General features: G+C 68.4%; 82 protein-coding genes and 5 pseudogenes (1 of these 87 cut by a window edge). 34 read left to right on the plus strand and 53 right to left on the minus strand.

Features of this window, described 5'->3' with window-relative positions; translation table 11 throughout:
- From HJG52_RS13170 to HJG52_RS13180, 3 genes are all read left to right on the plus strand, one after another.
- Positions 1-509, plus strand: the end of a protein-coding gene (locus tag HJG52_RS13170; RefSeq protein WP_048551904.1) for a tyrosine-type recombinase/integrase. The gene continues 631 nt to the left of window position 1, outside the view; the window shows 509 of its 1,140 coding nt (coding positions 632-1,140); its start codon lies off the left edge, out of view; it ends in the stop codon at positions 507-509.
- Positions 509-874 (plus strand): helix-turn-helix domain-containing protein, encoded by a 366-nt coding sequence (locus HJG52_RS13175; protein ID WP_171243992.1) that lies wholly within the window; start codon positions 509-511, stop codon positions 872-874. Before HJG52_RS13170 ends, HJG52_RS13175 begins: the two co-directional genes overlap by 1 nt.
- Before the next feature lie 104 nt (positions 875-978).
- The gene (locus HJG52_RS13180) at positions 979-2,385 is read left to right on the plus strand and encodes a site-specific integrase (RefSeq protein WP_157635424.1); all 1,407 of its coding nucleotides are present in this window, start codon (positions 979-981) and stop codon (positions 2,383-2,385) included.
- A gap of 16 nt (positions 2,386-2,401) precedes the next feature.
- On the opposite strand, the gene HJG52_RS13185 is transcribed toward HJG52_RS13180, so the two are convergent.
- Both HJG52_RS13185 and HJG52_RS13190 read right to left on the minus strand, forming a co-directional pair.
- Positions 2,402-2,719, minus strand: coding sequence for a hypothetical protein (locus tag HJG52_RS13185; protein WP_235432353.1), 318 nt, complete (start codon positions 2,717-2,719; stop codon positions 2,402-2,404).
- Positions 2,716-3,030, minus strand: coding sequence for a hypothetical protein (locus tag HJG52_RS13190; protein ID WP_048551898.1), 315 nt, complete (start codon positions 3,028-3,030; stop codon positions 2,716-2,718). Before HJG52_RS13190 ends, HJG52_RS13185 begins: the two co-directional genes overlap by 4 nt.
- A gap of 218 nt (positions 3,031-3,248) precedes the next feature.
- Here HJG52_RS13190 and mobF point away from each other — a divergent pair, with 218 nt between their 5' ends.
- The gene (gene mobF / locus HJG52_RS13195; protein ID WP_171243993.1) at positions 3,249-9,077 is read left to right on the plus strand and encodes a MobF family relaxase; all 5,829 of its coding nucleotides are present in this window, start codon (positions 3,249-3,251) and stop codon (positions 9,075-9,077) included.
- Positions 9,078-9,260: 183 nt separating this feature from the next.
- On the opposite strand, the gene HJG52_RS13200 is transcribed toward mobF, so the two are convergent.
- From HJG52_RS13200 to HJG52_RS13225, 7 genes and pseudogenes are all read right to left on the minus strand, one after another.
- Positions 9,261-9,488, minus strand: a complete 228-nt coding sequence (locus tag HJG52_RS13200) for a hypothetical protein (RefSeq protein WP_171243994.1) — start codon at positions 9,486-9,488, stop codon at positions 9,261-9,263.
- Positions 9,485-13,351: an RHS repeat-associated core domain-containing protein gene (locus HJG52_RS21690; protein WP_171243995.1), complete on the minus strand. Its 3,867-nt coding sequence runs from the start codon at positions 13,349-13,351 to the stop codon at positions 9,485-9,487. Before HJG52_RS21690 ends, HJG52_RS13200 begins: the two co-directional genes overlap by 4 nt.
- Positions 13,352-13,402: 51 nt before the next feature.
- Positions 13,403-13,720 (minus strand): annotated as a pseudogene (locus HJG52_RS13210) (transposase); the annotation flags it as partial.
- A 1-nt stretch (position 13,721) separates the two neighbouring features.
- On the minus strand, positions 13,722-15,119 hold the full coding sequence (locus tag HJG52_RS13215; protein ID WP_171243996.1) for an IS30 family transposase: 1,398 nt from the start codon (positions 15,117-15,119) through the stop codon (positions 13,722-13,724).
- Between the two features lie 55 nt (positions 15,120-15,174).
- Positions 15,175-15,828, minus strand: a pseudogene (locus HJG52_RS20875) (DDE-type integrase/transposase/recombinase); the annotation flags it as partial.
- A complete protein-coding gene (locus HJG52_RS13220; RefSeq protein ID WP_171243997.1) occupies positions 15,825-16,139 on the minus strand; it encodes a hypothetical protein in 315 nt (104 codons plus the stop codon). The pseudogene HJG52_RS20875 and the gene HJG52_RS13220, both read right to left, overlap by 4 nt.
- 51 nt (positions 16,140-16,190) lie before the next feature.
- Positions 16,191-19,268, minus strand: coding sequence for a DNRLRE domain-containing protein (locus HJG52_RS13225; RefSeq protein ID WP_171243998.1), 3,078 nt, complete (start codon positions 19,266-19,268; stop codon positions 16,191-16,193).
- 958 nt (positions 19,269-20,226) lie between these two features.
- Between HJG52_RS13225 and HJG52_RS13230 the strand changes: the two genes are divergently transcribed.
- The gene (locus HJG52_RS13230) at positions 20,227-20,751 is read left to right on the plus strand and encodes a phosphoribosylamine--glycine ligase (protein WP_171243999.1); all 525 of its coding nucleotides are present in this window, start codon (positions 20,227-20,229) and stop codon (positions 20,749-20,751) included.
- A gap of 41 nt (positions 20,752-20,792) precedes the next feature.
- Here the strand turns inward: HJG52_RS13230 and HJG52_RS13235 are convergent, their stop codons facing one another.
- The 12 genes from HJG52_RS13235 to HJG52_RS13290 form a co-directional block, all read right to left on the minus strand.
- Complete coding sequence (locus HJG52_RS13235; protein WP_171244000.1) at positions 20,793-21,449, minus strand: hypothetical protein; 657 nt, start codon at positions 21,447-21,449, stop codon at positions 20,793-20,795.
- Between the two features lie 13 nt (positions 21,450-21,462).
- Entirely contained in the window at positions 21,463-22,851 is a 1,389-nt protein-coding gene (locus HJG52_RS13240; RefSeq protein WP_346767731.1) for a type IV secretory system conjugative DNA transfer family protein, read from the minus strand.
- A 100-nt stretch (positions 22,852-22,951) separates the two neighbouring features.
- On the minus strand, positions 22,952-23,401 hold the full coding sequence (locus HJG52_RS13245) for a hypothetical protein (protein WP_171244001.1): 450 nt from the start codon (positions 23,399-23,401) through the stop codon (positions 22,952-22,954).
- Positions 23,402-23,502: 101 nt separating this feature from the next.
- Positions 23,503-25,068, minus strand: a complete 1,566-nt coding sequence (locus HJG52_RS13250) for a peptidoglycan DD-metalloendopeptidase family protein (protein WP_171244002.1) — start codon at positions 25,066-25,068, stop codon at positions 23,503-23,505.
- Positions 25,069-25,081: 13 nt separating this feature from the next.
- On the minus strand, positions 25,082-26,611 hold the full coding sequence (locus HJG52_RS13255) for an ATP-binding protein (RefSeq protein WP_171244003.1): 1,530 nt from the start codon (positions 26,609-26,611) through the stop codon (positions 25,082-25,084).
- 3 nt (positions 26,612-26,614) lie between these two features.
- Positions 26,615-28,120, minus strand: a complete 1,506-nt coding sequence (locus HJG52_RS13260; RefSeq protein ID WP_171244004.1) for an SCO6880 family protein — start codon at positions 28,118-28,120, stop codon at positions 26,615-26,617.
- 30 nt (positions 28,121-28,150) lie between these two features.
- Complete coding sequence (locus HJG52_RS13265; RefSeq protein ID WP_171244005.1) at positions 28,151-29,602, minus strand: type IV secretion system protein; 1,452 nt, start codon at positions 29,600-29,602, stop codon at positions 28,151-28,153.
- A 3-nt stretch (positions 29,603-29,605) separates the two neighbouring features.
- Positions 29,606-30,454 (minus strand): hypothetical protein, encoded by an 849-nt coding sequence (locus HJG52_RS13270; protein ID WP_171244006.1) that lies wholly within the window; start codon positions 30,452-30,454, stop codon positions 29,606-29,608.
- Positions 30,454-30,747, minus strand: coding sequence for a hypothetical protein (locus HJG52_RS13275; protein WP_171244007.1), 294 nt, complete (start codon positions 30,745-30,747; stop codon positions 30,454-30,456). Before HJG52_RS13275 ends, HJG52_RS13270 begins: the two co-directional genes overlap by 1 nt.
- Positions 30,744-31,607, minus strand: coding sequence for a hypothetical protein (locus HJG52_RS13280; RefSeq protein ID WP_171244008.1), 864 nt, complete (start codon positions 31,605-31,607; stop codon positions 30,744-30,746). Before HJG52_RS13280 ends, HJG52_RS13275 begins: the two co-directional genes overlap by 4 nt.
- Entirely contained in the window at positions 31,604-31,804 is a 201-nt protein-coding gene (locus tag HJG52_RS13285) for a hypothetical protein (protein ID WP_171244009.1), read from the minus strand. Before HJG52_RS13285 ends, HJG52_RS13280 begins: the two co-directional genes overlap by 4 nt.
- Before the next feature lie 50 nt (positions 31,805-31,854).
- Complete coding sequence (locus tag HJG52_RS13290) at positions 31,855-32,652, minus strand: hypothetical protein (protein WP_171244010.1); 798 nt, start codon at positions 32,650-32,652, stop codon at positions 31,855-31,857.
- Positions 32,653-32,895: 243 nt separating this feature from the next.
- On the opposite strand from HJG52_RS13290, the gene HJG52_RS13295 reads away from it, so the two are divergent.
- Complete coding sequence (locus HJG52_RS13295; protein WP_171244011.1) at positions 32,896-33,192, plus strand: hypothetical protein; 297 nt, start codon at positions 32,896-32,898, stop codon at positions 33,190-33,192.
- 83 nt (positions 33,193-33,275) lie between these two features.
- Here HJG52_RS13295 and HJG52_RS13300 read toward each other — a convergent pair whose 3' ends face one another.
- The 12 genes from HJG52_RS13300 to HJG52_RS13355 all read right to left on the minus strand — a co-directional run bounded on the left by HJG52_RS13300 (position 33,276) and on the right by HJG52_RS13355 (position 44,592).
- Positions 33,276-36,533 carry a LysM peptidoglycan-binding domain-containing protein gene (locus tag HJG52_RS13300; RefSeq protein WP_171244012.1) on the minus strand — a complete coding sequence of 1,086 codons (3,258 nt, stop codon included), beginning with the start codon at positions 36,531-36,533 and terminating at the stop codon, positions 33,276-33,278.
- The gene (locus HJG52_RS13305) at positions 36,530-37,036 is read right to left on the minus strand and encodes a TadE/TadG family type IV pilus assembly protein (protein WP_240977815.1); all 507 of its coding nucleotides are present in this window, start codon (positions 37,034-37,036) and stop codon (positions 36,530-36,532) included. Before HJG52_RS13305 ends, HJG52_RS13300 begins: the two co-directional genes overlap by 4 nt.
- A gap of 4 nt (positions 37,037-37,040) precedes the next feature.
- Entirely contained in the window at positions 37,041-37,496 is a 456-nt protein-coding gene (locus tag HJG52_RS13310) for a TadE/TadG family type IV pilus assembly protein (protein WP_346767732.1), read from the minus strand.
- Entirely contained in the window at positions 37,493-37,912 is a 420-nt protein-coding gene (locus tag HJG52_RS13315; RefSeq protein ID WP_171244013.1) for a TadE family protein, read from the minus strand. Before HJG52_RS13315 ends, HJG52_RS13310 begins: the two co-directional genes overlap by 4 nt.
- 8 nt (positions 37,913-37,920) lie before the next feature.
- Positions 37,921-38,121, minus strand: coding sequence for a hypothetical protein (locus tag HJG52_RS13320; RefSeq protein WP_171243171.1), 201 nt, complete (start codon positions 38,119-38,121; stop codon positions 37,921-37,923).
- Positions 38,122-38,203: 82 nt separating this feature from the next.
- On the minus strand, positions 38,204-39,118 hold the full coding sequence (locus HJG52_RS13325; protein ID WP_171244014.1) for a type II secretion system F family protein: 915 nt from the start codon (positions 39,116-39,118) through the stop codon (positions 38,204-38,206).
- The gene (locus HJG52_RS13330; RefSeq protein ID WP_171244015.1) at positions 39,115-39,993 is read right to left on the minus strand and encodes a type II secretion system F family protein; all 879 of its coding nucleotides are present in this window, start codon (positions 39,991-39,993) and stop codon (positions 39,115-39,117) included. The genes HJG52_RS13325 and HJG52_RS13330 overlap by 4 nt, the downstream gene beginning before the upstream one ends.
- On the minus strand, positions 39,990-41,561 hold the full coding sequence (locus HJG52_RS13335) for a TadA family conjugal transfer-associated ATPase (protein WP_240977818.1): 1,572 nt from the start codon (positions 41,559-41,561) through the stop codon (positions 39,990-39,992). The genes HJG52_RS13330 and HJG52_RS13335 overlap by 4 nt, the downstream gene beginning before the upstream one ends.
- Positions 41,558-42,358, minus strand: a complete 801-nt coding sequence (locus HJG52_RS13340; RefSeq protein ID WP_171244016.1) for a CpaE/TadZ family protein — start codon at positions 42,356-42,358, stop codon at positions 41,558-41,560. Before HJG52_RS13340 ends, HJG52_RS13335 begins: the two co-directional genes overlap by 4 nt.
- Positions 42,359-42,361: 3 nt before the next feature.
- Positions 42,362-43,078, minus strand: coding sequence for an SAF domain-containing protein (locus HJG52_RS13345; RefSeq protein WP_240977819.1), 717 nt, complete (start codon positions 43,076-43,078; stop codon positions 42,362-42,364).
- 18 nt (positions 43,079-43,096) lie between these two features.
- Positions 43,097-43,630, minus strand: a complete 534-nt coding sequence (locus tag HJG52_RS13350; RefSeq protein WP_171244017.1) for an ATP/GTP-binding protein — start codon at positions 43,628-43,630, stop codon at positions 43,097-43,099.
- 386 nt (positions 43,631-44,016) lie between these two features.
- Positions 44,017-44,592 carry a hypothetical protein gene (locus tag HJG52_RS13355; protein ID WP_171244018.1) on the minus strand — a complete coding sequence of 192 codons (576 nt, stop codon included), beginning with the start codon at positions 44,590-44,592 and terminating at the stop codon, positions 44,017-44,019.
- Positions 44,593-44,940: 348 nt separating this feature from the next.
- On the opposite strand from HJG52_RS13355, the gene HJG52_RS13360 reads away from it, so the two are divergent.
- Together HJG52_RS13360 and HJG52_RS13365 are read left to right on the plus strand one after the other, a co-directional pair.
- A complete protein-coding gene (locus HJG52_RS13360; protein WP_277352160.1) occupies positions 44,941-45,741 on the plus strand; it encodes an SDR family NAD(P)-dependent oxidoreductase in 801 nt (266 codons plus the stop codon).
- Positions 45,742-45,769: 28 nt separating this feature from the next.
- Positions 45,770-46,789 carry a GAF domain-containing protein gene (locus tag HJG52_RS13365; protein WP_171244020.1) on the plus strand — a complete coding sequence of 340 codons (1,020 nt, stop codon included), beginning with the start codon at positions 45,770-45,772 and terminating at the stop codon, positions 46,787-46,789.
- On the opposite strand, the gene HJG52_RS13370 is transcribed toward HJG52_RS13365, so the two are convergent.
- The gene (locus HJG52_RS13370) at positions 46,749-47,186 is read right to left on the minus strand and encodes a helix-turn-helix transcriptional regulator (RefSeq protein ID WP_240978038.1); all 438 of its coding nucleotides are present in this window, start codon (positions 47,184-47,186) and stop codon (positions 46,749-46,751) included. The genes HJG52_RS13365 and HJG52_RS13370 overlap by 41 nt on opposite strands.
- Before the next feature lie 307 nt (positions 47,187-47,493).
- Here HJG52_RS13370 and HJG52_RS13375 point away from each other — a divergent pair, with 307 nt between their 5' ends.
- Both HJG52_RS13375 and HJG52_RS13380 read left to right on the plus strand, forming a co-directional pair.
- Entirely contained in the window at positions 47,494-48,210 is a 717-nt protein-coding gene (locus HJG52_RS13375) for a hypothetical protein (RefSeq protein WP_171244022.1), read from the plus strand.
- Positions 48,211-48,336: 126 nt separating this feature from the next.
- Positions 48,337-49,522 (plus strand): annotated as a pseudogene (locus HJG52_RS13380) (IS3 family transposase).
- Between the two features lie 296 nt (positions 49,523-49,818).
- On the opposite strand, the gene HJG52_RS13385 reads toward HJG52_RS13380, so the two are convergent.
- The 3 genes from HJG52_RS13385 to trxA are packed head-to-tail and all read right to left on the minus strand — an operon-like array spanning position 49,819 to position 50,961.
- Positions 49,819-50,085 (minus strand): metal-sensitive transcriptional regulator, encoded by a 267-nt coding sequence (locus HJG52_RS13385; RefSeq protein WP_171244023.1) that lies wholly within the window; start codon positions 50,083-50,085, stop codon positions 49,819-49,821.
- A 56-nt stretch (positions 50,086-50,141) separates the two neighbouring features.
- Entirely contained in the window at positions 50,142-50,534 is a 393-nt protein-coding gene (locus tag HJG52_RS13390) for a DUF302 domain-containing protein (RefSeq protein ID WP_171244024.1), read from the minus strand.
- Positions 50,535-50,592: 58 nt separating this feature from the next.
- Positions 50,593-50,961 (minus strand): thioredoxin, encoded by a 369-nt coding sequence (gene trxA, locus HJG52_RS13395; protein WP_171244025.1) that lies wholly within the window; start codon positions 50,959-50,961, stop codon positions 50,593-50,595.
- A gap of 221 nt (positions 50,962-51,182) precedes the next feature.
- Between trxA and HJG52_RS13400 the strand changes: the two genes are divergently transcribed.
- From HJG52_RS13400 to HJG52_RS13415, 4 genes are all read left to right on the plus strand, one after another.
- Positions 51,183-51,506, plus strand: coding sequence for a rhodanese-like domain-containing protein (locus HJG52_RS13400; RefSeq protein ID WP_171244026.1), 324 nt, complete (start codon positions 51,183-51,185; stop codon positions 51,504-51,506).
- A 57-nt stretch (positions 51,507-51,563) separates the two neighbouring features.
- On the plus strand, positions 51,564-52,967 hold the full coding sequence (locus HJG52_RS13405) for a rhodanese-like domain-containing protein (RefSeq protein WP_171244027.1): 1,404 nt from the start codon (positions 51,564-51,566) through the stop codon (positions 52,965-52,967).
- Positions 52,968-53,046: 79 nt separating this feature from the next.
- A complete protein-coding gene (locus HJG52_RS13410) occupies positions 53,047-53,223 on the plus strand; it encodes a hypothetical protein (RefSeq protein ID WP_171244028.1) in 177 nt (58 codons plus the stop codon).
- 242 nt (positions 53,224-53,465) lie between these two features.
- A complete protein-coding gene (locus HJG52_RS13415; RefSeq protein WP_171244029.1) occupies positions 53,466-53,621 on the plus strand; it encodes a hypothetical protein in 156 nt (51 codons plus the stop codon).
- 34 nt (positions 53,622-53,655) lie between these two features.
- Here HJG52_RS13415 and HJG52_RS13420 read toward each other — a convergent pair whose 3' ends face one another.
- The 4 genes from HJG52_RS13420 to HJG52_RS13435 form a co-directional block, all read right to left on the minus strand.
- Positions 53,656-54,531, minus strand: a complete 876-nt coding sequence (locus tag HJG52_RS13420) for a cytochrome c biogenesis CcdA family protein (protein ID WP_171244030.1) — start codon at positions 54,529-54,531, stop codon at positions 53,656-53,658.
- Positions 54,528-55,031, minus strand: a complete 504-nt coding sequence (locus tag HJG52_RS13425) for a DsbA family protein (RefSeq protein ID WP_240977820.1) — start codon at positions 55,029-55,031, stop codon at positions 54,528-54,530. Before HJG52_RS13425 ends, HJG52_RS13420 begins: the two co-directional genes overlap by 4 nt.
- A gap of 266 nt (positions 55,032-55,297) precedes the next feature.
- A complete protein-coding gene (locus HJG52_RS13430; RefSeq protein WP_206070561.1) occupies positions 55,298-55,795 on the minus strand; it encodes a hypothetical protein in 498 nt (165 codons plus the stop codon).
- Positions 55,792-56,436, minus strand: coding sequence for an ArsR/SmtB family transcription factor (locus tag HJG52_RS13435; RefSeq protein ID WP_346767733.1), 645 nt, complete (start codon positions 56,434-56,436; stop codon positions 55,792-55,794). The genes HJG52_RS13430 and HJG52_RS13435 overlap by 4 nt, the downstream gene beginning before the upstream one ends.
- A 92-nt stretch (positions 56,437-56,528) precedes the next feature.
- Here HJG52_RS13435 and HJG52_RS13440 point away from each other — a divergent pair, with 92 nt between their 5' ends.
- Positions 56,529-56,903, plus strand: a complete 375-nt coding sequence (locus tag HJG52_RS13440; RefSeq protein WP_171244033.1) for a DsrE family protein — start codon at positions 56,529-56,531, stop codon at positions 56,901-56,903.
- A 7-nt stretch (positions 56,904-56,910) separates the two neighbouring features.
- Positions 56,911-57,726: an extracellular solute-binding protein gene (locus tag HJG52_RS13445; RefSeq protein ID WP_171244034.1), complete on the plus strand. Its 816-nt coding sequence runs from the start codon at positions 56,911-56,913 to the stop codon at positions 57,724-57,726.
- A 77-nt stretch (positions 57,727-57,803) separates the two neighbouring features.
- On the opposite strand, the gene HJG52_RS21865 is transcribed toward HJG52_RS13445, so the two are convergent.
- The 3 genes from HJG52_RS21865 to HJG52_RS13460 are packed head-to-tail and all read right to left on the minus strand — an operon-like array spanning position 57,804 to position 61,430.
- Positions 57,804-58,394, minus strand: a complete 591-nt coding sequence (locus HJG52_RS21865; protein ID WP_430413344.1) for a methyltransferase family protein — start codon at positions 58,392-58,394, stop codon at positions 57,804-57,806.
- Positions 58,336-60,117 carry an aa3-type cytochrome oxidase subunit I gene (ctaD, locus tag HJG52_RS13455; protein WP_171244036.1) on the minus strand — a complete coding sequence of 594 codons (1,782 nt, stop codon included), beginning with the start codon at positions 60,115-60,117 and terminating at the stop codon, positions 58,336-58,338. Before ctaD ends, HJG52_RS21865 begins: the two co-directional genes overlap by 59 nt.
- A gap of 38 nt (positions 60,118-60,155) precedes the next feature.
- Positions 60,156-61,430, minus strand: coding sequence for a GNAT family N-acetyltransferase (locus HJG52_RS13460; protein WP_171244037.1), 1,275 nt, complete (start codon positions 61,428-61,430; stop codon positions 60,156-60,158).
- Between the two features lie 195 nt (positions 61,431-61,625).
- Between HJG52_RS13460 and HJG52_RS13465 the strand changes: the two genes are divergently transcribed.
- Positions 61,626-62,408 (plus strand): GntR family transcriptional regulator, encoded by a 783-nt coding sequence (locus HJG52_RS13465; protein WP_171244038.1) that lies wholly within the window; start codon positions 61,626-61,628, stop codon positions 62,406-62,408.
- A 33-nt stretch (positions 62,409-62,441) separates the two neighbouring features.
- Here the strand turns inward: HJG52_RS13465 and HJG52_RS13470 are convergent, their stop codons facing one another.
- Complete coding sequence (locus HJG52_RS13470) at positions 62,442-63,647, minus strand: NAD(P)/FAD-dependent oxidoreductase (protein ID WP_171244039.1); 1,206 nt, start codon at positions 63,645-63,647, stop codon at positions 62,442-62,444.
- Between the two features lie 121 nt (positions 63,648-63,768).
- On the opposite strand from HJG52_RS13470, the gene HJG52_RS13475 reads away from it, so the two are divergent.
- From HJG52_RS13475 to HJG52_RS21320, 6 genes are all read left to right on the plus strand, one after another.
- Positions 63,769-64,095, plus strand: a complete 327-nt coding sequence (locus HJG52_RS13475; RefSeq protein ID WP_171244040.1) for a rhodanese-like domain-containing protein — start codon at positions 63,769-63,771, stop codon at positions 64,093-64,095.
- 1 nt (position 64,096) lies between these two features.
- Positions 64,097-64,867, plus strand: coding sequence for a sulfite exporter TauE/SafE family protein (locus HJG52_RS13480; protein ID WP_171244041.1), 771 nt, complete (start codon positions 64,097-64,099; stop codon positions 64,865-64,867).
- Positions 64,868-64,981: 114 nt separating this feature from the next.
- On the plus strand, positions 64,982-66,364 hold the full coding sequence (locus HJG52_RS13485; RefSeq protein ID WP_171244042.1) for an MBL fold metallo-hydrolase: 1,383 nt from the start codon (positions 64,982-64,984) through the stop codon (positions 66,362-66,364).
- 112 nt (positions 66,365-66,476) lie between these two features.
- Positions 66,477-67,007: a rhodanese-like domain-containing protein gene (locus HJG52_RS13490; protein WP_171244043.1), complete on the plus strand. Its 531-nt coding sequence runs from the start codon at positions 66,477-66,479 to the stop codon at positions 67,005-67,007.
- Positions 67,008-67,190: 183 nt separating this feature from the next.
- Entirely contained in the window at positions 67,191-67,436 is a 246-nt protein-coding gene (locus HJG52_RS13495; RefSeq protein WP_171244044.1) for a YgaP-like transmembrane domain, read from the plus strand.
- Positions 67,437-67,452: 16 nt separating this feature from the next.
- Positions 67,453-68,211, plus strand: coding sequence for a sigma-70 family RNA polymerase sigma factor (locus HJG52_RS21320; RefSeq protein ID WP_171244045.1), 759 nt, complete (start codon positions 67,453-67,455; stop codon positions 68,209-68,211).
- 295 nt (positions 68,212-68,506) lie between these two features.
- On the opposite strand, the gene HJG52_RS13505 is transcribed toward HJG52_RS21320, so the two are convergent.
- The 4 genes from HJG52_RS13505 to HJG52_RS21875 all read right to left on the minus strand — a co-directional run bounded on the left by HJG52_RS13505 (position 68,507) and on the right by HJG52_RS21875 (position 71,704).
- On the minus strand, positions 68,507-69,508 hold the full coding sequence (locus HJG52_RS13505; protein WP_171244046.1) for a cytochrome d ubiquinol oxidase subunit II: 1,002 nt from the start codon (positions 69,506-69,508) through the stop codon (positions 68,507-68,509).
- A complete protein-coding gene (locus HJG52_RS13510; protein ID WP_346767734.1) occupies positions 69,505-70,920 on the minus strand; it encodes a cytochrome ubiquinol oxidase subunit I in 1,416 nt (471 codons plus the stop codon). Before HJG52_RS13510 ends, HJG52_RS13505 begins: the two co-directional genes overlap by 4 nt.
- A 67-nt stretch (positions 70,921-70,987) precedes the next feature.
- Positions 70,988-71,107: a hypothetical protein gene (locus HJG52_RS21870; RefSeq protein WP_430413345.1), complete on the minus strand. Its 120-nt coding sequence runs from the start codon at positions 71,105-71,107 to the stop codon at positions 70,988-70,990.
- Positions 71,108-71,266: 159 nt separating this feature from the next.
- On the minus strand, positions 71,267-71,704 hold the full coding sequence (locus HJG52_RS21875; protein ID WP_430413346.1) for a redoxin domain-containing protein: 438 nt from the start codon (positions 71,702-71,704) through the stop codon (positions 71,267-71,269).
- Here HJG52_RS21875 and HJG52_RS21880 point away from each other — a divergent pair.
- The 4 genes and pseudogenes from HJG52_RS21880 to HJG52_RS13530 form a co-directional block, all read left to right on the plus strand.
- Positions 71,655-72,056: a TSUP family transporter gene (locus tag HJG52_RS21880; RefSeq protein WP_171244047.1), complete on the plus strand. Its 402-nt coding sequence runs from the start codon at positions 71,655-71,657 to the stop codon at positions 72,054-72,056. The two genes, HJG52_RS21875 and HJG52_RS21880, sit on opposite strands and share 50 nt — an antisense overlap.
- Positions 72,020-72,151 (plus strand): hypothetical protein, encoded by a 132-nt coding sequence (locus HJG52_RS21325; RefSeq protein ID WP_277352126.1) that lies wholly within the window; start codon positions 72,020-72,022, stop codon positions 72,149-72,151. The genes HJG52_RS21880 and HJG52_RS21325 overlap by 37 nt, the downstream gene beginning before the upstream one ends.
- Positions 72,152-72,311: 160 nt before the next feature.
- On the plus strand, positions 72,312-72,875 hold the full coding sequence (locus tag HJG52_RS13525; RefSeq protein WP_171244048.1) for a DUF2243 domain-containing protein: 564 nt from the start codon (positions 72,312-72,314) through the stop codon (positions 72,873-72,875).
- A pseudogene (locus HJG52_RS13530) lies at positions 72,872-73,618 on the plus strand (cytochrome c oxidase assembly protein); the annotation flags it as partial. The gene HJG52_RS13525 and the pseudogene HJG52_RS13530, both read left to right, overlap by 4 nt.
- 71 nt (positions 73,619-73,689) lie before the next feature.
- Here HJG52_RS13530 and HJG52_RS21885 read toward each other — a convergent pair.
- Positions 73,690-74,097 carry a TSUP family transporter gene (locus HJG52_RS21885; RefSeq protein WP_430413349.1) on the minus strand — a complete coding sequence of 136 codons (408 nt, stop codon included), beginning with the start codon at positions 74,095-74,097 and terminating at the stop codon, positions 73,690-73,692.
- 235 nt (positions 74,098-74,332) lie between these two features.
- Here HJG52_RS21885 and HJG52_RS13540 point away from each other — a divergent pair, with 235 nt between their 5' ends.
- A complete protein-coding gene (locus tag HJG52_RS13540; RefSeq protein WP_171244050.1) occupies positions 74,333-74,710 on the plus strand; it encodes a hypothetical protein in 378 nt (125 codons plus the stop codon).
- Positions 74,711-75,060: 350 nt separating this feature from the next.
- On the plus strand, positions 75,061-75,879 hold the full coding sequence (locus HJG52_RS13550; RefSeq protein WP_171244051.1) for a sulfite exporter TauE/SafE family protein: 819 nt from the start codon (positions 75,061-75,063) through the stop codon (positions 75,877-75,879).
- A gap of 794 nt (positions 75,880-76,673) precedes the next feature.
- Here the strand turns inward: HJG52_RS13550 and HJG52_RS13555 are convergent.
- Positions 76,674-77,831 (minus strand): helix-turn-helix domain-containing protein, encoded by a 1,158-nt coding sequence (locus HJG52_RS13555; protein WP_171244052.1) that lies wholly within the window; start codon positions 77,829-77,831, stop codon positions 76,674-76,676.
- A 254-nt stretch (positions 77,832-78,085) separates the two neighbouring features.
- Between HJG52_RS13555 and HJG52_RS13560 the strand changes: the two genes are divergently transcribed.
- The 5 genes from HJG52_RS13560 to HJG52_RS13580 are packed head-to-tail and all read left to right on the plus strand — an operon-like array spanning position 78,086 to position 81,724.
- Positions 78,086-78,358 (plus strand): EsaB/YukD family protein, encoded by a 273-nt coding sequence (locus HJG52_RS13560; RefSeq protein ID WP_171244053.1) that lies wholly within the window; start codon positions 78,086-78,088, stop codon positions 78,356-78,358.
- Between the two features lie 2 nt (positions 78,359-78,360).
- On the plus strand, positions 78,361-78,924 hold the full coding sequence (locus tag HJG52_RS21330; protein ID WP_171244054.1) for a putative metal-binding protein: 564 nt from the start codon (positions 78,361-78,363) through the stop codon (positions 78,922-78,924).
- Complete coding sequence (locus HJG52_RS13570) at positions 78,924-79,418, plus strand: Mov34/MPN/PAD-1 family protein (protein ID WP_171244055.1); 495 nt, start codon at positions 78,924-78,926, stop codon at positions 79,416-79,418. Before HJG52_RS21330 ends, HJG52_RS13570 begins: the two co-directional genes overlap by 1 nt.
- Complete coding sequence (locus HJG52_RS13575) at positions 79,415-81,055, plus strand: ThiF family adenylyltransferase (RefSeq protein WP_171244056.1); 1,641 nt, start codon at positions 79,415-79,417, stop codon at positions 81,053-81,055. Before HJG52_RS13570 ends, HJG52_RS13575 begins: the two co-directional genes overlap by 4 nt.
- Positions 81,056-81,100: 45 nt before the next feature.
- Positions 81,101-81,724, plus strand: coding sequence for a phosphoribosyltransferase family protein (locus tag HJG52_RS13580; protein WP_171244057.1), 624 nt, complete (start codon positions 81,101-81,103; stop codon positions 81,722-81,724).
- Between the two features lie 363 nt (positions 81,725-82,087).
- Here the strand turns inward: HJG52_RS13580 and HJG52_RS13585 are convergent, their stop codons facing one another.
- Both HJG52_RS13585 and HJG52_RS13590 read right to left on the minus strand, forming a co-directional pair.
- The gene (locus HJG52_RS13585) at positions 82,088-82,438 is read right to left on the minus strand and encodes a hypothetical protein (RefSeq protein WP_171244058.1); all 351 of its coding nucleotides are present in this window, start codon (positions 82,436-82,438) and stop codon (positions 82,088-82,090) included.
- Positions 82,439-82,676: 238 nt separating this feature from the next.
- Positions 82,677-82,970: pseudogene (locus HJG52_RS13590) on the minus strand (integrase core domain-containing protein); the annotation flags it as partial.
- Positions 82,971-83,088: the final 118 nt, after the last annotated feature.

The following is an 83,088-nucleotide window of genomic DNA, read 5'->3' on the forward strand; positions in this document are numbered from 1 at the left end:
TCTCGGCCAACCCGCACGCCCCGGAGTTCGGCAGCTACGGGGTGCTCAATGTGCGGTACGGCAAGGCCCAGCGCGGGTCGCCACCCAAGCGGCGCAGCGTGCTGACCGTGTGGCCGTGGACCGTTGACGTGCTGCGTCAGTGGGTTGTGGAGGTCCGCCCCTTGTTCGAGCACGCAACCGGTCCGGCGTTGTTTCCCAGCGAGCGGGGCGACCGGGTCGGCGCCGGCACTCTGGACCACCGGCTGCGCGGCTACTGCGGCGAACTCGGGCTGGACCCGGCGTTGAGCTTCCACTCGCTGCGCCGTTCCTACGTCACGCACCTGTTCGAGGACAACTGGGACCCCCGGTTCGTCCAGGAGCAGGTTGGTCACGAGCACGCCTCCACCACCAGTCTGTACACGTGCGTGTCCTCGGACTTCCGGGTCCGCACCTTGCGCAAGGTCCTGAACAACACGGCCGCCGCGGCCCTGGCGCTGGGGCCCGATACCTCGACCGGAGGAGATCACTGATGGCTCAGTTCTGGCAGGTGACCTACACGTGGCGCCTGCGGGAGGTGATGGCCGCCAACGGCATGTACGCCACCTCCGACATCATCGGGCACCTGGCCGAGCACGGGATCACCCTGTCGACCTCCCAGGCGCACCGCCTGGTCACCGGCACCCCCGACCGGCTCAACCTGACCGTGCTCGCCGCGCTGTGCCACATACTCGGGGTGACCACCGATGAGCTGATCGACACCAACACCCACCTGGTCGGGGTGAAACCACGGGCCATCGGCGACACCGAACGGCACCCGCGACGGGCCCGCAACGGGCCGGTGATCCGCCCGGTGCGGGCGGTGATCACCCCGCCGCCCGGCGCCGACGACCAATGACCCACACCAGCGCCGACCGGGCGGTGTGTGCCCGCTGCCGGCGGCCGCTACGACCGCCCTCGCCACCGGGTGGACCCCGGACCCCACGCGTGCGGGGCGTGGTCGTGGCCGTCCGCGCCTGGCCCGAAGGCCCCATCTGCTCCGGCTGCTACGCCACGGCCTGCGAGACCTACGGCACCTGCCCCGGGTGTGGAACCGACCGGCTCCTCCCCGGACGCGACGCGCAGGCCCGACCGGTCTGTACCGACTGCGCCGGCGGCATCGGCAACTTCACCTGCACGCGGTGCCGCCTCGAAGGCTGGAACCATTACAAGGGCGTCTGCGGCCGGTGTGTCCTGCGCGAGCGGCTCACCCCAGCGCTGCACGACGGCACCGGGAAGGTCAACCCCGACCTGGTGCCGCTGCTGGAGCACCTGTGCGCGATGGGCCGCCCGCGCACCGGCCTGTTGTGGCTCACCAAGCCGCACACCATGCGCCTGCTGCGCGCTCTGGCCGAAGGGCAGGTGCCGCTCACTCACGAGGGCCTGGCCGCCCTGCAGCCGTACAAGGCGGTCGCCCACCTGCGCCAGCTGCTCATCGCCGCCGGCGTGCTCCCCGATCTGGACACCACGTTGCGCCGCATTCAGGAATGGACCACCGCGTTCCTGGTCGCCATCCCCGATGCCGACGACCGGCGGACCGTGGAACAGTACTTCCGTTGGCAGCTGCAGCGCCGCCTGCACCAGGCCGCTGCCCGCAGCCGGCTGCACGCGTACCGCGACCAGGGCAACCGGTACCTGCTGCGCCAGGCCCTCGAGTTCCTGGCCTGGCTGCGCGACCAAGACCAGAGCCTGCACACGCTAGGCCAGGCCGACCTGGACCGGTGGGTCACCGTGGCCACCGTCGGGCAACGAGCCGCCGTCGGGACCTTCTTACGGTGGGCTGCACGAACCGGCCGCGCACCCGGCCTGCGTATTCCGCCCCAGCACCACCCCGAGGGGATACCGCTCCGTCAGTCCGAGCGGCTCTCCTGGCTGCACCGTGCGGCCACCGACGATCGACTCGACGGCCTGGACCGCGTTGCCCTGACCCTGCTGCTTCTCTACGCCCAACCCATCCCGCGCATCACCCGCCTGACGACCCAGGACATCCGGCGCGACCGCACCGGCCACCTGGAGATCCGGCTCGGGCAGCCGCCCGCCCCGGTCCCGGCACCCTTCGACCAAGTCCTGCTCGACTACCTCGAGAAGTCTCGACGCGCCACCGCCGCGAACCCGGATTGCCCATGGCTCTTCCCCGGCCGGCACGGCACCCTGCCGTTGCATCCGACCAGTCTGCGGCTACGGCTGGCGACCTTGGGGCTGCAGCCTCGAGCCGCGCGCAGCCTCACTCTGCGACAGCTCGTTGCTGAGGCACCGCCAGCCATCATCGGAGAGATGCTCGGCTACCGCACCAGCACCACCGAACGGCATGCCAAACAAGCCGGCACAGCGTGGTCCCGCTATGCCGCCCTGCGTATCAACCAAGGCTGAGCCGGCCTCGCAGGGTTCAGCCCGCTGCTACCCGCTTAAGTGCCTGGCGAAGGTCTCGCAGGCCGGGCACACCAGCCAGTCCATTCGGGGTGGAATACAGCCGGCACGCCAACCCGACCGCAGCCGCCGGCACGGCGAACGGGTCGACACCGTCGAGCAGGATCGTTGGCGAACCGATGAAACCGCGCTGCTGCGCCTGGTCCTCGCTAACGATCGTCGTGCGGGTGATGGTGGCCCGCACGCCCGTGTCCGCCACAGCGGTCGCGATCAGCGCGGCAGCGGCGGCCTCGTTCGGGCAATCAGACACGACGAGCAGCTCGATATCCATGGTCATGGCAGGTACTTTCCCAGCCAGCGCAGCCGGCCGCCGATAAACCGGTTCTGATGCCACCCCCGGCGCATCACCTCGGCACGCAGGTTGCGGAACCTGTCTCGAGCGAAAGCCGCTGGGCCACCTCGACCTTCGTCCTCGATCTGCCACGCCTGTTGGTGCACAAAATGGGCGCATCGCAGGCACAGGTGCACCTCAGGGTGGTTACCAAGGTGGACCATCCGGTCCGGGACGTCGCGGGTGTCGCAGCACCAGCACCCGACGCTCCCGTCATCGTGCACATCGCTATCGGTGATGACCGGTTCCGCGCTCATGAGTCCAGTGTGCGCGCCCGTCTCACGGCCCGGGAAGCAATGCCCCCCACACACATGCCTACGTCGTGAGCCCGCCGCCACAACGGCGGCAGACACGATCACCCCAGCCGCCCGACCCCGCGGCTTCTGGATACCTATGAAGCCGACCCCCCACCAGCATTGAAGGTGCAACTACTGTCCACCAGCGCGGCCTAGCGAGGCTTTCTACAGGTGTGACCATGTCCATCCACAAGCTGACGGCCGGGAGCGGGTACGACTACCTGACCCGCCAGGTCGCTGCCCAGGATGTGACCGAGAAGGGGCACACCGGCCTGGCCAGCTACTACGCCGCCAAGGGCGAGGCGCCGGGTCAGTGGGTCGGGTCCGGGATGGCCGGCATCGACGGACTGTCGGCCGGTGACGTCGTCACCGCTGAGCAGATGCAGGCCCTGTTCGGGTCGGGCCACCACCCGCTCGCGCAGCAGCGCCGCGACCAGCTGCAGGGGCCCGACCTGACCGACAAGGACTACCAAGCCGTCACCCGGCTGGGCGTCCCCTACAAGGTCTACAGCGGGGACGTGTCCGCGTTCCGGCTCGAGGTCGCCCAACGCATCGCCGAGCTGAACCTCAGCCGCGGCGTCACCGGCACCGCGGTCCGCGAGGTAGCCGTCTCGGTCGAAGAGCGGGCCCGGATCCGCTCCGAGGTCGCGGTCGAGTTCTTCCGCAAGGAACACGGGCGGGACCCGGCCGATGCCCGAGAGATCGCCGCGACGATCGCCAAGCACTCCCGCCCTCGCACCACCGCGGTCGCCGGATACGACCTCACGTTCTCTCCCGTAAAGAGCGTCAGCACTCTGTGGGCGATCGCCGACCCGGCCACCGCCGCACGCATCGAACGGGCTCACCAGGCGGCCATCAAGGACGCGCTCACCTTCCTCGAGGAGCACGCCCTGTTCACCCGGTTGGGCACCAACGGTGTGCGGCAGGTCAACGTGAGGGGTCTCGTCGCGACTGCCTTCACCCACCGCGACTCCCGCGCCGGCGACCCCGACCTGCACACCCACGTGGCGGTGGCGAACAAGGTCCAGACCGACGACGGCCGGTGGCTGAGCATTGACGGCCGGGTCCTGTTCAAGGCCAACGTGTCGGCCAGTGAGCAGTACAACACCTCCCTGGAGAAGCACCTTCGGGCCGACCTGAGTCTGCGCTTCGAGGATCGGCCGAACCCCGATGCTCGCAAGCGTCCGGTGCGGGAAGTCGTCGGGGTCGACCCACGCCTGAACGAGCGCTGGTCCGCCCGGCGAGCCAGCATCGAGGCCCGGCGTGCCGAGCTGGCACAGCAGTTCCAGGCCACCCACGGCCGCCCGCCCACTGAAGTTGAGTCGATCCAGCTGGCGCAGCAGGCCACCTTGGAGACGCGGGAGGCCAAGAAGGCCCCCCGCAGCCTGGCCGAGCAGCGGCAGTCGTGGCACCAGCAGGCGGTCGAGGTCCTCGGCGACGAGTCGGCCCTCGCGTCCATGGTGCGCTCGACGATGGCCTCGCACGCGCCCGCGCCGACGACGCTCGACGAGGCCTGGATGACCGGCACGGCCGAGCAGATCGTGGCCACCGTCGAGGCTCGCCGCAGCACCTGGCAGGTGTGGCACGTCCGGGCTGAAGCACTGCGGCGAGCCCGGTCCGCCGACCTGCCGGCAGCCGACGTCGACAGGGTCGCCGACGCCTTGGTCGACCAGGCACTGCGCCGCCACTCGGTGCGACTGTCGCCCGACGGCGACGGGATCTCCGCGCCGGCACAGCTGCGCCGGCGCGACGACCAGAGCGTCTACACCGTGCACGGGGCCGAGCACTACACCTCCTCACGGGTGCTCGCCGCCGAACAGCGACTGGTGGCCGCGGCAGGACGCGCCGATGGGCACAGGATCAGCCTCGAGGCGGTCGACCTGGCGCTGCTGGAGACGGCCGCCAACGGAGTCACCCTGAATGCCGGGCAGGTCGCACTGGTCCGCGGGATGGCCACCTCCGGCGCCCGCCTGCAGCTGGCGATCGCTCCGGCAGGAGCCGGCAAGACCACGGCTATGAGGGCCCTGGCCAGGGCGTGGGAGAACGGCGGCGGCGTCATCATCGGGCTCGCCCCCTCTGCCGCTGCGGCCGCGGCCCTGCGCGACCAGATCGCCACGGACGCTTCCGTGCACACCGACACCCTGGCCAAGCTCACCTACGAGCTCGCCAACGGCCAAGTGCCCGAGTGGGCGACCCAGATCGGCCCGGACACCCTCGTGGTGATCGACGAGGCCGGCATGGCCGACACCCTCTCCCTCGACGTCGCCGTCGACTGGATCACCGCCCGCGGCGGCAGCGTCCGCCTCATCGGCGACGACCAGCAGTTGGCCGCAATCGGCGCCGGCGGGGTGCTGCGTGACATCGACGCCACCTGCGGCGCGCTGCGTCTCACCGAGCTCATGCGGTTCGCCGACGCCGCGGAGGGGGCCGCCTCACTGGCCCTACGCGAGGGCCAGACCGACGCCCTGGGCTTCTACCTCGACCACGGCCGGGTCCATGTCGGCGACCTCGCCACGATGACCGAGGACGTCTTCACCGCCTGGGAGGCCGACCGGGCAGCCGGCCTCGACGCGATCATGCTCGCGCCCACCCGTGACCTGGTCTCAGACCTCAACAGCCGTGCTCGTGCACACCGACTCGAGCACGCCCACCCGATCGAACGAGCATCCCGCGCGGTGGCGTTGGCCGATGGGAACCAGGCATCCGTCGGGGACCTGGTCATCACCCGCGCCAACGACCGGCGGCTGCGGGTCACCGCATCCGACTGGGTCAAGAACGGCGACCGCTGGACCGTCCTGGGTGCCCACTCCCCCGCGGCCGGGGCCGGGTCCCTCACCGTGCAGCACACCCGCAGCGGCCGGATCATCACCCTCCCGGCCGACTATGTGGCTACCTCGACCGAGCTCGGCTACGCCACCACCGTGCACGGCGCCCAAGGCGTGTCGGTCGACGCCGTCCACGGCCTGGCCACCGGCCAGGAATCTCGACAGCAGCTGTACACGATGCTGACCAGGGGACGGCTGGCCAACCACGTCTACCTGGAGGTCGTCAGCGACGGCGATCCGCACAACGCGATCCGCCCGGACAGCATCGCCCCACCCACCGCGACCGAGCTCCTCGAGCGCGTCCTGGCCCGAGACGACTCCCCGTTCTCCGCAACCACCTTGGCCCGGCAGGCAGCCGACCCGGGCACCCAGCTCGGTCAGGCGACGACCCGCTACACCGACGCGCTCTATGTCGCCGCCGAGGAGCTGCTCCCCCGCGAGACCCTCAAGGGTCTCGAACGAGCCGCCGAGGCCGTGGCTGACGGCCTGACCGGCGACCCGGCGTGGCCCACCCTGCGCGCTCACCTGATCCTGCTCGCCGCCACCGGACCCGACCCGGCAGTGGCCCTCGCCAACGCCGCCCACGGTCGGGAACTCGACACGGCCGGCGACCGGGCGGCCGTCCTGGACTGGCGGCTGGACGACACCGGGCTCCGCACCTGCGGGCGCGGCCCCCTGCCGTGGATCCCCGCCATCCCCCCGCGCCTGGCCGAGCACCCCCAGTGGGGTCCATACCTGCGTCAGCGCGCCGACCTGGTGTCCGACCTCGCCGCCCGCGTCCGCGCCGGCGCCGAGGCGGGGCCCACCGCTGCCTGGGCACGGCAGGGCGCGGCCCGGCCCGAGGCGACCACCCTCGGCGACGTCGCGGTCTGGCGCGCCGCGATGCAGGTGCCCGAAAACGATCGCCGGCCCACCGGCGCACCCCAGCTACAGAAGGCTCCGGCGCGGTGGCAGCAACGCCTGGACAGCGCCGTCGTCGGCGACCGCTCCCCCGCCCTGCAGGAGTGGGGCGAGCTGCTTCGCCGCACCGCCCCGGCCGCGGCCGGGGACGACTTCGCCCCGCTCCTGGCCGAGCGCTTGGCCGCGATGTCTCGGGCCGGGCTCGACACCCGGCGGTTGCTGGGCAACGCCATCCGTGAAGGTGCCCTGCCCGACGATCACGCGGCCGCCGCCCTGTGGTGGCGGATGAGCCGGCACATCGCACCGGCCGTCGCTCAAGAGGTCGACCGGGCACACAACCTCTCCTCGGACTGGGTCTCCGACCTCGCGGCAAAGGTGGGTGCCACCGGCCTCGAACAGTTCCGGAGCAGCAGCTGGTGGCCAGCGCTGGTCAGCTCTGTCGACCAGGCGCTGCAACGTGGCTGGTCCTTGGAGGCCCTCCTGGGTGTGGCTGTCGTCGACGACAGTGACACCGACCCCGCGCAGGCCATGGTCTGGCGTCTGTCTGTGCTGACGGACCCGCCACCTGCGGCCGAGGACCTCGACATCCCGCACCCCGATGACGACGCCCCGCACGACATCTGGGACGTCGATCCGGGCGCGGAGGCACCGCACCCGGGGTCGCCCGAGGCATGGCTGCCGCCGGAGGGCGGCGGCACTGAACCCGGCCTCGCACCGCTTGAACTCCTCGAGCCCGAACTCGAGGACCTCGAGGAGAACCTGGCCCTCGTCGACCAGCCGGAACTCTCCATCGACGCCCAGCTGCAGCTGGCTGCCCTAGAGCGATCCGTCATGCGCCCACTGCAGCCCAGCGACGCCGAGATCGAACTCCAGGTGGCCCGTGCCGCCGAACTCCACTTCGCGCCCGTCACCGCCGCACGGATGCTTGAGATCAACCAGCTGACGCTGGACTACTACCGCCAGCGGTACGACGGCAGCTGGGCGCAGCAGTACCTGACCGAACGACTCGGCCAGGATCCCGCCCGGACACCGGGTCTGCGGCCCGGGTACGCACCTGCCGGGTGGACCAGCCTGGTCGCGCACCTGCGCCGCCTCGGCGTCACCGATGAGGAGATGACGGCGGCCGGCGTCACGGCCGCGGCACGGACCGGACGGCTCATCGACCGGTTCCGCGACCGGGCCGTCATGCCGATCGTTCACGAGGGAGATGTCCTCGGGTTCGTCGCCCGACGCAACCCCGGGTTGGAGGACGACGACAAGTCCGGACCCAAGTACCTCAACACCGCGGATACGGCCCTGTTCCACAAGGGTGCGCAGGTCTTCGGTCTCGTACCCGAGCTGGACTCGGCCGTCGCGACGCTGGTCCTCGTCGAGGGTCCTCTGGATGCCTGGGCGGTCACCCTCGCCACCGGCGGCCGCCACATCGGTGTCGCCCCTCTGGGGACGTCGCTCACCGATGAGCAGGCGGCCCAGATCGCCGCCATCGGCCGGCCTCTGGTCGTGGCCACCGACGCGGACCTCGCCGGACGTGTCGCCGCGGAACGCGACTACTGGCTCCTCACCCAGCACGGGCTGGACCCCGGCGCGGCCACCTTCCCGGCCGGCCTCGACCCGGCCGGCATCCTCGCGCGTGATGGTGCGGCGGCCCTCGAGCGCGCGCTGGTCACCGCGAAGCCACTCGGCGACATCCTGCTCGACGAGCGACTCACCCACCTCGCCGGCGACGTCACGCTCCACGACGCCGCCCACGTCCTCGCCGCCCGACCGGAGCAGCATTGGATCCCCGGCATCGACGCCGTCGCCTCCCGGCTGACGCTGTCCCCCGCCGCGGCCCGCTCCCGGCTCGCGGCCAGTGTCCTGGAATGGAACCGCGACCCGCGGGCCGCGGCCCGGGCCCGGCTCGACGACACCGCCCGCGTCAAGGATCGCCTGACCGCCGCGCTCAAGGAGACCCCGACTCAGCGCTGGGCAGCACTCGCCTCCGAGGTCGACCCGCGACTGACCTCCCAGACCGACTGGCCGGCCCTTGCCGCGATGATGCAGCTGGCCCACAACGACGGCCACGACGTGCCCGCCACGGTACGGCGGCTCGTCGACGACGAGCCCTTGGCGGAACTGCCCGCTCAAGACCTGCGCTATCGGCTCGTGGCCACCCTGCCCATCGACGTCGCGCCATCGGCCCCGCCATCCGTCCCGGCGCGTCCGCCAGGCCCTGACAAGGAGCACGCCGACCGGGCAACCAAGAGCCAGCGTCGACCGGAACCACGCCCACCCCGCCGCTGACGGGGCGGCGCCGACACCGTCGGGTTATCTGAGGTTCACCGCCCAGTCGGCAGTACTTCGGCGAAGCGGACCCACGATCACATGTGACTGACTTTCGAACCCTTGGGCATGCACGTCGCGGGCTTGCGCCGATTCGACGTCGTACCGCCTGTCGGCGTCCTGCCCCACTCGAATTTGCGCAACTCAGGTGATCGCGTCCGCGATGCCGAGATCCTCCAACACCGTTGTCAGGTCCTCATCGTTGTCTGCAAATTGGTCCCAACTGAAGGGCTCACCTGAATCGAGCCTGTGGCCAATGATCTCGACGTGCCACGCCGGCGGAGTGGCATCTGGGTAGACATAGACGTCGGCTCCGGCCCAAGGGCCATGTACGGCAACCGATCGATATTCGCGTCGGGCGATGGGAGTCACCGGAGGGGCCTGTGCCTTCCACGATAGGGCGAGCGGTCCACATGGTAGTTGTTCGTCCAGCGGCCCTTGCTGCCACTTCGAGACTCGTAGTTGGCCTGGGTCCGCCGACTCTTGTGCTTGTATGTCATACGACGCCATTGGCGCGTGCCATCACGGCTGATGCGACCAGCGCCGTTGGACATGGCCCGTGACCCACGGCCGACCCACATGCGACCAGCAAGCCAAGACGTTGCCCGAGTGGCCCGGATGCCTCCAGCCATTCCGCGCGCGGCTCGAGCAGCGCGCACGATCCGGTATGCCCGGTAGGCCCAGATAGCGCCCCCCGCCGCTGGTACGGCAAAGCTCACAGCGGTGAGCGCGATGTCCCACTTGTACTTCCACGCAAGCTTGGCAGCCTTCTTCAGCCAGCCCCAGTGACCGTCGAGGTCGTACATGTTGATGGGGTCGTTGGGGTAGTTGTATGCGGTGGTGTTGCCGCCGGGTTCGGGGTCGAGGCTGGTGAAGCGGCCGGTGGTGGCGTTGTAGAGCCGGTCCCCCATGAGGGTGAGACCGGCGGTCTCATCCGTGGTGGAGCGCTGCTTCGCCCCGAGCCACCCGTACCCGACCGCGCCACCAGTGACTGCCGTCGACGATCCTGCGCGGGGTGTGCCGTATTCGGTGTAGTCGGACCAGCCGTCGATGCCGTTGGCCGCGTCGCCGGAGGCGGCGGTGGCGGCGATGGGGATGGTGGTGACGATGTCGCCGTGCAGGTTCGCCACATTGAGGCTGGCAGATCCGTCTTCGCCGATGCTGGCACCGAGGTCGCCACCGATGGACTCGGCGTACCTGGTCGTAATCGCTTGTCCAAGCGCGTCGGTGGCGACTGTCCAGGCGGGGTTGTCCGAGCCGTCGGAGTAGTGCCGCACCAGGCTGGACGTCGTCGTGGTCGTGCCGTCGGTCACTGTGGTGGTGGCGGTGGAGCGGCGACCGCTGGAGTCGAGGGTGAACACGGTCGAGGTGCTCGTCCCGGCGACGGTCTGGGTGACCGATCGGGGTAGGTCGTCGTCGAAGTACCCGAGGCTGATGTCACCGATCGTGCTGTCAGCAGGGGCGGCGGATCGTGCCGGGCTGTCGACGGCGGGCATGGTGGTTTGGCGGCCGAGGGCGTCGTAGATGTACTGGCCGGTTCCGCCTTGGCCCTGGGTGGGGCGGTCGGCGGTGTCGTAGTAGTTGAACGATGAGCTGGTGGTGACGTTCGTAGTGCCGTCACAGATCCCGTCGGCATGGGTGGCTGTGCCGAGGCTGGTGCGGCGCCCGTTGGCGTCGAAGGCGTAGGTACGGACCAGGCACGGGGACGCCGCCAGGTCGGCGCCGTGCTCGGCCGCAGTGTGGTCCGCCACGCTGACCAGGCGCCCGGCCGCGTCGTAGCCGTAGGAGCGGTCGTACCCGATGGCCCTGCCGGTGTCGTACCCGGTGATGTCGGCCGGGTCGCTGACGCCCGGGTTGCCGTCGAAGCCGGCGGAGGGGCCGGTGAGCTCGTTGGTGACCCGCCCTTGGGCGTCGTTGGTCACCGACCACGCCAGCCAGGGCTGGTCGGCCAGGGCTGCCCCGTCGGGGTCGTAGACGGGGTTGCCGTCGGCGTCGGTGACGGGGACCTGCTCACCGGTGTCGGGGTCGAGCTCGGTGCGCAGCTTGACCGGTTGCACGGTGCCGGAGTAGGTCAGGTCGACGGGTTCGCCGGCCTCGTCGTACCCGGTGGTCTGAGTGACCTGGCCGGGCAGCTTCTGGACGGTCATCTTGCCTTCGGCGTCGTAGGCCGCCTTGAACGTCAGCGCCCCACCCGAGCCGGGGCGGGTGACGGTTTGGGTGGTGACCAGTCCGCGGGCCTCGGCCTTCCCGGCGGCGTCGGTGCCGTCGTAGCTGTAGCTGGTGGTGCCCTTGGCGTCGGTGACGCTCGCAACGCTGCCCGCGCCCGGGGTGCCCGGAGCGACATAGCTGGTAGTCCTGGTCTCACCGAGGTCGTTGACGACCGTCAGGGCCCGGCCCCACGCGTCGAACGTGGTAGTGGTGCGGGCCGAGGCGTCGGCGTCCGTCTTGCCGGCATTGAGGTTGCCGCTGTAGTCAACCAGGCCGTCAGTGGCCCGGTAGTGGGTGTAGGTGCCCGGGCGGGCCGTGGAGCCGCTCAGGCCGGTCACGTCGGTCCAGGTGGCGGTGGTGCGACCGGCCGAGTCGTACCTGGTGGTCGTGGTGCGGACCACGGACCCGGAGGTCTCCACCTCTGTCAGGGGTTGCAGCCAGGCGTTGAACGCGGTCGTACGCGAGTCCGGCACCGTGGTCGCGCCACCGGCCCCGGCGGTCGGGGCGGCTGCAGCCAGGGTTCGGCAGACCAGCCCGGCCCATTCGACCTTGTTCCCGCACGCGGCGGTGTTCGGATCGGAGGAGCCGTTGGCGTAGGCGGTGTAGTAGATCGTCTTCGCCGTGCCCGCGTCCGACCCGTTGGACAACGGTTGTCGGGTCTCGGTGGTACGGCCTTCGGTGTCGTATCGGGTCGTGGTGGTGATGCCGCCGGTGGTGACCTTGGTCGGCGCGCCAAGAACCCAGGGGTCGCCCTCGGTGGCGTCGGCGCTGTTGAGCTTGGCGTAGCTGTTGACGGTGGTGTAGCTGGTCTCGAGGTCGGCTTCGCCGGGGGTGGCGTCGGAGGATGCGACACCGGTGGTGATGGTGGTGGGCAGGCGCCAGGGTTCGTCGTTGGCCGGGTTGAGGGAGACTCCGCCCACGACCTTGGTGGCCGGTGCGTTCTGGTCGTAGGTGGTCTTCACGTGCGGGCGAACTGGGCCGACGTCGCCGGGGCCACCGACGACCCCGTCGCCGTTGAGGTCAGCCTTGACCGAGGCGTTCCGGGCAGGACCGTAGGTGTCGGTGACCAGGGTGCCCGCTTCGGTGACGACCTTGCCGGTGGAGTCCTTGATGTCGGCGTTGTAGATCGTCTGGGTGGACAGGGCGTCCACCCCACCGGCGTCGAGGGGGTCGCCAGCGGCGTTCGCGTCGCGGACAGCCTTCGTGGCTCCGGCGTCGAGCTCGCGGATCGTGTTTCCCTTGGTGTCGTAGTCGGTGGCGGTGACCTGCCACGCCCCGGCACCGTAGGAGGCGGTGTTGACGGTGTAGCCCTGGTCGTCCGCGTACTGCAGGTCAGCGCGGGTCCAGTCGACCCCGGTGCCGCTCGTGGGGCCGGTGTAGTCGGCGCCGAACACTGCGTAGCCGGTGACGGGGTTGCTGTCCTGGTCCCACAGCCGCACCTGGTCGGTGGCGGCGTCGGAGGTCAGGTCGGGCAGCCCGGTCCCGGACAGGGGCACGGAGTAGTTGAACCTGGCCAGGGTGACGGCGGAGCCGGAGCCGGCCGGGTTGTCCCGGGTCACGGTCGCGACCCGCGGGGTGGCCGGGGTGGTGTCGTAGGCCAACCGGTACGCGGCCAGACCGGAACTCTTGACGCTGGCGAGGCGGGTCGAGGATCCGTCCCACGTGTAGTCGGTGCCCATGGCCGCGCGGGGGTCGGTCACGTTCACCAGGCGCCCGGAGGTGTCGTACTTATACGTGGCCACCGGGGTCGTGCTCATGGCGCTGGTGGCGGGGTCCCACAGGGTCGCGGTCACGTTCTTTACCCTGCCGGTGTAGTCACCCGGCGTGGTCGACGTCGCGGTCGTGGTGGCGGCGTAGGTGATGTCGAGGCCGCGGCAGCCCTTGACCAGGGCGCCGGAGGCGGGGCACGTCACTGCGGCCGCGGGCGGGGTGGCACCGTTGGGCGGGACCGCGGCCACGATCCGGGTGACACGGCCGGTGGCGTCATGCCCGTACGTGGTGGACCCGACCTGGCCCGGTTCGTTCACGCTGACCGGGACCCAGTCGGTGTCTGAAGCGTTCGGGAAATCGTGCCGCCCTCAGATGGGCTGCGGCTCGAGGTTGAGCGCAGCGTAGTGAGTCCTTTCGAGCTCGGCGGGTGGATCCATTCCAATGCTGGAATGAAGTCTGGTGGTGTTGTACCACTCGACCCAGCCGGCTGTCGCGAACTCGATGTCGGCGAGGGTCTTGTAGGGCCCGTCGTGGAACACGGTGGTGCCGATGCACTCGGTCTTGTACAGGCCGATGATCGACTCCATCAGGGCGTTGTCGTAGGCGTCGCCCACGGTGCCGATCGAGGGGGTGATGTCCTCGACCGCCAAGTGCTCGGTCAGCCGCACCGACGTGTATTGACCGGGTTCAACCGGTGGATGCAACACCGGCTTGTTGGAGCAACAGTAGATGCTCATTGAACGCCTCGGCGGGAGTCTTCCAGCCGAGGGTCTTCCTCGGGCGCGCGTTGAGGGCGTGTGCGACGGCCTCGATGTCCTGGGCTGACCACCGGGACAGGTCGGTTCCCTTGGGAAAGTACTGGCGGGCCAAGCCGTTGGTGTTCTCGTTCGTGCCGCGTTGCCATGGTGATTGTGGGTCGGCGAAGAAGACCGGGATGTCGGTCTCGACGGTGAACTGGGCGTGGGCGGACATCTCCTTGCCGCGGTCCCAGGTCAGCGACCGCGCCAGCTGCGTCGGCAGGCTGCACATTGTGTTGGCGAGGGCGTTCTTCATCGTGATGGCGCCATAGCCCGCCAGCGCGGGCCCGTTCTTGGGCGTCTCCTTGTGCCGGTAGCCCTCCTCGCGGGGCAGGTGCACCAACATCGTGAAGCGGGTGGTGCGTTCGACGAGCGTGCCGATCGCTGAGCGTTCCAAACCGATCAGGAGATCTCCTTCCCAGTGCCCTGGAACGGCACGATCATCGACCTCGGCGGGGCGTTCGCTGATCAGTGTCTGCGGGGTGACGTGTGCCCAGGTCTTGCGTCGTGAACGCTCACGCGGCGCGCGTAGCGCGCGTCCGGTGCGCAGGCACCAGACCAGCTCGCGCTTGAGCGCTCCACGGCCCTCGATGTACAGCGACTGGTAGATCGCCTCGTGGCTGATCCTCATGGACTCATCATCGGGGAAGTCGATCTTGATCCGGTTCGCGATCTGCTCCGGACTCCAGGCCAACGACCAAGGCCGGTCCTTGCGGTGAGGCTTGTTCCGGCCTGTGAACCTCGGCGCCTGAGGTCCGGCGACAACGGTGCCGTCGGGCCCGCTGATTTGACCGGCCAACCGCTCCTGGACGTAGTCGTGCAAGCGCGGGTTCGCGACCAACTTCGCGGTCTTCGGCCGCCGCGCAGCCATGTCGGCCTTCCACTGAGCCACCGAGGCCCGGTACCCGCTACTCCCGTAGCGAGTAGCGGCGTTGCGGCGCAGCTCGCGTGAGACCGTCCCGGGGTCGCGGCCGATCGTGCGAGCGATCTCGCGCACGCCCTTCTCCTGAGCTTTGAGGAGCGCGATCTCCTCACGCTCAGCGAACGATAGGTACCGGCCCGTGGGTTTGAACTTCAGGTCGAACGGTGGCATGCCGCCAGCGTTGTGGAACCAGCGCGCCCCGACCGGCTGCGACACCCCCACCACAAGCGCGGCTTCCTCGGGCAACAGGCCCGTGGCGATCTGCTCCCAGAACGCCGCTTCGACACGGCGCTGGAACTTCGGATGGCCAGGCGACCTCAACTTCGCACGGATCGCCCGATCTGCTGCCTGCTGTCGACGAACCACTCAACACCTCCATGTTGAGGTGTTGCGACGACCGGTTGAATCCGCCTTGAGACCCGGCGTCCGAATGATGGACAAGTTCGCCACGTTGGACCGGGTGGCCCTCGTGGTCGCGCAGCCACAGCGCCATCCGCAACGGGGTCATCACCAAGTCGGTCGCCTTGTTCGTTTGCGCGTGCCAGGCCACGATCCGCTGCGCGAACACGTCGACGACGAACGCGACGTACACAAACCCGGCCCAGGTGCGGCAATAGGTGAAATCGGTAACCCAGACCAGGTTCGGCGCCGGCGCGGTGAAGTCCCGGTTCAGCAGATCACCAGCACGGGTGCCGTCCTTGCCTGGAACCGTGGTGCGATGCCTGCGTGCCCGACGGATGCCGTTGTGGCCCAACGCCGCCATCGCAGTGTGGACCCGCTCGTAGGAGGCCCGTTGCCCGGTCCGGGCCAACAGTGCGGTCATCTTCCTGCGCCCGTACAAGCCCTCCGGGCGCAGCCGGAACCCGGCCGTGGCCGGGTCCCACACGTAGGCCAAGGTGAACACCGCGTTCATCAGGTACGCCAACCCCAACGCCCGCGAACTGACCGTGCGGCGCCCCGCCCAGGCCCGATAGGTGCGCGCGGCGACCTGCACGCCCAGCCCACGAAGGACCCGGCAGGTCGACTCGACCGCTCGCCCCTGCTCCTGCTGGGCACGAATGAAGTCCATGATCATCGGCTGCGGGGGTCGAGCGCCCCCGCAAAGAAAGTCGCCGCCGCCTGCAGGATCGAGTTGTCCTCCTCCAGCCGGCGCACCTTCGCCTTCAGCGCCTTGATCTCCTCCCGCTCGGCGGCGCTCAACGCCCCACCCGCAGCCGTGGCGTCCGGCTCACGCCGGCACCACCCACGCACCGTGTCCTTCGATAACCCCAATCGGGCACCCACCGCCGCACACGTCTTCGTCAGCGACCCCCCAAACTCCGGCAGCTGCTCCTGGACCATCCGGACCGCCCGCTCCTTCGTTGCGGCGTCGTACTTCTTCGGCATGCCATGCATCCTTCCTGATCGGAAACCATGCGGCACGAATCCCCGAACGCTTCAGTCCGCGGTCGCCGAGTAGGCCACGGGCGCCCAGGTGGTGACGGTGCCGTCCTCCTCCGTCAGCGTCATCGTCATGGTTGCGCCGGGTGCCGCGGTGGTGTTGGTGATGACCAGGTCCGCCGCGGCGGCAGTGGTGTCGGTGGTCGCGGGCAGGTACGGCCACTTCGCGCTCCCGGTCTGGGTGACCTTGTAGGCGCGGTTCTTGCTCGGCGTCTGGTAGACCAGCGGCTCGCCCTCCTCATCCACCAGGACGATCGTGCCGTCGGTGCGGGTGTTGTCGATCACCTGCAACCCGGCCGCCCCCGCGTCGGGGCCCTCGAGGGACGCGGTCCAGCCGGGCCCGAATACCCCGGTCACCGGGTCAGTGGGCCAGCCGGCGACAGTTCCGTCGCCGTCGAAGCTGGTGTGCGACCGCGACAGCGCAAGGTCACCGGAATACCCCGGCACCGACACGTCCGTGGCCGAGGTGTTGAACTCACCGGTGAACAACGCCACCTGACCCGGGCCGGCGTCCGAGGTCGGGTAGCCGTTACCGAAGGCGTGCGGAACCCGCGTCACCGAGCGGGCGGTCTGGGACCAGGTGCACTGCGGGGTAGACACCCCGGCGTAGCTGAAGCACACCTGCACGTCCAGCAGCACCGGAACCCGCGAGTTCAGGTCCGCCGCCGCGCCGGCCTCACGCACCGCCGAGGCCAGGGCGAAGGAGCCGCTCACCTTGACCGGGTCGGTGGACGCCAGGGTGGGGCTGCCGGCGTTGTTAGTCACCGTCAGGGCCGGGCCGTCGGTCCACCCGGTCGCCTCGCTCCCGGACCCGGCGACCCGCCACTGGATCTTGCCGGACACGCTCGCGGCCGTCCCCCGGGGCGGGCCGCCCGCGGCGATCGCGACCTTGCCCGAGGAGGCGGTGCCCGCCGTCGGCAGGGTCAGGGACGCGCCACCCCACCCGAACGAGTACGTCGTCGCCGGTGCCGGCTTGAGGGTGCGGGCGACCGCGGTGGCCTTGATCGTGTGCGCACCGGCGGCGGTCTTGGGGATCGTGACCGTGGTCGCCACCACCGCCGGGTCGTTGGTGGGGGTGACCTTCAGGCGCGGCTTGGCCACACCGTCGACGACCAGGTCGACGTAGCCGGGGGTGGACCAGTCGTTGGTGATGCCGGTGGCCTTGATGCTGCACACCACGTCCGCCGTCGGGGCGGTGTCGGTCCAGGACCCGTTGCCGTACCCCGGGCAGGACACGGTCGCAGCGGGCGGGGTGTTGTAGGCGGTGCCGAACTTCGTCCAGGCCGACCAGGTGCCGTTCCACAGGCCGCGGTCGTCGCGCACCGCGGCTCGCGCGTAGTAGTAGGTGTTGTTTGCCAGCGCGGTCGTCGGGGAGCAGTCCACGGACGCCCCGGACGCCCCGGCCGCGGTCTCGCACGAGGCCACCTTGGACGCGGTCGTGCCTGCGGTGGAGTTGTGCACCTCGAACGTGACCCGCACAAGGGACCCGTCCGGGTCGGTGGCCTTGGAGTAGAACCGCGGCGTCGAGTCCGTGGTGAACAGGTAGGTCAGGTTGTCCCGCGGGTCAACGTACGACGGGGTGTACGCGGCCTCCATCGTCGGCGCCGACGCCGCGTTGGGCTTCCGGTTGTACGTGAACGTGATGTACGGGTCCTGGGACGACTCCACCGAGTAGAACTTCTTCCACCCGTAGCTGTCGGTTTCCGACGCCGACAACCGCATGGCACCGGTGGACGCTGATGCCCCGGACCAGGTGTCGATGAGGCTGGTGATCGGCACCGACACCCGGCCGGCGGCACAGGACGACGAGAAGCCCTTGGCCACCGAGGCTGAGCCCCACGCAGTGGTCGGGCTGGGCGACGGCTGGTTGGACCAGCTGGTCGAGGAGCTGGTCGGGGCCGTGGAGTGCACGTAGAACGGCTTCGCGGTGCACGACCACGAGTGGAACTCGTACAGCGACAACGACGCCGAGGTGATGTCCTTGCCCTTAAAGGACGCCAACGGGAAAGACAGGAACGAGCGGTACTTGTCCCCACCGCCGTTGTACGTGCCAACCCGCAACTCGGTCGCGGTCGAGTACGTCGCGGTCGAGTACGCACTGGACACGTAGGTGTCGAAGCTGGTGCCCACGTTGCCGCCGCCGGCGTACGTCGGGTCGATCGTGACCGGAAACACCCGGGAAGGGTCGAGCAGCCAGCCCTGGTCCGGGGTCAAGGTCAGCACCGCCCGCCCGGCGCCCTTCTGGGCGACGGTCATGGTCACCGGGGACTCGTTGACCCGGTTCCCACTGTGCTCGTCCACGACGGCGTCCCAGGCGACCGGGGCAGCCACGTGGGAGGTGACCTGCCCGTCGGCGTCCACGAACGACACCGACCCGTCCTTCTCCGCGCGTGCGGTCAGACCCTTGGTCTTGACCGGGATCGACCACGACACAGGCCCGCCCTTGGCGTCCACCTTCAGAGCTGCCAGAGCCTGCGGGGTGTTGATGATCAGGTGCGTCTCGTACCCGCTGCGGCGGGCATCCACAACCAGGTCGACCCCGGGCTTGACCGACTTGTACGTGGCGGTCGTCCCGGACAGCACCGGGGTTCCCAGCTTCCCGCCCGGCCAGCCGAGGGTGACATCCCGGTCCTGTTTGTGCTTGCCCTTGCCCTGCTTCGCCACAGCCAGGTCGGTCTCGTCGGTGCCCTTCGCCACCCCACCAGCGGCCTTGGTCGCACCCGCCAGGGACAACCGGCCCGGGTGACCCTTCGGGCCGACCGTGCCGTCCGCAGCCTCGGCCATGGTCAGGTCCACGTCTCGCCACGCGCCGGAGTCGTCGCGGTACCGGATCGGGCCGCCATGAGCCTGGGTGGTCATGGTTCCGTCGGGGTTCACCCACGTCGTCGACGTCTCATCCCGCAGGGACTCGACCTCGACCCGGGAACCCTGCGCTTTCGCGGTCACCCGCGCCGACACCAGGTCCGGTCGCGAGGTCACCGTCTTCGCCGCCGCTGGCTTCTTCGCCGCAGGTGTGGTGGCGGAGGCAGGTTCCGCCGCGACCAACGTGACCGTCAGGGCCGCGACCACCGCCATTGCGGACGCCTGCAGTGAGGGGCGCAAACGACCCCGGGTGAACCAGCCCGACATGAAACTGGACGACTGTGACTCGACCATGACCAAGACCCCACGATCCCCCGAGCCCTCCGCGATCGAGAGCAACCGGCAGAACTGTGGACCTTCGTAATGGTCGTGCTTGCCGAATCCGTCAATCCTTGAAGAAGTCTTTACTCTTGGGCCCGCGCCAGCGCGGGCCGCGTCAACCTGTATGTGGCCGAGGACGGGCACGCGGTGGGTCAGGTCTCACCGCTGACGTCGAAGCCAGGCAAAGCCGTCGCCGCGCAGCGCCTGAGCCCCCTAGAGGACGGCGCGTTCCGCCAGCTCGCGCGACCGCGATGCGTTCTCGAGCCAGCCCCCGACAATCCGTGTCGACATCCACCGCCACGATGCCCGAGCAGTCCTCAGCAGACCGCAGTTGCTGCGTCCAGCGGCCGAGCATGAGACAGTGACGAGGTGGCGGTGACTACCGACGGCGCGGATCCTCGGTGGCTCAGGCTCGCCAACGTCCAGGAACTGCCCGGCCGTTGTCCGGTCACTGGTCCGCGACGGCGAACTGCCCGGTCACCGCTACGGGCCGCAGGTGCGGGTCTTCGCGGTGGACTTCGAGCGATGGGTACAGGCCCCTTACGCGCAGACCGGGGCTGATGTCGGCCGCACCTGGGGCAAGGCCGACGCCGCCACTCCCCTCATTCGGCAGTTCCATCCCATGGTTCGGCGAGCAGCATCGCACACGTGCGTGTGCATCCACCACAGGCAAACGACGACAGTCGATCACATCACCCTCGATAATACGTGATCCACGACTGGTGCCGAGGCCTCTCGGCATCGAGCACCACGTGGATGACAGCCCCCGAACCGCCCAGGTAATTTAGCGCGACTCTCCCGGACCGGTCGCTGCCGGGGACGTAGCCGTGGTCGCACTACCTTGACCCGCATGACCACCGAGGCCGCGGCGCTGCTCATCTCCGCGGTGTCACTGCTGCTCGCTGGCCTGTCCCTCGGGTGGCAGATCGCGCAGTGGCTTCTCTCGGCGGGTCGCCCGAAAGCCGTTCTCATGCATGGGGTCTGGCAAGGAGCCGGCGCATACGTCGGCCCGGTCACAGCTGACCGGAGTCCACTTGACCTCAACACGCTGAGACGGCAGGGCATCGACGGACTCGAAGTGGTCGGCATCCGGGTCACCAATCACGGCCGAGCGCCGGTGTCAGTCGAGTGGGTGGCGGTCCACTGTCGGGGCGGGACGATGGTGTTCGTTCCCGAGGCTGACCGGCTCGGCCCTGGGCTGCCCTATCGGCTAGAGGCAGGGACCAACACCAGCTGGTACGTCGACGTGGACAGGGCGACCCGGCTGGCAAGCAGCTCGCGCGAGGTGCTGCGAGAGCCGGTCACCGGCGTCTACATGACGGCTCAGCTCGGTACCGGAAAGACGATCGAGACCTCGGGGACGCTCCGTACGTAGCCCGACTATCGAGCGCCTGCCGATACACCGATCTCGCGGTCCTAGTCGTCGACGACCTCGCCGGTCTGGGTGTCGATGGTCTCGCCGTCGACGACTCGCAGCCGGGGCGCCGGTTGCTCTTCGTGCTTCAGCTCTGGCCGCTGGTATGCGGCGGTGTCCTGCGCGAAGGCGTGCTGGCGCTGCGCCGTGGTTGGCTCGGCGAGATGGCGCGAATGGCGGCCCTTGGCCGGCCACTGCTGGTGTCCGTCCTCGCAGTGGTTCTTGACCCGCTGGCGCATCCGGTCAACGAACGCCGGGAGGGCGTAGCGGTGCCACTCCTCGAGTGCGTCGCTGCCCAGCGCCAGGGCTGCTCGTCGACGCTGGTCGGCCAGCACGGCGAGCTCCCGCACCAGGTGCGGGTGCTGGGGCCAGCAGTATGGGACGACGCCGGAGACGTCCCACATGTGCTCGGTGTTGAGCCAGACCGTGAAGGCCTCGAGCCAGTCCCAGAGCTCGCGCCGTAGCTGCGGCCGGGTGAGGCTGTCCGGGTCCCATGGCCGGGGGAGCATCTTGAGGCTGCCCAGCGCCTTGCGCTGTTCTTCGGTCCCGTTGAGGGCGAGGTCGAGCTCCCGGTAGGCCTGCTCAAGCTGTCGGCCGGGATGCGGGAGCGGCGCCACCATTGGGCTCGGGGGCCGGTCCGGGCTGCTCATCGGCTTCATGGTCGTCTCCTGGTCAGAGAGCGTCGTTGGACAGGCCCCGCCGGCGGGCCTCGACGAGGGCGGCGGTGCGGCGGGCGTCGGCCGACACCGTCGTGGCGTGCCGGCTGTGCCCGATTAGGGTTCTGGCGTGCTCCTGCTGCGCCAGGAGTCCACGTCCCGCGCGGCCGTCGATGCATCTGGTGAGCCGGGCGATCATCGGTTTGCCGTTCTCCGAGACGACGAGGGCGTGGCGTTCCTTTAGTTGCCGGACCTCGGCGCCGGTGAGGATGGGGATGTCTTCGGCCGTGGTCGACCGCCCTCCCATCTGCCCGGTCTGCCAGCTGGTGCGCGAGATCCGCACCGGGCCGAGCAGGTCGGAGATCTCCTGGTTGAACGCCACGTCCTTGGAGCCGCCGAACAGGACCAGGTTGTTGGTGAGACCGAGCAACGTGCGGGCCTCCTGGTCACCGAAGATCGCCGACAGCTGTGGCCGCGTCTGCGCCGCCCAGATGAAGGAGATCCCCAACGCGCGCTCGTTGGCCATGCGGGTGCGCAATGTCGGCAGCGGCGCCGTGGAGGGAAGCTCGTCGAGGCAGGCCAGCAGGGGCGGGCACTGTCGGCCCCACGGGGAGGTGTTGGCGGCGACCAGGGCGGTGTCGAGCACGTGCTCGGCCACGGCGGTCATGAGCGGCGAGGCGCTGGCGTACGGGTCTTCTCGGCCGAGCAGGTAGATGGTGCCGCCGCGGCGGATCACATCCGCGATGTTGGTGACTGGTCGCCCGGGACCCGGGGTGCACCGTCGCCGGATCGGTTCCTGAAAGAACAGGCCCAGCGCCTGCTGGACAGTGGTGATCGTGTTCCCCGCGGTGCGGTCGTCGCCGTGCAGGGCCCCGTGCAGCAGCCCGTGCCAGAACGGTGCGGCGTGCGGGTGTTCACGCAGGATCTCGGTGGGGTCGGTGGCGCTGAGCGGGTTGGCGACCCAGCGGAGCACGTCCTCCAGGTCGCGTCCGGTCAGGGCTGCGGCGTGGAAGTACGCCTGGATCACCTTGGCTGCTTCGGCGGCGTAGAAGCGGGCCGCGTCGTCGCCGTGCCCGCCGGCCACGGCGCCCTTCACGGTTCCCGCGGTGAAGGCCTTGGCCCGGCGCTCGGCGACCATGGGGTCGACGCAGCCGTCGATCGGGTCCCATACCAGCTCGGGCAGGCCGACGGCCAGGCCGAACGGGTCGAGGACCACGCACGGCCGCTGCTCGTTCTCACCGGCCCAAGGTGCCTGCCTCGAGGTGAAGCTGAGCAGGAGGTCGTCGACCTTGGTGAGGGTCACCAGGGCGGCTCCCGGGGCGCACAGCAGGGCGGGGATCAGCAGGTCGAGGGTCTTGCCGCTGCCCTGCGGACCGATGACGCCGGCGGTGCGGTCCCAGGGCACCCACAGCTCGACACCGCGGGGCTCACGGCCGCGCCCCAGACGCCACCCAACCTGTTCGGGTCGAAACGGCGTCCTCGAACGGCCCACTCGTAGTGCCACCTCAGCGTCCCTTCGCGTACAGGTCGGGCCGGACGACGGCGGCGACCTTCCGCAGCCTGCTGCGTCCGAGCAGCTTCTCGGCCTCCTCCCGGGTGGCCATGCCGTGGATCCGTCCGGGCCCCCAGCGCTCGAGGCAGACCTTCGCCACCCAGCCCGTGAGGATGAGGACCAGGACCTCGACGACCGCGACCCACACCCGAACGGCGGTCGACCCAGCCGGGCCGGCGGTGCCGCGGCTGAGGCCCGCTCCCGCATCGCCGCCGAGGATGCCGGGCACGCTGGTGAACAGCGTGTCCCGTGACGGCAGCGTGAGACCGCCGCCGGCGAGGAGGTTGGCGACGGTCCGACCGGCTTGGACTCCGAGGACTAGCACCAGGACGACGGCGACGACCGCCGCGACGGGGATCTCCCAGGTGTACGGGTAGGGGTTGGTTCGGCGTGCTCGTTGCATGTGATGCTCCCTTCCTGCCCCCCAATGCCCTGACGTCCCCTTCGGGTGGTCACGGCGTCCGCCTCAGGCATCCCCGGGGCTGGTCCTCGTCGACGCCTGTCTCAGGCGGCCGATCGGGTGGGCTGATCGGAGACGTTTCCGACCCGCCAAATCTCGAAGATGTTCTTGGTGCTGGCCTTCCCGGCGTAGCTGCCGTAGGTGACCCCGCGATCGCTGCTCATCGCCTCGACCGTGCTCTGCTTGCTCGGGTCGAACACCATCGCGACGTGCCCGATCGTGTTGGGTCCGAGGTAGGAGTCGTAGAAGATCAGGTCGCCTGGTCTGGCCTGCTGGGGCTGGACCCGGAAGCCGTTGCCGGCCGCTAGCCAGTCGCGCTGGGCCCCGGCGGTCCGAGGGGTGGTGATGCCGATCTGGGCGTACGCGGTCTGCGTGAACGAGGAGCAGTCCCAGGCGTCTGGGCCGTTGGCCCCCATGACATACCGGTCGCCGACCTGTCCGACGGCCCAGGTGAGGACCGTCCGCAAACGGTCGTTGGTGAGCGGCGGAAGGTTCGGATTCCCCTCTCCCGGGCCGCATTCGGTGGCGCTCCCCAGGACGGTGCCGCCGCCGTAGGCCGCCGCGTAGAAGAGGACGTCGTTGACGTACCAGTCGGCGTGGTTGTAGGCGAAGACGGCTGCCCGCACTCCCGCCAGGCCGCCGGTGACCCCGGCCTTGGCGAGGTAGTTCGCCGCGGACATGACGCTGTCGGCGTCGTTGGTGATGTCGGCGCGGCCGTCACCGTCGCCGTCGACGCCAATCGTCGCCCAGGTCGCCGGCATGAACTGCATCACGCCCTGCGCGCCGGCGGAGCTGGCGCCGGTGAGGCGGCCATGGGCGGTCTCTTCCATCCCGATCCCGGCCAGCAGGGTCCACGGGATCTTGTATCGCGCGGCGGCCGCGACGTAAAAGCCCTTCATCTGGGCCGGGATCGGCTGCGGCGGGTTGCGCAGCGATGCCTGCCCGGGTGAGCCGGGCGGCGGCAGGGGGAAGCCGACTCCGCCCTCTTGAACCTCCTCGCCGGGCTGCGGCGTCCAGCCAGCGACGGCGTTGCCGTTGAGCGGGGCGCCGTGAGCGAGCATCCAGGGCACCGGGTCGACCGGTGCCCCGCCGATGCGGATCTCGAAGTGGAGGTGGTTTCCGGTGCTGTCGCCGGTCGATCCCTCGACCCCGAGCTGCTGCCCGGCCGCGACGCTCTGGCCGGCGCGGACGCTGAGGGAGGCCAGGTGGGCGTAGCGGCTGAGGACGCGCGCCCCGGCGGCGTCGACGTGCTCGACGTCGACGACGTTGCCGTACCCAGCTCGGGTGCCGGCGAAGGTGACCCGGCCGGGCCCGATCGCCACGACCGGTCCCGGGCCCGGCTGGGACACCAGGTCCTGCCCGGTGTGCATCCGCCACTCGTGATAGGTCGGGTGGAACTCACGACCAAAGCCCCGCTGCCCCACGGTGTAGGCCTGCTCGAACGGTGGGCGCCAGTCGCCGGTGATCGGTGTGATGCCGCCGCACGCGACCGTGCGCAGCTGCTCGGCGGCCGCCGGCGCGCTCATCGTCACCACCACCAACGCCACCGCCAAGGGCAGCCCCAGCATCAGCACGAGCGCCGGGACGAGGACCAGCGCGAGCTTCTTCATCAGCTGGCCCCGGTCAGGCCGCGCCGGCGATGGCCTGGTTGGTGAAGGTGAGCTCCCGCTCGACGGGGTGCAGCACGGTCCGCACCTTGTAGTGCTGCTCCCCCACGCACCACAGGGCCCTGCCCTTGCCCTGCATCGCCCACCCGGTCACCAGGTCGCGCGCCATCGGCCCCAGGCCGAGCATGTTCTCCAGCTCACGGGCCACGCCCAGGTCTTGGCCGTGCAGGATCTTGACGTCGGCCAGGTGCAGGAGGTCCTTGGCGATCGCCACGGCCTGGGATCCGGCGTCGCCGGCCGACAGCAGATCGGATGGCTTGTGAGCGACGGCGAACTGGACATCTCCGTCCCGCCGGGACAGGCGCAGGTCGGCGTCGAACGACTTGACCGCTTCGGGGCCGAGCCGCAGCTGCTTCCAGGATTCGTCACGCACAACCACGCGCAGGTCGCCCGGGGCCGCCATCTCGCGCATGCCGCGGCCCCAAGAGTTGAGGCAGGTCAGCGCGATGCCGATCGCCTCATCCCCCAACGGCTCGAGGCGGGACAGGCTCAGGGACTGGATGGGTGCGGACCAGTCGACGTCGATGGTGGTGTGGTCGTCGAACAGCCCCGCCAAGGCTCCGCCGACGAGCTGGCCGAGCGCATCGCGCAGGAGCCTGGTGTCGTCGAGGAAGTGACGCTCGTCGGCGTAGCGGCAGGACGCGATCAGGTCTGGGGTGGGGTTGTCCAGGAGGTGCCAGAGCTGCGGGATCGTGGTCTCGGCCAGCTGGGACTGGCCCACGGTGTACCCGGTGAGGGTTTGCAGGGCCGCCTTGACTACCACCTCGTCAGTCGGCCCGAACGGGACCCGCTGGTCCCCGATCCGCTGGCTCCCGACGAGGCCGCGGACCAAGGTCAGCCACCGCCCGAAGACGACGGCGGCGCGACCCTGCGCCTGCGCGGCGCCCAGCTCCGACCACCCTTGCAGCAACGGTCCGAACGCCAGCGGGTTGATCCGGGTGGGCAGCCCGTGGCCGATCGCGAACGGCTCGACCCCGAAGAACCGGCACAGCCCTTCGTATTCGTCCTTGGGGTCCCCAAGCACGAGGATGCGGTATCCGAAGTCGGTCATCCGCAGGCAGAACGCCTTGGTGTTCGCGGACTTCCCGCGGCCGGGCTTGCCGAAGCTGAAGACGTTGGGGTTCGTGACCGGGACGTCGTCGTCGAGGACCCAGCCGTGCGGGTCGGCGTAGAACGCGCCCCCGGAGAGCATGTCGATCCCCATCTGGGCGCCCGTCGGCGGGAGCCCGGGAGTGGAGATGAACGGCCACAGCGCCGGCGCCTGGTCGGAGGTCATGCGCCAGTTGGAGACCGGTGCCGCCGCGGGCGCCCAGCCGGCGTCGCGCCGGCGGGTTCCCCGCCGCGACGCGCGCCGGAACAGGCGCGGCTCCTTCGCTCCCGCTTCCGCCACTGGGGCCCCGGGCAGGTCGTGGCCGAAGTCGGCCAGGAGCCGGGAGACGGTGCGCCCCTCGTCCCGGCGTCGCGATGTGCGGGCTGCTCGATACATGGGTCAGTCCGCCTTCCGGGTGAGGCTGACCCCCAGGGGGACGGTCGAGGCGGCGAAGCCGAGGTCCTGGGCGAGGTCCAGACGCAGCGGCGCGAACCCGGCTCGCCGCACCGACGCGTCGAGCCGCCGGCCGAACTCCGAGACCCTCAAGGTCTTAGGCACCGTGACGGTGCAGACGGCATACGGCCGGGTCAGGGAGTTGCCGCGGGCGAGCTTGGTGTCCAGTCGCCGCACCTTCTCCGCTTCGTCCCGCGCCTTGGCGTTCTGCTTCACCTTCGCCTTGGCCCGCAGCTCTTCACCGATGTCGGCGGCCCATTCGCTGGTGGCGCTCTGTCGGCCGGCCGCCGACTGGCTGAGGATCGGGTAGGCCACCAGGAAGGAGCGCCGCTCCCCCGGCTCGGTCGGGGTCAGCACGGGAAGCAGCGCTCCCATCGCGGCGCCCTTCACCGGGAGTTTGATGGTGGAGCTGACGCTGTTCCACGCGTCGTGGCTGTAGTGCCTGGCCGCCGGGTCAGCACCCGAGGGTCCCGCCATGGCCCACGGGACCTCGGCGTTGACGGCCGGGTCGCTCTCGCGGGCTCCGAGTGCGTCGATGATGCCGGCACGGTCACCGGGAGCGAACCCTGTGCGGGAGGCCAGCGCGAGCTCGGGACTGGTCAGCCACTTGACGCTGGCCATGCCCATCCCGCCACGAAGCTGCGCCTCGATCTCGCCCAGCACGCCATAGATGACGCGGGCGCGACCTTCCAGCCCGCCACCTGACTCCTTGGCCTGCTTGCCCAGCCGGCCCTCGCCGATGACGACCGTCACGAACGACTCGGTCCGCACGCTGGCCCGGGTCAGGGTCTGCTGAAGCTCGTCGTTGACCTGGCGGACACCGCGGGAACTGCCCGGGCGACGATGCCGGGCGAGCCACTGGTCCCGCTCGGCGCCGTCCTCGGGCACGGTGCGGACCAGGAGCAGGATCTCGTCGATCAGCTCGGTCTGGGAGGCCATGTCCAGCAGCTCGCTCAGGCCCCGTCCCTGCCGCTGCCGTTCGTCGATCTCGCGCAGCCCGATTCCCGGGTGGACGACGGCGGCGGTCACTGCCCAGGTTCGAGTGCTGTGGTTCTGGATGATCGCCACCCGTGAGAACGATCCCCCCTGCGGTGGGCCGTCGTGGATCTGCACGCCGCCCAGGGCTCCGGGCAGGTCTGCGTCCTGCAGGGAGTCCACCTGCCCCCTCGTTGCCTTGGAACGGAAGCGGGTCCACCCCGCCAGGCCACCGGTCGCGAACGACAGCGACGCCGCAACCCACCCGAAGGTGGACCGGCCCCGCACCGGGGTCACGGTCACCGCGGTGATCGTGACCCAGAGCAGGAGGAACAGCGCCGCGCAGATCCACGCGCCGGCCCGGATGGACCAGAACACCGGCATGGTGGAGAGCGCGACGACGGCCAGCTGCCATCCGGAGAGCCCGAAGAACCACCCGATCCGGGCCCTGCTGTAGTCGCTGTAGATGACGCTCATGGGACTCTCCTAAAGGGTTGGGGTGGGTGATCAGACCGGGACGATCGGCACCGCGGCCGCTGCGCCGGCCGCTTCTCCGCCTGCGGCCCCGGCTCCTCCTGCCGGCCCGGCCCCACCGGGGCCGCCCGGGCCGGCGGCACCGCCTGGGGAGGCGGTGGGCGCCGGCGCGATCCCGGCTGTGGAGGGCGGAGTGATGCCGATGTCGGGGGTGGGGTTCGGGCCGGAGCCGTTGATCTCAGGGTTGTCGTGGTCGGCCTGCTTGCTGCCGCGGTTCTGGCTCGAGTTCTTCTTGGCCTTGCTGAAGTCCGGGACGTAGTTGTTGTGACCGACACCCATCTGGTTGGTCGCGTCGGCGGCGACGGCTGCTCCGCGTGATCCGATGCTTTCCATCGCCCCCATGCCGGCACCGGCGGCCTGTCCGAGGGCGCCGCCGAGTTGGCCCATGAGGCCGCGGGCGCTGGAGCTGAACCGGGCGCTGGTGGAGTCCTCTCCGAAGCTCTCGCCTTGGGATCGGCCGTTGGCGTCGGTCCTCGACGCGGCCTCGGAGCCGCTCTGGCCCTGGCCACCGCCGAGCAGGCCGCTGAGGCCGCCCTGTGCGGCCAGCCCGGCCCGGAGCGCGGATCCCGAGCTCGTGCCGGGGTCGACGAAGGCGAGGAGCTTGAACAGGGCGAGGGGGCTGAAGCAGCCGATGCAGATCAGGACCACCCCGGGCACCGCCGTTCCGATGGCCTTCTGCAGGCTGTCGGTCATGCCGGTGGCGACCCCTGAGGTCATCTGCACCCCGATGCCCAGCACCAGGATCATCACCACGGGGGTGAACGCCGCGGCGATGAACCAGCGCAGGCTCTTCCAGAACCAGCTCTGCCCGGCATCGCTGACCAGCCCGCCGGCGGCGATGGGGGTGGTGGCGGCCAGCACCATCAGGGCGCCGGCTCGGGTGAGCATGACCAGCAGGTGCCCGATCGCGGCGAACACCATGAAGATCCCCATGAAACCCAGGACGGTGGCCACTGTGCCGTCGCTGATGTCCTTGGTGGAGATCTGGGTGCCGAGCGGGTTGAAGTGTGCCCACTTGTCGATGTGCAGCAGCTTGGACATCAGCGCACGGGTGAGGCCGCCGCAGGCGGCGACGATGAGCACCGCGAGGGCGATCCAGCCGGCCCACACCATGACGAACTGCCCGGTTCCGACGAGGACCCGGGCTAGGGACTTGCCGTCGCGCCGGGCTGCGGTCAGGGCCAGCTGGACCATGGCGAGCAGCAGCATGAGGGCCCCGGCGATCCAGAACGTCATCTGGTACACCTGCGCGCCGGGCCCTCCCTCGCGCAGGTCGGGGACGGTGAAGGCGTCGACGATGGTCAGGACCAGCTTCAGCAGCCACAGCCCGGCGTTCCAGAGGCCGAGCATGGCCGCGGTCCAACCGTCCGCGACGACCTTGCCGGCGGCCGAGCCGAGATAGGTGAACGGGTTGAGGAGGTCCATAGGTTACTTGCTCCCGGTGTCGTCGCTCGCCCAGGTGCGCCAGCCGGCCTTGAAGGCGATCTCGGTTCCGGGCCAGGTCGACGGCGCGGTCGCTGCGGGCGCGCCGGGCGCGATCATCCACCGGCCTGCGGTGGTGTTCTCGCGGGTCGGCTCGGGGTGCCATTGCATGCGTTCGCAGTACCCGTAGCCGATCCGGGTCTCTGCGGTGATCGTGGCCCTGACGTCCAGCAGGACGCAGGCCACGACCCAGTTCGGCCCGTCCGTGGCCTTGACCTGCCCGGCTGCGGGAGTGGCGGTCACGGCCACGGTGGGGTCCTTGCTTTGGCCCTGACCGGCGCTGGCCAGGAAGCTCTGGACGTTCTTGGTCAGAGGCCAGGTGGCGACGTCGGGGGCGCCGGGTAGGGCCCACTGTGCGTGGACGTCGTTCGCCTGGGGGATGGACATGGCCTGCAGGACGGTCGTCTCGATCGCGGCCAGCTGGGCCAGCGCCCCCTCGGGCGTGCGCGGGAACCCGGTCGGCACCTGCACAGGTCCCGCAGCAGTGGCGGGCGGGACCTCGATGACCGGCCCGGTGACGGCGGCGGGGACGCCGTGTCGGGCGTCGTCGGGGGCCACCTGCAGCATCGGGGCGGCCGCTGCTTGGTCGCGGTAGCCCGGTCCGCTGCCCATGGTGGTCGGCTTCGATGTCGTCGCCGGCGTGGAGCTGGCGTCCGCGCTCTTGAGGCCGTAGTAGAGCGCAAGGACGAGGCCGGCGACGAACAGCAGGGCCGCGGCGGCCCCTGCGGCGAGGGTGGCCAGCAGACGTGACCGGCCCCACGCGTCGGTGGCGCTGTTCTGGCCGGCGCGGCTCATCAGACGCACCCGGTCCCGGTCATGGCGCGCACGATGCCGGGAAGCACGAGGTAGCCGATCACGGCGAGGAAGACGACGACCACGCCGACGATCCCGGCCTTGGACGCGTGCGGCATGCCGAAGATGCGGCCGGCGACGATCGCGCCGATGCCGACGACGACCCCGAGCACGAACAGGATGATCGTGCCCCACAGCACGTAGCCCATGAGCTGGTCGGCATACCGCTGCGCCCCGGGCGGTGCGACGGGGCACACCTGCGGGAGGGTGGCGAGCTGGCCAGTGAGTGTCTTCATGACGGGTTTCCCTTCGTGGTGTCTCCAGCGCCGCTGGCGTGGAGGATGTTGTCCGCGGCGACCAGCAGCGGGGTGGGCAGTGCTTCGGAGTCCAGGCCTCGCACGGCGAGGCCTCGGTCCACCGGGAGGACGTGGAGTGCTCCGTGCTGGTCCAGCTGGCGTGTCAGTGCGCCGAGGCTGTGCTCCACGCCGCGGGGCCACTTGCGTCGTGGTGGCCCGAGGACGGCTCCGATGACCGGGCTGCCCTCGAGCAGGGCCAGCGCCCCTTCCAGGCGCCGCAGGCCGGGAATGGTGGCTGTGGTGACGGCCACGACTGGGCCGGGCTGGAGCACCCGGTCGGCGAGCCAGTTGGGACTCGCGAGCAGCTGACCCAGTTCCCAACCCACGTCCAGGACGGTGAGGCTGGTCGTGGCGGCTGCGTCCGTGGGAGGTGGCACTTCGTCGGGGCCGATGAAGATGTCGCTGCCCCGCTCGAGGAGGACCTCCCCCCGTGTGCCTTGCAGCCACCCGCCGGACGGGTGCTGGCCCAGCTCCGCGGTGGAGGCCGGGGCGAGCCCGGAGGCGGTCACCGTGCAGCACTCGATCACCCGCGCGCCCATGCTGGCGCCGGCGGTAGCGAGGCTCAGCGCCAGGGTCGTGGCTCCGACTGATCCCGCGCAGCCGATGACTGGGACCACGACCTCGTGCGGTTCCCACGCCCGCGCGTCGCTGGGCTGCCGTCGGGCCGAGGTGGTCGCCCGGGGCGCGGCCTCTGGGTGTCGCCGGTAGTCCCCGACCTGCACGGCCCGCCAGGCTCGCTTGAGTTCGTCGACGCCGACCGCGGCCCGGGGCGTGCCCGGATGGGTCGTGTGCGCGGTCACGGGACGCTTCCCTGCCCCAGCGCGGACCTTCTGGCCTCGAGGGCTGCGCGCAGGCTTGGGGCGTCCAGGCGGGCCAGGGCGGCGCGCGCGGCGCGCACCTGGTGCAGCCTGTCCACGCATCCGGCCAGGTCGGCCAGCGCCTCGCCTTCGCTGCCCGCCACGTCGAGCAGGCGGCGCAGGTCGGTCTCGTCGGTCACGGTCATCACCTCGTGGCCCAAAGCCGGCACGTCGACAGCTGATGGACGCCTCACGCGAAGGCCCGCTGGTGGGTGCTGCCGCACACGGTCCGCAGCGCAGACACGGACCGGGCGGCGCGCCGGCGGACGGTGCGGGCCGAGACGCCGCGGTCGGCGGCAACGGCTTCGGAGGCCGCCGGCGCCATCAGTCCGGCGTGGCCTCGACCACAGCGGGCCGGGCTCGCCAGGTCAGCGGCGTGCGCCAGGTCCAGCAACAGGTCGCCGTCGGCGACGGTCACTGCACCCCTGCTCGTCGCGAGCTCGAGGATGTCCTGCAGCTCGTGTTCGGGTGTGGGTTCGGCTGGCTGGCGGTCGCGCGCGGTGTCGGTCCACACCTCAGCGGTGGGCGGGAAGGGGATGGTCCGGTCACTGAGCTCGCCGAGCCCGAGGTCCCGGATCACCCCCTTGCGGGTGTTCATCAGGATGTTGGCGGCCACCTTGTGTCCGCGCTTCCACGGGAAGGTCCGGGCTTCGACCCACAGCTGGGCGGCGAGGATCTCGTCGATCCTTTGGCTGAGCCGGCCCAGGCGGAAGGCGAGCAGGCTGGCGCCGGGCAGCAGCACCCAGGCCAGGGCTCCGGTGGCCGCCACGTCGTCCCCGCCGTCGGGTGCCGACAGCTGCGCCAGGGCGAGCAGGACGCGGTCGGCGTCGGACCAGTCGGCTGCCCGCAGCCAGGCCGGCAGGTCGGCCAGCTCGTCGACGACCCGAAGTTCGGGGTGGGTGACCTGCCAGCTGGCCCAGCGCTGCCCGGCGAGGGCCAGGACCTCGCTGTCCGGCTCGTCCAGCCCCAGGTGTGTTGCGACGCTCATCTCGAGTTCCTTCCGCCGTGTGGACACGGCCAGAAGGTCTCGGGCGGACGTCCCCCAACTCGTCCCCGCCGGCGCCGTGCGATGGGGGGTACATGGCCCGGGATGGTGGGGGTACAAGCCGCTGACCTGCGCTGATGCTTCGTCCCCCAACTTCTTGAAGTTCTTTCTGCTGGGGGGCTCGCGTTCGTGGTCGCGGGCCGCGTCGGGAGCCGTTGTCAGCCGCGAGGCGCACACTCCGGAGCTATGCAGGCGACCACTCCTCCCCCGCCGCGCCGGCCGGGCGTCCCCTTGGGTGAGCGGCCCGTGGCGGGGCGGCAGGGCCTACCGGTCGAGGGCCTCTCGGCGCTGAAGGCGACGCGGCGCCACTGCTGGGTGCAGGGGCCGCCTGAGGCGCCCGGTCCGCATCACGGCCTGGTGGTGGAGTGGCGGCAGGCCGGCCCCGGGTGGAGGGCCTTGGTGATCTACGTGGTCGAGGGCGAGGCCGGCGAGGTGACGACGGTTCAGCAGTGGGTGGCGCGGTCGCTCGTCGAGCCGGCCTGAGTACCGCTGGAGCCCTCTCGTCCACACATGGCGCAGCCCCGACCCGGGGGATGGGGTCGGGGCTGCGCCGGCTTCGGGGCGGGTCAGCTGGCCTTGCGGGTCCGCTCATGCCGGTCACGGGTGGCGATGACTCGCTGTGTTCGTTCCGAGAGCTCCGGTGGGGCGCCCTCGTCGTCGGTGCGGTTGCACACCTCGTCCCGCAGGATGCGGTCGGCCTCGCCGGGGTGGCCCTCGGCGTCCGCGACGGCGGCGAGGTCCAGCCGTGGGATTTCCTCGTCCGGGGCGGCGAGGGCGGCGGTCTCGGCCGCGAGCCGGGCTTGGCGGGTATCCCCGGCCTGCAGGCTGTAGGTGGTGAGGAGGTGCGCGACGTCGACGATGGCACAGATCATGTGTTGGTCGAGGCGGTCACCCTCGGACAGGAAGGACCATCCGCCGTCGCGCAGCCGGTCGAAGGGGCGGCCCTGCACCAGTCGAAGCGCCTTGTGCAGGTCCTCGACCCCCTCGGGTCCACGTGACTCGCCTCGAACGCGGAGTCGGCGGAAGAGGTCGGCGTCGACGAGCAGGTCGAGGACCTGGTACACGCCGACGCCCCTGGCGACCGCGGCCGGAGCCTTGCGCGCGTCGGGCAGGTGGTCTTCGCCGGTCCGGGGGTTGGTGCCGAGCCAGTCCCGCACGATGCGGACGTAGTCGCGGGCCTTGGCGGCAGTGATCGTGAATGCGTCAGCCAGCTCCTCGGGGGTTGCGCCGTGCGCCCGGGTCGCCAGGTATGCAAGCACCTCCGTGTAGTAGGGCTTGCGCTTGGTGACCGGGGTGCCCCGGGTTCGCGCGCCGACGGGCCCGAGCAGGGTCAGCCGGGGCAAGGGGCAGTTCTCGTCCCACCACATGGTCAGGTCGTCGTCGAGGGTGGGGTCGGCGTCGGCCACGGCCGTCCGCACCCGCTCAGGCACCTTGGGGGCCAGGGCCTCGAGGTCGTCCTGTGTGGTGGCGCCGTTGCGCAGGTAGTCCTCGTCGTCGTGCTCCAGGAGCGAGATCGCCTGGTCCTCGACCTCGAGGGCCAGGTCGTGACGGGCGATGGTGTGCTCTTCCCGCAGGGCGCCGGCCTCGTCGGACCAGGCACGCCAACCCTCCAGGGCGCTCTGGTCGACCGGCATGGGCGCGTCGTCGAGGGTTTCGCTTTGGGCCAGAAGGGCGGCACAGCCTTGGGCCTCATCACTGGTCAGGCCGACGGCAACCAGGTCGAGGCCGGCGTGCGGGAGGCTGACCCGGCCGTTGTCGGTGACGTGCAGGACCAGGCCCGGGGTGCCCTCCAGGTCGCCACGCACGACCACGGAGGTCCCCGTCTGCCCGGCGTGCTGGTAGACCGTCTCGAGCAGCTGCTCGAGGGTGGGCAGCGAATGGCTCGCGGCTTGCCCGGGCTGGTTGGCGGCGTCGACCAGAAGCAGCCGCGCCGGCCAGGTGTCCGCCCCAACCTGGCGGGCGCGGGCGGTGGTGACGTCGGTACCGGCGTCCACGCTGCGGTCGATCATGGTGATGGCGTCGGCCAAGACCTCCGCCGCCGGGTCGCTGTCGACGTCGGTGTGGACGTGGATCCGGTCGGTGTTCATCGGCGCGACTTCGTGGGCGACTCCGAGCAGGTCGACGCGGACCCCGTGCGACCACGGGTTGCAGGCGATCTCGGCGGCCAGGTAACGGGCGAAGTCGCGGCCGAACGTGGTGTCACCGGTGATGCTCAGGTCGAGGTCTTCGATGTTGAGCAGCCACACGTGTCCGTCGTCGCCGGCGCCGATGGTGACCAGCAGCGGGTAGGGGGCCGGCTGGTCGGGGGCGAGATCTCCGACCTCGCGCAGGTCGGTCCCGGCGGGCAGGGTCCAGTGCAGCTGGTCGACGCTGGCGACCCACGGCGATCCCAGGGGCGCCGGCGTGAACAGGTGCAGGGTGAGGGCGTGCTCGGCGAGCTCCACGGCAGCGAGTTCCGGCATGGGCGCTGCGCCCGTGGCGAGTCGCCGTAGGGCTTCGTCCATGACCTCGACGTCGATGCTGGCGGGCCCGCCGGCCGCGGTGAGTGTCTTCTCGACGGGCGCCAGCAGCGGCTCTGGCGCGGCGATCGTCCGTCCCGGGCGGCGTGCCCGGAACTGCGCCCGGCGGCGGCTACGGAGCGCCAACAGCATGGCCCCGGCGAGCATGGCTCCCCCACCGGTCAGGCCCGTCAGCATCCAGGGCGCCATCTGGTGATCAGCGTCCGCCGTGGACTGGGCCTCGTCGCTGGCGGCTGCCGGGGCCGGGGCCGGACCTGGTTGCTCCACGGCAGGGCTTGCCGGTGGTGGGGCCGGTGTCGCCGGCGGGACGGAACTGGGCCCGGCTGGGGCGGGGGGCTGCGCAGTTGCGGGCTGCTTCGGGACCGCCGGGACGTCAGTCTCGTGGGCGGCTGGCGCTACTGACGCGTGATGTGTCGGGATGGACAGCTCCCAGCCGGGCAGGATCAGGTCGGGGTCGCTGAGGTGGCGCCCTCCGGGCTGCACGGTGTCCTTGGATGCCTCGAAGATTTCGGGGTACTTGGCCGCGTCCCCGAGCTCCTCCTCGGCAATCTCGGACAGGGTGTCGCCGCGTTGCACGGTCACCCGGTGGCTCTCTGCGTGGTCGCCTTCGGTCTGTGGCGTGACGGGTATCTGGAGGACCTCTCCGACGCTGAGGAATCCGGGGTTGGGTCCAAGGACGTCCTGGTTCAGTTCGGCTAGTTCGTGATAGCGGCTGCCCTCCCCCAGGTGCTGCTCGGCGAGGGACCACAGCGTCTCCCCGCGCTCGACGACGTGCTTGACCGTCGCCGGGCGGGCAGGTCCGGGTGTCGCCTGCGTTGACGCCCGGCTGGTGACGCGTGACGGCTCCGGCGCGGGAGTCCGTTGGTCGACGTCGACTGTGCCGGAGTAGGCGGTGGCAGTGGCGACGGTTGGGGCCGTCAGCTCCGCGGCGTGGGCGGGGGTTCCGGTCAGGGGGGCTGCCGCGAACAGCAGGATCGCGGCCCCCACGAGCCCGTGGGCAGCGGCCTGGGGAGCGTGCAGGCCTCGCAGCCGCGGCACGGTGACGCCGCGGACGCGGGCAAGGACCTCCAGGGCGATGGCCCCGGTGAGGAACGCCCATGCGGCCCATCCGAGGATCTTGAGGGCGGCCAGGGCGAGGGTCCCGTCGTCGGGGCTGGTGAGCGCCGCACGAGCCTGCTCGAGGGAGGGCCAGGCCTCCGGCAGGGGGTTGCCGCCGACGGCGAGCAGGGTGATCGGCAGGGCGATCACGATGGCGACGATGGCCAGGGTTGCGGTCAGGCCGGTGAGCCGGGTCCGTAGGGTCATCGCTGCACCCCTTCCAGTGCTCGGGTGATGGTTGCCTGTGCGTGGCCGGTCACGGTCACACGGTTGATCCCGATGATGCTCAGGAACTTGGTGCTGTAGACCGAGCTGGTGGTGACCTCGATGGTGTCGCCACCGGTGACGTGGGCGCTGCCGGTGACGTCGCTGGCCGCGAGGTAGGTGCGGGCCGCCTGGGCTGCGCGGGCCGTGTCGGCGATGGCTCCCTCGCCGCGGATGGCTGGTGCGGCTTGGAGTTGCTGGCCGCCGACCCGTGCTGCTTGGCGGGCGACGTCGCGGGCGTGCTGCTGTGCGTACACCTGGCCGCCCAGGTCCACGGCCATCCCGACGAGCACGATCATGATGAAGGCCGAGGTGACGATCCAGATGGTGATGGACCCGCGCTCGGATGTGGCGGCGTCGCTGCGGATCCGGCGGGAGAGGTGTGCGACCTTCGCCGCTGTGGGCTGGCGGGCCGAGTCGCCGCGCCTGGGGTGGGTGCGGGGCATGTCCTCACCGTTCCCGGTAGGTGTCCAGCGGCGAGGACATGCTCGCTGAGATGGTTCGGGTGCCTGGTACTCCAGGCACGGACAGGTCGGAGAGGTTGACCATGCAGGTGACGGTGGCCCGGATGCTGGCAGGGGTTCCGACGGGGGCACCGAAGCCGCTGGTGTCGACGTCGACGGAGACCCTCAAGCAGTCGACCTTCTGGTTGCTCAGGGCTTGCGCGGCCGCGGCGCGTGCCGTGTCGGTGGCTTGCCCCTGGGTCCGCGAGATCGACGCCGACCGTGCGGCCTCCGTCGCGGCCGAGCCGACGGCCTGATTGGCGATGGCGACCCGGCCGGCGAACACGATAAGCCCGACGAACAGCATGAACGCGGGCACCCCGATGACGGCCTCGATGACCGCCGATCCCCTCTCGCTCTGGATGCGTCGGCGGCAGCGCCGCAGGCGCCCTGCGCGGCTCACTGGGTGATCCTCTCGACAGGAGCGCTGGCGCTCTGGGTGACGGTGGGAGTCCAGCCGGGGATCACGCTGAGGGAGCGGCCGGTGACGGAGACGGTCGCGTTGGTGGTGCTGCGTGAGCTGCGAACCTGGGTGCCTTGGAGCACGTCGTCACCACCTGCGTCGGCGACGAACGCGTACGCGTCCCGGGCGCCGGCCGACCCGGAGCCGCCCAGTCCGGCGGCCGTCCGCACGCCCTCCTGAGCGGCAGCCAGTGCGACCGTGCGGGCGTGGTAGAAGAGGGCCCCCTGCATCCCAAGGAACATCACCGCGAACAGCGCCGGCATCAGCAGCACCATCTGGATCGAGGTCGAGCCACGTTCGTGTTCCGTGACCGCGTGGGGGCGGTCACGGAACACGAACCTCTGGGGCCGGCGCATGCGAAGGGTTACCGGATCTCCGCGGCCTTGTTGCGGACGTAGTTGGTGATCGCGAGGACCACGATGCCGACGATGGCGATAACGGCCACCGCCCAGATGACGTTCTCGATCGTCACCGAGCCGCGCTCGGGGTCCTTGGTCGCCTTCCTGGTGGCGGTGTCGCGCATCTGGACGCCGAGGGTGTGCAGTGTGGCTGCGAGGTAGTACATGGGCTTCTCCCCTTGGTTCGGTCGGGCTGCGGGCCGCGACAGGTGTGGTTTGGTCGGTCTGGTCGGAGGGCTGGTGATGTCCTCAGGTGGTGCCTCCGATCACGCGCAGGAGGGCCGGGGCGACGAGGATGGCCAAGAAGATCACCCCCAGCAGGCTCATCGGGATCGACATCTTTTCGCCGACCTCGTTGGCCTTGCCCTTCTCGGTGGCGAGCATCGCGCTGCGCATGCCCGAGGAGCGGGCGCGCAGGCTGCGATAGATCTGAGCGCCCTCTTCGCCGGACAGGCGCATGATGTCGGCGAGGTCGTCGAGCTCGGGCAGGCCCAGCTCAAGGGCCAACCCGTGCAGGGCGTCCCACGGTGTGAGCCCGGACCAGCGGGTGCGGGCGAGCTCCTCGCTGAGCCGGCGGAACACCCAGGAGTCGCCGACATCGGCGGCCACCTCCATGGCCTGCCGTGGGCCGGCTCCGGAGTTGCGTTCGAGGGCGACGAAGTCGATGTAGCCGCCCAGCGCGCGGCTGAACTCCTCCCGCGCCTTCTTGGCGTCGTCGCGGACGTTGTAGTTGGGCAGGAAGAACATCACGGTTGCCAGACCGAGGGTCGCGACGGCCGGGATGAAGATCGGCAGACGTGCACCCAGGAGGGTGAAGAACGTGGTCAGCAAGGGCGGGATCGCCAGGCCGAGCAGCGCGAACATGATTTTCTCGCCGTAGTAGCGGCTGATCGGGATCCGCAGGATCGCCAGCTCCTTGACGGGGATGGTGCCCCACGCGCCGGCCGGGAGTGTCTTCATGCCCCAGACGCCCAGCCGTTCGCGGGTGTCGCTGGCCGTGTGCGTCGCCTCAACGGAGCGTCGCTTGGCGTGCTCAGGTGAGAGTCTCTGCAGGGCGTCGCCCAGATCGGGGTCAGCGGGCGCAAGGCGCCAGACCAGTAGCGCCACTCCGAAACCGACGAGAGCGCCTGACACGATGGCAAGTTGGAGTCCGGTGGCCGTCATCGTGCCGCCTCCTTGGCGGTGGCTCCGATGAACCGGGGTAGGGGCTTGCCGGTCGACATCTTCCGCATCCACAGCAGGGTGGCCACGTACAGGCCCAGCAGCAGCACCAAGAGCATTTGCCCGATGGGGGTGCCGTAGGGGCGGACGTAGTCGCCGGTCAGGGCCAGGACGCCCAGCACCGAGATGGTGATGAGGGTGACCCAGCGTGCCGTCGACCGAGGCTTGGCCCGGTCGGACTCGATCTCTCGCCGCGCGGCGACGTCGGCCGCCGTGGACTCGGCCAGCGCTTCTAGGACGCTGGCCACGCCCGCGCCGCGGCGGCGGGCAGCGAGGATGAGGTTGCCGGCGATCAGGTCTCCGGTGGCGTCGTTGAGCTCGTCGGCGAACGCGCGCAGGGCGTCCTCGGTGGCCCAGCGTGCCCGGAGCCGTGAGGCCAGGCGGGTGACCTCGGGGCGGATCGCCTCGGGGGTCGAGCGGAGGGTGGAGATCAGTGCCTGTTCGAGGCCGACGCCGGCGGTGAGGATGCCGGACAGCGAACGGGTCCACTCTTCCATCGCCTCGAGCCTGGGAATCTTGCTGGCCGATGGTGGTGCGGACAGCAGGATGGGCAGGCCCGCGGCCGCGGCCGGAACGAGCGGGATCGCGATGATCCACCCGGTGAGCAGCGCGACCACAACCCCGACCGCCGCACCGACGCCTAGGAGCAGACGGGTTCGTCGGTCCAGCTTCGTGAGGCGACCGAGGACGGACCCCTTCGCGACTGTGCCGCGCTTGGGTGATGGGGGTGGGACCGGGCGGGAGCGCAGGCCGGCCACCGCGCCGAGAAGTCCGGCGACGACCAGCGCCCCGGCCACTGCCGGGATGAGCGGGGTCACGACGCTGCCTCGCTCTGCCCGTAGAACTCCTCGAGCGCGAACCCCCAGGCGGCCAGGTCCCGGTACTCATCGGGAAGAACTCGTGGTTCAGCCTGCCGCCCTCCAGGCGGTGCAAGGAAGACCTGCTGCACGGCATACCCCTTGTCGCGCTCTCCGGGCGTCAGCGTCAGGATCTCGGCGACCCAGCGGGAGCGCTGCGCGGTGCCATCGGCCAGCGGCGTGGTCTCCAGGTGGACGTGCACGATGATGTCGATGCTGGCGGCGATCGCGCGCACGGCGTAGTCGTGGGTGATGTGGGGGCCGGCTTCCATCGCGCAGGTCACCAGCTTGCCGATCGCCCCCTCGGCGTTCTTGGCGTGGGTGGTGGAGATCGAGCCGGACCCGGACTCCATGGCCTTGAGCATGGCCAGGACCTCCTGGCCGCGGACCTCGCCGACGATCTGGCGGGACAGGTCGAAGCGGAAGCTGTCGAACAGGGCTTGGCTCAGGGTGAACTCGCCGGCTTGGCTGCCGTCTGCGGCCCGCTCCCCTGACCCGGGTCGCGCCTCCCAGGGGAACACGTAGGGGTGCTGTTCCTTGAGCTCGTGCAGGTGGAGCTCGTATTCGGTTTCGAAGGTGCCGATGATCTCGTGCTTTGGGATCTCCGCGCACAGCGCCCGGACGAGGGTGGTCTTGCCGGCGCCCTGGGCTCCGGAGACGACGATGCTGCGACGGGACTTCACGGCCGCGGACAGGAACGACGCCGCCAGCTCGGTGAGCGTTCCCCGGTCGACCAGGTCGTCGAGCGTGACCTGCCGCAGCCGGTGGCGCCTGATGACCACGGACGGCCGCGGGGTGACCCACGCGGCCGCCGCGAGCCGGGCGCCGCCGTCCAGGCGCAGGTGCAGCCGCGGCTGCGCCTCCGAGAACGGGCGAGCGTTGACCTCCGAACGCGAGGCCAGGAACACCAGGAAGTCGATCAGCTCCTGATCCGAATCGGCCACAGGCGGCCCCGGAATCAAGCGGCCGTCGGTGAGCTCGAGGAACACCGAGTCGCAGCCGAAGATGAGGATGTTCTCGACCCGATGGTCGTCGACGAGCAGTTGCAGGCGACCAAGCCCGAACAAGGAGTCGTCGATGGCCTTGGCCAGGGCGCCCTGCTCGGCGGCGTTCCACGCCTCTTGGCCGGCGCTCACCCGCTCGTCGTGCTCGTTGTTGAGCAGGTCGAGGATGATCGCCCGGCCACGCTCTCGCTGCGCGCCCGAGCTCAACCGCCCCCGTTCCTCCCCGAGCGCGGCGCTCAGCCGGTCCGAGGCCTGCCCCCGGAGTGCGGCGACCAGACCCCAGTCGATGTCCGCGCCATGCCGATGAATCCGAGGCATGCCCAGGTCACCGCCGTCCGACTCTTGCGGCGCGGGAGCCGTCTGCGCCCCGTCGGCGGTGGGAGTAGGCGACATGCTGAACGAACCCCGCACGCGACCGGGGCGGGGCCGGCGCCGCGACTCCACAGTCGCGGAGAACAGGGGAAGTGACGTCGGGTCGGAAGGATCCAACCATGCGCCGCGCTCAGGCGTTGTGTCGCCGCTCATGACAGTCCTCCGGTCGTCTGGGTGGCGAGTTGCTCGCGGTTCGCGGTCACCGCCGACTGGATCGATGTCCGAGCCGCGATGAGGCTCCGAACCAGACGCGAGGAGTCGAACCGGCGAGGCGCCTTGGCGCCCTTGGCGAAAACGTCTGCGGCGGCTGGGTCCCAGGCAAGGGAGGCCGTCACCGGGATCTGCAGGACCTTCTGGACGTCTCGAGCAGAGTAGGGCTCCCCCTCCCCCACAAGCAGCAGGCCCAAGGACGAGCCGCCCCCGACCCCCTCGAACCCGGTGCGCAAGGTCTCGGCCCACGAGCGTGCCGCCGACAAGGACACCAAGTCCGTCCTGGTCACCAGCAGAGCAAGATCCGCCGCATAGATGAGCGGTTCCGGACTCCCGGCCAACCCGAGCCGGCCCGCGTCGACGATCACGTCCTGACCCGTAGCTTCGAGCGCCTTCAGCTCCGACGCCAGGGTCTCCCACATGGGCGTGAGGCTGCGCGCCTGCCCGTGGGCTCGGGTGCCCGGCAGAAGCGAGACCGCCGAGCCGGGCGGGCCCGGCATACGAACGGTGGCGTCGGCGATCGCCTCCGTCAGCTGCCCGTGTCGCTGTGCCAGCGCCAGATCGATCAGCGAGTTGGGCGGGGCCGACTCGGCACGAAGGTAGCCGGCGAACACGGCGGACCCGCCGGTTGGGTCGCCCTCGACCAGCAGCACCGGCCGCGACCAGGTCAGCGCCAGACCCAGGGCTGACGCGGTGACCCCGGGCGAACCGGAGGCAGAGGACAGCGCGATGAGGGCCATGGATCAGCGCTCCCGGCTGTCCAGAACCAGCGCCACCTTGCCGGTCGCCGCACGTGCCGCCAGTTCGGCCGCCTGACCCTCTGGCACCTCGAGCGAGACGACGGTCTGCCCGTTCTCGGCGTTCGGGTAGAGCCCGACGACGGTCGCCGCGATCGACGCGGGTGGCTCCTGTCCCACGTCGCCCTGCTGTCCGGGCGTCGCAATGATGCGCACCCGATCGCCGGCGAGGAGAGCCTCTCCGGGCATCAGCGAGGGCGGGAGCGCGACTCCCACCACTGACATGCCTTCGGCCGGCAGGACCTTCTTGGTCACGTTCTCGCCCGTGATAAGGCTGCCGGCGGCCATGTCCATCGCCGCGCGCTGGCCCACCAGGCTGCTCATCCGGTCGCCCGGAATAGTCCTCAGCGCGGGATCCAGCCCGACCTGGACCGTCATGAGGTCGCCCTGGGTGATCGTCTCCCCGCGGGTGACGGTCTGACGCAACGCAACCACCTCATGGGTGTTACTCGTCGACGACCAGGCCCACGCACCCAGCAAAGCGCCGAGGATCACCGCGGCGATCGATGCGGCAACTAGTACCGGTCGCCGCCGAAGCTTCGGCGCGGGTGTCACAGCTGCCTGGTCCGCGGCGGCGGCCTTGCCGCGCCGTCGCCGGTCCGGTCGCACCCCTCCTCCCCCGCTCACGGAGGTCGAGTCGGCCTTCTCGGTGGTCATGGTCATGGTTCCCCCTCGAGCTGCTCAGCTGTTGAGCACCTGGGCCTCGCCCATGGTGATCGTGGTCGTGTCGGTGAAGTTCAGCGGGATCGTGCCGCTCTGGCCGACCCCGGCCCAGGTCACGACCCAATAGGTCGTCGCCCTCACCGTGTAGGTCCCCTGCCGGGTGTAGGTGTGCCCGCACGTCGGCGACGACTTCTTGCCATAGGAGTCGGCGTACGGGGTCCCCGGGCCGGTGCAGGTGACTGTGTCGCCGTCGCCCATCGTCCAGACGGTCCGTTGCGCCTTGGCGGTTGCCGTGACCATGAACCCGCCCGCCGAGGCCGTCTGCGTCTGCGGCCCCCAAGTCGTCGTACCAGGGTTCTCGGCCCACATCCACGTCGGCATCCCGATGATCCCGATACTGACCGGGCCTGGCTCCGGCACGATGCCGATGGTGATGGCGCGCAGGTTCATTCGAGCGATGGCCTGCTGGGCCAGTGCGCGCGGGTCAGGTGGCGCTCCGCCCGGCGGGGTCGCCAACCAGATCCAGAAGACGACGCCCCACCCACCCGGCACCGGCCTCAAGCATTCATAGACCTGCCCAGTGGTGTTCCCCTCCCACGCTGGGTCACTCAGCGGCGGCTGAGGGGCCAGAGCCCTGCAGTAGGCGTTCTGCCCGTTGGACCACCAACCCTTGTCCGAGCTGCACGGGACCTCGCCCGGTGGACTGACTAGACTGTTGATGCACTTCTGAACCACCACCGGGTCCGTGTCGCCACCATCGCCCGGATTCCCAGGATCGCCGGGGTTCCCGGGATCGGTGACGACGATGATGCACTCGCCCGTCCTCGGCGACGGCTCCGTCCCGGGGGGACAGATGATGGGCGGATCCGCCGCAACCGTCTGGGCTGCGCCGCCCATCACGATTCCCCCAGTGGCCAACGCAACCACCACGAGCCTTCTCAGCATGGTTTCCCCTTGAGTGTGTCGACCGTGACGAAGAACCCCTGCGGCACCTTGGAAACGGTGTAGGTGTACTCCTGACGGTCCGGACGTCCGGCCTTCACGACGGACGTACCCGCTGTGTCGACGACATCGACGCCGCTGACATCAATGCACGCCACCACGGCGAACGCCTTGCCGTCCTTCGTCGTCGCGGATGATGACCGCACCACCGATTGGCCGACCTGAGTCCAGCCCTTCGCTTGGAGAGCCCCGAGCTCGACTCGCGACTGGCTGGCTGCCTGACCACGGGCCACCGTCGAGATGAGGTTGAGGCTCTTCTTCGGATCGGCGGCTAGCTGGTCGAGGACCCTCCAGTAGCGGCCGATCGTCTCCTCGGCCGACTTGATGTCCCTCTGGGCAGGGTTCAGGGGTGTCGGCGTCGACGTGGACGCCGTCGACGTGGACGTGGTGGTGGTCCACGAGCTCGTCACGGGCGGCTGTGGATCGGGGTCGTTGCAGGCGGAGATCAGCACCATCACGGCGACCAGGCTCGCTGCACTGCCGAGGGCGCGGGTTCGGCTCCGGGTCGTCATCTGCTTCTCCTCGATCTCATTGGGCTAAGGCTTGGATCAGTCCTGCGAGGGGACACTAGCTGCCGAACTTGATACAGCCAGACTAGTGCATCTATCTCGCTCAGGCATCTCGGCGCGCGCCGAGGGCCGCCCTGTGGGCGGATGCATGACGTTGTCTGCTGTGGTCAACCTGCTATCCCGTTGCACTTCTGTCCGTCCGCCGATGAGAGGCGTGGAGGATCGCGGATACGTTGCAGGGGACCAGGCCGATGGGTTCCTAGCGCTGACCCATCCCGAGATCAGAGAGTCCCGGGCGCAGTAGGGAAAGGATATTCGATGTTTCGTCTGGCATCCATCGGAGGCAAGTCGATGCGTTCGCGTCGTGCGGTGGTGACTGGGGCCGGTGGAGGTATCGGCGCAGCGTTGGCGACTCAGCTCGCCGCCGCGGGGACCGCCGTGGTCCTAGTCGACAACAACCCCGACGCGCTGTCGCGGGTGGCGGATCGCTGCAGGGACCTAGGTGTCCCTGCGAGCAGCTGGGAAGTCGACGTCGCCGACCATGGTGCTGTCGTTGATGCCGCCCGGCAGGTCGTCGAGGACGACGGCCCACCGGATGCGCTGTTCAACGTCGCCGGCCTGATCCATCATGGCCCGCTCGTCGACTCCGACTTCGCCGACATCCAGCGGGTCATCCAGGTCGATCTGCTCGGCACGATCTCCTGCTGCCAAGCCTTCCTCCCGGCGCTGTCTACGCATGCCAGGGCACGGATCGTCAACGTTTCCAGTGCGTTCGGGCTGGTGGGCGTGGCTGGGTACAGCGCCTACAACGCTGCGAAGTTCGCCGTCAGAGGGTTCACCGAGGCACTGCAGCAGGAGACCCCCGCCAATGTGACGGTGAGCTGCGCATTCCCGGGTGGGGTGCGGACCGACGTCATGCGTAACGGGCTCTACGCAACGGCTGCCGACCGAGCAGGCATCGTGGAGCGATTTGACGACGTCATAGCGCGTACCTCCCCCGATGCCGCAGCCGAAGTGATACTCCGGGGATCTGGCCTAGGTCGTCGTCGCATCATTGTCGGCGCAGACGCCCAGGTTGCGAACGCGTTGTCCCGGATCGCCGGCAGCCGGTACCAGGTCTTGACCCGCCGACTTGGCGCTGGGCGCACCTAGACTCTCAAGGGTTTACGAAGGGGATGCCATGTCCAACCGCTGGCTCTTGATCGAAACCTTCGGAGGGGATCTCCCCCCGAGCATCATCGGGGTCGGTTCGACCCCGAAGCGCATGGTCCCGCTGCGCTCGGTCCTGGGACGGGGTCGATCGCTTCGAGCTGTCGAGGAGATCGTCGCCGAGGTGACGGAAAGCGGCAGAGCTCAGGAGCTCGTGACCCACGATGGGGGCCGTCGCGTCCTGGGCTACCCGCTGCATTCCTACCGGGGCGACGTGCACGGCGTGTGGGTATGGACGGGTCAAGTCGACGAGACAGCCCCGGAACGCGGCCTGGCCGGCGCCTGGCACTTCAACCTCAGTACCGACACCATCGGCGGCAGCGACGACCTGCTCGACCTGTACGGGGTCGAGCCCGAGGACCGGCAGACCGAGCGTGCCACCGCAGAGGCCTTCACCCGCCTCGTCCCGAACACCGACGATGCCGCAGCACTGGCCCTGCTGATCCGGTCAAGGCCAGGCGACGAGCATCAGGCGGTCTGGGCCATCCGCCGCGACGACGGCGAGATGCGAGCCGGACACCTGTCGTGCCGCGCCGTCGAGGAGCTCCGGGACGGCCGCGTCGAAGTCGTGCTTCGAGGCATCACCCAAGACATCGGCCCGGCCGAGGCGACCCCTGCCGCCCCTCCCCCGGTCGTGTTGGAGCAACGAGTGCTCGAGAGCATGGCGCGGCCTGGCGAACACCGCGCCCTGTTCAACCTCAAGAACCTCAGGATCCTGCGCTGGATCGACCAGCCGCTGCCGGGCCTGCACTGGACCCTGGACCCAGCGCATCCCGACGCCAGGTGGATCCACCCCGACGACGAAGGCGTCGCCGAGCAGATCTCCGCCTCCCTCCGCACCGGGCGCACCACCGGCCGGCTCCGAATGGCGGCCGAGGGAGGCGGCTGGATCACGGTCGACGTGCTCGCCAACATCGTGCTGCTCGACCAGCACACCACCGCCGGCCTGTTCACTCTCCGCCGCGTCGAGCAGCCGTCAGAGCGGCCCTGACCTCGTCAACGCCAACTCCCAGCACCTTGGCCAGCGCCTGCAAGGCGACCTGTGACGGCATACGGTCCAGCTGACCAGACTCCCAGCGCGCATAGGTCGGAACGGACACGTGCGTCTCCTCGGCGACCTGCCGTGCGCTGAGACCGGCCAGGACTCGCAGCCGTCGAAGGTCTGGGTCCCCCGTTGCGGGGACGAGCAAGTCCGCCGACGTGACGTTCAGGACGTCGGCGATCCTGTGCAGGACCTCCGCTCGGGGGACCGACGCGCTCCTCTCCCACCTCGACACCCGCTCTCCTCCAGCCACTCCCACGAGGCGTGCCAGTTCGTGCTGTGTGAGGCCGGCCTTGACGCGAGCATCACGCAGCGCCTGAGGGTCCACCAAAGGGTCGGTCTGCATCACCGCGCACCCTACGGCCCTCATCGAGCCCAAGACCAGACGGGCAACCCACCCGCGAGAGCAGCTCGATGCCAACTCGGGCGGCGGCTCGAGCTCCCGGGGTCCACTTTCCTCTGTTCTGGCACCAGCAGAGCGGACTCCCCCGCACCAGCACGCTCAACGTCGAACTCAACTACGTAGAGAGGATCCATGGCTCACCTGACCGATGCGCCTTGTGCCCGGGGACACTCCGGCAGAGGAATCGGCTCGGCGACCGGATTCTCGAGGCCTCCACGAGCCCGCCGGGCGAAGGAATACAGTCCTACCCATGGGGCGGATCAGGGGTCACTACGAATGGGACGACGACGACCTGTCCCCCGGCCAGAAACGGGAAGGCGGCCTCCACCAGAACCTCTACGACCGCGACGGCCATCTGCAAGGGAGTGCTCGATTCATTCCCGACGATGGCACCGACTCCGACCCGCTCGTCGTCACCCAGAACGTCTACATCACCGTTGAGCAGCGACGCGAAGACCAAGACGAGGACGAACTCGCCCAAGCTGTCGCGGCCGTAGTCCTGCATCTCCTAGGCCGCGGCCTCATCGCCGCCCAGCCGCACATTCAGCAATGGTGGCGCGAGTCCGGACGATCAGCCGTCCAAGCGCGCCGCGACAGGCTGGCCGCACGCGTGCCGCTATGGATGGTGCGCAGGTCGCGCACTATCGACGCCACCGTCGCCGACCCCGGCCGACAAATCGCCAATTCACCACACGAAGGCCGCCCCGATATGTCCCGCGCGGAGGCGCAAGCGCGCTACCTCGCCGCCCTCGCGGCCAAGGCATACAGCGACGAGCAGATTCGCCTGGTGGCCAAAGCCCACATCATCGACACCGACGGTCTCGAGCAGTTACAACGCTCCATCGCCGAACTGCCACCAGCGCAGCTCAGAGGACTCCTGGAAGCGATGGCCCTCAACCCGAGCCTCCTCAGCGACGAATCACTCGCCGAACTCGCCAGCCTTCTGGCCCGACGCGAACTGCAATGACACCCGACGATCGCGCGCGCCGACCACTGAGCACCCGCGAAGGGGACTGCTGAAGGTTGGCTCTCGGGACTGCTGCACGGATTGGGGACATCGAGTTTGGCTAGGGCGAGGGTCCTGGCTGGAAGGATGTTCATCGTGGCTGGCAGGTACCCAACGGAGTTCAAGGAGGACGTGATCCGGGTTGCCCGCGATCGCGGACCCGGGGAGACACTCGAACAGATCGCGCACGACTTTGGTGTGCACCCGGTGACGTTGTCTAAGTGGCTGCGTCAGGCCGACATCGAGGACGGTGCCAGGGCTGGAGTGACCAAGGAGCAGGCCGGCGAGCTGCGTGAGGCACGTCGTCGGATCCGGCGCCTGGAGCAGGAGAACGAGGTCCTGCGCAGGGCCGCGGCGTACCTGTCGCAGGCGCATCTACCGGGAAAAGGTTCTACCCGCTCGTGAGAGACCTCGTAGCGAGCGGGTCCCGGCGGTGGTGTCGCTCGAGGTCCTTGGGCTGGGTCGGTCGCCGTACTACCGGTGGTTGGCGACCCCGGTCACCGGCAGCGAGCTGACCGAGGCTTACCTGTCGAACGCGGTCTTCGACGCCCACCGCGACGACCCGGAGTTCGGGTACCGGTTCCTGTTCGACGAGGTCACCGACGCCGGCCACGTTGCCAGCGAACGGACGATGTGGCGGATCTGCTCGGACAACGGCTGGTGGAGCGTGTTCGGCAAGAAGAAGCGCGGCAAGCGGGGCAAGGTCGGCACCCCGGCCCACGATGACCTGGTGCGGCGCGTGTTCACCGCCGATGGCCCGAACCGGCTGTGGGTGACCGACCTGACCGAGCACCGCACCGGTGAGGGCAAGCTGTACCTGTGCGCGATCAAGGACGTGTGGTCCAACCGGATCGTGGGCTACTCCATTAGCGACCGGATGGAGTCCAAGATCGCCGTCGACGCCCTCAACAACGCGGCCTCCCGACGCCGGATCGAGGGCCTGACCGTGGCCGGCTGCACGCTGCATTCGGACAGGGGCTCGCAATTTCGCGCCCGGAAGCTGCAGCAGACGCTGTGGCGCCACCAGATGGTCGGCTCCATGGGCCAGGTCGGCTCAGCGGGTGACAACGCCGCCATGGAAAGCTTCTTCGCCCTCCTGCAAAAGAACGTCCTCGACCGGCGTCGATGGGATACCCGCGACGAGCTGCGGATCGCGATCGTGACCTGGATCGAACGGACCTACCACCGACGCCGACGACAAGACCGCCTCGGCCGGTTGACGCCCATCGAGTACGAACTCATCATGAGCAAGGCCGCCGATCAGGCAGCGTAGAAATCAGTCCCCTGATCGTGCAGCAGTCCCGTCCTTCGCGGAACCGCCCTGCTCAATCTGTCCGAGCAGGTCCGTGCGACCCAGCCGAGCGTCAAGCGCGCAGGGCGCGCGGCAGGCTCTGCGGGTTTCTTCATGGTTGGACCTCACCCGGCCTAACGAGGGGACGGGCCATTGGCGCGGGACGACGGCGCACAGGCGCAGAACGCGCCATGCGCCGTTCTAGCCGGTGCGGGGCGCCTCGGCGGTTCGACAACGACGATGCGCTCGCCCTGCACGGCACGTGCACAGGGCGTTTGTCAGGCGAGGGTGAGGAAGAGCTTTTCCATGGTGGCCTGGTCCTCGGCGTTGATGCCGTCGGGGGAGGTGAGGCATTCGCGCATGCCGGAGGAGACGATGGCGAACCCGGCTCGGTCGAGGGCGCGGTTGACGGCGGCGAGCTGGGTGACGACATCGCGGCAGTCGCGGCCTTCTTCGATGAGCCGGATGACGCCCCCGAGCTGGCCTTGGGCGCGGCGTAGGCGGTTGATGACGGGGGTCATGTCGTCGGTGTTGAGGGTGACCATCGGTGTGCTCCTGGGGCTCGGTCTGGGCGAATGGCGAAACAGGGTGTTGACGTGCGTCAGACGGTGAGAGAGTTGAGTGCCGCGGTCAGCCTCTCGCGAGCGTCGGCGGTGACGTCGGTGAGGTTCTCGTTGCGGGTCATCGTGACCATGACCTTGGGGTCCATCGCTTCGACGAGGGTGGTGTCGTCGTCGATGGAGCGCACGACGACGTTGCACGGCAGGAGCAGCCCGATGGACGGTTCTGCCTGGACAGCGGCGTAGGCCAGTGGTGGGCGGCAGGCGCCGAGGATGACCTGCGCGGGGATGTCGGCGTCGGGCTTGGCCTTGAGGGTTGCGGCGAGGTCGATCTCGGTCAGGACGCCGAAGCCTTGGTCGGCCAGCGCCGACCGCGTCGCGTCCAGCGTGGGCGCGAAGGGCTGGTTCACGGTGGTGCTCAGGGCGTAGCTCACGACGGGTGCCCTTGGTCAGTGCTGGCGTTCACGTGCTCGGTATCGCGGGTGCGGACGTTTAGGCGGGCTGGTTCTGCTGGGCGAGCTGGGTGCGGATGGCGTCCATGTCCAGGGCGCGGACGCCGTCGATGACCTGCTCGAGACCGGCAGCCGGGAGGGCTCCCGGCTGGGAGAACACCAGGATGCCGTCGCGGAACGCCATCAGGGTGGGGATGGACGTGATCTTCGCGGCGGCGGCGAGGGTCTGCTCGTCTTCGGTGTCGACCTTGCCGAACACGATGTCGTCGTGGGTGACCGAGGCGGCCTCGAATACGGGCGCGAACTGGCGGCACGGGCCGCACCAGGACGCCCAGAAGTCGACCAGGACGATGCCGCCGGCCGTGATGGTGGACTCGAAGTTCTTTGAGGTGAGGGTCTGCGTGGCCATGGGTTGTGCTCCTGTGCATATGGTTGAGGAAAAATACCTGGTGGGGTATCAAGCGATGCCCGTCTGACATTCATTCCCAACGCGACTTGCGCTCCGACCACTGCCGGTCGGGGCTTAGCTCGGCAGCCCCGGGCTTGACGGGAATACCCCCGAGGGTACTACGGTTGAGCCTACTCAGATACCCCTGTAGGTATCTCACCCCCATCGTGAGGAGTTCTGGAATGTCCGAGGTCACCCTCGACGCCTTCGCCGACGCCCTGGCCGACGGGGCCACCGTCATCGACGTCCGCGAGCCCGGCGAATACGTCGGCGGACACGTCCCCGGCGCCGTCCTCATGCCGATGGGCGAGCTGCCATCGCGAACCGGCGAGCTCGACAAGTCCCGCCCCGTCTTCATCATCTGCGCCTCCGGGAACCGATCCGGTGCCATGACCGACTACCTGCGGCACAACGGGTTTGACGCGCGTTCCGTCGCCGGTGGCACCTCCGGCTGGGTCCACACTGGCCGTCCCGTGGTGACCGGCACCCGGCCGAACGCCGCCTGAGTGGCACTAGAACAGCCCACCATTGCGCACGACCGACCCCGACTGCGAAGGAACCCCATGAGCACCCCCACGACGACCACCCCAGTCATCGTCCCCATCGACACCCCCACTCTCGGTGACCGCTCCTACCTCGCCCATGACGGGCAGGTCGCTGTGGTCATCGACCCGCAACGCGACATCGACCGCGTCCAGGCCCTCGCCGCAGACGCCGGCGTGCGCATCACGCACGTGTTCGAGACCCACATCCACAACGACTACGTCACCGGCGGCCTTGCCCTCGCGGCGGCGACCGGTGCCAGATACCACGTCAACGCCGCAGACGACGTCGCGTACGACCGCTCGCCCATCAGCGACGACGACGTCGTCGAGGTGTCCGCCACGATGCGGGTCCGCGCCATCGCCACCCCTGGCCACACCTACACCCACCTGTCCTACGCCCTCGAGGCAGCACCCGCTGCTGGCGCGGCGTTCGAGCCGGTCGGCGTCTTCACCGGCGGGTCACTGCTGTTCGGCGGCACCGGCCGCCCGGACCTGCTCGGCCATGACCACACCCACGAGCTGGTGAACCACCAGTTCGCCTCGGCGCACCGGCTCGCCGAGGAGCTGCCCGAGCACACGCACGTCCTGCCCACCCACGGCTTCGGGTCGTTCTGCTCCGCCGGTTCCACCGGCGACACGACCGCCTCCACCATCGGACAGGAACGCAAGCAGAACCCCGCCCTGACAGAAGGCCGGGAGCGCTGGGTCGCCGACACCCTGGCCGGCCTGGACGCCTACCCGGCGTACTACGCGCACATGGGCCCGGCCAACGAGGCCGGCCCGAGCGCGCCCGACCTGAACGCGCCGCAGGCGGCCGACAGGGACACCCTGGCCGCGCGCATCGCGGCCGGTGAGTGGGTGGTGGACCTGCGCACCCGGACCGCGTTCGCCGCGGGTCACGTCACCGGCACCCTCAACTTCGGGCTCGACGGCCAGTTCGCCACATACCTCGGCTGGCTCATCCCGTGGGGCACCCCGCTGACCCTTCTCGGAGACAGCGCAGAGCAGGTCGCGGACGCGCAGCGTGAGCTGGTGCGTATCGGCATCGACCGCCTCGAAGGTGCCGCGACCGGCACCCCGGACGACTGGACCGACGGCGACCTCGGCACGTTCGAGCGGGTCGCGTTCGCCGACCTCGCCCAGGTCCGCCACCACCGCCCCGTGCAGGTCCTCGACGTGCGCCGGGCCTCGGAGTACGACGACGGACACATCGACGACGCCACGAACATCCCGTTGCACGAGCTGCTTTCCCGTATCGGTGACGTCCCGGCCGGCGAGGTCTGGGTGCACTGCGCCGGCGGGTACCGCGCCTCCATCGCTGCGTCCGTCCTGGCCGCCCGCGGCATCCTCGTCGTGGCCGTCGACGACAGCTTCGCGGAGAACGCCGCTGCGGCTGGACTTCCCATCGCCACCGCCGCCTGAGGCACCACCACCGCGCCCGTCGCCCACCACCTCAGACCCACGACGCCTTTCACCACCCCACCTCGAAGGAGAACTCACCATGTGCCGTCCCGTCAACTGCAAGATCTGCGGCAAGACCACCTGGGCCGGCTGCGGCCAGCACGTCGACCAGGTCATGGCCGGCATCCCCCGCGCCGACCGCTGCCCCGGCCACACCGACGCCGAGAAGCAGGCCTCATCATCTGGCTCGTTCTTCGGTCGACTGTTCGGCCGCTGACCCGCTACCCCCTCAGCGGGGGTCTCCGACACGCCACCCCTCACGCGCGACCACCGATCCCCTGCCCGCCACCCGGCCCCGGCAGGTACCGCGGGCATCGTCCGGGGTCGGGTGCCGCCGCACCCCGGCGCCCGACCCCTGAGCTCGCACTGCCCTCGCTCTCCCCCTGGCGGACCCTGCCTGCCGGCCCGCACCAGAGTTGACAGTGTGGTTGGGTGGAGAATCAAGCGGAGGAGAGGGCGATGGAACACTTCACGGCTACGTGGCTCATTTACGGGTTGATCATCATCGTGATATTCGGCGTCGGTTTCTGGTTCATGGGCAAGAGTCGGTCTGGCGCTAAACCACCGAAGGACCCCGGCAGCAAGGAGGGTCATCGCGCCGGCCGCGACGACTGACGCATGCACACCATGGACGTACCTCCCGGGGGGGCTAGGTCGCTGAATCGCGGCTACGGCTCCTGTTGCGCTGGAATGTGTTTACCCTGCGCAGGGCAACCGCCGCTGCAATGACGGCGACCGCCAACGGCGCCGACCAGAGCGGGACATCAGCAACCGTGCGAGTGACGGCGTTCTGCGCCGTGACCTCGAGGTCGCTCGTATCACCGATGCCAAACCAGGCTGACACACCGGCCGTTCCATCGAATCGGAGAAACAGGTACCCGATGACGATGAAGAGGACTCCTGAGACCAGTGATGTTGTGTGCAGCTGTAGCCGTCCGACTGGAAGCGAACGTCCCCGTAGCCAGCCTCGTTGTCCCAGCTTGAATCTGTCCCACAGCGCGGCGAGGACGAATAGAGGTGCTGCCATGCCCAACGCATAGACAGCGAGCAGCAGTCCGCCTTGGGTGGGATTGGGCTGGGTGGCAGCAACCGTGAGGATTGCGCCAAGGACCGGTCCTGAGCAGAACCCGGCGAGACCATAGATCGCGCCCAGCACCAGGGTGGAGCCGTATCCCCCAAGCCCGCTCTGTCGGCGTTGGGTCCACGCCTGCAGTCGTCCTACCCCGGGTATGGAGAACCCGAGACCAAGGATTTGAGCCAATCCCAGAACGATGATGGTCCACCCGGCACCGGTGATGACCGCTTCGCGGTGTGCGTAGAACAGGCTGGATACGGCCGCTGCGCCTGAACCCAGTGGGACCAAGGTTATCAAGAGGCCTAGGTAGAACACTCCGGTCCTGGCCATCAGCGCCGTCCGGCTGGCAAAGGCATAGGCGAAGAAGGAGGGCAGGAGAAGGGCGCTGCATGGCGACAGCAACGACAAGGTTCCAGCCGCCAGCGCCGCAAGCAGGTTGACTTCGGTCATCGCTTGGCGGCGTCCTCGATCGCCTTCTCGAAGACCTCCGTCGGCTGGGCGCCGATGATCGGCTGTCCATTGATGATGAATGCAGGGGTTCCAGTGACCCCTATCGACTGTCCTTCCCGAGCATCGGCGTTCACGGCTTCGGTCAGTTCTGGACGTTTCATGTCCGTCACCAGCTTGGCGCCATCGAGTCCAGCCTTGTCGGCGACGGATCCCAGGTACTGGGGAGTCAGCTTGCCAGCATTGACCGGCTGCTGGTTGTGGTAGAGCGCATCATGGAAGGCCCAGAATCCACCCTGCTTTGCCGCGGCCCGGCCCGCCAGGGCCGCAGTCATCGACTCCTGCCCTAGATACGGAAAATCGCGCCACTCGATGCGGAGGACCCCTGAGTCCACGTACTTCTTCACCAGAGTCGGCTGAGTGTCTCGAGCAAACTTTCCGCAGAAGGGGCATTGGAATTCGGAGTAGGAGATCATCACCACCGGGGCGTCCACCTTGCCCATCGCCAGGGGGTCGTTCGGCGTGCGTCTCGCCAGTCGTACCAGTGGGTCATTCTCCGAAGCCGCGGGCGCAGACGGCGATTGTCCACCGGATGCCGTCGCGGACGACGACCTGGCAGTCTCGTTCGGCCGACTCGCGATGAAGGCGACAGCAGCCAACAGGACGGCGACTACCGCTATCACCACGGGGACTACCGGCGAGGAGCGCGGGGAGGTGCTTGCAACCATGACGTGTTTCCCTTCAGACGTTGTGCGGAACGTGTAGCGGGCTAGGTGGTGGGTACGGGGCATGATCGGGAGGCCGCCAGCCGTCCGCGCAGCGCCCAGGCCAACAGGGCGATGCCGGCGGCTTGGAGGATCGGCTGGAAGGGTTCGAACCAGGTGATGGCACCGGTGTACCCCAAGGCCAGCAGGACGAGCTTGTTGCACACGGGGCAGCCGACCGCGAAAAAGGTCAGGAACGCCCCGGCGTAGCTGCTGACCTGCCGCTCAGCGGCTGCTGCACCCTCTGCGTTCCCGCCTTGAAGTGTCGGACCGGCGGACTTGTCGTCAGCTACGTAGGTTCCGACAAGGAGTCCCACCAGCACTGAGCTGATCACCAGTGAGGGCCAGGCCCACCACGTTGGCGGGATCTCACGGCTGAACGCAGGTGTGTCGATCAGGTCCGTGGGAACGGCGACGGCGATTCCGTAGGCCAGGGCAACCAGAGCTGCCGTCGACCACTGCCGGGTTTCCCATCCAGCCAGGACCTGTCTTGCCGCGGTCACCGGTGGCCGACCGCAACGGGCAGGCCTGCAAGACGCCACTCCAACATCCCGTCCTGCAGACGCACTGCCTCACGTCCCATGGCGTGGATCAGGGTGACTGCGTCGTGCGCCATGACGCAGTAGGCGCCACGGCAGTAGGTCACTATTCGAACCGCTGGATCGATGTCGCCCAGCCGCTCATTGACCTCCTCCAAGGGCATGGAGATCGCCCCCGCAATGTGCCCACTGGAGTACTCGCCGTGGGGCCGCACATCCAGCAAGGCGATGTCTTCGCGTCGCATGAGGTCAAGCAGCTCGGCCCGACTGACCTCGTCGACCTCTAGGCCACCGGAGCCGAGATATGACTCCAAGGCGAACTTCACGTCAGGAGAGTGGCGCTTAGCCACTGCCCCGAGGGCGGCGTGCAACTCAGCCACATCGTGGTCCGTCAAGCGGTAGATCTGACGCGTACCCATCCTGCGCACGCGAACCAGGTTCGCGCCCCGCAGGATCTGAAGGTGGGCAGACACCGAGCTCAGTCCTTGGCCTGTTGCCTTGACGATCTCGTCCACCGAGTGCTCGGACTGGGCGAGCAGCTCAATGATTTCCAGACGTCGCGCACTGGCGAAGGCCTTGCCCACCACCGCGAGTTCGCCGAACACCTGGTCTCGTGACTCTGACACTGTTCCTCCAAAGATCTTTGGACTAACGTACATGCGTGTTCCGACCAAGAGAAGTCTTCGATGAGAGGTAGATGCCGGCGATGAGCACAGCGACAACCCGAGCAGAAGACGAGGTCGGCGTAGTGATCCACCTCGATGAGGACACGAGCGGCAAGTTCGAGGCAGTCCTGCGCAACGTGGGCCACCTTCTCGACGAGCTGGACCGTTCGCCAGTGGAGCTCGTTGCTCACGGACCCGGAGTCGCGGTGATGCTGCGAAGCAATCCTCACGCGGGAACGGTTCAGGATCTTCGCGACCGGGGGCTCTCCTTAGTGGCTTGCGGAAACACGCTGGCACGCATGGACATTGCCCCCCAAGAACTCGCACCGGGCGTGTCGGTTGCGTCGTCGGGGTTGGGGCAACTGGTTCGTCGGCAACGTCAGGGCTGGTCCTATGTCCGCCCCTAGAGCTTCGGTGACGTACTTCTCAGCTGGTTCGTTCGACACGGTCCTCGACCTTGGTGGCGACCCCGCGGCTTGCGACTTGGCGGTCTTCTTCGCCGGCAACCAATTCATGGTGGTGCCAACCCTCATCGACGCCTTCGTAGCGCAGCATGATGCAGTCTCCAGCGTCTTCTACGAGACCTTGCCACCCGGGATCGTCGCGGATCAGGTACGCACCGGGAGGCTGCAGGTCAATGACCTCGTTATCAGCACCCCGCCCGACGTCGTTGCGCTCAGCCCCACCACCCTTCTCGAGCTGCGCGACGAGGGTCTTGTCGGGTGCGCCAACGCCTACGCGTCCAACGACCTGGCGCTTCTCGTGCAGCGCGGCAACCCGCTGGCGATCACCGGGTGGGAGGATCTGGCTGCGCCAGGGATCCGCGTAGCGTTTCCCAACCCCGCAACGGAAGGGATCGGGGCCCTTGCCGCTGAGACCATCGAGCGTGTCGGCGGATTGCGGCTGCGCGAGCGAATCATGGCCGACAAGCACGCAAGCGGCGACACAATCCTGACGGACATCCACCATCGCCAAGGCCCCGCATGGCTGGCCGAAGACCGAGTCGACGTCGCCGTTGTCTGGACCACGGAGGCGACATGGCACACCAGCCGAGGGGAAGGATTCACGGCCATCACCCTTGACCCTGCCGAGCAGGGGGAAGGGCACTATGCCTGCGCTGCGGCCACCAAGTCGACTCACCCTGACCTGGCGGAGGCTTTCGTCGCCTTCATGACGAGCACCCAGGCGCAGGCCCTCTACCGGAGTCATGGGTTCAGCACCCTCTCATAGGCCATCATCGCCGCTGAAGCCTCGTCCCGCGCTGCGCCCGCACACCCGTGAGTTGGTCACGGCGGAAGGTCGCTTGCTCAACCGTCCTGACGGGTCCAAATGCCTGCGATCCTGTCGTGTCGAGGCACGAGCGCTCCGACGCGTCTTTGGTAATCGGCATACCCCGGGTAGAGCTGCCGCAGTCGACTCTCCTCAAAACCGATCTTGCCGACGAGGACCAAGACCAGCGCCAGCAATGCGCCCAGGTGCACCCACGACCCACCCCGAAGGGCCAGCCCTGCGCCGGCGAGCAGCACTCCGGCATACATGGGATGGCGAACCCACCCATAAATGCCGGTTTCGCGCACCCCCGCCCCAGGCTTGGGCACAGGAGAGACCGTCAGAGCGTGACCCAGCGTCGGTACAGCCACGAGCGCCAACGCAGCGCCACTGACCAGTAGGAGCCAACTCAGAGCGTGGAAGGGCGACGCGCGGAGGGCACGACTGGGCCAGAGCGCCAAGACGATCAGGAGCGAGAACTGCGCACTGACCAGGATCGCCGCCCACCGGTCGGCGCCTCCTGGAGACCGAGGTCGACTCACCTGCATGGCCCTTCCACCGTCGCAGAGCTCAGTCTCGCTCCTCGTGAAACCGAGGGTGCAGGTCCGAATCATACGAGCCCGTGACATGCCCGTCCGAGGTGGGGGCCTCAACCACGACCCCGGTAAGGACACCGGGATCTGCGCGAAGGGCGGACGTCGGGGCCGCCTCGGGGTGGTGCAGGTCGAACGCCGGACGCTCCGAGCGGATGCGCGGGATGGTGTCGAAGTTGTGCCGCGGCGGCGGGCAGGAGGTCGCCCACTCCAGGGAGGCACCCCAGCCCCACGGGTCGTGGGTCTCGACCAGTGGCGCGGTGCGCCACGTCTTCCACACGTTATACAGGAACGGCAGCGTCGAGGCGGCGAGCAGGAACGCCCCGTACGTCGAGACCTGGTTCATCCAGGTGAAGCCGTCCTCGGGCAGGTAGTCCGCGTAGCGGCGGGGCATGCCGTCGATGCCGAGCACGTGCTGGATGAGGAAGGTGGTGTGGAACCCGATGAACAGCATCCAGAAGTGGATCTTGCCGAGGGTCTCGTCAAGCATGCGCCCGGTGAACTTGGGCCACCAGAAGTAGAAGCCGGCGAACATCGCGAACACCACGGTGCCGAAGACGGTGTAGTGGAAGTGGGCGACGATGAAGTAGCTGTCGGACAGGTGGAAGTCCAGGGCGGGGCTGGACAGGATCACCCCGGTAAGACCGCCAAACAGGAACGTCACGAGGAAACCGATCGACCACAGCATCGGCGTCTCGAACGTGAGCTTGCCGCACCACATGGTGCCGATCCAATTGAAGAACTTCACCCCGGTGGGCACGGCGATGAGCATCGTCATCACCGCGAAGAACGGCAGGAGCACCTGGCCGGTGGCGTACATGTGGTGGGCCCAGACGGTGACGGACAGGGCAGCGATCGCGATCGTGGCGAAGACGAGGGTCTTGTAGCCGAAGATCGGCTTGCGCGAGAAGACGGGCAGGATCTCGGAGATGATGCCGAAGAACGGCAGGGCGATGATGTAGACCTCGGGGTGCCCGAAGAACCAGAACAGGTGCTGCCACAAGATCGGGCCGCCATTTCCTGGATCGAAGATGTGAGCGCCGAAGCGACGATCTGCAGCCAGGGCTAACAGTGCGGAGGCCAGGACCGGAAAGGCCATCAACACCAACAGTGACGTGATCAGCACGGTCCAGGTGAAAAGTGGCATCCGGAACATCGTCATGCCGGGGGCGCGCATGCAGATGATCGTGGTGATGAAGTTGACTGAACCCAAGATGGTGCCGAATCCCGACAGGGCCAAACCCATGACCCACAGGTCACCTCCGATACCTGGACTGTTGACCGCGTCCGACAGGGGCGCGTAGCCCGTCCACCCGAAGGAGGCGGCACCGGTCGGCGTCATGAAACCTCCAAGGACCATGAGGGCGCCGAACAGGTACAGCCAGTAGGCGAACATGTTCAGGCGTGGGAACGCCACGTCGGGGGCGCCGATCTGAAGCGGCATGATCGCGTTGGCGAAGGCGGCGAACAGTGGCGTCGCGAACAGCAGCAGCATGATCGTGCCGTGGATTGTGAACAGCTGGTTGTACTGCTCAGGGTTGTCGACGACCTGCAGACCCGGCTCGAAGAGCTCGGCGCGGATCAACATCGCCAGCAGGCCGCCGACCATGAACAGGGTGAAGGACGTGACGAAGTACCAGTTGCCGATGACCTTGTGGTCGGTCGTCGTCACCCATTTCACGATGGCGCGGCCCCGTGCGCGCCTGTGGGCGGGTGGTGCCTGGCGTTCGGTAGCGCGAGGCGCCTCAAGAATGGCCATGGTGTCGCTCCTCGGGTTTTGGGTTCCCGCCAGTCGCTCTACAGCCGACTGGCGGTGGTGATGTCGTCAAGAAAGTCGGCGCGCATCTGCTGGGTAACAGTTGGTCGTGTCGCCCCGATCACGCGCAGGTAGTCATCGGTGGTACCGCGGCATCGCTGGCCTGAGTCGATGCTGCACTCGAAGACTTCCTGGGCCACGGTTCGCGCTGCGTGCGCGATATCCGCCGGGGTCAGGCCGTCGCTTGCGAGCGACAGCGCCCTGACGTCCACTTCGGAGGACTGAGCGGACCTGAGGTGGTGGGCCCACATGGCCATGCGAGCTTCTTCGTCAGGTGGCCCCACGGGCAGAACAAAATCGAAGCGGCCGTGCCGCATGAACGCCGAGTCGAGGGACCGCACGGAGTTCGTGGCGCAGACGAGCAAACGCCCCGGCTCGTCGCGAAAGGCCACCAGCGACTTGAGCAGCTCATTCACCACACCGATCGAGCTGGAGGTGCCACCCTCCCGCGCGGCCGCGATTTCCTCGATCTCATCGATGAACACCACCACACGTTCGAGCCGACTCAGCTGATCGAACGCCAGTCTGATACCTGCGGGAAGACCCCCGTCAGTGGTCGCCAGGCGGGACGGGAACAGCTCGACGAAAGGCCACGCCAGTCGTGAGGCCACCGCCTTCGCGAAGGTTGTCTTTCCCGTTCCCGGCGGGCCGAACAGCATCACGGCGCGTGGTGGTTGCACTCCGTGGCCATGAGCTTGTTCGGGCTGCGACAATGGCAGGACGATGCGCCGCTCGATGAGGGACTTCTCGGCCTGCATTCCCGCTACTGCCTCCCACAAGCCTGCGGCAGGGATTGAACCGCCAAGATCTTGCAGCAAGGTCGCGGTCTGCGCCGTCACCGTCTCGGTCTTCTCGAAAAGGGTGAGCCCGTCACGGCGCACGAAACCGCTGTTCACGAATGCCTGGGAACCGGTCTCGTTGGCCGGAAGCAAGGCCCGCACCTTGCGTACCCCCAGCATCGTCAAGCGGTGCTCGAGCGCCGAGAGCAGCGCGCTACCCAGACCTTGGTCACGCCACTGTGGGTCCAACGCCAACCGCACCACCCACGCTCGATCAACCTCGATCCTGCTCACCGCTGAGCCGACCAGACCACCACCCACGACCGCCACCACTGCGGGATGTCTACCATTCAGCGCCGCCACCACATCGGCCATGGCAAAGACCGGGGACTCAGACGTTGTGGTTGACCGTTGATCAAGGAGCACGGCGGCTTCGAGATCCTCAGGCTCGAAGTCACGCAGGTGCCATGCGGTCACGGCAACACCCTCCCCTTGGCGACGTCAATCCCAATACAAGCGGCTGGTCTGAGGCCGCGTATGGCAAATGTACGTACATCTTGAGCAATTCGCGGGCTCTTTCGTCAACTGGAATGGGGACATGTCATCCTCGTTCCATGGACACACTGACGGGCGCGTGCAGTGGCTAGTGACCCGATTGCGCGGCCGAGACGAATGCACGAACCGCTGCACGGACCTCAGGCCGAAGTGGGCGCGGCACGCGTTCCCAAGTGGGAGCTGCTGCATCGCGAACTGCTGCAGCGGATCGGTGAAGGGGAATTCTCTGATGGGTTTCCCGGCGAGCACGAACTCTCCCAGACCTACGATGTGTCTCGACACACCGTGCGCGAGGCTCTTCGCCGGCTGCGGGAGGCCGGGGTGTTGGACAGCGCGCGGGGACGAGTCACGCAAGTTCGACCCAGAGCCATCGAGCAGAATCTTGGAGGTCTCTACTCGCTGTTCCGCGAGGTCGAGGCTCAGGGGCACGTGCAGCGCAGCGACGTCATCACGATCAGTCTGACGACGGAGCCTTTGGCCGCGCATGCACTTGGAATGGACGTCTCGACGCAGTTCTTTCACCTCGAGCGGCTTCGACGCTCTGATGGTGAGCCCCTGGCACATGACAAGGTGTGGATACCGAGCGCGATCGCAACCCCCTTGATGGAGGCTGACTTCACCCACGCGGCTCTGTATGACGAGTTGACTCGACGATGTGGTGTGAGGCCGACCGGCGGCTCGGAGCGAATCGCCGCCGTGGTGCCGACCGCCGCTCAACGAGGCTTGCTTGGGCTCGAACAGGGTATCGCCTGTTTCGAGATTGAACGGCATGGCAGGGTAGGAGACCAACCGCCGATCGAGTATCGCCGCTCGCTTGTGCGAGCGGACCGCTATGCGCTCCTCACGTCCTGGACGCCCAATGGGTTTCGCTTGGGAGCCATTGCTGACGCCCCGAGCTGAGACGAGACGACGGTCGGCCCGTCCCATACCCGGTCAGGCCAACCCCTTGAGCATGAGGTTCCAGTACAGGGCCGGAAGGCCGTACTTCTTCAGGTACCACATATCCCGCCGCTCCTTCGTGGTGTCAATCATCGGAATGGTGGGGTGGGGCTCCATGGTGTAGTCGAACTCGGCCAGCAGCATCGTCTTGCGTGAGGTGGTCAACGGGCACGAGGCATACCCGTCGTACTGCTCCCGCGCCGACTTACCGCGCAAGACCGACTGCAGGTTTGCCGCTACCACGGGGGCCTGCTTGCGGATGGCTGCTCCGGTCTTTGAGTTGGGGGTGGAACCCGCATCGCCGAGAGCAAAGACATTGGAGTACCGCGTGTGCTGCATGGTGTGCTTGTCGACCTGCACATAGCCGCCGGGGTTGTCCGGGTCGGCCAACGCCGTCTGCTTGACCCAGTCGGGAGCCGACTGCGGTGGAACCAAGTGCATCATGTCGTAGCTCAGCGTCTTCGTCTCGCCTGCTCGGCCAGCCACGCCGGCCAGCGTGGCCTTCCTGGCGTCCACATCGACCTCGACAACCTCGGATTCGAAGTGGACGGTGATCCCGTACCGCTTCACCACCTTTTCCAGTTCGCGCGCGAACACGGGCACGCCGAACATCCCGGGCGTCGGCAGCACCATGTGGACATCAATCTGGTCGAGCACCCCTTGGCTGCGCCAGTAGTCGCAAGCCAGGTAGGCAATCTTCTGAGGTGCTCCAGCGCACTTGATCGGTCCGGAGGGCATCGCGAAGATTGCCGACCCCGACCTTGTCGCCTGGATGAACTCCCACGTCTTGGGCGCCAAGTTGTACTCGTAGTTTGTCGAGACCCCAGCCTTGCCCAACGCTTCGCGGGCGCCACCGATCTTGTGCCAGTCCAACTGGATCCCCGGCGCCATGACCAAGTACTGGTACGTGACGATGGTCCCGTCGCGCAGGACCACCGATTTGGCATCCGGATCGACGTCCGTCACCGCGGCCTTGATCCACTTGACCCCCTTGGGCATCACGCTTTCTTCGAGCCTGGCGCTCTTCTGGGGCTGGGCGCACCCGCCACCCACGAGAGTCCACAGTGGTTGGTAGTAGTGCGTGGTTGCCGGATCAATCACGGCGATGTCCTTGACACCCGACCGGTGAAGCCGCGCCGCGACCGAGATACCGGCGCTGCCTCCCCCAACGATGACTACCTCGTGGGCCTGCGACTGCATAGCACTTCTCCCTACTCAGTGGTGCGTGCGCGACTGCACCGATAGGCACCGTCGCCGGTCTCGACGCTATAGGATGTCCGTACATTTGACCATGAAATCGCGAACCCCGGAAGGTGCTGACATGACCGGCATAGACGTCAGCGAGGCATTCAGACGTACTTGTGAGGGGTCCGCCGTGTTGGTGGACGTCCGTGAGACTGAGGAGTATCTCGCCGGTCACGCCCGCAACGCGCAGTCGCTACCGCTGTCCTCACTCTCTTGTACGCAGCTGCCAGCTGGCATCGACGTACTCATGATCTGCCGCAGCGGAAAGCGCTCAGCCAAGGCCGTCGAACGGGCACGTCAAGCCGGCGTTCACGCCATCAACGTCGACGGGGGCACCCTGGCGTGGCGCGAGGCAGACCTACCCATGGACGCCTCCGGCCCCCCACCTCCCGAGGTGGCCTGAGTTGGGAATTGTCGCCGCAGGACTCGGACTCCTGGTCGGACTCGCCCTCGGGCTGCTCGGCGGCGGAGGGTCCGTACTCGCGGTCCCCAGCCTCGTCTACATTCTCGGGGAGTCACCCCACGAAGCAACCACAGGTTCGCTCATCATCATCATCGCCTCATCGTTGTCGGGGGTAGCCGCGCACGCGAGGGCAGGGCGGGTGCAGGTCAGGGCGGGCCTGGGCTTTGGCCTCGCAGGACTGGCGACCTCGATCATCAGTGCAGCACTGTCCAAGGGTCTCCCCGAGACGGTGGTTCTCGTGGGGTTCGCCGGCGTCATGCTGACAGCCGCCGCGATGATGTGGCGATCCGCCAAGGCCCTCGATCATGGTCCCGTTCCGGGGCGGCAGGGGACTGGCGGCCTTCGAACCATCCTCGCGGGGGCCGGCGTAGGCGTCCTCATCGGTGTTTTCGGAGTGGGTGGCGGATTCCTCGCAGTGCCCGCCTTGGTAGCCGTTGCAGGCTTCACCATGCCTAATGCCGTCGGCACATCGCTCCTCATCATCGCCCTCAACTCCAGTGCCGCACTGGCCACCCGGGTCGCGGGATCACATGTGGACTGGGCGGTCATACTCCCCTTCGCCGCCGCCGCGAGCGTGGCGGCAGTGGTCGGCCAACGCGCCTCCAGCCGGTTCAGGGCAGCCACCCTCCAGCAGACTTTCGCGGGCCTCCTCGTGCTGTTGGCAGGCTGGGTCCTGCTGGACCAACTGGTGCTCCACACGTCAAGCAACTGAGGCCTCATCTACGAAGGGCGCGGTCAGCTTCCCACCGACCACTCAGCAGGAATGGCCTCGCCGCACAGGACCGACTGCCCATCTCCACCAGCCCCTTGAGAGGAATCCAGATTCATGGCCACCATCATCACCATCGAAACGCCCACCTTGGGCGATCGCAGCTATCTCGTGCACGACGGATCCCGCGCCTTTGTCGTAGACCCGCAACGAGACATCGACCGTGTGACAGGCCTTGCCGAGGCTGAGGGCGTACACATCACCGATGTCTTCGAGACCCACATCCACAACGACTACGTCACCGGAGGGTTGGCTCTCGCCGAGCGCACCGGCGCGAGGTACCACGTCAATGCAGACGACGAGGTCGCCTACCAGCGAAATCCCATCCGTGACGGCGACACCGTTCGCGTGTCTGAGAACCTGAGTGTCCGTGCAATCGCCACGCCGGGTCACACCTTCACGCATCTCGCGTTCGCGGTGCATGAAGGTGACCAGGCCATCGGCGTCTTCACAGGGGGCTCCCTTCTCTTCGGTGCCACGGGGCGACCGGACCTCCTCGGTGAGGACAACACCGACACCTTGGTCCGTCACCAGTACTCGTCGGCGCAACGGCTCGCCGCCGATCTACCGGAGGACGCCAAGGTGCTGCCGACCCACGGATTTGGGAGCTTCTGTGCCGCAGGTGGTACCAGCGGTGGCGATGCCTCGACCATCGGGGAAGAGAAGCGCATCAACCCGGCTTTGAACCTTTCCGAGGAGCAGTGGGTCGCAGATACCCTCGCTGGGCTCGACGCCTTTCCGGCGTACTACGCTCACATGGGCCCGGCCAACCAGGCCGGACCGGCAGCTCCTGACCTCGCACCCCCGGCACCGGCCGACAGGGCCACCATCGCACAGCACATCGCAGACGGGGACTGGGTCGTTGACCTGCGCAGCCGCACCGCCTTCGCTGACGGGCACGTCCGCGGAACGCTCAACATCGGGCTGGACGGCCAGTTCTCCACCTACCTGGGTTGGTTGATCCCGTGGGGTACGCCTCTGACCCTCCTGGGTGACACTCCCGACCAGGTAGCAGAGGCGCAACGCGAACTGGTCCGCATCGGTATCGACGAACTCGAAGGCAGCGCCACCGGCGAGCCAAGCGCATGGACGCACGAGGAACTAGAGGAGTTCCGTCGCGCGACATTCGCAGACCTCAAATCCGTCCAACACCACCGTGCCGTCGAGATCCTGGACGTGCGCCGGACGCCCGAGTTCAACGATGGCCACATCGAGGGAGCGAGCAACATCCCTCTCCATCAGATCCTTGCGCGGATGGCGGAAGTGCCGCACGGAGATCTCTGGGTCCACTGCGCAAGCGGCTACCGGGCATCGATAGCCGTCTCGGTCTTAGCAGCCAACGGGCACACCGCCGTGCTCATCGACGACAACTTCGATGAGCACGCGAGCGAGTCTGGACTCGTCATTACCGAGCCCAGATTCGCCCAGCAGCACGACTGACCATCCATTCTGACTCACATCTCGCACCAAGCACAGGACACACATCATGATCGAACCCCGAAGCACCTCACACCGACCGCCCGTACTTGACGCGCACGGTGTCCGAGAATGGATGGGTCAGGCAGATGCGCCACGGATCCTCGACGTTCGAACTCCGGCCGAATTCCGTGGAGCGCACATCCCGGGCTCGTACAACGTCCCCCTTGATCTGCTCAAGGAGCACCGCGCCGAGCTGGCAGCCCACCTCGACGAACACGTCGTGCTGGTCTGCCGGTCAGGAGCACGTGCCACCCAGGCCGAGCAGGCACTCAGTTCAGTACCCTCCGCCCTACCCCAGCTGCACATTCTCTCCGGCGGCCTCACCGCCTGGGAGCAGGCCGGAGCTCCCGTCTCGCGAGGCGAGGCGAAGTGGGAGCTGGAGCGACAGGTCAGGCTCGTCGCCGGATCGCTTGTCCTGCTCTTCATCCTGCTCTCCACGATTCTGCCTTGGACCAAGTGGCTTGCCGGCCTGATCGGCGCAGGGCTGACCTTGGCGGCTCTGACCAACAGCTGCCTGATGGGCATGATGCTGGCGAAGCTTCCCTACAACCGAGAGAAGTCGCCTGACATGCGCGATGTCATCCGTGACCTCACCAAACCGTGAACTCGGCTGAGAGCGTTGGTCGGCCTCAGCGCGCAACTCGCATCTAGGACAGGCTCGGCCGACGAGGGCTCGGCTGGGCATTGGCACCGGCGGGTGCCAATGCCCAGCCGTTCGGTCATGTATCTCTTTGAGGGCTCGCTACGTCCATGCAACGACAGAACCCCCCAACACCCGGAGATCTCCGTGAAGCTCAACATGGGCACCCTCGACCGACGCCTACGCCTCTTCCTCGCCGCCCCCGCACTAATCCTGGCGGGAGTCCTGATCGGCCCAGGAGGGGTCGTCTCCATCGTGCTGTACGTTCTCGCAGGCCTGATGGTCGCCACCTCCCTGGCCGGGTCGTGCCCGCTCTACACACTGCTGGGAATCCGCAGCTGCCCCATCTCCAGCGAACACACTCCCGCCACCTCCGGCCGGTCGTCGGCGTGACCTACAGGTCTGGCAAGTGATCGACGCGGACACACTCGTTGCTGAGGTTCCCGGGCTGATGCGCTACGCACGAACCATCGTCCGCGATCAGGCGTTGGCAGAGGATCTCGTGCAGGAGACCTTGGTGCGGGCACTGGAACGGGGGCACTCGTTCCGGGGCGATTCGTCACTGGCCACCTGGCTGCACCGCATTCTGCACAACGCGGCCGTGGACCACTCGCGCCGTCACCGAGAGGAGCCGACCGAGGACGTCACGACGCTCGTCGAGGAGAGATGGCGCGACGAGCGCTACTCGGTGGACGCCTCTGTCGTGACAGCCCGCGCCGAGACCGTCGAAGCGCTCAAGGACTCTCTCCTACGACTACCGCTGATCTACCGGACCGCTCTGGTGCTCCACGACATGGAGGGACTCACGATGCCCCAGATCGCAAGGATCCAGCAGGTCCAGCTGCCGGCCGCCAAGCAGCGACTGCGGCGTGGGCGAATGTTGCTGGTCACTGCCCTCGCCAGCCAGTGGGAACGCCGCGTCGCCATAGCCGGCGTGCCTTTGACATGTTGGGACGCTCGCTCCAGGGTCTCGGACTACCTGGATGACACCTTGGCAGCGCGTGAGCGACACCTTGTCGAGACCCATCTGGCCGATTGCCCGACCTGCCCACCGTTGTTCGATGCCCTCGTCCAGACCCGCCGCTGCGTCGGCCTACTCCGCGACCCCGACTCCACAATCCCTGCCGACCTCGTCAAGAGAATCGTCGAGGCCAGCCGTGCCTCGTGACGCAACCGTCGCGGCCGCTCCGTGCCTTGATGCCGTGGTGCTGCGGGCGCGGTGTCAACATGATTCAAATTGGCGTCAACATCGTGCCCATCGAAGTGCCTGCTGCACGAACACGTGACCGTTCTCGGTCAAGCCTCCCCGCTGGATTGTTTCGCGCCGACCGTGGGCACGGGCGTGATTGTGTTCGTGAGGCCATGCTGGCAGGGCGGTTCGTCGATCGCCGTCTGGGCCGTGGCAGCGGGCGTAGCCCCCTTCCGACTGCCAAGGTGCGGTGGAATCGTCCGACAAACGCGCCTCAGTGGTGGGTCCAGTCGGCTGATTGGGTGAGTTTGAGGAGGTACACCAGCGGCGGCAGCACGACGATGCCGGCGAGGGCGACAACCACGAGGAGGCCGATCAGAGTCGCAGGGGCAGCGGCGGCGTCGTCGATTCGGACTTCGTCGACCAAGAGCCATGGGTACTGGCCCAATCCCCACCCGCTGATGACGGATGCGACTGCGAGGACCGCCGTCACTCGCGCGGGCTGGTATCTCCGGGCAGCGATGAGGGCCAGGGTCGTGGCTCCGGTCAGCCCGGAGATGGCGATCAGGGGTGCGGCTCGGCCGGTCAGTCCGGCGGCCAAGGTCGGGGCGTCCCGCAGGATTGGGATCAGCGCGGCGAAGACCACAGCGCCGGTGGCTGCCCCGACCACGAGGGTGCGTCGCCGTAGGGAGGTGACCAGATCGATTCGGCCGCCGCGGTAGGCGTCGGCGGTCAGGAATGTTCCGGCGAGGAACGCGCAGCTGCCCACGGCGATGGCACCACCCCATAGGGAGGTGGGGTTGAGCCACGACGTCCAGAGGTCCCCTCGACGCGTGGCCGGCACACGGCCCGAGGCGATAGCGCCGGCGACGGTCCCAAGGAAGAAGGGGGTGATCAGTGAGGAGGCGGCGAAGATCGCGCCGTACAATCGTGCCTGGGTGACCGTGGGCGCGAACTTGCGGAACGCAAACGCCGCTCCGCGCAGGACGATGCCGAGCAGCGCCAAGAACATCGGAAGGATGAGCGTGTTCATGGCGGCGGCGAAGGAGGCGGGGAACCCAGTCCACCACATGACCAAAACGTAGATGAGCCATACGTGGTTGGCTTCCCAGACCGGTCCGATGCTGTGGTCGATGAGGGTGCGTACCGCGGCGCCACGACGGGTGCCGCCAGCCGTGAGGTCGTAGAACCCGGACCCGAAGTCGGCGCCGCCGAAGAGGGCGTAAATCACTACTCCGGCGAACAGGGCCGCGGCCACTGCGGTCTCAAGAGTCATGGCGTGGTCGCTTCGCGGTCGGTGGGGGGTCGACTTCCACCAGCAGCATCGGATTGGGGGCCGTAGGGGCTGGGCAGGTCTTCTTCTCCGGCGCGCCAGCGTCGTGCCATGGACCGCAGCACGAGTGCCGCGCCAATGGTGAGCCCGGTGTAGAGGACCGCCGTGGCGACCAGGAGGATCCAGATCTGGGGGTTGTCGCCGGCGGCGTCACGAGTGCGTAGGTAGCCGTAGACGACCCAGGGTTGGCGCCCGACCTCGGTCGCGACCCATCCCAGCTCCATGGCCAGGACCCCAAGCGGGCCGGCCAGGACCGCGAAGCGCAGCGCCCACCGGTTGCTGAGCAGGTCGCGTCCTCGCCAGCGGGCGAACCAGTAGAGGGCCACGGCGAGGAAGAGCAGGGTGCCGATGCCGACCATGGACTGGAAGGCGACGTGGGTGATGTTGATGGGAGGCTCATCGGTTGGCGCAATGGTGTCCAAGCCTTGGACAGGCGCGGTGAAGGAATTGCGGGCGATGATCGATCCCAGACTCGGAATGTCGAGGGAGTAGCGCACCTGACCGTTGATGAGCAGGCCGCCCAGGCGGAGCGGGGAGGGGCTCTCGGTGTCGGTCGCGAGTTCGAAAGCGGCTAGCTTGGCCGGTTGCGCCTCGGCGATACGTAGGCCCAGAACGTGCCCGACCAGGGGCTGGACCAAGGCGCCCGCGCTGGCGAAGACGAGGGGGATGGTGAAGCCCAGTCGGTGGTGGCGGTCGTAACGGCCGCGCAGCATGCCTGCGGCATACACCCCGGCAACAAGAAATCCGACGATCATGTAGGCGGCGACCCACATGTGCGCGAACTGAAGGATGGCTCCGGGGTTGAAGAGCACGGCCCACGGGTTCACGTCGACGACCTGCCCGTCCACGAGGCGGAAACCGACGGGCATGTTCATCCAGGCGTTGACCGAGATGACGCAGTAGCTGCCCACCACGCCGGCTGCGGCCATCGGGACCAACATCAGCAGGTGCCGTCTGGGTGGGATCCTTCCCCAGCCATAGAGGTACAGGCCGAGGAAGATGGCCTCGACGAAGAACGAAAGCCCCTCGAACGCGAAGGGCAGGCCAAGTACGCCGCCGTAGCGGCCCATGAGCCCGGGCCAGAGCAGTCCCATCTCAAAGCTGAGCACCGTCCCGGACACCGCGCCGATGGCGAAGAGCACGGCCGAGACCTTCGCCCAGCGTTGGGCGAGACCCAGCGCGACGTCGTCCCTGCGGTAGACCCCCCGCCAATGCGCGACCAGAATCATCGCCGGCCACGCGACCCCGAACGATGCCAGGATGATGTGCCAACCCAGCGACAGCGCCATCTGGTTGCGCGCCGGTAGCAAGCCGGCTGGGTCGTCGAGAACTAGTGCTTGAACGGCGTGCAGCACGGACATCCTTAATAGTTCGGTGTACGCCACAAGACTCTAGGCGAAGGTCGATGGGTCGGCTGCGGGATCAGCCGCGGTTACGACTTGACCGAGCCGTATCCGGATAAGCGAACCGGGCGTCCTCGTCTTTCACGGCGAGCCCGAGGATGACCTCCTGACCTGGCGTCCAGTCTGCTGGGGTGGCCACGGACCGGTGGCAGAGACCTGCAGGGCGTCAATGGCCCGCAGGATCTCGGCGAAGTTGCGGCCGGTGGTCGTCGGGTACAGCAGGATGAGCTAGGCCCTCTTGGCCGGGTCGACGACATGGACCGCCGCACCGCCTGGGCGTCGTTCACTCCGGGGTGGATCATCCAGTACAGCTGGAGACCTTGCCGTCGACGTCGGCGATCAGCGGGAAGTTCATCTCGGTTCCTTGCGTCTTGCCGGTGGCTGACTCCCACGCGTGGTGGGACTCCACCCAGTCCACGGACAACCCCAACAACTTGACGTTACGGGCGTCGAATTCCGGCCACAGCGCGGCGGCCACACCCAACTCGGTCGAACAGACAGGGGTGAAGTCGCCCGGGTGCGAGAACAACACCCCCCAGCTGTCGCCGAAGTAGTCGTGAAACTGAACCAACCCCGAACACCGGTCATCCCCAATAAGGCGATAAGCCTGATCGTCGTCGCCGCCACGCTCGCCGCACGGATGCTGTCCATCCCCTTCGGAGCCCCATTGGCATATCGTCGCGACCTTGCTTACCGGCAGCCTCCTCGTAGCGTGGGCGGGCGCGACTTGGGTCACCCGGATGCCCTCCAGTACCCTTAATCAGGTCCTGCCCATGCTGCTGGTGCTCATCGGGGCGACGCTGGCCTGGACCACGCCGCCAACGTCAAACCCCCACCCTCATCCCGCCACTCGCACCGCCCTCGACGTGGGAGCCGGAGTCGGCATAGGGATCGTCGCCGCCCTCATGGGCGTCGCCCCCGGCGAACTGCTCATCCTTACGATCGTGCGGCTCTTCGCCGTCGACATTAAGACCGCCGGCAGCCTCCCTGGCCGTATCCCCCGACTAGGCCCGTCGCGTTCAACCGCTACAGGCGTGACAACAGTTTCCCCGTGCTCGCCGCCAACCAAGCCTTTCTCCTCACCATGACCGCCGGGTCCATCGCCGGGACCCCGCTCGGCGATCTGCTCCTCGGCGCCGCCCCCGACACCATCCTCATCCCGTCCCGGTCGCCCTGCTCCTAGCCTCCGCCGTCAAGGTGTGGAACCACGACTAGCTCTCATCCGGAACCAGATCAGGGCGTCACTCGGCCAGCGCAGGGCGACCGAATCAACGTTTGCGATGCACGGTCACGGGTACGTCACCCCCGGGTCGCACCGGCTCTGGACTGACGAGGGAGGCATCATGGCGATCGACTCGGGCAAAGCGGCTGCGCTGGCGCGGCAAAGCCCTCGAGGCATTCGGCTACCCGGCACCGTCCTGGGCATCGGGCTCGGCGGGTTCGTCGACGGCATCCTGCTGCACCAGATCCTGCAGTGGCACCACATGCTAACCAGTACCAACACCGACAACATCGGCGTGCAGTACTACCCAGCCAACACGGTGCACGGCCTGCAGATCAACACCATCTGGGACGGGCTGTTCCACACCTTCACCTGGCTCGCCGTACTTGTCGGCCTCGGCCTGCTCTACTCCCGCGTCACCCACTCCCGTGGCCGGGCCTGGACCTCCCGGGTGCTGTGGGGTTGGATCCTGGTCGGCTGGGGAGTGTTCAACCTCGTCGAGGGCATTATCGACCACCACCTCCTGGGCATCCACCACGTCCGCAGCGGCGAGTACCAGACCTGGTGGGACATCGGCTTCCTGGTCTTCGGCGCGTTCCTCGTCGCCAGCGGGTGGCTCCTCCAGCGCACCGGCACGCCGCTCGATATCACTGGAGACGCCGAGCGGCCGGCGACGACGCGATGATCCCTGCGCACGAGCCACACGCCCACACCGAAAGTGGTCTCGAGACGCTGCTACCGCTCGTGGGCCTCGCCCTGGTCGCGACCATCTACCTGGTGCTGGCCGGGCGCCGCACCCGCGAACCGCGGGGATGGAGCGGCTGGCGGTCCGCCAGCTTCCTCAGCGGCCTCGCCCTGCTGGCGTTCGCCCTGACCCCGCAACTGTCGCTGTTCCCTCCCGGGGACTTCCGCGGGCACATGAACCAGCATCTGCTCATTGGCATGTACGCCCCGCTCGGGCTCGTCCTCGGCGCCCCCGTCACCCTCCTGCTGCGGTCGATCCCTCCTCAGCGCGGCCGAGTCATCGGGCGGGTCCTACGCTCCCGCCCCGCCCACTTGATCGCAAACCCCCTCACCGCGCTCATCCTGAATCTCGGTGGGCTCGCCGCCCTCTACTTCACGCCGCTGTACGGCGCCACGACCACCAACCCCGTCCTGCACCACGCGGTCCACGCGCACTTCCTGGCCGCCGGCTACCTGTTCGCTTGGGTCATCGGCGGCCCTGACCCCGCCCCCAGACGTCCGTCCGTACCGGCCCGCCTCGTCGTTCTCGGCGTCGCGATCGCCGGCCATGCGATCTTGTCCCAGCTGCTCTACGCCGGGGCGCTCGTCCAGATCGACGTCCCCGCGGGAGAGCTGCGCGGAGCCGGTGACCTCATGTACTACGGGGGCGACATCGCCGAACTCCTGCTCGCCCTAGCCCTGGTCACCACGTGGCGGACCCGCCGACAGACCCGGCAGCAGATGCCCAGCCTCAGGACGACCGCTTCCCACGATGATCACCGACCCGTCGAAGTGGACCGGCCGGTGCGGGCGAGCAGCGAGGACGCCGAGTTCGCGACGACGATGAGCAGCGAGGCCCCATCCTCGTGCTGCATCGGCAGGCCGAGGATGATGACGAGGGCAGTCGCGATGACGAACCCACCACCGACCCCGAAGAAGCCGGTGAGGATACCCACGGCCAGGCCGGCCACCACGGTGACGGCCCACGACGGCTGACGGTCCTCGTGGGCGGTGGCCGGTGGGGTGGGAAGCGTCCTCAGGCTCGTGCTCCGCGTCTTCGTGGTAGAGCCGGCTGGGCTCGGGCCCGTGCCTGCGACGGCGAAACGTTCCCGGTCCTCGCGCGTCCCATCCTCGGTGCTGAGGCGACCGGGTCGGTCGGCCATGGCGACAGCCGCTATGACCATCAGGACGAATAACTCGATCAGCAGGTATTGCTTGTCGACGCGGTGGTTGAGCAGGGTCACAAAGGAAGGCCGCCGGGATGCCCGTCACGCCAACTCCGACGCCGACCTCCTACCGGACCTGACGTGAGGACACGGGCTGGGTACCCCGACGAGGGCGGTGAGCCCGACGATGACCAGCCTTCTGGTGGTCGCATCCTGCGCGGGCTGGCCGACGACGTAGACCTACTCCGGCACGGTGGGGATCGCACCGCGGCCACCGCCGTCGGTGACCACGGCGTACCCGGCTGCGGCCCAAGCCTTCATGCCCCGCGACGTTCTCCACGGTGCGGCCGGCTGGGGCCAGGGCTTCGGCGGCCTTGGAGGACCGGTTCCCGGACCGGCGGAGGACAAGGATCCCGCGATCAGCAAGGTACGTCGTGGGGTCGAGCTCGCCGAGCGGGACGTGCTCGGCGCCGTGTATGTGGCCCGCCGCCCACTACGCGGGCTCGCGCACGTCGAGGAGGAGCGCTCCGGCAGCGAGGCGCTCGCGTGCGGTGTCGATGTCGGTGTCGCGCACGCCCGAGGCGTCCGCGCCGGTGCTGATGCGAGCCCGCGGAGGATGAGGTTCCAGTAAAGGAAGGGCAGGCCGTAGCGCTTGAGTTACCACATGTCACGCCGCGGCTTCGTCGTGTCGATGACCGGCAAGCTCGGGGCGGGTTGCATGGACTAGTCGAACTCGGCCAGCAGCATCTTGTCCCGCGCCGTAATCAGGGGCAGGACGCGTAGCCGCCGTAGGACGCCTCGAGCGGCCGGGCCGCCTGCTGGGACACGAGGTTGGAAGCCAAGGGCAAGAACGTGACCATCATCGGCCTCGACGGCGCCAGCCAGGAATGGCACAATCGACTGGCAGGACACCTTGCAGGAGCGCACTGACATCGCGGGCGACTCGGCAATGCCCGCGGCTACTGTTCAACGGTGAACCGCATGTCGCAGGCTGAGGCCACCCACCCGCGTTCCATCCCAAGGCTGACCGCGTCCTGGGCGTTTGCCGGTGGGGCAGTTGTGGGGCTTGTGGGTGGGCTGGTGGGCCTGGGCGGGGCGGAGTTCCGACTCCCGTTGCTGTTGTCCGTGTTCGGGTTCGCAGCCCTGGCCGCGGTCATCGTCAACAAGGCGATGTCGCTGGTCGTGGTGATAGCCGCCATCCCCACACGGCTAGCCGCAGTGCCACTGACCGAAGTGGCTTCGCACTGGACCGTGGTGCTCAACCTGCTCGCTGGAAGCTTGCTGGGGGCGTGGGTAGGAGCGTCGTGGGCCACCCGGCTGGCCGCAGCCACCCTGTACAAGGTCCTGGCAGCGTTGCTGGTGTTCTTGGCTGTCGTGTTCGCGGCCGAACGCATGGGCACCCTCGCCGCCCTTCAACTGGCGGAGCCGGTGCAGATTGTCGCCGGGGTTGCTGCAGGGTTCGGCATCGGGGTGGTCGCGGCGCTGATGGGCGTAGCCGGCGGCGAGCTGCTCATCCCTACGCTGGTGCTGCTGTTCGCCGTGGACACCAAGCTGGCGGGGTCGCTGTCGCTGCTCGTTTCGCTACCGACGATGCTCGTCGCCTTCTTCCGGTACAGCCGGGACCAAGCGTTTGCCGTGCTCGGGCAGAACCGCCGGTTCGTGGTCGCGATGGGGGCCGGGTCGGTGGCCGGGTCGGTGACCGGTGGCCTGCTGCTCGGCGTCGCGCCCGAGGCGGTGTTGGTTCCGCTGCTGGTCGTGCTGCTGTTGGCGTCCGCCGTGAAGGTCTGGCGTCACACCTGAGTGGCGGGCCACGCGCTGAAGCCGACCAGCGGGCCGATGAACGCGGGATCCGGTGAACCCAATGACGAGCCCTGCCCGGCCGGGTCCGATACTCCCAGCCCGTGCGTTCCTTCTCGGGAGACCGGCGGTGCAGTTGTGGTGCAGTTGCCCAAGCTTTCAACCTGAGCGTCCGGGGCGTATATTGGGCGCGTCTGAGCACAACTAGCGACCGCACGAGCCCGTCTGAGACTGGGTCCCGAGACCTTTTAATCCGTAGGTTGTCGGTTCGAATCCGACGGGGCCCACAAGCCTGCAGGTCAGAGCGCTTTCTCTCGTAGAGAGTCATTCCAGGAGCGCCGCGCAATTGCACCACCCGATAATCTGCGGCGCCCTCGTTCGTCTCATGATGTCTCAGCCCGTTCGGCGCTGCAGTCATCCAGCCCCGACTTTTGGGGGCTACGGTCCGCGGACGTCCGTAAGGTCGCCCGCAGATGTCGAGGGCCCGTGGACGCTTAACGAACTCCCGGGCGTTGTTCCTTGCCACTTCAACGCCTTTCGCACCTGCCGTAATCGCGGGATCTCTAGGTCAGATGCAACGCCGCCCCCACGATGTACATCCCGCCCTCATTGTCGAGACCCTCGCCGTCAGCGACACCGTCGCCGGTTGTGTCCTGCCACTCGGGCCGATCGGGATGGGCATGCAGCCTCGCCCGACGGGGCGACAGGGAGCGAGACGCCCTAAGTAGGCACACGCCTGTCGCCGGGAATGAGTGCACACCTACAAGCGGCCATGACTGGGCTTGGGTCGCCTCAACTCAGAACACGACGCGTGGGCGAGGGTCCAACGACGGTTCCAATAAGCGAAGGACCTCCGCCAGCGGGAGGCCGGCGCGCTGCGCGAGCTCCTCAACCGTCACGCCCTGGCTCGCCGTTGCTCGAACCGCCGCTGGCAACAGCAGGGGCGACTCGGGGGGCCCAAGATCCGCAGGCTCGTTCTTGCGCCATCCACGGGCGGACATCACCTTCAGCGCCTGCACATAGGTTTGCTCCGACATCACTCCCAGGCTCTTGGCTCGGTGCAGGAGCGCACCTAGGGAGACATGCCATGTCTGCTTCAGCTCCAACAGCACTCGCCAGTCCGGCCGCGTGGGAAGCAAGGGCTCGATTTCTGTTCGCGGCAGAAGGAATGCTGCAGCGAACCGATGAGCTTGGTTCTCGGCCAGTCTGGTCCCTGCCTGGTCGGGGCGATGAAGGAGCAGATGGCCTAGCTCGTGGGCTGCGTCGAATCTGGATCTGTCACGCAAGCCCTTGTCCGAGCCGAGAATGACGACGGGTCGGTCGCGGTACGGGACGCTGAACGCATCGATCTTGTCCGCACCGACGCGCAGTCTCGCCGTGACGACACCAGCTCGTTCGATGTGCTGGACGACGTTACCGACGGGCCCCGGCAGCACTCCCAGGTGGCCTCGAGCCCGAGCGGCCAAGGTCTCGAACATCTCGAAGCCCGCGTGCTCGTCCACCCCTGACGGCCCAGCCAAGTCAGGCAGATCTAGGTCTGGGAGGGTGACGTGGTTCTCTATCTCGGCGACGAATTCGTGCACGAGGCCAGCTAGGGCGCGCGACCGGCGCCGGTCCGCGGCCGATGTGGAACGCAGGCTGCGAAAGTACGGGTCCGGAACGGGGGCGGTCGCGTGTGAGCGCCGCTGGAAGAACTGGACCGGAACACCGAGCGCCGCCGACACCTTCTGCAAGGTTGCTGCACTGGGATTGGTGTGACCCCTCTCGAACTGCGAAATCGACGCCGCGGTCAGCCCGGTCACGGTCCGCGCGAGTTCGACTTGGCTCATTTCCCGCAACTCACGCGCCGTCGTGAGTCGGGACGGGTCAAAGACAAGGGCAGCCTGACGAGCCTCAGCCGTGCTCACATCTATCGACGCCTTCCGCGCTCCGCGCCGCCCGCCGACGCGTTTCATGGGTTTAGAGTGGCCCGCCGCGCCGCTATCGCGTGGCCGCGACACGCCACCAGCGGGATGCGACGGTCAGTTTCCCTAGACAGGAGGGAACTTTCTGTCCGATAATGAGGTGCTCGCTTGGGTCTGACTGATTGATTCAGTGTGACTCTTGGAGGCCGTCGGGGCAAGACGTGAACGTTCCGGCAGCACGGAAAGTCGTTGCGTTGACGGGGTGCGCAGCCCCACGAGGCCGGGAAGCCGGCGAGGAGGTCGCCATGAGCGGTCAGTCGAACAAGAACTTCCTGGACCTCACCGTCAGGTCCACCTCCGGCACACTCACCGACAGGTGGAACCGGAACAACCCGGCCCGCAAGGTTTTCGACGACGCGCTGAAATACTTCCGGCTCAGCACGGGCTCCGGGACGACCTATGTGCTTCGACGAGAGCGCGACAACCAGCCGCTTCCGCTCGGCGAGAAGCTGGGCGACCTCGGACTGCAGGACGGTGACGTGCTGCTGCTGCAGACGAACCAGGCTCAGGACGGCTAGACGTGCACCCCGTCGATGTCGCCGAGCACGTCGCCCACGGGGTGGCCGAGCTGCGGCGATACTTACGGGAATACCCAACGCTCGCCGTCGGTGAGCCCGAGCTGCAGACCGCCACGGACCTTTTGGTCAGGTTCGAAAAGGTCGACCGCACGTTAGTCAGGCAGGCGGTGCCAAGCACCTTGCTGCGCGGCGGGCCCGGACCCGAGCAGGTGGCGTTCATCCACGAAGTGCCGCTCGTTGAGGCTGAGCCGAGAACGCGGCAGCTCGTTCTCCACCTGAACTTCGACGACTACGACGGGCAGCCCCCCAGTGCTGAGCTGCGGCACCCGGACCTGACTCCTCTTGCGCCGAACGAGTGGCCGAAGGCCCTCAACGGTCCCCGCGGCATCATCCGGAACCACCCGGACTACCAGCGGCCCTTCTTCTGCCGCCGCGGGTTGCGCGAATACCACAGCCACCCGCAGCATCAGGACGACCCGTGGGACAAGCATCGTGAGGAACTACGCCTCGATGCGCTCGTCCTCGAACTTCTCGTCGACCTGAAGACCCGATGGATTGGACGCTGATGGCCAGCGTCCCCACGACCCTGCAGCGATACATCGTGCCGGGCGGCGTCCTGTCCGACACCGGTCATCTGCTTCGCGAGCGCGGCCAGCGCGGACTCGAGGCAGTCGTCTTGTGGGTCGGCACAGTCGAGGACGACACGACGGCAACAGTCACCCACGCCATCCGCCCGGGCCAAGTCGCCTACCGTGACGCTGGCGGCGGGTGTGCCGTCGAGGTGCCACCGGACGCACTCAGTGACGTCATCCGGACGCTGCCCTCCAACCACTTCGTCCTGGTCAGAGTTCACACTCACCCTGGTCCCGCCTACCACTCCAAGGTTGACGACACGAACATGCTCATCGGTCACGAAGGGGCCATCAGCATCGTGGTCCCCGACTTCGCCGCCGCTGCGATGGAACTCAGCGCCTGTTCGGTGAACCAGCTGACGCACTCGCGCGGATGGGTGGAGCTGACACCAGCACAGGTGCGCGCGCGGTTCGAGGTGCTCGCATGAGCACCACCGAAGCCGACGCAGAGGCCAGCGTCGACGAGCGGTCGCTTCCTGACCGCCGCCTGCGGCTCATCGCCGGTTCAGGGGAGGACGCTCAGGGCCTCCTGACGCTGCTCGACACGACCGAAATCACGGTTCACCTCCCACCAGAGCAGCCGTCCTGGCGACACCAGGTACTGGCCCTGACCATGGTCGACCTGCTCGGCCGCCTGTTTCCCCGGCAGAACATCGTCTGCTCCCCCGAGGCTGCCAGCGACCCGGCGCTTCCTCCCGGACCGGACCGGCTACTCGACCGGCTCCACGCCGCCGCCGACCACGGCACTCTCCACCGACCGACCCAGCCCCCCACCCGCAGGCTGACAGTCGTCGTCGGCGGCTCGGAGCCGCATGAAATCCCCGCGACGGCGACGCAAGGGCAAGCGTTGTACGTCGACGGCGGCGGTTGGCAGTCGTACACCGGGACTGTCCCTTCACGCCTGCCGGACGCGTGGCCGCAAGTACCGATCGGCGCCATGGCAGCCGCATGCCGCGCCGCCGGAATTCTCACCGCGAAAGCGCTGGAACCAGTCGCGGGGAACGCACCGGTCGAGGCCAGCGTGTACGCGTCGGCCTTGACACACACCGCGGGTGCGGACCCCATTGACGACGAAGGTGACGACGCGGCGTCTACGACTTGGACCGCCCCTCATATCGACGCAGTTCTCGCTGGCGCAGGTTCAGTCGGAGGCGCCGTCGCCTATGCTCTCGCCATGACCCCCGGCCTGAGTGGCCGCCTGGTCGTGTGCGACCCCCAGGCGTTGGAGGGCCAGAACCTCGACCGTGCCCTACTCGCAACAGCCGCCGACACCGAAGCCGAACTGCCGAAGGTCGAGGTCGTCGAGGCGGCGCTGGCCCACCTCGGCAACCTCGACGTCCAACCCCACCAGGGGAAGGTCGCCGACTGGATCGCCAGCCACCCTGAACCGTTTCCGCTGCCTGTCGTGCTCATCACGGTCGACGCCCTGGAGGAGCGACGCGCCATCCAAGACGGCCTTCCCTTGGACGTGCTCAACGCGGCCTGCAACGCCACCGAGGTCATGATTTCCGGGCACCGCACCGGGACCGGGCCGTGCGTCTGCTGCCTGCACATGGCGATGGTCCTCGACGCGGAGAACGTCAAGGCGGCGATGATCTCACGCGAGACCGGCATGCCGAAGATCGCTGTCGAGCAGCACCTGACGAGTCGTCCGCCAATGCCGGCCCCGATGCTCCGCCAGATAGAACGGCACCGAGACCTGGCGGAAGGCTCGCTGGCCCAGTACGAGGATCAGACGCTGCACGACCTGTGGGATGGGTACCTGCTGTACGGCTCCACGCAGGTGCAGTACGGCCAAGCCACCGTGGCTGTTGCCGCACCGTATGTCACCGCGCTCGCTGGGACGCTGCTGGCCGGGGAGCTGCTGAAGGCCTCGACTCCTGGTCTGGCCAGGTACCGGTTGGGGCCGTCCGGGTCGTTCGCCAAGTACGAGGAGCGCGTTACCGCCAGCCCGCTGAACGCGATCCTGACCAACCCTGCCAGGTGGCCGGGAGCGGAGTGCCTGTGCCGGTCCGCCCGCCGTCAGCGGCTCTTGAACGCCAGATACGGGCTGGAAGAGGTCTGACCTGAAACGGCCCAGACGGGCCCGCCTCGCGGTAACGTCACGCTCGTGACCGCCAAAGCTGCCGCAGTCGTGTCCTTCCGACAGTACGCCGGCGACCCGACCACGTTCGCCGGAATGCTGACCCAGCCGTCGGTCCTTCGGGAAGGTCACTTCCAGCTGCTCAGCGGCGTACACACGGACACCTTCCTAGCCTTTAGCGGCATAGCCCACGACGTTCATCAGCTCGACACTGTTGCGGCCTGGCTACAGCCCACCGTCGAGGCGTGGACGCCAACCGTAGTCCTGTCACCGTCCACGGCTGGTGTCGCACTGGCAGCCGAACTGGCACGGAACCTGTCCATCCCGCTGTGCATGGCACTCCAGGACGATTCAGGCAGGCCCGTCGGCCTTGTCGGCAAGTCCTTCGCCGCCGATGACCGCGTCCTTCTCGTCAATGACGTCACCACCACCGGGAGATCCATAGAGGCCCTGGCGAGTCTTTCTCGCGCCACCCCCGCCTCCATCGCTGGCGCAGCCTGGTTCGTCTCCCGAGACCCCAATGCGCTCAAGGCGGCCACATATCCCACCGTGCGCGTGGCCGACATCGACCTACCCTCCTGGTCCCAGAAGGACTGCCGCGCCTGCTTGGCTGGCCAAGGCACCGCCGAGCGGGCCATCGACCTCAACTAAACTCGAGGGGGTCTGCCCGGGGCTCAATTGGAGCGCCCGTGGCCGAATTGGCTCGGAGGCCCTCCGCTGGCTGCGGAGTAACCCCACAAGATCGGCCTGCTCGAGTGGCTGGCTCGCAACGTCGCCACGTCGGCTACGACGTCCGGCCAATACCCGCAACAGGCCGCGACGGGCACAATGCTGCCATTCGCAGTGGTCGACCTTCTTGACCCATCCCCGAAGTTGCCGTCGAGGTCCTGCGCGTTGATGGGATCGACGGGATATGTGTAGGTGTTCGGGTTGCCGCTATGGCCGGGGTCGGTGGTGAGGCTGCGGCCCGGTTCGCGGTTGTAGAGCCGCACCCGGGGTACTGCGGGGCCTTCGTTAATCGGGCAGGTCGCTTCTCGTGCCTTCTTGCACCTTGATTTGGTGCGAAGGTTGCGTACGGCTGCGCAAGATCGCGCATTGGGCAATTACCCATCCTCCGGATTCACCGGTATCGGCCTGCGGCGCCCAAACTTCTAAAGGCCCGACGGTGGAGCTTTTGACTTCCCGAATGCGATGCACGACTGCGGACTTGTCTCGCAAGACTCCGAGCGACGTGAGGGTGCCTTCGTGGAATGTCACCTTCGAGCGGAGGCTGAACAAAGTCAGTATGCCGGCTGCCAACGCACTGAGGGCATGCGCAGTTGCTCCAAGCGTTGTTCTCGCGTCGAACGCCGCGACGACATTCACGATGAGGACTCCAACCCATGAGAGGGCGGCAAGGCGGCCCCAGACTCTGGAGCGTCGTTCCAACCGTGAGGCCGAGGGTTGACTCCAGGCGCGCACAATCGGAGATGGGGACCGCCCTTGAGACCGTTGACTCGCATCCACCGCCGGAACGGTCCATCTCTGCACGACCACAGCTACCGCGAGACAGCCGACGACAATCGTGGCATGGGTCTGCTGCACGATCAGGTGACAGGTGGGGTCACGCGGCCTGACTGGCCGGTGCGGTCATGATCGTCTCGAACTCGATGGGGGTCAATCGGCCGAGGGCGTCCTGTCGACGTCGCCGGTGGTAGGTCCTTTCGATCCAGGTGACGATGGCGATCCGGAGCTCCTCGCGGGTGACCCATGACCGCCGGTTGAGGACGTTCTTCTGAAGCAAGGAGAAGAAGCTCTCCATGGCGGCGTTGTCGCCCGCGGCACCAACGCGGCCCATCGATCCGATCAGGTCGTGACGATTCAGTGCGCGGACGAACTTCCGGCTTCGAAATTGGGCGGGTTCAACCAGTCGTTGCAACACCGGCTTGGTTGAGTGAGCGTAGTTGCTCCTCGAACACCTCGGCGGGTGTCTTCCAGGCGAGGATCTTGCGGGGCCGGTTGTTGAGGGCGTGAGC

This window comes from Knoellia koreensis (genome assembly GCF_013041615.1).
GTDB lineage: Bacteria > Actinomycetota > Actinomycetes > Actinomycetales > Dermatophilaceae > Pedococcus > Pedococcus koreensis.

Coding starts and splice junctions, on each gene's coding strand:
- HJG52_RS13175 (WP_171243992.1), top strand. CDS start 509: ATGGCTCAGTTCTGGCAGGTGACCTACACGTGGCGCCTGCGGGAGGTG.
- HJG52_RS13185 (WP_235432353.1), bottom strand. CDS start 2,719: ATGACCATGGATATCGAGCTGCTCGTCGTGTCTGATTGCCCGAACGAG.
- HJG52_RS13190 (WP_048551898.1), bottom strand. CDS start 3,030: ATGAGCGCGGAACCGGTCATCACCGATAGCGATGTGCACGATGACGGG.
- mobF (WP_171243993.1), top strand. CDS start 3,249: ATGTCCATCCACAAGCTGACGGCCGGGAGCGGGTACGACTACCTGACC.
- HJG52_RS13220 (WP_171243997.1), bottom strand. CDS start 16,139: ATGCCGAAGAAGTACGACGCCGCAACGAAGGAGCGGGCGGTCCGGATG.
- HJG52_RS13225 (WP_171243998.1), bottom strand. CDS start 19,268: ATGGCGGTGGTCGCGGCCCTGACGGTCACGTTGGTCGCGGCGGAACCT.
- HJG52_RS13230 (WP_171243999.1), top strand. CDS start 20,227: ATGACCACCGAGGCCGCGGCGCTGCTCATCTCCGCGGTGTCACTGCTG.
- HJG52_RS13235 (WP_171244000.1), bottom strand. CDS start 21,449: ATGAAGCCGATGAGCAGCCCGGACCGGCCCCCGAGCCCAATGGTGGCG.
- HJG52_RS13245 (WP_171244001.1), bottom strand. CDS start 23,401: ATGCAACGAGCACGCCGAACCAACCCCTACCCGTACACCTGGGAGATC.
- HJG52_RS13250 (WP_171244002.1), bottom strand. CDS start 25,068: ATGAAGAAGCTCGCGCTGGTCCTCGTCCCGGCGCTCGTGCTGATGCTG.
- HJG52_RS13255 (WP_171244003.1), bottom strand. CDS start 26,611: ATGTATCGAGCAGCCCGCACATCGCGACGCCGGGACGAGGGGCGCACC.
- HJG52_RS13260 (WP_171244004.1), bottom strand. CDS start 28,120: ATGAGCGTCATCTACAGCGACTACAGCAGGGCCCGGATCGGGTGGTTC.
- HJG52_RS13265 (WP_171244005.1), bottom strand. CDS start 29,602: ATGGACCTCCTCAACCCGTTCACCTATCTCGGCTCGGCCGCCGGCAAG.
- HJG52_RS13270 (WP_171244006.1), bottom strand. CDS start 30,454: ATGAGCCGCGCCGGCCAGAACAGCGCCACCGACGCGTGGGGCCGGTCA.
- HJG52_RS13275 (WP_171244007.1), bottom strand. CDS start 30,747: ATGAAGACACTCACTGGCCAGCTCGCCACCCTCCCGCAGGTGTGCCCC.
- HJG52_RS13290 (WP_171244010.1), bottom strand. CDS start 32,652: ATGAGCGTCGCAACACACCTGGGGCTGGACGAGCCGGACAGCGAGGTC.
- HJG52_RS13295 (WP_171244011.1), top strand. CDS start 32,896: ATGCAGGCGACCACTCCTCCCCCGCCGCGCCGGCCGGGCGTCCCCTTG.
- HJG52_RS13300 (WP_171244012.1), bottom strand. CDS start 36,533: ATGACCCTACGGACCCGGCTCACCGGCCTGACCGCAACCCTGGCCATC.
- HJG52_RS13305 (WP_240977815.1), bottom strand. CDS start 37,036: ATGCCCCGCACCCACCCCAGGCGCGGCGACTCGGCCCGCCAGCCCACA.
- HJG52_RS13315 (WP_171244013.1), bottom strand. CDS start 37,912: ATGCGCCGGCCCCAGAGGTTCGTGTTCCGTGACCGCCCCCACGCGGTC.
- HJG52_RS13320 (WP_171243171.1), bottom strand. CDS start 38,121: ATGTACTACCTCGCAGCCACACTGCACACCCTCGGCGTCCAGATGCGC.
- HJG52_RS13325 (WP_171244014.1), bottom strand. CDS start 39,118: ATGACGGCCACCGGACTCCAACTTGCCATCGTGTCAGGCGCTCTCGTC.
- HJG52_RS13335 (WP_240977818.1), bottom strand. CDS start 41,561: ATGAGCGGCGACACAACGCCTGAGCGCGGCGCATGGTTGGATCCTTCC.
- HJG52_RS13340 (WP_171244016.1), bottom strand. CDS start 42,358: ATGGCCCTCATCGCGCTGTCCTCTGCCTCCGGTTCGCCCGGGGTCACC.
- HJG52_RS13345 (WP_240977819.1), bottom strand. CDS start 43,078: ATGACCATGACCACCGAGAAGGCCGACTCGACCTCCGTGAGCGGGGGA.
- HJG52_RS13355 (WP_171244018.1), bottom strand. CDS start 44,592: ATGACGACCCGGAGCCGAACCCGCGCCCTCGGCAGTGCAGCGAGCCTG.
- HJG52_RS13360 (WP_277352160.1), top strand. CDS start 44,941: ATGCGTTCGCGTCGTGCGGTGGTGACTGGGGCCGGTGGAGGTATCGGC.
- HJG52_RS13365 (WP_171244020.1), top strand. CDS start 45,770: ATGTCCAACCGCTGGCTCTTGATCGAAACCTTCGGAGGGGATCTCCCC.
- HJG52_RS13370 (WP_240978038.1), bottom strand. CDS start 47,186: ATGCAGACCGACCCTTTGGTGGACCCTCAGGCGCTGCGTGATGCTCGC.
- HJG52_RS13375 (WP_171244022.1), top strand. CDS start 47,494: ATGGGGCGGATCAGGGGTCACTACGAATGGGACGACGACGACCTGTCC.
- HJG52_RS13385 (WP_171244023.1), bottom strand. CDS start 50,085: ATGGTCACCCTCAACACCGACGACATGACCCCCGTCATCAACCGCCTA.
- trxA (WP_171244025.1), bottom strand. CDS start 50,961: ATGGCCACGCAGACCCTCACCTCAAAGAACTTCGAGTCCACCATCACG.
- HJG52_RS13400 (WP_171244026.1), top strand. CDS start 51,183: ATGTCCGAGGTCACCCTCGACGCCTTCGCCGACGCCCTGGCCGACGGG.
- HJG52_RS13405 (WP_171244027.1), top strand. CDS start 51,564: ATGAGCACCCCCACGACGACCACCCCAGTCATCGTCCCCATCGACACC.
- HJG52_RS13410 (WP_171244028.1), top strand. CDS start 53,047: ATGTGCCGTCCCGTCAACTGCAAGATCTGCGGCAAGACCACCTGGGCC.
- HJG52_RS13415 (WP_171244029.1), top strand. CDS start 53,466: ATGGAACACTTCACGGCTACGTGGCTCATTTACGGGTTGATCATCATC.
- HJG52_RS13420 (WP_171244030.1), bottom strand. CDS start 54,531: ATGACCGAAGTCAACCTGCTTGCGGCGCTGGCGGCTGGAACCTTGTCG.
- HJG52_RS13425 (WP_240977820.1), bottom strand. CDS start 55,031: ATGGGCAAGGTGGACGCCCCGGTGGTGATGATCTCCTACTCCGAATTC.
- HJG52_RS13440 (WP_171244033.1), top strand. CDS start 56,529: ATGCCGGCGATGAGCACAGCGACAACCCGAGCAGAAGACGAGGTCGGC.
- HJG52_RS21865 (WP_430413344.1), bottom strand. CDS start 58,394: ATGTCACGGGCTCGTATGATTCGGACCTGCACCCTCGGTTTCACGAGG.
- ctaD (WP_171244036.1), bottom strand. CDS start 60,117: ATGGCCATTCTTGAGGCGCCTCGCGCTACCGAACGCCAGGCACCACCC.
- HJG52_RS13465 (WP_171244038.1), top strand. CDS start 61,626: ATGCACGAACCGCTGCACGGACCTCAGGCCGAAGTGGGCGCGGCACGC.
- HJG52_RS13470 (WP_171244039.1), bottom strand. CDS start 63,647: ATGCAGTCGCAGGCCCACGAGGTAGTCATCGTTGGGGGAGGCAGCGCC.
- HJG52_RS13475 (WP_171244040.1), top strand. CDS start 63,769: ATGACCGGCATAGACGTCAGCGAGGCATTCAGACGTACTTGTGAGGGG.
- HJG52_RS13485 (WP_171244042.1), top strand. CDS start 64,982: ATGGCCACCATCATCACCATCGAAACGCCCACCTTGGGCGATCGCAGC.
- HJG52_RS13490 (WP_171244043.1), top strand. CDS start 66,477: ATGGGTCAGGCAGATGCGCCACGGATCCTCGACGTTCGAACTCCGGCC.
- HJG52_RS13505 (WP_171244046.1), bottom strand. CDS start 69,508: ATGACTCTTGAGACCGCAGTGGCCGCGGCCCTGTTCGCCGGAGTAGTG.
- HJG52_RS13525 (WP_171244048.1), top strand. CDS start 72,312: ATGGCGATCGACTCGGGCAAAGCGGCTGCGCTGGCGCGGCAAAGCCCT.
- HJG52_RS21885 (WP_430413349.1), bottom strand. CDS start 74,097: ATGGTCATAGCGGCTGTCGCCATGGCCGACCGACCCGGTCGCCTCAGC.
- HJG52_RS13550 (WP_171244051.1), top strand. CDS start 75,061: ATGTCGCAGGCTGAGGCCACCCACCCGCGTTCCATCCCAAGGCTGACC.
- HJG52_RS13555 (WP_171244052.1), bottom strand. CDS start 77,831: ATGAAACGCGTCGGCGGGCGGCGCGGAGCGCGGAAGGCGTCGATAGAT.
- HJG52_RS13560 (WP_171244053.1), top strand. CDS start 78,086: ATGAGCGGTCAGTCGAACAAGAACTTCCTGGACCTCACCGTCAGGTCC.
- HJG52_RS13570 (WP_171244055.1), top strand. CDS start 78,924: ATGGCCAGCGTCCCCACGACCCTGCAGCGATACATCGTGCCGGGCGGC.
- HJG52_RS13575 (WP_171244056.1), top strand. CDS start 79,415: ATGAGCACCACCGAAGCCGACGCAGAGGCCAGCGTCGACGAGCGGTCG.